The organism is Photorhabdus hindustanensis (genome assembly GCF_002968995.1).
Lineage (GTDB): Bacteria > Pseudomonadota > Gammaproteobacteria > Enterobacterales > Enterobacteriaceae > Photorhabdus > Photorhabdus akhurstii.
Genome location: NZ_PUWT01000002.1, coordinates 1 through 102132 on the forward strand (window position 1 = coordinate 1; position 102132 = coordinate 102132).

Sequence of the window (102132 nt, forward strand, 5' to 3'; positions counted from 1 at the left end):
CCTTCAAATGAGCCTGTTCAGGGCAATAGGTTTGAACTTCTTGATTTCTCTTCAATTCTCTGCTGATGGTCGACGGACTTCGCTTAAGTGACTCAGCAATGAAAAGCTGTGAAAAACCCGCTGTTTTTAAACTGGAAATCTGATATCTTTCTGTCTCGGTCAGTTGTGTATAGGCCATAGCGCATTCTCCTGTGGCGGGAAAGATGCCTACTATAGCAACTGACCGCCTTTCTGAAAAATTGCGCTTATTAGTCGAATCCGCCATATAAAACCAGTCATTGAGTAAAAGAAAAGAATGGCTGGTTAATTTCATTAATTAAATAGTAGTAATGATATAATTAATGAACATTAATTATATCATCATGTAAAATATAGATAAAAATAATATAAATTAACTTATTAAAGTAATGTTAGGAAATAATTTTTCGAATATATTTTTGAATTGATTCATCAATAAATTTCATTGTTCTTATGTATTCTTTAAACTAAGATTATCTCTTCTTACTATTAACTGTTTGTGATTTTATGTGGTTATAGCTTTCTATCAATATTGTTTCATATAGATTCAATACATTTAAAATTGATATTTTATTATTGATTAATAACTTATTTATTAATATTTAAATGGTATGATTTACATTTAAAACTAAATTTTTTTTGATGTGTAAAATAATTTTTCCAGCAAATAATTTATAAAATAATATATGTTCCTTGATTTATCTATAGCCTATTACTAAGAAAGTATAAGGGGATTTTGTATTGGTTAATAACAAATTAAAAAATCACTAGTAGCTTGGCGAGATGGACAACTATTTGACACCGATCGCATTTAAAATATAAATTTTTTTGGCGGATCTATCGCCAATGTCAGTCACTGGAGTGTGATGTAGTTGTTGAGAGCATATAGATATGAAAAATAATATTAACGGTAATTACTTTAAAGTGGCTGGTAATTTTCTCTGTAATTATAAAGTTTATCGGGGAGATAGTGATGGCAGAGTTATTATATTGTTACCTGCTATTGGTGTGGAAATCAGGAAATATGAAACTTTAATACAACAACTGGTAAAAGAGGGTTTTCAGGTTGTCACTGCTGATATGCCAGGCTATGGAGACAGTCAACCTAAACCAAGTCGAGAAAATGACTATAATTATTCCGATCTGTTGCGAGATTATCTGCCGGCAATGTTAGACAAGGCTATTGAATTAAATAGCAATAAAATTCCTATTGTTTTTGGTCACAGTCTCGGGGGGCATATTGCGACGCTCTTTGCCTGCTCGACTGACAGGCCATTTTCTCTGTTTTGTGTGGCAACCGGGAACGTATGGTATAAGAATTGGCAGGGAATGGGGAGGGTACAGATAATAACAGCAGCCATTATTTTTAACATTCTGACTGCGTTATATGGTTATCTCCCCGGGAAAAAGATTGGTTTTGGCATAAGAGAAGCTAAGGGATTAATGCGGGATTGGGCCAGAACAGCTTGTACGGGAAATTATGATCATGTCCGTGCTTATAAGGGTAAGGAGAATAAAAATTTATCCAAGGCTGTTTATATCTGTTTTAAAGGAGATAATTGGGCTCCGTTAAAGTCTACTCAAGTACTAGCAAGTCTTATACCTAACGCAGAAGTTAGGGAAATAACTTTATCTTTCAAAGGTAATCCTCACAGCGCCTGGATTAAACAGCCAGGAGATCTTATTGCAATCATGAAAAGAGAAATAATGGAGAATAGAGATGATTAATACATTGAAGATTCTGCGTTGGGAATTTCTAGGATTGTTTTTTATCAGTTTATTTCTGACCTGGCAGCTTGAAAGTTATATAAATTGGTGGCAATTTATTTTGTTGTTTTTTCTGATTGATATTATTGGTTATTACCCAGGGCGGATCTGGAGTTTGTTGAATAAAAAAGAAACTCCACCTTCAGCTTTTTATACCATTTATAATATCTGCCACAATTTATTCACACTCAGTGTGATTAGCTTGCTTTGGATCTGGTTCTTTAAGGACAATTACAGCGTTATTGCACTGTTTGTCCATATCTGCCTGGATCGTGGTGTTTTAGGAAATTTCCCTAAGTTATCTATTAATATATTTAAACAACCCACTGTTCATTGAAATAAATCATTGTAGAGAGATAACTTACTTGGAGGGGCATTTATTTATGAGTCTAATTAAACAGGCATCGGAAATAGAAATGCAGGCAAAAGATTGGGGCTTGGATGAGTGGTTCACTGAACAGATAAGTGTTGAACAAAGAAAAAGAAGCCATTATGCCAATGATCCTAAATTAACCTATTTGCCAGGTGATTTACGGGAGTCTCTGATCCGGGAGCTTTCTTTTAAATCGATTTCGGAATATGAAGCAACGAAAGCGTTATTGTTACTTGCAAATAAGGCACCTGACAATATCAACTTCGATTATATGCTGACTCAGATATTTGACGAAGGCAGGCATGCTAAATTATTCAGAGAACATCTGGTCAGAATAGGCTTTGCGGACATCGACAATGTGGCCGGAAAGATGGAAAGCCTCTTACGAGGAAAAATGACCAATATGTTGGAGACATTGAGAACCTATTTCGACAAATGGGTAGTGTTGAAAAATGATTATATTGCAGGTGTGTTGATTCTTACTGTCGTTTTGGAAGGCGTGCTTGCGCCAACTTCGGAACTCAGCGAAATCAAGTGGCGCCCCTTTGATATTGCGGCGGCTGAGACACAGGCCAGAGCGAATGCTGATGAATTAAGACATCTGACGGTGTGTGCAAATATCGTTAAGCTGGCGCTTGAAAATGATAATTCTCTAAAACCATCGGCTCTTGAGTGTATAGAAGAAGGATTGGCGTTATGGAACCAGGTATCTGTTGATGACTTGTTTGTAGAGCGTGAAATGTTCTATCAACGGGGTATGCAGAACCATTTGCGCTTGATTGAAGGTTATGAATTAGCGCCTGGGATGCTGTTGTCCGATTCTACGGTGGAATCTCGCCTTGAACTATCTCATTCTTTGGTTGAACAGATGCAGCAGTCGCGCCTTAAATACATGGGCTTAGCGTAGATATTGGCCTTATTCAGTAGGTTGTTTGAATAGGCAAAGGAGAATTAAAAATGACAAATATTGTTGAAGAACTCAGGAAGAATAGCGGGAAATACCAACATTTGACACCAGATAGATTGAAAAGATTGTTATTGGGTTCTGAGGCCGCCTCACAATGCCTGCGTTTGATGGCTCAATCCAGTATGGATGGGCTTCATCAAGTGGGTAATACTATCCGTGAAGCTTCTGCGTGGCTTCCCGCTGTTGGGATTGCCTTAACAATGCATAATCATATTGTACTGGCTTGCAGTAAGTTTCCTGATATATTCGAAGACAGCAACGTATTATTGAATGAAGTTATGGCATCAAAAGCGTTGGTTGCTTCTGCTTTTGCAGAAGGACTACCTGGAATGAATATTTTTACACCATCACTTAAAATGCATTCAAAAGAGGGAAAGCTGTTTGTTAATGGTTCGAAGAAACCTTGTTCTCTATCTTCGATTGCTGACTATTATGTGTTATCAGTCTGCGATACCGATAATGACGATGAGATGAGAGTTGTGCTGATTTCTAAATCGGCGCAGAACTCTAAGGTTATTCCTTTTTGGAAATTGGGAATTTTGACTGAAAGTGATAATCAAGAAATCAAATTCTTGGATGCCGAAGTATCGCCTAAACGACTTTCCCATTATAAGGGGATTGAACAACAGATGGTGCTTTCCTGCGGTTTATCACTATTTAATTATTTTGCTGCTAATACTTATTCTGGAATTCTTGATGGACTTACTCGTTTTATTCCTGAGAAAGTAGTAGAACAGCAGCCAATTAAATATACCCTGACTCAAGCTGATTATAAGATTAATGTTATTCTCGGTCAGATGTTGATTATTGCTTTTTATGCTAGCCAGGATGAAAATGCTGTCCACAAGATTCTCGCGTTACGTTATACCTTGGAAAAGATCCTTGAGGAAACTGCCGGTTTCATATTCCGATGTTGCGGTGGAATTAAGGTAATGACAACACCAGAAATTATGAATTTCTATTTGGCAGTACAGTTATTCAAATTTCATCCGATAGGAGAATTCCAAATGATTAACCAGATCATACAACAAGCTTAATTACTTTTAGAATCACCTATTTATAACTCAAGGATTTTTCCATGCTGTTTACAGCATGACTTTGTACACCTAAGAAAAGAGAGAGAACTATGTTTGTTAATCAATATCGTGAGAATTTATTAAATTCTGTGGGCCTTGAGCTGGATATTAAGTCTGCCGAAGATAACCGGCTGACATTATCGGATGGCCGGGTTGTTAAGGATTTTTTGGCTCAATATGGCGCGCTGCCATTTGGGCATAATCCTGATTTTGCTATCGCTGAAATTAATAGATTCACTGAAAATAAAGAACCTATCTTCTTTCAGCCCAATATTCACAAAAAGGTACGGCTATTAGCTGAAATGCTTGCAGAGCAAATAGATAAAGAAAAATATACCCACTGTACTTTTACTAACAGCGGTGCTGAAACAGTAGAAGCTGCGATTAAATTTACCCGTTTGTTTACTGGCAGAAAGCGTATTTTAAGTTTGCATCGCAGTTTTCACGGTAAAACCTATTCGGCATTATCCGCTACAGGATCTCATCGGTTTAAAGCTGATTTCATTTACGATGATAAATTATATGAGCAGGTTGATAGTGAAGATTTGGATGAAATAAAAAGAAAGCTGGAGAGCCGGGAATTTGCCGCATTTATCATTGAACCAGTGCAAGGAGAAGGCGGAATGAAAGTCATTCCACCAGATACCTTGTCCAATATTTTGGCACTGTGTAAAGGGAATGGCACATTGTCGGTATTTGATGAAGTTCAGACGGGTATCGGTAGGCTTGGGTCATTCTGTGCAGCCACGCTCTATGCTTTGAAACCGGATGTGATCCTGTTTTCCAAGGCGTTAGGAGCAGGTATCTCGCCGATTGGCGCGATGTTGTATTCACATGAGCTTTATTTATCCGAGTTTGATAGGAAACATAGCTCTACTTTTGCCAATAACGTTCTGGCGGCGACGATGGGGATTGCTGTTATCGAGCATCTGACTAAAGATGATGGTAAAGCGTTAACCCATATTCAAGAAGTCAGCCGCTATGTTGATGAATGTCTTGAACAATTGTCTGCTAAATACCCGGAGCATTTTTACTGGCAAGGGGCTGGGTTGATGCGTGGTCTTGAAATACAGGACAGCAAAGCGGTTTCCAATATCTTTATCAATTTCAGTCAAAGAAGCGGTGGTCTGGCTTATATCATTTGTAGTTTCTTATTGAAATATTATGGCCTTTTCACCATGCCGTTAATGTCTCGCCCTTGTTCTGTACGTTTTGAACCACCGCTTAACGTTTCCAAAGAGGATATCAAGACATTTTTCACGGCTTTTGATGAGGTATGTCAACTGGTTCAGAATGGACGATATGACATTCTTTTTTCACACTTGATAGACGTACCTGTTGCGAATCTCCCGCCGCCTTCGGTGAGTTATCCCATTTCAAGAAACAATAATATTGCTCAGATTAAAGCGCCTGTCTCTGGATTGGCGGAGGGTAAGAAATTCGCTTTCTTGATGCATACTACTTCGGTCAATGAGCTTGCTCACACTTATTGCCTGTCAATAAAGGAGAATTACACGCTGGAGCAGCAGAAACAGCTCAGTGACTGGATCATGCAGGTTTCCTCGATTGATTTTAATCCTGATGTCGCTATTGAGTTTGGTGTCGAAAGTTCAGCGGCATATGCGAATGGTATGCTCCTTTTCTCACCTATCAGTCCCGAAGATATGATGGCATTATCGGCGAAAGAACGGGCGGTATTGATGAAGGAATATCTTGATGTGGCGGAGAGAAATGGCGCTGAAATCGTCGGTTTAGGGGCTTACACCTCGGTTATTACTAACGGTGGTCATAGTTTGGTGAATAATCGGCAGGGCAGGATATTGACTAATGGCAACTCTCTGACAGCGGTGGCGGTGATTGAGGGGATACGCTCAATGTTGACGGAAAATGCGTCCCGGCAAACCTTGGCGGTAGTGGGCGCCAGAGGCTCCGTAGGCAGGCTTTCAGTCACGGGTTTAGCCCATAACTTTGGTCGGATTATTTTGGTTAGCCGTCCTAATAAAGCGCGCATCTTGCTCTCTGAACTGACCAAAGCGCTTCTTTCCGCAGTGTTAAGAACACATGATGTTATTCAGCCAGATTCGGTCATGGATAAGATGAGAAAATGGCTGTTTAAACAAAATCCGGGGGTGACAGATGCTCAAGTATTGCATCAGCAAGTTCTTGAAGTCGTTGATACCTTTGGTTTGGAAGCGATAGAGAGTTATGAGCACTCCTTGAGTCAGGCGGATTTTATCGTTTCGGCAACGAGTGAAGGTAAGCCTTTCTTGAATACGCATTACTTAAAAGATTCCGCTATCGTTTTTGATGCGGCCAGACCTTTCGATTTCATTCGGGATGGCAATCATCAAATTTACGAGGGGGGATTGGTCTATCAGCCTGAGAAAGTGACCTATAGCGATAGCAACGTGATCGATGTACCTGCGGGGGTAAATCTTGCCTGCTTATCAGAAACTATCGCTGTGGCGCTTGAAGGGGTGAGTGTTCATCAAAGCATCGGTAAATCTATTGATTATAATGATGCATTGGCGATTCGGGATATCGCCAGAAAGCATGGGTTCATTCCTGTTCAGTATTCCCGAAATAACCAGGGTGAGCGTTATGAGCATGTTGCTTGATGCTCCTCAGATTATTGCCACTGGGAACGCTCAGGATGTTCTTGGCAACAGTCATCTCAGAAAAATGCTTTGCTATGCAAAGCACCCGTTGAGTAGCCTGTTGTTCAATAGTGAAACGTATTGGTTTACTAATCAAAAGGGGGCTATTGGTTTCTTTCAGGACAAAAATCTGCATATGTGTGTAGGTGGTATTTTGGCTCCTGGAGAAGAACGAGCTGCACTTTTGCACTCTTTTCTCAACTTCACCAAAGAAAAGCGGGCTTTCCCGGTTTTTCTGCACGGCGATGAGAGCGATTTTGTATTGTTGAAAGATAATGGCTTTTCTGTGAACCAGCTTGGCGCGAGTTATTCATTGAGTCTTGATGGATATAATATGCAAGGCAAACGGTTTCAGCAGCTTAGAAATAAAATCAGTAAATCCAGAAGAGCGGGGATTTCCGTTCGAGAGATCTGCTCGCAAGAGGAATATTATCGATTTAAACCACAACTAGAACATATTAATCAGCTTTGGTTGAAAGAAAAACATGCGAAGGCCCTGAAAAAATTGGTGATTGATTTCAACACCGTAGAAGTGAGTTCAGGCGAGCACAGAGTTTATATTGCAACACAGGGAGAACAAATTCAGGCATATATTGTTTATAGCTACACTTGGGGGGAGACATCGGGATGGTTTCATAACCTATCTCGAAAAAAACCGGATATACCCGACGGCACGATGCAATTTATTAATGAAACTGCGATTAATGACTTCCTGAAAGAGGGGGTAGTTTCCTACCTGCATTTGGGCTTCACCCCTTTGGTGGAGTTCGGCGAGGAGGGATACATTAATGACTCGGCGATCTTTTATAAAATTGCCAAATGGTTGTCATCAAAAGGCGGTATTGTTTATCCTGCGGCTTCGCAACGTCAATATAAAATGAGCTGGCGGCCGTCGTTAATTGAACCGGAATATATTGCTTTCCCCAGAGGAAAAGCTATGAAAGCATTATGGTCAACATTGCGAACGACTAATAGTATTTAACCTTTTCTTAATGTTAGGTAACAGGTGATCAGTCGGGGATAAAAATACTGCGCTGATCATCTGTCATATTGATATGTTTTCTATGGTAAATCTATTTTACTGAGCGCGTATATTTGAAATTTTTTTCTTTTTATTTTCGGCTTTATGTTAATTATTTTATAATTTCACATTCATTATTGTTATATCTTGACAGTAAAGATTTTGTATCAACTTTACTGTTATTGGTGACTGGAAAGTTATCAATATTGATAAATTCACTGGGTATCATATAGGAAGGTAAATTCTTTTTAAGAAGGTTAACTAAATTTTCCTTATCAATAATGGTTTTGAATTTACAGAAAGCAACCAAGCGAACAATAGAACCATCTTCTTTTTTTAATGGCAAAACAACAGCGCTATCAACGATAGGAAGATTCATCAGCCTTTCTTCAATTTCATGTAGCTCAATACGATATCCATTTAGTTTTATTTGATTATCTTCCCTGCCAAAGCAATACCAGATATTATCAATTAATTTGCCGATATCTCCGGTTCGGAAACTTCTCATCCCATCTTGATTAATTGTCAATCTATTATTATCTTCCGCTTTGGCGCCAATATATTTTCTCATTACATGAGCGCCAGAGATAACAATTTCATCATTTTCCAATGTCAGAGTCGAGCCTGATCTTGATTCTCCAATTGGCAATAATTCCATTTCCGAATGGAGATGTTGATCGCTAATTTCAATTAACGTTGTTGCCACGGTAGCTTCTGTGGGACCATAAGTATTATAGATAATGGCAGATGGAAATCTTTTCCTTAAATGCTTAACGAGATTTTTACTTAGAATTTCGCCACAAAATAGGAAATGTTTTAGATTTTTTAAAAAGGAGGAATTGAAATCCTGAGATAATAACTGCTTATAAGAAAAAGAAGGTGTGGAAACCCATACCGTTGGCTGATAATAATTTAAAGCTTGATAGAATTTTTCAGAATCAGTGGTTGTTTCTTGAGAAATGCAAATACATGTACCACCGTATACCAATGTACCAAATGTTTCATACATGGATAAATCAAAATTAAATAGTGCTTGATTCATGAAAACAGGTTTTTCACCAAGCTTGAAATCATTGTACATCCATCGCATAAGATCATAAACGCTTTCACGTCCAATGACGACGCCTTTAGGTTTTCCTGTGCTACCGGATGTAAACATTATATAGGCAACACTGTCTTCATCAAACTCAATATAATCAACGTTTGTCGTTTTGAATGTATTGCTAATAACATCGTAGTAATAAGGCGTGTTGGATAGTGATGCAATTTCTAACAAACGTTGCGTTGGATAAATTATATCGATTGGAATAAATGGGATCTTATAGGTTATACATGCATAAATTGAAACTAAAAAATTAGCTTCTTTATGTCCGTATAAGATCAATGGCGTGTTGCGGTTTAAATTTAGTTCTAAATATTTAGAATGCCACTTTTTAATTTCATCATATAAATCGCGCCAATAAATGACTTGATCTGAACCTACAATGGCGGGATTGTCTGGATGAGAAGGTGCTATTATTCTATCGTTAATCAATAGATCAAAGTTTGATTCGCTATATTCGTTGAGATATTTCATTTTATAAAACTGTATCCACTAAATATATATAAAGAGAAACAAATTAAAGTTAAAGTTATCAGTCTGCCAAAGAAAGAGATGAGTTTTGTATCTAAGATATTAGTGAGGTTTTCTTTATCTCTGGTGTAATTAATTAAACAATTATGCATTACAGAGTAAAAACCAAATAAAGCACCACTTATAATATAATTAAGTTCTAGTCCATTCCAAATACCCATACAAAATAATGTGATAAAAATACTGATATTCTGGGCAAGAAGTCTATGGTTTTTGAAAAATTCTTTCTCCATTAGCATCTTATATAATGGCATAAAGATGACGTCTCTTAACCATTCAGATAAACTAATATGAAATCTACGCCAAAAGTCCTGTGGGTTTTTGGCTAAAATTGGATAATGGAAATTAATAGGTAAGTTTATGCCAAATAGCTTGCCTGCGCCACAAGCCATATTGGTATAACCTGCAAAATCAAAATATAAGTAAAAACTATAACTTATAGCAACGACTAAGTATGATTCAATAGTGTCTTTATTAATATAGTCAGATAAAAATACGTTATAGATAATGGCGGCGAATAAGAATTTCTGAACTACACCATATAGTATTTGTCCGGCACCGGAAAACCATTTATCTAAAGAAACTGGCACTTGTAATTCAAGTAAATCACGTTTGAAGCTGTTCCATCTATACATAGGGCCAGCCAGCCAAACTAATGGTAAGAATAAATAAGCAAAATATTCGTAAATTACTATTTTTTGCTGTTTACTGGAGAATAAAATGACATCTATAGCCCTGAATGTAAAAAAGGATAAACCGATAACTCCGAGTAGATGACTAAATTCCAAATTTAATTTAACTAAAAATAAAGGTAAAATGATTAGCAGAGAAGATACTAATTTATTAATTATATTATTTTTGAAAATTAAAGTTATTAAATAGAAATAAACAGATAACGCTATAGGTATATAAATTTTATATCTGAAAATAATACACCAGCAAATAATAGAAAATACACTTAATGCAATTTTAGAATTTATTTTTTTATTAAAAAATAGAAAAAATAAGGAAAAAATAAATGAGGCTGAAAATAGATAAATGAAAAAGTTAAAATTTGCAAACATGTTTTTTATGCCTTCTTTATTCTAAAATTGCTGATATTCATATTTTACTTTAACTTCACTGCTACCATTGACGATAGAATCAGAATGATAAAATAAGGTAAGCATTAGAAAAAGATATAATAAAAAAGCCTTTATAAAATATTTCATTTCGCAAAATGTTCCACAATAGCCTTATCAGTTAATAACCAACCATATTCCCCCATATGCATAATATCAGTTAATACTCCTGGTTGATATTGCTCTTCAATAAGATTTAAATACCCCATGCCATGAGATTTTATTTTCTCTGATATAATATTTTCAACGGGATTAAAGTTATTGGTATCTGTGTATACATAAGGGTTTAATGGCTGCATAATAAATAGAGCATCGACATTATATTTCGCTAATAAATTCAATAAGTGGTCAAGGGCGTGTATTTCTTTACTGTAATTGACTCCATTAGGGAATGCTTTTTTAATCTTTTTATCCTTTACATACTTTTCATAGTATTTTTTATTTACCCATTGTGTCTCTTTACTCATATTGTTAAGTTCAATATTTTTAGCATCATTAGCTAGATCTTGCCATTGAACTTCGGTATTGGCAATTTTAAATTGTTTTTTCATTAAAGGATATTCATGAGATACATAAATATTTTCAGCTTTAATTTTATGATTGTCATTTATTATATTTTGGATGTTTACTCTTGCGTTTGATATATAATTTAAAGCATTTGTAACTGATGATAAGACTATATTGTCTTTATAAATTAATTTTAATTGGGTGGAGTTTAAATTTTTAAAGTCATTTTTGTTTTCATTGAGATAGTTGGAAAATATATTTTTTGTATTTTCATCACTTGCGAGTTTATTTGCGATATAGGATGGAAAATGAGAATTGTATGCTTGTGGCAGAAGATCTGTTTTTTCAAACCATCCTGGTGATAGGATAATGACTATTCTGCTATCCTTATTTAAATATTCTTGATAAGCTGATAAATAACCATAAATTGCTAATAATTCAAAGTGCGCTTTACCAACGCCGATTGTCGGAATATTTAAATTTTTTGTTAAGAAATTATAGGGCATAAATTTATGCGTTCTGTTTGTTAATTCAGATGATCCAAATAAAATGACATGATTATTTTTAAACCCATATTCAAGTGATTTTTCTTTTGAGAAGTCAATAGCATTGTGTTGATCTGTAATAGTAGGCAGATAGTTGGTTGATTTATTATCGTCTTTAATATATTTGTATTCTACTATTTTCGAATTGAAACTATTAATAAATACTATAATCGATGAAAAAATAATTGCTGCGAATAATAATGCTGAAATATTAATAGATATCTTTTTTAACATCATTTTAAGCTGTTTAAATAGTTGATGATTGATTTAGGGGTTTCGAGAATAGATTCAGCGTCAGTTGCTGATATGTGGCAATCGAATTCTGCTTGTAATTCCAGGATGAGATCGACAGTAGTGATTGAATCTATTAGATTTTTTTTTAAAAGTTCATCATCTAATTCAACATTTTTTCTGGCAATTTTGTTGACTATCGATAATACTTGCTGTTCAAGTTCCATATATTATCCTTTTATACTAAGATTGTATTTGTATGATTTATTGATATTCATGATAGCTACCGCACAAGCTAGAACACATTTGCTTGCTAATATAACTGTTGTTTTTTCAGTTAATTTGATTGATTTTACATATGTTATTAAACAGTATGGAATATCGATGTTTCAGTTTTAATCGTTATGCATACTAATTGATAGACCTTTCTTTATCAAGATAATATAATTGTTCTACGTATAATTTCCCTAATAAATGAGAAAAATAATGTTTTTTTAAAATATCCTATGATTTACTGTCCCTCAATATAGTTAAATATGTAAGTGAAAATGCTAACTAATTCACACGGAGATTTGCAGCAGAAAGCTATTTAAAAATAAATGGTAAAAATTAAAAGAAACTTTTTCTGATCTTGCCAGAATGAAGTAAAAACAATAATGAAGAAAACGGAAGTCTCGCTATTATGAAAAACAGATATTCCTACACAATTAATTTTTAAGTCAAATGATGGACTTACCGTAATATCCCCTCAGTCTTCTGACTGAGAAGGATATCAATTACCTGAAAAACTATACTTATTCAAACAGACGCTGATGAAGGATTTGAACAATTTGTTCTGCATCTTTGCCTTGAACAAGCAAGCACAGGTTATGGTTACTGGCGCCATGACTGATCATGCGGAGATTGAATCTTTCCAGCACACTAAAAACCTTTTTTCCTAATCCGTTGGTTTGAGAAAGCTGATTACCAATAATTGCCACCAGCGCCAGATCTTCTTCCACTTCAACCCGACACAGCGTCGAAAGCTCCGTCATAAGCGCATTGGTCAGCAGGCTGCCATTCGTGCTGGTGGAGCCAGTGGTGTCGAGTGTTAATGCCACATTGACTTCCGAGGTGGTGATCAAATCCACCGAGATATTATGACGTGACAGAATAGTAAATATTTCGGCCAAAAATCCCTGTGCGTGTAGCATTTTCAGGCTGTGTAATGTCAGTAACGTCTGTTTCTGGCGCAGGGTAATAGCGCGGAACTGTGGTGGGGCTTCTGTGGTATCACAGACCAGCGTACCGCCGGCCTGTGGGTTTTTACTAGAGCCGACAAATACTGGAATGCCACAGCGAATAGCAGGAAACAGGGTTGCCGGATGTAGAATTTTGGCGCCAAATGTTGCCATCTCCGCCGCTTCATCAAAGGCAATCTGATCAATTCGTTGGGCGGTTGGAACAACTCGTGGATCAGTGGTGTAAATGCCCGGAACATCTGTCCAGATATCAACGCGTTTCAGGCCAAGGGCTTCTCCCAAGAGCGCCGCAGTATAATCGCTGCCACCGCGCCCCAGTGTAGTGGTACGACCGTTCTCTTCACGACCAATAAAGCCTTGGGTGACAACCAGGGTATTTTTTAGACGTGGTAAGAGATGTTCTGTTGCCAACGATTGAAGTTGTTCATGGTTTGGTTCAGCACGGCCAAAATGATCATCGGTATACATCACTTTGCGTATATCAAACCATTCGGCATCTTTACCGCGTTGGCGAAGCAATTCGGTAAACAATCGTGTGGACATCAGTTCACCGTGGCTGACTAATTCATCTGTCAGAGCCGCAGAGGTTGCCAGAGACGCGGTTTCAGCAAGGGTTTTAATATTTTCCAGTAGACGATTAATCTCTTGACGAATCGCATCGGATTCATGCAAGCGATCAATTATTGCGTATTGAATGGCGTGGATCTGTTTCAAGTAGTCAGCCCGCTTATCTGCATCGCAGCCTGCCGCTAATGCAACTAATAAGTTGGTTATACCGGCGGACGCAGACAGCACAACTACACGTACTGCTTTATTTGCCAGTACGATATCTGCACTGTTATTCATGGCATCGAAATTTGCCACGCTGGTACCACCAAATTTTGCGACTACATGCCCGCCAATTTCCGGGCATTGGGATGAAACAGCACTCATTGCGATAACCTTCTGTTAACTGGATAGTCTTTTAGAAATATCGGGTTAACGGGTTTGAGTCAACGGGGTGAAGAGTGACATCAATATCTTTCATGACGCGATAAGAATCATAAAATAAATTGAGGATAGTAGAGAACAGTAATTATTTTTTATACACCTCAGCAAATAGAACTAGAAAAACCTAATCGTTTTGACCAATATCAGTGATTAAAGGAAAAGAGGCTCGAATCATAGAATTACAGGTTACAATCTTTCTTTACTCCCAATTAATTACAGTCAGTTGATAGAGAGCATAGCTATGAAAAATATTAATCCTAGTCAAACCTCAGCTTGGAAAGCGTTGGAACAGCATTTTGCGCAGATAAAGGATATTCACATACGTGAATTGTTTGAACAGGACCCAAATCGTTTTGCTAAGTTCTCAGCGACATTCGATGACCAGATTCTGGTAGATTTTTCAAAAAATCGCATCACAACGGAGACATTAGAAAAATTACAGGCGCTTGCTAAAGAGACGGATGTTGCCGAGGCTATTCGCAGTATGTTTTCTGGTGAGAAAATTAATCGTACTGAGGATCGCGCTGTATTGCATATTGCACTACGTAATCGCAGTAATACCCCGATTGTGGTTGACGGGGAAGATGTTATGCAGCAGGTCAACGCGGTGTTGGCAAAAATGAAAGATTTCAGTGAACGCGTGATTAATGGCGAGTGGAGAGGTTATACCGGTAAGGTGATTACTGATGTGGTGAATATCGGTATCGGTGGTTCAGATCTTGGCCCTTATATGGTGACGGAAGCGCTGAAACCTTATAAGAATCACTTGAATATGCATTTTGTTTCTAATGTTGATGGAACTCATATTGCGGAGACCTTGAAAGCGCTTAACCCGGAAACGACGTTGTTTCTCATTGCTTCCAAGACGTTCACTACTCAGGAAACGATGACCAATGCTCACTCTGCCCGTGACTGGTTCCTAAAAAGTGCGGGTGATGAAGGGTATATTGCAAAGCATTTTGCGGCACTTTCTACAAATGAGCAGGAAGTTAAGCGATTTGGTATTGATACCAAAAATATGTTTGAGTTTTGGGATTGGGTTGGCGGCCGTTATTCATTGTGGTCAGCGATTGGTTTATCTATTGCACTCTCTGTCGGGTTTGAAAATTTTGAACAGTTGCTTAGTGGGGCGCACGCAATGGATCAGCACTTTGCCAATACCCCATTTGAGCAGAATATTCCTGTATTGCTGGCGTTAATTGGTGTTTGGTACAACAATTTCTTTGGCTCGGAAACTGAAGCGATTCTGCCATACGATCAGTATATGCATCGCTTTGCTGCCTATTTTCAGCAAGGCAATATGGAATCTAACGGTAAATATATCGATCGCAATGGTCATCCAGTAGATTACCAAACTGGCCCAATCATCTGGGGAGAACCTGGAACGAATGGTCAGCACGCGTTCTATCAGCTTATTCATCAGGGAACTAAATTGATTCCCTGCGATTTTATTGCGCCAGCCATCAGCCATAACCTATTGAGCGACCATCACAACAAATTGTTATCAAACTTCTTTGCTCAGACGGAAGCATTAGCCTTTGGTAAATCTCGTGAGCAGGTGGATGCTGAATTTGTCGCAAGTGGCAAAATCGCGATTGAAGTTGAACATGTTGCGCCATTTAAAGTGTTTGAAGGAAATCGCCCAACTAATTCTATTCTGTTACGTGAAATGACCCCATTTAGCTTGGGGGCGTTGATTGCCATGTATGAGCACAAGATATTTGTACAAGGGGTAATTCTCAACATTTTTACTTTTGACCAGTGGGGAGTTGAATTAGGTAAGCAATTGGCTAACCGTATTTTACCGGAGCTTGAGGATAGTGAAGAGATTACCAGCCACGATAGTTCAACAAATGGGTTGATTAATCGTTTTAAAGCATGGCGTTAATCACTTATTCTGAATCAGAAAGTTAATTGATATGAGCGAATTATGTTCATCATAATTCGCTTATTTTTACTCAATAATATTTATATAATTTGTTATAACTTTTTATTCTGTATACCTACAACGTGGTATTCTCAGCGGTTATCAATTGTACTTCCGGATAAAAGAAGTTTGTCCTAATGGAAAATCGTATGTCAACTGACTCAATATTAACAACGGCGCCTATTCAATGGCTTTCGGTGGATTCGCCCATTTTGTCTGATGAGATTTTAGATTGGTTGATGGAATTAGGTTCAATGACTCGCCGTTTTGAGCAATATTGTAACCGGGTGTGTATCATACCATTCAGAGAATGTTTTATTACCGCCGAGCAACTTTCTGATGAAAGTCAGTGTTTGCCAACAAGTCAAAGATATTGGCTGCGTGAGATTGTGCTGTGTGGCGATAATATCCCCTGGCTATTGGGGCGAACGTTAATCCCGGAAGCGACATTAACCGGCCCAGATGAAAGTTTGGTTGATTTAGGAACAGTCCCACTGGGGAGGTATCTTTTTAGTGGTAATAAATTGACGCGGGACTATATTCATGTGGGGCGGCAGGTAAACCGTTGGGCAAGACGATCATTGCTAAGGTTATCAGGCAAGCCATTATTATTAACCGAAGTCTTTTTACCTGAATCACCTGTATATAAAGGTAAAATTTAAAAGGGGGAAACAGAAGTGGCGGGAAGTATAGCGCAAAGTAAATGGCTGGCCTATTGCCGTTTAATGCGTATTGATAAGCCTATAGGTGCATTATTGTTGTTGTGGCCGACTTTCTGGGCCTTGTGGGTGGCTGGGAAAGGGATTCCGGATATGCACATATTATTGGTCTTTACTGCCGGTGTGTTTCTGATGCGTGCAGCGGGATGTGTCATCAATGATTTTGCTGACAGAAAATTTGATGGTTACGTAGAACGCACAAAAGCACGTCCCCTGCCGAGTGGGTCTATCAGTGAGAAAGAGAGTAAGATCCTGTTTGTCGTGCTGGCGCTGATCTCTTTTGGGCTGGTGCTGACCTTGAATAAAATGGCGATCGGGTTGTCAGTTGTTGGGTTGGCTCTGGCTTGGTTTTACCCCTTTGTTAAACGGTTTAGTCATCTTCCTCAGTTTGTGCTAGGGGCAGCTTACGGTTGGGCTATTCCTATGGGATTTGCTGCGGTTAGTGAGTCTTTACCATTAGAGTGTTGGTTATTATTCCTGGTTAATATCTTCTGGTCGGTTATTTATGATACACAATATGCGATGGTCGATCGAAACGATGATTTAAAAATTGGCGTTAAGTCCACAGCTATCCTGTTTGGTCGTTTCGATAAATTGATTATAGGGTTATTGCAACTCGCTATGTTACTGGTGCTAGCTCTGGTGGGTTATATGATGAATCTGGGCGGTATCTACTATTGGTCACTGTTGCTTGCGGGTACGCTATTTATTTATCAGCAGAGACTGATCGTCGGCCGGGAAAGAACACTGTGTTTCCAGGCATTCCTCAATAATAACTATGTAGGTTTGGTGCTATTCCTTGGCATCTTTTTCAGCTATGTCTGAAATATCTGGTGATAATGTGAATAACCATTATCACCAGTATTTAAGAAGATTATCCTTCCTTGTCACTCTCTTCGGTATCATTATGCTCTGGTGGCAAACTGACACTCTCGATCGTAAGACGAATCTCAGGTGACATCAGTTCACCCAATACCTGATACAGATCGTGGGTATTTGCTGTAATCGCATTACCACTGTCACTGATATAACCTTCTTCACGTAGTGTATTTACCGACGTAGTAAATACCGCCTTATCAAAGAATTCAGGTGCGTTGATACCATGCAATACTGACAGACGTTGCGCTAACATCCGACTCTCTTTTTCCAGCACTCCCCGGCTGATTATTGGGTTGGCGTTCAGTAAAGAGAGGGTGATGGCATAACGTTGCAGTGTTTCACGGACACCGGCTGCCAGTAATTGCAGGGGGCGGATACGTGCTGGATTAAGCACCAGCATGCCATGCTCCTTGTTGCAGATAAGGCACTGGCGGGTCAGTTCGTTGATCAGCGTATTAACCACTTCTGGCAGCTCCGCTTTGCTATAACGCATAAACAGCTCGGCTTTAAGGAGTGGATAAATGATCGCGACCTGGTTTAACAACGCTTCGCGGCTGATGCGGCGATGATGAATAACGATACAGGCAATCAGTGATGGCAGTACTAAGAGATGTTGAATATTGTTGCGGTAGTAGGTCATCAAAACTGCTCGATCACGCGGCAGAATGATAATGTCGCCCATACTGTCTTTGTCTACTTCGAACTTATCCATTTGCAGAGCGTGTTCTAACAACTCCTCCGCGGTTTTCTTTGGCACAGTGACATCGGCAGCGTAGGGCGCATTGCTCATGAGCTGTATATAACAATCCAGTTGCTCAAGCAGTTGCTCACGAGTTAGCGCTCGCTGACGTGACGAAAGCAGAGCGGTCGAACACAAGTTGATCGCGTTAGCCGCCGCAGTGTTGTTAATGTTTACCATAATCTTTTCAGACAGTTGACTGACTGTCGGATTGAACCACTCGGGGCGCTGGAACTCTATTGGATCAATAGAATCGCGCCAACTAGGAACATGGTTGTTAAGGTATTGGATCAACGGGATGGGTTCGCCAAAGTTGACGTAGCCTTGCCCCAGATTACGAAGTTTACGCAAACCGCGTATCATCTGGAAAAAGCCCTCTTTCTCTTTGGTTGCGCCCCGCAGCTCTTTGGCATAGGTGGCAACTTCCATCACATGTTCATAGCCGATATAGATCGGAATAATGGTAATTGGGCGTGATTCGCCTCTCAACAGCGCCTGTAACGTCATGGACAGCGTACCCGTTTTGGGATCGAGCAAACGACCTGTCCTGGAGCGACCGCCTTCCATAAAGTATTCAACAGAATAACCTCGGGCAAATAACTCACCTAGATATTCCCGGAATATCGTGGCGTAGAGTTTATTACCCTTGAACGTGCGGCGGATGAAAAATGCACCAAGGCGGCGGAATATTGGCCCTGCCGGCCAAAAATTCAGGTTGATGCCTGCGGCGATATGGGGCGGCACCAAGCCCTGATGATAGAGTACATAGGAGAGCAGCAAATAATCCATGTGGCTACGGTGGCAGGGCGCATAAACCAGTTCGTGGCCATCCTGTGCCAGACGGCGGATACGTTCAGCATTGTGAACATTGATCCCTTGATACAGGCGATTCCAGGTCCAACCCAGTACACGGCCTGACAGCCGTACCGTTTCATAAGAGAAATTCGCCGCAATCTCTTCCATCATATTAACGGCATTTTGTCGGGCTTTCTCATGTGAGATTTTCTTGCTGCGGGCTTCATCGGAGACCGCCTTTTCTATTGCTTTCGATGCCAGTAACTTGTTAAACAGCTCTTGACGAACCGGCAGGCGTGGCCCAACGGCTGCCAGGCGTTGACGTGAATAGTGCATTCGCGCCACGCGAGCCAGCTTATGGGCAATCGTCTTGTCAGTGCCATGCTCAGTTGCCATATAGCGTAGCGATACTGTGTTTGAAAAGCGTACAAAACTATCTCGGCCTAGCCAGAGAATGGCAAAGAATTTTTGGATACCATTGAGTAGCCGCAAATGTGGAGCGCTCTGCCCTTCGCGTCCCGGGGAACGGCCGAACATGACAGAAACTGGCAGCAGTTGGATATCCAGATTTGGATTATTGCGATGAAGATCTAGGTAATCATGGAAAATTTTTACGGATTCCTGCTTTGGCGCACAATAGCGGAATACACGTGGGCCATTATCGATAAATACATAGCTGGGAAGTTCAGTGTCACCAATCTCCAGTGAATTTAATGGGTCCGGCAGATCCTGTTCAAGACATTGCTGACGTAATGCCAGTAAGTCTGCTTTGGAGTGATACGGCAGCACGTACAGAATCGGGCGTGTCGTATCGAGCCGCAATTCAGTAATAGGATCTGTAGGGATAAGTTTGCTCTTTACCAGTATTTTTAGTGGTAAATTCAATAATTTATAATATATTTTACGCCAACTTGACATAAATATCTTGAAGCCTCTTGTTAGCAACACGTTGCCAGCATATCAGAAACAGGTGTTGAGATCTGTTGTGTTAAGACAATAATAAAAGGGGAAAGTGTCAAATAACCTCATATTTGGTGTGAATAATTTATGGCGAATCAATCCAAGGGCTTGACCCGTATCATTAAAGCAATCGTATATTCGGTGAAGGGCATTAGGGCAACATGGAAAAATGAAGCGGCTTTCCGTCAGGAAATAATTTTAGCGATATTGGCTATGATGGTTGCATTTTATCTGGATATCGGCGCAATTGAACGCATTTTACTGATTGGTTCAGTGATGCTGGTGTTGATTATGGAAATCCTGAATAGTGCTATTGAAGCCGTGGTTGATCGTATTGGCAGTGAGTTCCATGAACTGTCCGGTCGCGCGAAAGATATGGGATCGGCGGCTGTCTTTCTAACAATGATTCTGTCGTTAATTGTCTGGGGGACCATCCTTTGGCGCTATTTTATGACCTGATTTAGTTTAATAGTTAGGTATTATATTATAATTGGCTAATTTTCTACCCTAGTAGGTTCCCAATCGTTATTTAGCTGTATATACTCACATATTGACTGTATAAACAAACAGGGGACGAAATGAAAGCACTTACCGCAAGGCAGCAGCAAGTTTATGACTTGGTGCGTGACCATATTTCGCAAACGGGGATGCCGCCGACGCGTGCTGAAATTGCAGCACGTCTTGGCTTTCGTTCACCTAACGCGGCTGAAGAGCATTTGAAAGCATTGGCTCGTAAAGGGGTGATAGAGATTGTCGCTGGGGCATCTAGAGGTATCCGTTTGCTGGTTGAAGAATCTGGTTTACCGTTAATTGGTCGTGTCGCCGCAGGTGAACCACTGTTGGCACAGGAGCATATTGAAAGTCATTATCAGGTTGATCCGGCACTGTTTAAGCCAAGTGCGGATTTCCTGTTGCGGGTCAGCGGCATGTCTATGAAAGATGTTGGGATTATGGATGGTGATCTGTTGGCCGTGCATAAAACACAAGATGTTCGTAATGGGCAGATTATTGTTGCTCGCATTGAAGATGAAGTGACGGTAAAACGTTTTAAACAGACTGGAAACAGAGTTGAATTGCTGGCAGAAAACCCTGAATTTAAGCCAATTGTGGTGGATTTGCGTGAGCAGAGCCTGACAATTGAAGGATTGGCGGTTGGGGTGATTCGTAGCGGCAACTGGTCTTGATAATAAAATATCAAATTGTTGTTTTTGAGATTGTTAAAGAATTGCAATATTCCGGCAGAATCATGTTGTTGAATTTATCGTTGTGATTATCTTAAACGTGATTCTGCGGTTGTCTATTTCAGTCTGTCTCTATATCAAAAGTAAGTATTTACTATCTATTTCTTTTTACTTCAATGCGGTGGTCATGCTGGCATTCATCTCGCTTAGTGCAGGATTCGATCTCTTCACAGGATGAGCATAAGCCATGCGCTTCGATGACGGTATGGCGTAAACTGAACCCGGCGGTTTTTGCTAGTTGTTGGATGGCGGATTCGACGGTTCCACCATCTCGTTCTGTAACAGAACCACAACGGTCACAAATGAACATTGCTGAGGTGTGACTTGGTTGTTCAATATGGTGGCATAGGACATAACTGTTGGTGGATTCTATTTTATGAATAAATCCCTGTTCCAACAGAAATTCCAGTGCTCGGTATACGGTAGGCGGTTTGGCTTGCGGTTCTGCTTCCCGTAGCAAATCCAGTAAATCATAAGCACTGATTGCCCCTGGCTGCTCTGAAATGAGACGCAAAACCTCAAGACGCTGCGGAGTAAAGCGGACTCCACGAGCCTGGCAAATAACTTCGGCCTGTTCCAGTAACTTTTTTTGATTAATCAATTTCATTGCGCCTCTTACAACCAGTACGATGATAATATTGTGATGTTATCATGTTTCTTCAATAGAAAATATTATCCAGTAAAGTTCATTGTGATTGTCCCCTGATGGAGTTAATTTGGCTAAATTGGTACTCAATAGCAAAAATAATGTTTTCTTGAAGTTTATGATAATACAGACAAGAATTATCGTATATGACAGATAATTTTCGGAAAGGAAGCATTTGTGATGAAAGAGCTTTTACAAAATCAGCCTCATTATAGACAGTTCCCAGTTAAAGGCTATCAGGTAATGAAGCATATTATCTGTGAAAAAAGAAAGTTACCTTTTCTAAGAGCATTATATGCATTGATTAATATTTTATTTGTAATTGCAGTATGTATGGGTATTGTATTATCTGTAGCAATTGTTTTATTTATAATAGGTAATGTATCTGTCCCTGATGCCGATTATTTACTTCTGGCACAAGTAGGAGGTGTAGCATTATTAGGTGTAATGTTGCTCTCTGTTATTATTTATCGCATTGTTAAGCGGCCTGAATGGGAACAACGGCGTTATTATCAACAAGCAGGTTTATCTCTTTTACCAGAAGAGAAGCGCCAGGCGTTACGGTTAAATATTGTTAGTGACTATTGGCTAGGTTTTTGGAGTGAAACTCTAGAGCATTATCCCCTACAGTCACGGGTTGCCCATGATAACTATCGTTACTGTCTGCTTCCATTATCTCTGACCCAAGAGCATCAATCCCAATTATATAGCGACTGGGGAATTATTGATGAAGAAGGGTATATGAAAATGCTAACGGGTTTGTGGGAGGGGGTGCATTCAAAACATTTTGCGATTGATGCCGCTCTTAGTGATGGGAAAATGTTTAAAGTGCTGGCCAAATTAGTTGAAGTAACACCTGACTATATTCATAAATGTGCCAAACCTATTAATCAACGCCCCCCTGCATTAGTGTGGGGGTTTGATTTGTGGCTTGCGATTGTTTTAAGTCGTAACTGTTTTTGCGCCGGTTATATCAGTGAAGAAATGGCATGGAGAAATATGCTGAAAACCGCTGATTATGTTTATGAAATCTTCGGTAGTTTTGATGAATTTTATACAAATTTTCGGCTAGGTAATGCTTACTGGAGTAATGATTTTGACCGGTCTAAAGAGCGGCTGGAACAATTTAATTATTATAAGTCACATTGTGACTGGCCAATTGCTAGTTTGCCGTGGCCTGAACCAAAAGGCGTCATGATGGAAAAGCAGATGATGACAGGTTTTTCTACATTAGTAGAAGATGTTTTACGCAGTAACATGGAAGAGCAACAAAGTTATGAATTTGATATTACTGAGCTGTCAGCGTCTCGTGTACTCCATTAATATTTACATGAAATGTTTCCCTTTGAAGAACATTTCAAAGGGAAATAAATAATTAATATAGGAAATATGGTGTAATAAGTGAGAGAACGGATTTTTTCGTTATGGTATCCATTATTTCTAAAGGCAACATAATTTACCCCGTTTCCTGAAATCACCTGTTTCAAATGAAACGGGGCCAATATTTGCTTTATTAGTTAATGGGTTAAATCAAATTAATAAATTTTCTCTCTATATCTTTAATGGCCGCACATCCTGCTAACTTCATGCAGAGTTTTAGCTCATCTTTAAGCAGGTTTAAAACGGAAGTGACTCCTGGTGCTCCACCTAATGCCAGCGCATATAAAATGGGTCTACCGATAGCGACAGCTTTGGCACCTAATGCGAGAGCCTTAAACACATGGGTACCGCGGCGGATGCCGCCATCTAAATAGACTGGGATTTTAGATCCGACAGCTTCAATAATGTGCGGTAATGAAGCGATTGCTGCCGGGACAGTATCCAACTGCCGGCCACCGTGATTAGAAACTTGAATTGCGGCGGCGCCGTGGTCAACACATTCTTTAGCATTTTCGGCAGATTGAATGCCTTTTACGATGATTGGCAGACTTGATTCTTTGGCAAGGAACTCCAGGTCATTAAAATCAAGATCCCGTTTAAAGAGCGCTGTAATCTCTGCTAAGGTTGCTCCTGCGGGAACGCCTGGAATATTCGGAAATGGTAATGAATGTGGGAAAACAAATTTATTACGTTTATCGGTTTCTCTATTACCACTCCACTCTAAATCGACCGTAAAGACGATTGCGGTTGCTCCCATCGCTTTGGCTCGGCGTATCATTTCGCGGTTAATGCCCATATCTTTGGTAAAATAAATTTGGAACCATTTAGGGCCATTACTCACTTTTGCTATCTCTTCAAGAGGTGAATTGGCTAGAGTTTGTGCGGTAAATAGTGTACCGGCATTGGCAGCGCCTCTTGCTGTGCCCAATTCAGCAGTAGTATGAGTTAGCCCATGTGCTGCCATTGGGGGAATGAAAATAGGCATATCCACTTTACTGCCGAACAATTCGGTTGTGGTGTCAGGCTCTTTTACTCCGGCGAGATAGCGGGGAATAATTTGGAAATCGTCAAAGGCTCTGATGTTTTCACGTAGAGTCCACTCATCACCTGAACCGCCGCTGATATAGCCAAATTGGGGCGCAGGAATCAATTTACGCGCTTCTTCTTCCAGATCATAAAGATTAATAATATCAAGGGATTTTTCTGAACTATTTGTTTTGTAGGCTCCTGTCAGTTTTATGTTAGCAGTTGCGGCGTTGGCTGAGGATACAGCGGATAGCGTACCGGCAGCAGCAAGACTTAATCCTCCAACTATGACGTCTCTTCTTGATGGCATATAATTTTCCCTTACTTAGTAGGTTTAATAAGTATTGACAATAGAATTTGTCCACATATTAAGAATAGACCTATTCTGGATAATTCAAGCTAATAAATCCTGAAGAATGTTTTTATAAGCTGACAAAGCCTATTGGAACTGGCGATTCTTTGTTGTGAGAGCAACATCACAAAACTCAGATTAAAGTAAAATGGCTTATTTTATTTGCTTACCTGAGTTTTTGGAGAATAGTTCAAACAGAGGGTGCGTGGATGCTGAATGTAAATGAGCGGCTTGGGTATAAATTTGGCTTAAAATATTTAATTGTTATCTTTATTAATTATAATAAAATAGTTAATTTCACTAAGTTATAAAAATATTTCATCATTCATTATCAGAAAAAGGCTATTATTGAAATGCATTCTAAAATTATATGCGATGAACAGGTGGATATTTTAATTTTCATTATCTCAAAGTCTTATTTAATGAAAACATAAGTTTTTTCCTTAAGGAGAACTCATGAGTAATAAGAATGACTTTAAAGCCTTTTCTATTAGTCCAGATGCGAATATTGTTTCTCAGGAAGAATATGAAGAGAGTCAGGAATTGAATATGGGAATTCTTCCCAATGTTATTTCCATTGATTTATTAAATAAGGTCTTGCGTCAATCGTCAACCATATCATCAGTGGTGGCTAATTTTATTTATACACAATGTGGTGATGATGTTTTGGATGACGGTGATATAGATAAGCTCACTGCCCAATTAAATACAGCTTTAGAGAAAAAAGCTTTAATAGAAATTCCAAGTGCTTCATTAACACAAAAAGGTGTTATTCAACTTACAGATGTACTTGGTGATAGTGACATATTAGCTGTTACGCAAAAGCTTGCTCAGAAAATAGTAAATTCGCTTGGTGAAAATATTAATAGCAGAGTGCCCAACATTCGGCAAGTGAATGGTAAGGAATTATCTGAGAATATTGATCTGGATGCTGTGGATATTGGGGTGTACACAAAAGAAGAAGTAGATAACCAAGTTAATGCCAAAGGTAATAGGAATACAGCCAGTAAAGCGGTTAATGGTTGGTGGAAATGTGGAGATACAGGGGTTATTTACCAATGGGGGCGTACTAAGGTCATTGATGCTGGCCGTATAGAACGTATTCAATTGCCAATTAGTTTTTCCAATACGCATTATGCCGTCAATATTAATTCTATTCAAAGTAAAATGGGTTTTATGGGGGCATCTGTTGGCTATGTAAATGTAATTGATAATTCATCTTTCGATTTATTAAATTCTTGGGTAAATGCCAAATGGGATAGCCCATTCTTTTGGATAGCGATAGGATATTAACTATGTATTATTACAGTGCAAAAACGAATGCTTTCTACCCGGTAGAATTGGAACAAAATTATATTGCTGCTGGTTCATTGCCTGATGATATTATAGAAGTCAGTCATGATATTTATCAGGAATATGCTGCTAATCATGCTCCAGAAGGGAAACACCGTGTAGCAAATAAAAACGGTTTGCCGGAGTGGGCAGATATTCCCCCGCCAACGAAAGATGAATTACGGCAACATGCTGAATTCCAAAAACAACAACTTATTGCTGAGGCAACCAATCAAATTGCACCACTGCAAGACGCTGTTGATTTAGGTATTGCAACTGAGGAAGAGAAAATAGCTTTATTGGCATGGAAAGAATACAGAGTAATACTTAATCGGATAGATGTTTCACAGGCAATGGATATTGATTGGCCGGAAAAACCTGAGGGATAAATAGACGCAATTTTTCAATTCACCCCCAAAATTGACCTGTTTGATTTTTTGGGGGTATCTCTGGCTTCCAATTTAAATCTTAATTGTTGATTATCTTGTGTAGGCTAATTTTATTATTCTTTATTTTAGATGAGATTGTACTCTATATAAACTAATGGAGAAAATAATGATAGACTTTAAAGGATTGGGTCATATTAATATTGTTGTAGATGACATGATGGCAGCAATAGACTTTTATAAAAATCTATTTGGGGCAATACCAAGACAATTCTTTCCTCATTTTAAAAATAAGGGTTTTGCAAAGTCAGCGGGTTTTATTGATAACCCTGAACAGATTGATGTATCAATGGCATTTTTGGAAATTCCTGGAGCTAGGGTTTTTATTGAGTTAATGGAATATCATCATCCGACGGGAGCAAAAATGGTTGAAATAAAGGAAGCTAATGATATTGGTGGTATTGGACATATTTGTCTTAGAATACAAAATATAGATAGTGTATTTGAATATATAAAAAACTTTCCTGATGTCAGATTGATAAATTCATCACCATTATATAAGCCATACAAAATAGATGAAATTACCAGTGATGAATTTATGTTCTTTAACGAGGAGGATGAAAAAAACTCTGTTTTAAAACAAAAAACTTGTGAGATTATGGGCAAGATCAGATATTTTTATTTTATCGATAAATATAATATTCAATGGGAATTTGAACAAGGGCATGATGATATTGGCACGGATTAAGTAGTGCTGAATAATTATTTGTCGATCTGCTGGCTGGAACAGTAGATAGTGTCGTTATAAGTGTAGTGAGGTATCTGAGTTAATAAAGGTGTACCTTGTACGCCAATATGGCTTGATTTGTGTACTCAGTACACTTACTATGGATGAAAGGATAATAATCAGACCGGGAGCACGATGTTTACTTTTATTGAGCTGCAAGGCTTTAGTAAGCGGCGACCAGGATTGTTACCCGATGATGAATATCGGGAGTTTCAAGAAACGCTAATTAATGATCCTGATGCTGGAGATACCATTGCGAATACGGGGGGATTTCGTAAGATTCGTTGGAGTCGTTCGGGGATGGGCAAACGTGGGGGAGTTAGAGTTATTTATTATAATGTTACCAGTAAAGGTCGAATTTATCTGGCGTTGGTCTATCCGAAGAATGAGCAAGATAATTTGACTGATGAGTAGAAAAAAATGCTTAAGCAACTTTCGGATAGGCTGAATTAGTTGCGTTATTTGTGGGAGTAACTCCCTCTCCAAAGGGCGGAGAAATCGCATGAAAGATGAAATATTTGCCGATCTGCTGGCCAGTGCAGAAGAAATGGTGAAAATTGAGAAGGGTGAGCTGACACCGAAACCAGAACATGTTCATACTCTCACCGAGATTGATGTTAAAGCAATACGCGAAGCTACCGGCTTGAAGCAGCAAGATTTTGCTGTGGCGGTCGGGGTAAGTTATGACTTGGTGAAAAGTTGGGAAAGCCAACGCCGTTATCCCACTGGCGCATCAAGAAAACTGTTGTTGTTGCTTCAGGCGAATCCTTTTATTATCAACCAGCTTAAAATGATTTAATTGAGCGACAGCAGGATTAGGAACTGTACGAAAAAGGGCTGTAGTAAAAGGTTCGGTACCAGTCAGATCTGTTGACAAGAGCTGAGCTTGAGTACCTTCACGACAGATAAAAATAGCCCAGAAGATTGGGCTATTGTGAAAGTTGTATTAAGAAAAAACGACTTTAAGGCTACCGGGTGTTCGGCGTGGTTTCCCGATCACAATCTGAACGTCCCGCCCTAGTCGATTCAGGCAATCTAGCATTTTTGCCGCATTGATCCCCCGGAGCTGCCCACGTAGCATGTTAGATAAGCGGGGTTGAGTCATGCCTAACAATTGTGCGGCTTTTTCCTGTGTTAGGCGGCGGCTTTTAATGATGTTGCCGATGGTGGTAGCAAGTTGTGCTTTGACTTGCATTTCTTCGGCATCTGCCGTACCGAGATCGGCATAAATGTTACCGCTACTGACTTCGATATTGTGGTTCATATTATGTTCCTCTGGCATGGTCTTCTGCGATTTTCAATCGTTCACGAATTTTATCCATCTTTTCCTTCGAAAGGGTAGGAGATAAAGACATTGCCCGGTCACTGTATGCGTTTGCAAGAGGTCAGAATATCTATCTGCTACATGCATTCGTGAAGAAGACCGACAAAACCCCGGCAGCAGCCATCAAGACAGCCCATGCGAGGCTTAAGGAGTTCAAATGAAACCAGTATCACTGGACGAATTGAAGGAGTTGATGTTGAATGACGCGGAGTCTATCGCTGCGTATAAGGAAGCCGACAAGGAATTAGAGCTGATACAGATATTGTTTGAGATGCGTGAACGTTCTGGAATGTCAAAGACTGAGCTGGCAGAGAAAATCGGTATCAAACCATCAGGTATTAATAGGCTTGAAAAAAATCCTCTTGGCGCAAGTATGAAGACTTTGGAACGTTATGCGGCAGCGTGTGGCGCGGTTATTAACTTCAACGTTCAATATCAGTAAAAGGAATGGGGCTTTGGTCCCGTTTATCCCTTTAGCTGAAATAATTACGCTAAAGTCAACGTACTCTGCGTTTCCCCAAAATATTCCTGATAGCAAATTGTACGGCTCTACATTAAATCACCTGCGATACTTCTTAACGTCAATTGTCAACGATACCTAATAGTGTCATCAGTACGGGGACGTTTCACTATGCTATAGTAGGCCGTAATTTAATATCATTCTCCGCAGTATATTCCCTTATTTATGGGGTACTGAGAATGCCAAAATAATCTAAAAAAGTATAGCAATGCACCAAAGTAAAGAAATTGAAAAAACGTTTAAATTCAGCGAGAAAGATAGAGAAACAGTCAAATATAGTCCTAACCGTTTCTCCGTAGCTCCTATGTTGGACTGGACAGATCGCCATTGCCGTTATTTCCATCGTTTATTAAGTCAGCAAACGCTGTTATATACAGAAATGGTGACAACTGGGGCGATTATTCATGGTAAAGGCGATTATCTGGCATACAGCGAAGAAGAACATCCGATAGCACTACAACTGGGTGGCAGTGATCCGCAGGCGTTGGCGCATTGTGCGAAGATTGCACAGGAACGTGGCTATGATGAAATTAACCTAAACGTCGGTTGTCCTTCTGACCGGGTGCAAAATGGCCGTTTTGGTGCGTGCCTAATGGGGGAAGCTGAACTGGTCGCTGATTGCGTGAAAGCCATGCAGGATGTGGTAAATGTGCCGGTGACAGTTAAAACCCGTATCGGTATTGATGAACAGGACAGTTACCAATTTCTATGTGATTTTATTGATGTTGTTGTGCAACGCAGTGGTTGCAATATATTTACCATCCATGCCCGTAAAGCTTGGCTTTCTGGTTTAAGCCCAAAGGAGAACCGTGAGATTCCCCCGCTGGATTACCCACGAGTTTATCAATTGAAAAAGGATTTCCCTCAATTAACGATTGCTATTAATGGTGGTATTAAATCGTTGGAAGAAGCGAAACAGCATCTACAACATGTGGATGGAATTATGATTGGGCGTGAGGCTTATCAGAACCCGTCTATTCTGGCACAGGTTGATCATGAATTATTTGATGCTTCAATGCCAGTAGTTGATACTGTTGCGGTGGTTAAAGCACTTTATCCTTATATAGAGCAAGAGCTATCAAAAGGAACATATCTGGGGCATATTACCCGCCATATTTTAGGTATTTTCCAGGGGATTCCGGGGGCACGTCAATGGCGTCGTCATCTTAGTGAAAATGCACATAAACCGGGCGCGGATGTTTCTGTCGTGGAACAGGCGTTAGCTATGGTGACTGAGCGGATGTAATATCCGCTCATTTTACTGTTAAAGGCACAGTCATATATGAGAATTGAGCACTAAAATATTTATGGATATTGCGTGATTTTTTACTGTGCTTTAATCTGTTTTTTCGAGTTAGTTTTTCATTATCGGACAAAAATAGATATCCATATATCTTTGCGAAATATTGTGATGCTGTTCGAATAAATTAATTTTGTCATATTGAAATCTGGAAAACTGTTCCGGGTAATAATATCCCAGTTTACGTGACTCTTGCTGATAGTAAGTACATAGCAACTGGTTTGTTAGGTATTATTCAGCACGAAATGTATTAATATTAGGCATTCCTATTTTTTTGATAATGATATATTATGATTATTAACGGTAGACAAGGACTAAGATACCCAGAAGTTATTGATTGCTTAATGGATACTAAATAAATATCTCATAGTAAGGTAAGTAACTAATGATAGCTTGTAAAGAAGAGACGTTATTCAAGATGAAATTTTTATGTTTGGATAACATTAGAATACAAACATAAGAGCACTGGTGTTGGTAAAACCACTAGGCTGTTACACCAGAACGAAAAATTACCCTTGTGGAGGCTAGATGTTTATGGATAGTTTAAGATATGAAAAATTCAGCTATTTCAAACATAATGACGTTTTTTTCGACTCATTAAAAGAAAGTTATATTGAATTTCCAGATTGGTTAAATAAGAAAGCTAGAAATAATGAATCAGCTTATGTATTGTATGATACTACTGGTAAAATAGAAGGGTTTCTTTATTTAAAACTTGAGAATAATGTTTCAGATGTTGATCCTCCTTTACCTGGTAATACTCATCTTAAAATAGGTACATTTAAATTTGAATCAAAAGGGACATTGCGTGGACAGCGTTTTATAAAGAAAGTATTCGATACAGCAATAGTGATGGAAGTTGATAATATCTATGTGACTGTTTTTGAAAAACATGATTACCTTATTCGCTTATTTGAAAAATATGGTTTCTATAAGCATGGCGAAAAACGTACAGATAATGGTATAGAGTTTGTATATGTTAGAGACTTAACATTGACAAATGGTGATATTCTTCTTGACTATCCGTTGATAGTTAATAAAGAAAAAATAAATATTTATTATCAATATATCCAGAATTTCATACACGCCTTTTCCCTGACTCGCGGCTTTTCACTGAGTCACCTGATATTGTTCGGGATGTTTCACATACTAATAGTATTCATAAAATATATATATACCGAATGAACTTCAAGATGCTTGAGCCGTCAGACATAAAAATATTTAAATTCAACAATATAATTGTTTTTCAAACATGCACTTTGAAGTATCTTGAGTATATGTGCAATGAAAGATGTCCTTCATATGAAGAGAGGGGATATTATTGTTATATATAGAACGGCCGATAAACAAGGGCCAGCACGATATAGATCTGTGATTAGTTCACTTTGCGTTGTTGAAGAAGTCAGGGTTATTAATGAGTTCCCAACGCTAGAAAGCTATATTGATTATTGTAGTAAATTTAGTGTCTTTAATGTAAATGAATTAACTGAAATATATAGAAGACGGCAGTATCCATACATAGTAAGATTTACTTATAATGTGGCTTTACCTAAAAGGATTATTCGTGATAGACTCATTAACGAAGTCGGTTTAAATAAAAGTGATTATTGGGGAATCATGAGATTGACTGATGATCAATTTAATAATATTATCAAACTGAGCGAAGCCAATGAAAGTTTTATTATCAATTAAACCAGAGTATGTTGATAGAATACTTGATGGTTCAAAGAAATTTGAATTTAGGAAAGTTGCCTTTAAAAATAATCAGGTTCAATCCGTTGTTATATATGCAACTATGCCGATAGGTATGGTTGTTGGCGAGTTTGAAATTGAAGATATTATTTCTGGCGCTCCTTCCGTTGTATGGGAAATGACTCATCAATTTGCAGGTACAACAAAGGATTTTTTTGATAGTTATTTTGAAGGAAGGGAGAAGGCTGTCGCAATCGGTATTGGTAATGTTAAAAAATACGATAAACCTCTGCCTTTAAATGTGTTTGGTCAAGGGATAACAGCGCCTCAATCTTATCGTTATTTATCTGCCTGAGGTGTGATACCCCTACCAGGAGGGGTATTGTTTTATCTTTCATATATTCAGCCAGCATTGCCCTCCGGTCTAAGGTTATTAGTGCAGGCAATAGCGGCATGAATGAGGTATTAGACTTGTTGGTTTGGTTAATAACCCGCTTATCTTACTGTTAAGGGATCAGTAAACTTGATCCTTGCGTTGCCCGGCTTTCCAGAATCTGATGTGCCCTTGTCGCTTCACTTAGCGGGAATTTCTGATTTTCTGGTACATTCACATTAATTTTTCCGCTGGCAATCAGATCAAATAATTCTTTGCTCGCCTCATCCAACTCTTCGCGCGTTGAAATATAGCCAGCGATAGAAGGGCGGGTAACAAACAGTGAGCCTTTTTGATTTAAAATCCCTAAATCGACACCGGTAACTGGTCCGGATGCATTGCCAAAGCTAACCATTAATCCGTGGCGTTTCAGACAATCCAGCGAGTTCAGCCAGGTCGATTTACCAACAGAATCATAAACTACACCGACTTTTTCACCGTTGGTGATTTCATAAATTCGTTCGACAATATTTTCACGGTTATAGTTAATAACTTGCCATGCGCCGGCCTCTTTAGCGCGTTGTACTTTTTCTTCAGAGCCGACTGTTCCAATCAGTTTCGCACCCAAAGCTTTTGCCCATTGGCAGGCAATTAGCCCAACGCCACCAGCGGCGGCATGAAACAAAAAGGGTTCGCCTAGCTGGATTTTGTAGGTACGGCGTAGAAGATAGTAGACTGTCAGCCCTTTTAGAAAAGAAGCCGCAGCTTGTTCGAAGGAGATGGTATCCGGCAGAACAGCGACTTTGTTTTCCACGACATTATGCACCTCACTGTAAGCGCCTAAAGTTGATTGCGCGTAAACTACACGGTCACCCACTTTTATGGTAGTGACAGCAGAACCCACTTTGGTCACTACGCCTGCGGCCTCAGTGCCCAAGCCGCTTGGTAGTTGTGCCGGCGGGTATAGCCCGCTACGAATATAAGTGTCGATGTAATTGATTCCAATCGCTCTATTTTCTACTTGTACTTCATCGTCAGCAGGAGCTTTGGGGGTAAATTCACAATATTGCAGGACCTCGGGGCCGCCAATAGAGGAAAATTCGATATGTTTTGCCATGACTCAACCTCATCAATATAAGGGGGAATGTGTGTGCACGTAGTAGTTGAACTCATTGTAAACAGGCTTTAATGTGCCAGAAATAATTACAAACTATATGTAATTACTCAAGGCACTTCATAGCGTATACTCTGTGCTGTTGTAAATTTATCAGTGGATTATTGCGGGATTCATGGCGGGAAAAAAATCAACTCACAACAAAATGGCTGAACCAAAAGATCGCCAAATGGAAGGGCTGAAACTTCCGCCACACTCTTTGGAAGCAGAGCAGTCTGTGTTAGGTGGCTTAATGCTAGATAACGAACGGTGGGATAATGTTTCCGAACGTGTTACTAGCAATGATTTTTTCAGCCGTCCACATCGGCGCATTTTTGCTGAAATGCAGCGGTTGCTGGAGATGGGCAATCCTATCGACCTGATTACATTATCGGAATCCCTTGAACAGAGCGGGGAGCTGAATAATGTAGGGGGTTTTGCTTATCTGGCTGAATTATCTAAAAATACGCCAAGTGCAGCGAACATTAATGCTTATGCGGATATTGTCCGCGAACGTGCTGTTGTCCGCGAGATGATCGCTGTTGCAAATGAAATTGCAGATGCGGGTTATGATCCTCAAGGCAGGAGTAGCGAAGAATTATTGGATCTGGCCGAATCACGGGTGTTCCAGATCGCTGAAAATCGTGCCAGTAAAGATGAAGGGCCGAAAGGAATAGAACAGATCCTTGAAGAAACCGTCGAGCGTATCGAGCAGCTCTATCAACGCCCTCACGATGGTGTAACCGGTGTTTCAACTGGTTATCAGGATCTGGATAAGAAAACCGCAGGCTTACAAAAATCAGACTTGATCATTGTGGCTGCGCGTCCTTCTATGGGTAAAACCACTTTCGCCATGAACCTGTGTGAAAACGCAGCCATGATGCAGGATAAGCCTGTGTTGATCTTTAGTCTTGAGATGCCCGGCAACCAGATCATGATGCGTATGCTGGCGTCCCTTTCACGGGTGGATCAAACCCGTATCCGTACCGGTCAGCTTGATGATGAAGATTGGGCGCGGATCTCCAGTACGATGGGCATATTGCTGGAAAAACGCAATATGTATATTGATGATTCGTCTGGCCTGACGCCTACCGAAGTCCGTTCCCGGGCTCGGCGCGTCTTCCGCGAAAATGGTGGATTAAGTCTGATCATGATCGACTATCTGCAATTAATGCGGGTTCCGGCTTTATCCGATAATCGTACTTTGGAAATTGCGGAGATTTCCCGTTCACTAAAAGCCTTGGCTAAAGAGCTTCAAGTGCCGGTGGTTGCACTTTCTCAGCTCAACCGTAGCCTTGAACAGCGGGCAGATAAGCGCCCGGTTAACTCTGATTTACGTGAATCCGGCTCTATTGAGCAGGATGCCGACCTCATTATGTTTATCTATCGTGACGAGGTTTACCATGAGAATAGCGACATGAAAGGTGTGGCTGAAATCATTCTTGGTAAGCAGCGTAACGGCCCAATCGGTACAGTTCGCCTAACGTTTAATGGTCAATGGTCGCGGTTTGATAACTATGCCGGACCAAGTTATGACGACGAATAAGTATTAACCACCAAAGAATTAATAAATTTAAGGAATAGAATGAAAGCGGCAACCGCAATTATTGACCGCCGCGCTCTGCGACATAACTTGCAACGGGTAAGGGAGCTTGCTCCTAAAAGCAATCTGATTGCAGTTGTGAAAGCAAACGCTTATGGCCACGGTTTACTGGAGACAGCACATACGCTGGACGATGCCGATTGTTTCGGTGTAGCGCGAATTGGTGAAGCATTGACATTGCGTCATGGTGGTATCGTCAAACCGATTCTGTTACTGGAAGGATGCTTTGATGCGGCTGACCTGCCAGTATTGGTTGCTAACTATATTGAAACTGTGGTTCACAGCATTGAACAGTTGGAAGCACTGGAGCAGGCTAAGTTATCTCATCCGGTAAAAGTATGGATGAAACTGGATAGCGGGATGCATCGCTTAGGTGTGCGGCCGGAAGATGCCGAAGAATTTTATCAACGGCTAAGTCGTTGTAAAAATGTACAGCAGCCCGTCAATATTGTCAGCCATTTCGGCAGGGCTGATGAGCCAACGGTAGATACAACTAGCCAGCAGATAGCTTGTTTTCAGGCTTTCTGTGCGGACAAACCGGGAGAAAAATCTATTGATGCATCGGGAGGTATCCTGTTGTGGCCGGAAGTCCATCAAGACTGGGTGCGTCCTGGGTTGATGATGTATGGTGTATCGCCATTGTCAGATAAAACGGCCGTGGATTTTAACCTGATCCCCGCGATGACCTTAAAGTCGAGCTTAATTGCTGTTCGTAAGCATAAAGCTGGCGAATCGGTTGGCTATGGTGGGACTTGGGTCAGTGAACGTGATACTTGTCTTGGCGTTGTGGCTATCGGTTATGGTGATGGTTATCCGCGCAGTGCGCCTTCGGGAACGCCAATATATATTAATGGCCGTGAAGTGCCGATTGCTGGCCGAGTTTCGATGGATATGATCTCGGTTGATTTGGGGCCTGATGCGACAGATAAAGTGGGTGATGAAGTGGTGCTCTGGGGAGATGTACTGCCGGTGGAACGGATTGCTGAACGCACCGGTATCATTACTTACGAGCTGGTGACTAAACTCACTTCCAGAGTGGTGATGGAATATCTGGACGAATAATGTTGTAGGTTATATGGTTTATTAAATAACTGACTGATAAGGAGTAGAGCCTGATGTTCCAGAATGTTGATGCTTATGCTGGTGATCCGATTCTTTCGCTAGCTGAAGAATTTCAAAAAGATCCTCGTGCGGAAAAAGTTAATCTGAGCATCGGGCTGTATTACGATGAGCAGGGTGTGACTCCGCAATTACAGGCGGTGGCTACCGCAGAAGAACAACTTAGAGCGTTGTCACAGACTGCTTCTCTTTATCTGCCAATGGAGGGATTGGAATCCTATCGTCTTGCGGTTCAGGAATTGTTATTTGGTAAAGATCATCCGGTGTTGAAACAACGGATAGTGGCAACGATTCAATCATTAGGCGGTTCTGGCGCTCTTAAAATTGGAGCTGATTTTTTGCATCGCTATTTCCCTGATTCAGAAGTGTGGTGCAGTGATCCAACTTGGGAAAACCACGCGGCTATTTTTGGGGGGGCTGGTATTAAGGTGAACTATTACCCTTATTTTGATACACAGACTAAAGGGGTAAAATTCGATGAAATGCTGGAAACATTCAGGAAATTGCCGGCACAAAGCATTATTGTGATGCACCCTTGTTGCCATAACCCAACCGGATCGGATCTGACCGATGATCAATGGGATCAAGTTGTTCAGATTGTTAAAGAGAGAGAATTACTGCCATTCCTTGATATTGCTTATCAGGGACTTGCGGGTGGTATGGAAAAAGATGCTTATGCCATTCGTGCAATGGCGAACGCTGGTTTGCCTTGTCTGGTGAGCAACTCTTTCTCCAAGATATTTTCTATGTATGGTGAGCGCGTGGGTGGCTTGTCTGTCATTTGCGATGATGAACAGACCAAAGAGCGGGTATTAGGGCAATTGAAAGCGGGTGTGCGCCGCGTCTACTCTAGCCCACCGAATTTTGGTGCACAGGTTGTGGCGAAAGTACTGACTGATCCTGCTTTGAAGGCACAATGGTTGACAGAAGTTGAACATATGCGCTTACGTATTTTGGAAATGCGTACGGTGCTGGTGGATGCTTTGAAAACCGCACTACCAGAGAAAAATTTTGATTATTTTCTGAAACAGCGCGGGATGTTCAGCTATACCGGTTTTAGCCAGCAACAGGTGGATCACTTACGCAAAGAATTTGCTGTTTATCTGGTCGGTAATGGCCGAGTCTGTATACCGGGTGTTAATCACCGTAATGTTGCACGTGTTGCTGAGACATTTGCGGCGGTAAATAAGTAGTAAATTCTGATGTAAATAATCTGCTATCGATGATAATGATCGACAGTTTTGTAAAATAGCAGTAAACACCTCCTTGAAGCGCGCTATTTATGGTGCGCTTATTTTCCTTCTTAATATTAATTTAATGTGGTGAGTAATTAGCAGTGGCTGATCAGGTCGTAACATTAAAAAATTTTTATGAGGTGAATTATGGGGTTAAAGTTAAACAATATATAATTTAATAGAAAAACGGAAGAATTTATCGGTGAGGGTGTTCTAGAGATTTGGGTAAAGATAGTTAAGTAATAGAAAAATTAGAATTTCCTATTGAAAATAATATTAATAATAGTAGTAGGTTCGATGTAAAAAATAGTGTGTGCCAATCTTTGAGTCATACTTTAATAACAAAATTGAAGTAGATAAATATTGGTATCAAATAAATGGTAATGAAGCTGTAATTTAAATTTAGTTATTTAAACCTTGCTGGGCAAGGTTTAAGATTATTTGATGGTAATATTTAAATGGCAACAAGTTCCAGATGTTTGCCCAAGGCGTTTAACGCATTCGCGATAGTGTCAATTTTAGTGCTGTGACCTAATGACACTATACGTTGAATTTCTTGCGGTCGAATTCCCAATAACCGTGCAAGTTCTGCGTTGCTTGTTCTTGTTTGAAGCATCGTATTCAACAGTAAAACCTTAGCCGCTATACTGGCTGGTACTTCGACAAAAGCTTCACCTTTAGTCGATGGTGTTGGTATTTCGCGCCGGTCTTCAAAGTAGAAATCGAACGCAGTAACCAGAGCATCCCGCGCCATAGCTAACGCTTCTTCTCTGGTATCTCCGCCTGTTAAGGCTTCTGGGATATCTGGGAACATCACAGCCCAGCCTGTTTCGTCATGTTCGAATTTTACTGGATATCGCATATTTTTACTCAGTGAATTTATGCGAGTAACCAGCCCCTTGGGGCCGGTCTGTCATTTGATGCCTGGCTGTTTTAATATTAGTTTCCTCAGCGGTTTTCTGGAATTTCTTTACTAGGGTGCCTTGGCATCGTGGTTTGCTTACCGTTCAAGAAAACTTTCAAGTGGTTAGTCCCATCTTTAAATTCTGCTCCTTGAGCTTTAAGCCACCGGCGAAACTCGCTTTGCTTGACTGCCTCCTCCTGTTTGTTTAACTTGAAAATAAATATAAACATTTTTGTTTATAAGAATAATAGCGTTATAAATATTTATATTTGTTCTTTATATGATGGAATCTAATGTGAAAATTATTCTAATTGCAGCGTATATAATTTATTCGTGGATATTTTCGGCTATGAAGTATGTTTTTTAATGTGAAACAGATCAATTTTTCATGAAACATGTTTCAGATGGTGAAAAGTAATTTTCACCATTTCAAGGTATATCCAAACATTTGTCAGCTTTCGACAAGGATTTACTTAATGCTTTGTTTTATTGAATTTATTTCTAGCATAAAACACCGGTTGATTATTAATATGCAGCGAAAAGGATTGTTTAGCAGGATTTAACTTGATGGTTATCACATAAAATAGGGCTGATAATCCAGTCATATACTCTTACGATCATTCTCCCAACTTCGTTGTAAAGTGAAAAATCCCACTTTACTATTTTTCCTTTAACACATAAAACAAACGCGTGTTTAAGAACAAACAAGTGTCCAAAAATGACGAATCGGGAAAAACAAATATTACAACTTCTGAGACGAGATCCGTTGATCCCACAGCAGGAAATTGCCGATATTTTAGGTATAAGTCGCTCTGGTGTTGCTGGCCATATTATGAATTTAATGAATAAGGGATATATAAAAGGGAAAGGTTATATTTTATCTGATCATAATTATGTAGTAACGGTTGGTTCTATTAATATGGATGTTTGCGGTTATGCATCGGATAAACTCATTTATCAAGATTCTAACCCAGGAAAAATAAAATGTACCCCGGGTGGTGTAGGAAGAAATATTGCCCAAAATATCGCATTATTAGGTAAGGAGTGTCATCTGATTTCTGTTGTTGGCGATGATTTCTATGGTAGCACTTTACTGGATCAGGCCAGATGCGCAGGGGTTAATGTTGACTACTGCTATAAACTTTATGGTGAAAATACTTCGACATATGTCTCCTTATTAGATGACGGTGGTGAGATGTTGGTTGCCATCAATGATATGCATATTTTGGAAAAATTGACGCCATCGTTGCTAACGAATCATTATGATCTTATTCGGCATGCCGGTGTACTGGTTATTGATTGCAATTTATCTGAAGAAGCTTTGGTTTGGTTGTTGACTAACGCCGGAACGGTGCCGATATTTGTGGATACAGTATCCGCATTTAAAGCGCCTAAGATTAAAAACTGGCTTTCCTATATCCACACCTTAAAACCTAATTGTCTGGAGGCGGAAGCACTGAGTGGAATGAAAATCACCCAACCTACCGATGTTCCGGCAGTGGCGCGGTGGTTTCACGATCAAGGTGTGCAACGGTTGGTACTCAGCATGGGCGTAGAGGGGGTCTACTTTAGCGAAAGCGATGGTGTGGCAGGCTGGTCACTTCCCATCAGTATCAAGATTGTCAATGTAACAGGTGCCGGAGATGCCATGGTGGCCGGATTAGTGAACTGCTGGCTAGAAAATATGACGCTGGCGGAAAGTGTTCGCTTTGCTCAAGGGTGCTCCGCGCTCACGCTCTCTTGCGAATTTACCAATAATCCAAATCTGTCAAATGGCAGTGTCCAAAAACTGCTGGAATTATAATCATGAAAAATCATGCTATTAGCAATAAATATTTGGATATTTCCCCGGAAGTTACAGAGGCTTTAGAGAATAACCGACCGGTTGTGGCGTTGGAATCTACCATTATTGCTCATGGAATGCCTTACCCGCAAAATGTAAAGACTGCGCTACAAGTTGAGCAGAAAATCAGGGAAAATGGCGCTATTCCTGCAACAATTGCTGTTATCAATGGGATGATGAAAGCAGGACTATCTCATGAAGAGATCGAATTTTTGGGTAGAGAAGGTGACAAGATAACTAAAGTCAGTCGTCGTGATTTACCTTTTGTTATCGCGGCTGGAAGAAATGGCGCGACGACGGTTGCTTCTACCATGATTATCGCGGCAATGGCCGGGATTAGAATCTTCGCTACCGGCGGTATTGGCGGTGTGCACCGGGGAGCGGAACAGACTTTTGATATTTCGGCGGATTTACAGGAATTAGCGAAAACCAGTGTCGCAGTAGTCTGTGCTGGCGCTAAATCTATTCTGGATCTTGGCCTGACAACAGAATATCTTGAAACTCATGGCGTACCATTAATTGGCTATCAGACTCACTCTTTACCGGCGTTTTTCTGTCGTACCAGCCCATTTCCCGTCAATATTCGTCTGGACTCCCCAGAACAGATAGCTCAGGCGATGGCAGTAAAATGGGATACTGGATTACAGGGAGGTTTGGTGATTGCCAATCCTATCCCTGAGCCATACGCTATGCCGGAAGCGGAGATCAATGCTGCTATCGAACAGGCGGTGCACGAATCCATAGAACAGAGAGTAAATGGAAAGGCGTGTACGCCGTTTTTGTTATCCAGAGTGGCTGAGTTAACTGGGGGTGATAGCTTGTCTGCTAATATTCAGTTGGTACTTAATAACGCTGAACTGGCAGCGAAAATTGCCTGTTGTTACTGGGAAAACAGTTGTTACAGAAAACAGAGAACAGGAAACTGAACACAGGAAAAAGGGGCTTAAATCGCCCCTGTTTGCCGATTATGCTTCTTTCTTCAATATAGGTTTCAGGAAACGTGCAGTATGTGATTTCTCACATTTGGCGACCTCTTCTGGTGTACCCGAAATCAGAATCTCGCCGCCGCCGCTACCTCCTTCCGGGCCAAGATCCACGATCCAGTCAGCGGTTTTAATTACATCAAGGTTATGTTCAATAACCACAATGGTATTCCCTTGATCGCGTAACTGATGCAGAACCGCTAATAGTTGCTGAATATCAGCAAAATGCAAACCTGTTGTTGGCTCATCAAGAATATATAACGTCTGCCCGGTTCCGCGCTTGGATAGCTCACGCGCCAGCTTTACTCGCTGCGCTTCACCACCTGATAGCGTTGTTGCTGATTGACCCAGACGGATGTAAGAAAGGCCAACGTCCATGAGGGTTTGCAGTTTACGGGCTAGGGCAGGAACTGCATCAAAGAATTCACGAGCTTCTTCGATCGTCATATTCAATACTTCATTGATATTTTTGCCCTTATATTTTACTTCCAGTGTTTCACGGTTATAACGCTTACCTTTGCATTGATCACAAGGGACATAAATATCAGGCAAGAAGTGCATTTCTACCTTAATAACGCCATCACCTTGGCAAGCTTCACAGCGCCCACCTTTAACGTTAAAACTGAATCGTCCAGGTGTGTAACCACGGGCGCGTGATTCAGGTACGCCAGCGAACAATTCACGGACTGGTGTGAATACGCCGGTATAAGTTGCCGGGTTAGAGCGGGGAGTTCGGCCAATCGGACTCTGGTCAATATCAATCACTTTATCGAAATGCTCTAGCCCTTGAATATCGATATAAGGGGCAGGAGTGATATTGGTCGCGCCATTTAACTGGCGTTGGGCGATGGGGAACAGAGTATCATTAATTAGCGTTGATTTACCGGAACCAGAAACCCCGGTAATACAAGTAAATAACCCAACTGGCAGATTGAACGTCACATTTTTCAGGTTATTACCTTTCGCTCCGAGCAGTTTCAGCACCTTTTTCGGATCAGCCGGGATACGCTTTTCTGGGATGGCAATTTCACGCTTTCCACTCAGGAATTGACCTGTTAGTGAATCTTTGCTCACCATAATATCTTTAACTGTGCCCTCCGCGACGATTTCACCACCGTGCACGCCGGCACCGGGACCGATATCAATGATATGGTCGGCAGCCCGGATGGCATCCTCATCGTGTTCAACCACAATCACGGTATTTCCCAGATTGCGTAAGTGGATTAGCGTTTCCAGCAAGCGTTCATTATCCCGCTGATGTAACCCGATAGAAGGTTCATCAAGTACATACATCACTCCCACTAAACCGGCGCCAATCTGGCTGGCAAGGCGGATACGTTGAGCTTCGCCACCGGACAGAGTTTCGGCAGAACGAGAGAGAGTCAGATAATTCAGACCAACATTAACCAAGAATTTCAGACGGTCGCGGATCTCTTTCAGTACTTTTTCAGCAATTTGCGCACGTTGACCACTGAGTTTAATGTTTTGAAAAAAATCCATCGCATGGCCGATACTGAAATCTGAGATCTCCGGCAGGGTGGTATTCTCAATAAATACGTAACGGGCTTCTTTACGTAAGCGGGTTCCGTGGCAGGAAATACACGAGCGATTACTAATATATTTCGCCAGTTCTTCCCGAACAGCGGTGGATTCCGTCTCTTTATAGCGGCGTTCCATATTATGCAGCACACCTTCGAACGGATGGTTACGCACTGTGGTATCGCCACGGTCATTGGTGTATTTAAATTCGATGGATTGTTTACCGGAACCGTACAACACCACTTTCTGAATATTGGCGCTGAGGGAATTGAAGGGTGCTTCGATATCGAATTTATAATGTTCTGCCAATGAACGTAGCATCTGGAAATAGTAAAAATTACGGCGATCCCAGCCACGAATTGCACCACCGGCTAGGGAGATATCACCATTCTGAATGACTCTATCGGGATCAAAAAATTGCTGAATGCCTAAACCATCACAAGTCGGGCAAGCCCCGGCTGGGTTGTTAAAAGAGAATAGGCGAGGTTCCAGCTCACTCATGCTATAGCCACATGCAGGACACGCAAAGTTAGCAGAGAAAATCAGCTCCTCGGCTGTATTATCATCGATATTGGCAACAATAGCGGTACCACCTGAAAGTTCCAGCGCTGTTTCAAAAGATTCAGCCAGGCGTTGTGCCAGATCGGCACGAACTTTAAAGCGATCAATGACTACTTCAATAGTATGTTTTTTCTGTAATTCTAGCTTTGGCGGATCGGATAGATCACAGACTTCACCGTCAATACGGGCGCGGATATAACCTTGTGCTGCCAGATTATCTAGTAACTTAGTGTGTTCGCCTTTTCGCTCTTTCACGATCGGCGCCAGTAACATCAGGCGATGACCTTCTGGCAGAGTTAGCACATTATCTACCATCTGACTAACAGTCTGTGCCGTCAATGGAATATCGTGATCTGGGCAACGTGGTTCACCTACACGGGCAAACAGCAAACGCAGATAATCATGAATTTCGGTAATTGTCCCCACAGTTGAACGTGGGTTATGGGAAGTAGATTTCTGCTCAATGGAAATGGCCGGGGATAACCCTTCAATATGGTCAACATCAGGTTTCTCCATCAGTGACAGAAACTGGCGCGCATAAGCTGAAAGCGATTCCACATAACGACGTTGACCCTCGGCGTAAAGCGTATCAAATGCCAGAGAAGACTTACCTGAGCCGGACAAACCTGTGATAACGATCAGCTTGTCTCGGGGGATTATCAGATTGATATTTTTGAGATTGTGGGTACGTGCGCCCCGAACTTCGATGTTATCCATGAACCATTTCCCGGGTTATTTATACGTGCATAAATAATAATAAGTGAGTTATTATTACACAGAGTTGACTGATTAGATATACAGTATTTAAGTGAAATAATGTAATAAGTACGGAATTAAATTACGGTGAGCTTCGCAAAGTTCGTTCTAAAGCGGCTGCGTTTCATTTTTAGTATCGCATGTTAAACTGTGTTGCTTAATAATTGTAGAAATTCATTTCATCAGGAGTATTCCCAATGGCCAGCAGAGGCATAAACAAAGTTATTTTAATCGGTAACCTGGGGCAAGACCCGGAAGTCCGCTATATGCCAAACGGCGGTGCAGTGACTAACATTACTCTGGCGACTTCTGAAAGCTGGCGCGATAAACAGACCGGCGAGATGAAAGAGAAGACTGAATGGCACCGGGTTGTTTTATTTGGCAAACTGGCGGAAGTGGCGGGTGAATACCTGCGTAAAGGTTCACAGGTTTATATTGAAGGTTCTCTGCAAACCCGCAAATGGCAGGATCAGAACGGTCAAGAGCGTTACACCACAGAAGTAGTGGTAAACATGGGCGGTACCATGCAAATGCTGGGCGGCCGTGCTGGTGGTGGTAATTTCCAGGATAGCCAGCCACAAGGCGGTGGTTGGGGGCAACCACAACAGCCACAACCACAGCAATCTCAGCAGTTCAGCGGTGGCGGCGCTCCTTCGCGTCCGGCTCAATCTTCTGCTCCACAAAGCAATGAGCCGCCAATGGATTTTGATGATGACATTCCGTTCTAGAGCGCGAAATTTTCCTTTTTAAAATAAATGCTTATCTCGTATCATCGTGATAATCATAGGCTATTGGAGTGCCTATTGCGAGCCTGACTAATGCTTATCCAGTAATGGGTGCACTTCGAAAGAGGGAGGGGAGTGTAGCATGTCAGGAAAAGGCTGGTTGCGGGGAAATAACCTACTTTGCGCCAGCCACTCTTGTTTTACCTAAACATATGTTCTTCTGCAACAGGTTGACGTCTACGCTATCGACAAGAGTTCAGACACTGGAGACGGTTCTGGCTGGGCACTTGCACTCAAAGTGCGGTAGGCCCATTTTTAACCTATTGTTGACATTCATAGTTAACATCTCTGTTTAGGTGATGAAATTCAGGGTGCTACACCACAAAGTGGAGTTAATTTTTAATGAGGCCGCTGCCACAATTTGGGATCGCGAGGCGTTGTTATCGCCACCCGAGACATAAGCGCCTGCATTGCGCCAGCCATTAATAAGGTAACCTTCTCTCCACGGTTAGTTCTTTGTCTGCATTCCCAGGCCCGTACTCCTGCTTGTTGCACTTTAATGCCGATTTCACGATAGATACCATGAGCAGAAGCTATGACCCAGGCTGAACGCAAAGGTAAACCAACAAGTCCTGTTAGAGCGGAGGTATAATAAGACTCCGCTTCTACAATCAATCGGGATGCCACCCGAGCTAGCGCAGGACGGTTTTCGGTATAAATAAGTGTGTCTGGCATTAGCCCTTCTTGGTAAAGCCATTCTAGCGGAAGATAGCAACGACCAGCCTTCGCATCCTCAATAATATCCCGAGCAATGTTAGTTAACTGAAAAGCAATTCCTAGATCGCAGGCCCTATCCAGCACACTCGCCTCGCGAATCCCCATAACCCTTGCCATCATCAGCCCAACCACTCCCGCGACATGGTAGCAATATCTCAGAGTATCATCCAACGTTCTGTAAGGCTCACAGAGTACATCCATTGCGAATCCTTCCAGATGTTCGAAGGCTTGTTGCTGAGGGATTTCATTACTCAGAGCTACTATCTGAAAGGCTGCAAAAGCAGGTTCGGTCATTGGCAAACCGTCATAAGCCTGCCTCGTCAGGTATTGCAGCATTTGAAGTTTCTCGCGGGTGCTATACTTATCAACACTGCTTATTTGTTTCCCCAGCTCTTGCCCGTCTATTATATCATCACAATGACGGCACCAGGCGTACAGCATCATTGTGCTGTGTCGTGTTGCTGTATCGAAAAGTCGGGTGACACTGGCAAAACTTTTTGAGCCTTGCTCCATTATCTGAGTAACGTGTTTAAGTAACGCGGGATTCATCTAGCGATATCCTCTAACATCAATGTGGCTGTGGTTTTTGCTGATCCAATCACGCCGGGAATACCTGCTCCAGGATGCGTGCCTGCGCCGACGAGGTACAGATTATCAATGCGGCTGTCCCGATTGTGTGGTCGGAACCAGGCGCTTTGTGTCAGCAACGGTTCAAAGGAGAAAGCCGAACCTAGATGGGCATTTAGTTGGTCACGAAAATCAAATGGGGTAAAAATACGATGAACGACTAACTGCTTGAGCAGACCGGGCATATAGTGCTTTTCCAGATACGCGAAAATACGGTCACGTAAGCGTGGCCCCTCTATATCCCAGTTTAAATTAGCTGTCCCCAAGTGTGGTACAGGGGCCAGAACGTAGTAACTTGCGCATCCTCGGGGAGCAAGGGATGGATCAGTAACAGAGGGGGCATGGAGATAGAGTGAAAAATCCTCCGCCAGTCGGTCATGGTAAAAAATATCTTCGATGAGTTCCTTATAGCGTGGACCAAAGCAAACTGTATGATGGGCTAATTGAGCGTGGTGATGGTTCAGACCGAAATAAAGCACGAACAGTGAGTTGCTCATTCGTTTACGCACCAGTGTTCGGGCGCGGGCTATTCCGACCGGATGATGACCCAACAGGTGCTTATAGGTATGAATAACATCGGCATTTGAGGCCACAACGTCACATGTCATATTTCGTCCATCAGTTAATTGTACACCTGTGACCCGATTGGCATGGGTGGTGAAGCGTTTTACCTTTGCATTAAGCTCAATTTTGCCACCAATGTCAGTAAACAATTTCACCATTGCCTCAACCAAGGCGCTGGTTCCTCCACGCGGAAACCAAACTCCCCATTCTCGTTCCAGCGCGTGGATCAAAGTATAGAGAGAAGATACAGCAAAGGGGTTGCCTCCTATCAGTAGCGAGTGAAATGAAAATGCCTGGCGCAGGCTTTCATCCTTGATAAAGCGTGCCACCTGACTATAAACACTACGCCATGCGTGTAGACGTATCAACTGTGGAGCCGCGCTCAACATGTCGCGAAAAGAGAGGAAGGGCGCCGTTCCAAGTTTCAGGTAGCCTTCATTAAAGGCTTCCCGGGAATAGTCCAGAAAGCGTCGATACCCGTTAACATCTCTTGGATTGAATGTATGGATTTGTGCTTCCAGATGTTGCTGATCATTGTCGTAATCAAACATCTTACCCGACTCCCAACAGAGCCGATAAAAAGGGCGTACGGGAAGTAAATCGACGTAATCAGCCATACGTTTACCAGCCTGTGTAAACAATTCTTCAATGACATTGGGAGCGGTGATTACGGTGGGGCCGGCATCAAAGGTGAACCCTTGTTCCTTATAAACATAAGCGCGTCCACCTGGTTTATCCCGTTGCTCCAAAATACATGTCGGAATCCCCGCAGACTGGAGCCTTATTGCTAGTGCCAGCCCACCAAAACCAGCACCAATTACCAGCGCTTTAATCATGATAAAAATCCTGAAGCTTCTTGTGTTGTTTAAACATTGCCTTTAGGGCGCCCTTTATCGGCACTGGTGGTTTACCTATGAGAATCCGGGCCTTATCGACGGAATTAAGTTGCTCCGCATAGAAACGTGCAATCAGATCTGGGGAAAGTTGATAGAAACGTTGCATTATTTGCCAACGTTGTTGTGGATCCCCAGCCAGGAAGAGCATGCGATTTAGAAGACGGAAAAAGCGCTGATGTTGCCACTGCTGTCGTGCGTAATCCCTGAGGGTAATGAATAAGGAGGTATCGGTAAGCTCCGGCAGAGCGACAATACGATCTGCCAACCGAATGGCGTGTGGCAGAGAGTAGCCTGTTGTGGGGTGAAACAAAGCTGCACGCAACCCACAGGTGGGTTGTCCTGCTAGTTGTGCCCAGAAAGAGGTAAAATCTCCCGTAAGTGTAATTGGAAGACAACCGCTCTCTTCTCGAATTAGTTTACCCAGTTTCCAGCCATGCTTCTTCGCGTACTCTGCGATAGTTGCTTGCGACAAGACCTTATCAGGCGGCCCCCGATCAACGTAATGGGTGTCCTCTATTAGCAGACGAGTTGAGGAGAATGGCAGGACATAGATAAATCGATAACCTGTATCCTGCCCCACACTGGTATCCATTAAAATCGGGTGGGTTAAAGAGTGCGACTCTTCCAGCTCCCATTCCTGACCAAAAAATGCCTGGGCGCCACTTCCCATAAATGGTCCTGGTCGCCAGCCTCTCCCATCAATGACTGCGCAGGCGCTTAGAGATGTGCCGTCCTGTAAGTAGACTTTCTGTGGAGTTAGCTCCTGTACCAATACACGAGTCTGTATACGCTCGCCCAAATACGCATGGAGTATGTTTGCAAAGTGTTGGGATGTGATACTGAAATATGAATGTGGCAATGTGCGTTGAAATGCTGGAAAAATGACGTCGTAACCTGACCAGTGATAGGTGATCAGCGGTGCTATCCACCCATGTTCCGCCTCAGTAAGATCATGTTGATGAAATGACCACGTGTGATTGCCTCCTATTGTTTCTGTGTTTTCAATAAGCAACACTCGCAGATGTGGTTTACACTGCTGGAAACGCATTGCGATCAGTCCGTTGGCCAGTCCTCCTCCCACCAAAATCAGATCCCAGTCGTACATCATTTTGTTGATCCTCCGACAATCACAAAGTTATTAACCTTATTAAGAGTCATATACATCACGGAAATTCGTGTTTGTTGAAAGAGATTAAAGATATTCAGTCATAGCGGAAAGACGGACTCATGTTGGTAGTAAAACAACTGTACGCAGCGCGGCAATATCGGCGCTCCCTGTGCAAAAGCAGGCGATTTTTATCTGCTCAATAATTAATTGGAAATGTTCTATAACTGCATCTGTGGAGAGGGCTGCGCTATGTATGACGGCAGCGGCTTGGCCGACCAATTGTGCCCCCATGCAATAAGCTTTGGCAGCATCAACACCATTTCTGATACCGCCAGAGGCGATCAGTGGCATATTTGGCAGTGCCTCGCGTATTTCACGCAGTGCTGTCGCGGTCGGAATTCCCCAGTCAACAAATGCCATTGCTAATGCGCGGTGATACGGTGTGGATGCTCGTTCCGCTTCAACCGCTGCCCAACTGGTTCCCCCAGCCCCGGCTATATCCAGCATACTGACTCCAGCTTCTGCCAATTGGCGTGCGACAGGAAGCGATAAACCTGAACCTACTTCTTTAACAATTATAGGAACCCCAAGTTTTGTTACGAGTTGTTCAATAGCATATAGAATATGGCGCCAGTTACGGTCTCCTCCCTGTTGCAGCGCCTCCTGTAGCGGATTCAGATGGATAATTAGAGCATCGGCTTCAATCATCTGTACTGCTCGCAGAGCATAATTAAACCCGCGTTCGCCACGAATTTGGGCTGCCCCGAGATTAGCGAAAAGGAGAATATCAGGAGCTATCTGGCGTAATGAGCGACTAAGCCCATCGTTTGCTTCATTTTCAAGAGCAACACGTTGCGATCCGACCCCCATTGAAATTCCCAATACTTGAGCTGCCTCTGCAAGATGATGATTAATCGCATGAGCACGATGAACCCCTCCAGTCATAGAGCTTATGAGCAGTGGCGCCTGCAAAATTTTCCCAAAGAGGGAATACTTAAGATCTATACTGTCTAGATCCAATTCTGGCAGAGCACAATGCTGAAATCGCCACTCAGCAAACCCCGTTCTTACTTGGGGCTTAGTTTGAGGAGGACGGAATATAATATCCAGATGCTCATTCTTACGCTGAGTGTGATCGATCTTTTTCATTTTTTTCGGGCCAAGGTTGAAATTAATTAAACATCGCAATATTTTTATCAAACCAGTGTCGTATAAAATATCGTGAAGCTAAATTTCTGCGATACACTATCGCCAAATATTTATCAATGTATCTGATGTGCCTGCGTAAGTGTTTATGCACTTTAGATTTTCCAAGTAGCGTAACCATTGTTAATTTTTCCTTATCCTGATACATATCTTTCCCTGTATTATTCAGGTCATCGCTCAAGTCATCCAGTAATTGAAACGCCTGCCCCAGATGTTGTGATACATGACGCAATGCCTGGCGAGTTATATCAGGCGCATTCACAGCAATTGCCGCTAACTGAAATGTTGTGTCGAAAAGCAAACCCGTTTTTAAATCGTTGGTGGTAGCAATGGCATGATAATTACCAGCACATAATGTGTTGTTCAGATCGCGAAACTGTCCTTGGACAAGACCGTTTAAACCAACTGCATGGGAAAGTATGGCGACAGCAGCGGATTTATCGTGTTCAGAAAGGTTTGTTTCTACAATGAGGCCAAAAGCCCGGCTCAGCAAGGCTACAGCCGCTAGGATCGCTACACTTTCACCATACTGCCGATGAATAGCCGGGCGTCCGCGCCGATACTCAGCATTATCCATACAGGGAAGATCGTCTAAAATTAATGAGGCTGCATGCACTATTTCAATTGCAGATGCCAACTGTAGAAAGTCAGTCTTCCAGGGGTTTTCTCCAAGATCTAGGACTATGAGTAGCAATAAGAGGGGGCGGATACGTTTTCCAGGCGCCAGTGTGCTTTCTCGCATGGCCGCGCAGACTTTATCATCTGGTGCTCCAGAAGGAAGTACCCGTTCTAGGTGCTGTTGTAGCGCACTCTGTAGCTCCAGTAATGTCTCTTCGTAATTCATAGCTCGTGCGGTACTGACGTTCATAAATATTTCCCGAATCACGTAAATAATTTCACTAAGCCATTTGAAAAACAGTGATAAGCTTAATATTACAATAGGCTTCAGGCTTATATACCCGTCATCTTTCAAGTTGCTTCTTTGTTGACTGCACTCGCTCACCCCGGTCACATAGTTTGCTATGCTCCCGGGGATTCGCTCCCTTGCCGTCGCGATGCATCTTGAAATCCATAGGGTATAGCATAACTTCATTTATCCAGCAGTGATGCATTCCCATAGGAATATGGTGCGGCAAACGTAATCTGCACGCCATTGAGAGATCATCAGCATTTAAAACTACGACATCTGTACAGTGCAATTTTTCGACATAAACCTTAAAAATAAGCCAACCATCATCTTCTTTAACAGAACCCGGTTTGGCTACAAAAACAGGTTCTTCCGGCAAATCATTATCAAAACTGTGGCTTAATACACTCTTATCAAAACAATCAAATTTAATTATTGATCTCCCTTCACTTTCAGAATCCCCCCAACAAACGAACCAGGCATATCTGTGCTGTCTACCACAGACTGTCGGGTTTATGGCTGGGAAATCAGTATTCCCCTTGAATAAAATTTCTTTATCAACATTCCCGGATGCAGTGCATAAAGTAAAACGACAAAGTTCTGAACTATTATTTTTAAATATATTCTGTGTAAATACTGGGAATGACTTCCAAAATGAAGCGTCGAAAATCACATTCCCATCGGCATCTTCATAACCATTTGCGAAATGAAAAATAAATCCAGGAACTGCATCATAGAATTTCGCATCATGGCATTCTCTTGAAACTAAAAGAACCCGGCCATCTTCACTTTCACGTGAATTCATGGATGCAAGGATGCTTTCATTGCCAATTACATTCCTCAACTTAAGATTTATATGCGGCCCACCTAAAAAAAATAAAAAGTAATTTTTTGTCACTATGAAATCATGAATTAAATACCTTTTCTTAAGCGGAATGTTGCGTATAACCGTCATGTCGCCGGCACTGTCTATTTTGTATAGCGTCAACTTAGATCCAATACCATATGTCACACCAAATCCATATAAATTATCATCGTTTGGTATTTTTTTAGGATGTGCTGTAAATGGTACTTCACGAAGGTTAAGTTTGGGAAGGAAAGAAAATCGTGCTTTTAACTTTCCAGAAAAGTCATATTTTGAAATTGTCTCAAGAGTTACCGGATTAATTAAATGTGGCATTCCTCCTTCCCATAACGCCAGAAGTTTATGAGAGTGATACACAATATTTGTATTTGCCGGATTTTTAATAATAAAAAATCTCATCCTGAGTTTTAGTTTTCTGGGGACGGTTCCAACGGAGCGATAAAGTAACCTTTGAGCTTCTTCCTCTTCTAAGTATTCCTTTGTTAACACATGTCTGTTTCTATAGAATATCCCATTATCACTGAACGTTACTTTAAATATCATCCCATCCCCATCAAATGGATGATTATAATATTCGTCTCCTCTATGCAGGCGACCGGGACCAATTCTAAAGAAAGTACCTTTTAACTCTGAAGGAACCTTTCCCTCAATAGGAACTAATTTTGAATCAAGTTCCTCCAACTGAGATTGAAAGGGATTCATATGATTTTTCGAGAATACAAAATCGCTCAAGCCTTCACCTCTATATTTACAACCGAATAATAGGTAATGATTTAATACTGGAGCTCTATAAAAAGATACAACGATACTAAAGTAACAGTACTGCGCTGAAGATGAACAGTACTATTTTTTTTCAAATGAATTTTTATAACTGAAATCACAAAAAAGAGTTCTGTTACTAACTAACACACCTTTGGTGTGATGGTGTACATGTAGAAGGGTGACTGAAACATTAGGAGCAATGCCAGATAAACGTGTTCTCAGGTTCGGAGCGTGAGAGAGTATAAGCATGAACTGTCCCCCAAATGTTGGACACCAATCCGTACATAAGGGGGCAGTTTAAAAATGCAGGGTATATATGTATTACGAGACATCGATCAAACCAAGATCATTGCTTAATGTCGTACCACTGATATTGTAGCTGGCAAGTGCTTGGCTTCCTTTTTTGTATAAAAAAGCTTTACGGGCTTCATTATCATTTCCCCATACCACGAATACATGCATAAAAACTATTGAGCCATCAGGAACTCCAAGATCGCCAGGGTCAACAGTATCTGTTAATCCAAGAGTAATATTATTACCTTGCTGACTTAAATGCTTTTCACCATCTCCATCCATATAACTAAATTGGATTCTGGCAACAAATCCACCTGAATTTTTAAGACTCATCTTGCCAATTTCTTGCAATGTCATTACAGTCTCCTTAGCTATCCAACTATATAAGTAGTCTAAGATGTGTTAAATAAAAATAAATCTTACGAGTGAAATAAATAACACATTAAAGCCACTATAACAAATAATTATCATATGTATTCTATGAGAAAATAAAAATTATCTTGATGATCACGAAGAATAAATAATTTATTTTCGTTAGACATTTAATTTGGTTCGTATTTTTTCTTTATAATACAACGAAATATTTGTTTTGTATTATAACAGCTTTATTGTTTCAATTGGTGGTAATTTCAATTTATAATGTTTGGTTATTTATCATGGTAATTGCGAAATAATTACATCGTATCGTGAGTAAATAATTTCGTATTTATTTAATAATTCATTGGATATTTTCCCATCCTGATTTTTCCGTAGTCGATTATCTAATTAGTTTATGACCATAATTTATCTATTAATGCTTAATTAAAATCTGTACATTTGCATAATTAGTGCAAATGACTTTATCTAATATTATAAGATGATTTTTTGATTTAAAAATAATTCATTAGGTGTTTTGTATTCCAATGTCTGATGTGGGCGATTATTCAGTTTGTTCATAACGAATCTTATTTTCCATTTTGCCACCGATGAAAAGTCTGTTTCCTAATTCTTCTGCCATTTTAAGTTGTTCAAGTAATTCTTCATAAAGTTGTTGCAGGAGGTTGATGGGATGCCGCTGGAGAACTCACTTCAAACCAGCGGCCTGCTCTACAGAATTGACCTAAGGTAAATAGGGTAAAAAATTTCTTAATGCCTCTAGTGTGGGACTTTTTGTCTGAACTCGTATCTAATTTATTGATTATCAGAACAAATTCCCTTCAATACCTTGGCATGATACGCGATATGCTCGCTGATAAAGCTGGCGACGAAATAATAGCTATGATCATAACCAGTGCGCAGATTCAATGTGTAGGGATGCCCGGTGTTTTCGCATACATCCTTCAACAGCTCAGGGCGTAATTGCTCTTCAAGAAACGGGTCATCGGTCCCGATGTCAATTAACATATGCAATGATTTGGCGCTATTGGTTAGCAGCTCGATTGTGTCATAGGTTTTCCATGTTTCACGATCTTCGCCCAGATAAGCGCGAAAAGCTTTTTCTCCCCAAGGAACTTGAGAAGGAGCAACAATCGGTGAAAAGGCCGATACGCTGTGGTAACGATCTGGATTGCGTAGCGCGATCATCAGTGCGCCATGACCGCCCATAGAGTGACCACTAATGGCCCGAGCGCCTGTTACTGGGAAGTGTGTTTCGATCAGTGCCGGTAGCTCTGACACCACATAATCATACATGCGATAGTGCGGCGCCCAAGGTTCCTGTGTTGCGTTGAGGTAGAAACCGGCTCCTTGACCCAAATCATAAGCGCTATCATCTGCAACTTTCTCACCACGAGGGCTAGTATCTGGGGCGACAAGGATAATACCTTGTTCGGCAGCATAGCGTTGAGCTCCCGCTTTAGTGATGAAATTCTGTTCATTACATGTTAGGCCCGAGAGCCAATACAGCACCGGTAATTTCTGATGTTCAGCCTGAGGAGGAAGGTAGACTGCAAAATTCATGGTACAGCCAAGCACGGCCGATTCATGCTGATAAATATCCTGCCATCCCCCAAAACAAGCGTGGCGCTCAATCCTCTCCATTCTTTTTCCTCTCTGTAAAACATACAGGTTCACTTATCTCACGGTGAACCTGGGGTTATCGTTTCCTGTTTTGTTAAAAACTGCCTATTACTGCATGGTTTTTAACTCCCTTAGAACAGCTTAGTAATGGATGACTGTGCGAATGGATTTGCCCTCATGCATCAGATCGAATGCTTCATTAATGCGTTCGAGCGGCAAGGTGTGAGTCACAAAGGGCTTTAACTCAATTTCACCTTTCATTGCCTCTTCTACCATTTTAGGCAACTGACTGCGGCCTTTAACACCACCGAAAGCGGTGCCTCGCCACGAACGACCGGTGACTAGTTGGAATGGTCGGGTTGATATTTCCTGTCCTGCACCAGCCACCCCAATAATTACTGATTGCCCCCAGCCACGGTGTGCGCTTTCGAGCGCGGCACGCATCACATTGACATTACCAATACACTCGAAAGTATGATCCACTCCCCATTCCGTCATCTCAATAATGACCTGCTGAATAGGTTTGTCGTAATCATTCGGATTCAGGCAGTCGGTTGCACCGAACTGTTTAGCTAGCTCAAACTTTGCCGGATTTGTATCGATGGCAATGATCCTGCCAGCTTTTGCCTGACGAGCGCCTTGGATCACGGCAAGGCCAATGCCGCCGAGCCCAAAGACGGCAACAGAATCACCGGACTGTACTTTAGCGGTATTATGCACTGCACCGATGCCGGTAGTGACACCGCAGCCCAGCAGGCACACCTCTTCATGATTTACTTCCGGGTTGATTTTTGCCAGTGATACTTCGGCTACGACTGTGTATTCGCTGAATGTGGAGCATCCCATATAATGATAAATAGGCTGCCCTTTGTAGGAAAAACGAGTTGTGCCGTCCGGCATTACGCCTTTTCCTTGAGTTGCCCGCACGGCGACACACAGGTTGGTTTTTCCTGATTTGCAGAACAGGCACTCTCCGCATTCTGCGGTATAAAGAGGGATAACGTGGTCACCGGGTTTGACGCTGGTGACGCCTTCACCAACCTCAACGACTACGCCGGCGCCTTCATGTCCGAGTATGACAGGAAAAACGCCCTCCGGATCATCCCCTGACAGGGTGAAGGCATCCGTATGACATACGCCGGTATGACTGATTTTGACCAGCACTTCACCGGCTTGAGGCGGGGCTACATCGACTTCGACGATTTCAAGGGGGCGGCCCGGTCCGAATGCAACAGCGGCTCGTGATTTCATAATCTCTCCATTTGGAATAGACAGTGCTATGTGTTTACGAATACAGATTAATAAAGTCAAGTGAGTTGTCAGCGAAGATATCTTTGTAATAGTTTGTTAAGAATATGATTTCGCATCTGTAGAAATGGTACAAAAATTTTAACATTAATACGTGTTTTTAAAATAGCTTACTTGAGATAAGTGGAAAACAGTGATTCGTGATGGGCATAGATGTTCTTTCAGGAAAAGGCGGGTTGCGGGGAAATAACCTAACTTTGCACTATTCATTGCGAGTTCCATAATATCCAACATAGCTCTACTGGCTGGCAAAGTATCGGCTAGATAATGAAATTCTTGGGAGTTATTCACTAATAAGCCAGAAGTATTTTCTGGACTAGAAGGGGGTCTAATGCTTACTCAGGGTTAAATTTCTAGTTTTATCAGGTATGCTGTAATTGAAGGATAATATGTGAAATGTAATTAATTTATAAAAAAGGTCCTCATAAATAATTGACCTATTTTGGTCTTTTCTTTTCCTATCTGAACAGACTGTTCAATACTCAGCATCAACTATGTATTGAACTCATTCACTTTTGCGAGCATGATCGCAGTTCATTCACCAATTTAGCTAATAGTCATGACTTCACCCGCAGCACTGCAAACAGCAATATCAAAACTCACCGTCTGGCGTAAAGGTGATCAACGCGCACCACATAAGCCATTACTGCTGTTGTATGTGTTGTCTGAGTACAAAAAAGGGCATGAGCAACTGTTTAATTACGGTGATGAAATTCATCAACCACTATTACAATTACTCACTGATTTTGGCCCCAGTCGCAAAGAACACTATCCTTCAATGCCTTTCTGGCGTTTACGGAGAGATGGCTTTTGGGAACTGAAAAATGCAGAACATTGCACGCCACGTCCGGGAAGCAAGGAACCGCCAAAACGAGAGCTGATTGAGTATCAGGTTGCCGGAGGTTTTGATTCAGCCAGTTTTCAGTTATTGCGCTGTCAGCCTGCACTTATTGATAAGCTGGCACAACAGATCCTTAATGAACATTTCCCTGACAGCGTTCAGGTAAGCCTGGCTGAGCGACTAGGTTTTGATATTAACAAGGGGTTAAATAGCCGTGATCCACGTTTTCGTGGTATGGTTTTACGCGCTTATCACTACCGCTGCGCCGTTTGTGGCTATGATTTACGTCTGGATGGCTCACTGGTCGGTCTGGAAGCCGCCCACATCAAATGGAAACAGTTCGGTGGCCCTTGCCTTGTGGAGAATGGTTTGGCACTTTGCACACTTCATCATTCCGCTTTTGATAGAGGTGCAATTGGCATAGACGAGAATCTGAAAATTAAGATCTCTGATGGAGTCAATCGTAGTCCGGTTGTTGAGCAATTGTTCTGGGCTAGGGATGGCGAAAGTCTTTATCTGCCGCGTAATCGTCAGTATTATCCAGCGGATAAATTTATTGAATGGCACCAGACTCAGGTGTTTAAGGCATAAATAAAGTCGATTTGTGTTGCAGATATCAACTATCTAGGCATTTTGATACTTAGATGGTTATATCATGCGCTCTTCTCCAAATCCCTCACATTATTTCTCCAGCCCTTTTCTAACTCATCTAAATAACTCCACACTACTTGCAACATCAATCCAAACCGTATATTAAATCTCTGCTCATATAGAAATGATACTTATCGTGTGGCGGCAATAGAGGGTCGTAGTTTTACAAAGGGAGCTAATGTATTTGGATATCTGATTTATACTTGCTTCGCTTATCGATTTGGTGATCTCCTAATGACTTTATTCGCCTCTAGATAAGAAATCTGCTCCAAAAATTGAGGCCACCGAGATTTCCTTTCGGCAGAAATAGCTGATAAAATCTCCACCCTTTCGAATTACTAGCTCTGGTCATTCTCATGTAGCTGACAAGAGGGTGTATTTATAAATGGAGCCGCAATGAAACTCTCAGATCTTGGTAGCAGAATATGTATCATAGGACCATAAAATAGCGGGAAATCCACACTGGCTAATGCAATTTCGGAAAAACTCAATCTGAAAGCTACGCATTTGGACCAACTTTTTTATTTGGCTGATTCAGATTGGCAACCGCGCCCTTATGATGAATTTATTACATTACATGATAAAGTAATAAATAAAGACAAATGGGTTATAGATGGAAACTATAAAAAAGCGCTTCCTCAGCGTCTTTCCCGGGCTACCGGATTAATTTTATTAGATGTCCCTACCTTGCTAAGCTTGTCTCGATATATGAATAGGACTTTACTCCAAAGTCACCGACATGGTGGTCTTTCTGGGGCTAAAGAACGCATAAAATGGGAGATGATACATCACATTATTTTCGCCGTACCCAAAAACAAAAAACGTCATACTGAAATATACGAAAGTTTGTCAATTCCCAAGATAAAACTCATGTCAGTGAAAGAAATTAATCAGCAATATGAAGAGTGGGAGCTTTCTCATTATTTAAATCGATGAGAAAGGGAAACAGCAGTAATTTGTATAAAAATAATCATTGAACTACATCTTGCATTTGATTCTTTCTTATTGAGAGTAGTTTATTACCCACTCTTTATTAGAGTTTTGGTTATCCTTGGATAAACTCATATATGTGTTTGTCATATAAAAGAGGTTGTCAAATCGAAAAAAGGAAAAATATCTGGCTTGTTGCTATTATCCAGATATTGTTCATGGTATGGCGAAGGCTATGGCCTGTTGGCCTGCCATTATAGATAATACGTTTTATTGCGTGGTTGGTGTTGATTTTACTCATCGGTTTTCTGGAATCATTATGACCAGACAATATCCGTCAGTAATTTCCTGCAATTCCAGCAGTAATGCTTTTTCCTGACTGGATAACGGCACAAGGTGGGGACGGTGTACCATATATTTGTCATAATCGATTTCCAGTCATTCCTCAGCCCTTATCTCGATAATGCGTAGATTAGTCAGTAATCAGCAGACGTGTAGCAGTTTGGGTGATACGGCTTACTCTATAATTGGCTCAGGTATTCATAAATGGCCCCAGTTCATCAGCCATCAGGTGAGGAAAGTGTGTTTGCTCTGGGGTTTTCAGTATGCTAATTAGAACCATGACGGGATTGTTTTTCGCTCGTCCCGAAATGATGACATAAGTGAAAATTTGCCGATATGCCTGACACATCTTTTTTGAGCTATCCAACATGCTGCTCTGTTCCATTTTACGCAACACACTCAGTATGTCTTTGGATTTAATATCAGTGATAGGCCGTTTTCGCCCTACAGGATTCGATATAAAACTTAATATAATGTTTTTATTTAATAATTTTAAGCTCAATTATCTACCATACCCCCTGATTATTTTACTACTTTTTAAATCCACCTTTCTTTGAAAGGATATCCCCACTAATAAAAGTAGAGGAGATATTCTTTCCCCTTATTATCCAACTTTGTGCTGATAGTATCATTATGGTCTTACTTTCTCTGAGTAAATAGATTACACCTTAAAATAACCAATTGTTACTATGTAACATGAATTTATTTCATAAATTAATAATAATCATCATTATAACATTGGTTTCTTTTTTAATCGCCAACATATCTCACAAATTAAGTAAGCTCTGATCAAAATATTAGAAAAAGTGATTTAGTATGTTTTACTATATGCAGTATACCAGTGGTCGGCTGATCTTTATGAAAAGGGCTTAAAATGTCTGACTCTATTTTTAACTTCAAAAATTATCCAATAGTATTTATTGGATCTGGAATGTCTAAAAGATACTTGGAAAATTCTCCAACATGGCCTGAGTTGCTGGAAGAATACTGGAATAAAATTGATAACAATGGTCAAGGTTTTTATAATTACTTATCGGAAATAAAGGATAAATATAAAGAAGAACAAAATGACTCTGATTTAAATCACAAAGTATATTCGGACGCAGCAACTTACATTGAAAAAAAAATTCAAGGAATTATTTAATTCAGGAAAAATATCATTAGAAGGATTAACATCAAAAAGAGTTTTTGACGAGGATATATCACCATTTAAATATTCTTTATGTCAAAGATTCAAGCAAAATAAATTAAGACCAAATATTAAAAAAGACGAACTTGAATCATTTAAGAGGTTTTTAAAAAATGCAAAAATGATTATTACAACAAATTATGATTCATTTATTGAAACACTTTTGTCAGAACAAAATGTTGAACCTAAAATGTATATTGGTAATGAAGGTTTTTTTGATGATACCATTGGATGGAGTGAGTTATATAAGATACACGGAGATATAGAATTACCTAATTCAATAGTAATTAATAGTTATGATTATGAAAGATATGATAATAAATCTATACTGATTAGCGCAAAAATATTATCAAGCATGATAAAAAGCTCGATAATTTTTATTGGGTATTCATTAACAGATAGAAATGTAAAAAAATTACTGACTGATTTTTCTTCACAACTTCCGAAAGAAGACAAAAGAAAATCTGCTGAAAGAATTATTTTTATTGAGTTCAAAAAAGATGAAATGGATATTATAAAAACACATAGAACAGATGATAAATCACAAATAACGTATACATCTATAGAAACAGATAATTATAAAAAGATATATGATGAAATAAGTAATATAGATGAAGGGTTGCCGCCATATGATATCCTTAGATATCAAAGGGTAATAAAGCAACTTATACTAGAAGAAGGGGAAAAAGGAAATCTAGGTAGTATATTAGTCACACCTTCTGATTTGGATGAATTGGAGAAACATGCCAATTCTGGTAAAAATTTAGTTGTTGCCTTAGGTGATAAACAACTTGTTTATATTAGAGTAAAAGAAATGGAATATTTAGAAGATTATATCTTTGATAAAAGTGAAATACCAAATAAATCAGCTATTGAATTTCTTATCGATTATCCTCCTCATGCCAGAACTCCTTTCTCAAAGTTAATAAAATCTTGTGATTTCCATAATATAAAAATATCAAAAAAAAGAAATGAAAAAAATAGAAAAAAGAATAAAGATACATGGAAAAATAGATAACTTAGTTAAATCCGTTAATCTGGATAAAAAATACTCAAGTATTGAGTTTAGCTCAATTGAAAATATCAAAGCTGAGAATTTATTAAAAAACAAAGAATTATTGGTTATAATAAAGAATATAAAGTCAATAAGTAAAGATGAATTAAGGAAATATACCCAAGAAGAAGCTTTTCCATTATTTAAAAGAAATGGAAAGGATGATCATTTAAAATCAGACTTAAGAAAGTTATTTTTAGCTTTTGATTTATTCATACATGGAGATGTAAGTCTAGATTTATTAAAACAAGGCGACTTAACTTCTCTTAACTAAAAGAAATATTCTAACTATCAATTGGTGGGGGGCTTAGTACCCCCACAAGAAAATATCTTTTTAATTCAGGCTATTGTTAGTCAAATTCTTTTCTAGCCTTTCGCTCAATAAGCTGACCGTACATATCAAAATACCGACTCGGCCAGATTTCTGAGGGATGGATTCCGAGATAATTCGCAATTATCCATTCACCTTTAGGCCAAGGCCGACTGGGCGTATTGGCTAATGTAGATGAACTGACTCCCGCTTCACGAGAAACAGCCGCTAAGATTGTTCCACGCTTACGTAATACAGCAATTATATTCGCTTGATGTAGGCATGAGCCTGTAAGAAGCATGTTGCCCTTTTGCTGCTGCGTCACTTTCAGCGGTAAACCTGCAAAAGTGACGCCTTAAGTTCTGCGAACGGTTAGCAAAAGTAGTGCGAGCATTAAAATGCCAACAGGTACAGCAAAACGTTGCAAGGCTAAGTGTCAGGTAGCTGCAATAAGTTAATTGTTTGGGGGTAGAGAAACCATCCACTGAATATTTCAACCAGAGATAGTTAGAGGTGTAAACTGTATGAGTGAAAGCCACCCTGCACGTATAAAGTGAAATGAGATCAAGACGTAGCTCAATTTTTTTGATAGTAAAAATTCACAATAATTACAATCTGTTGTGGTGTTTAAAACTATTGAGACACATTAATTTGTGAGCCGAGGAAAGGTGAGGTAATGATACAAATGGAAGAGGGAAAAATAGCGTACCAACCATCTAAACGTCAAGGTGTCTGGATGGTTAGTAAGTAGCTTATGATAGCTAGTAGTAGATCGACTGTTGTATATTAGCTCACACCTATATTTGCCCACCTACACCCTTAAACTTCTCAACAAATGCAGCAATTTTCTGGAAAACAGCCTGTTTTTTCGTTCTGTATTCCGGGTTAAGTGGACTTAACTTAGGTAGAGTGGAATTGAGTTCTGTGCCGTTTTCACTTGCATATTCTCGTTTTAATGATGCTGTAATATAGCGCTTAGCCGCATCTTCATTTAATTTCTCCGAGCTAATTAACTCTTCTGCTTCACGTTTTTGTTCAGCTTGAGCAAATTTGAAAAATTCATCAATAATACTGGCCTTGTCGATAATTTCGTCTAAGTTAGTTTGATTAATGAAGTCAACAATTAAACTTTCTTTTGCTCGATTGCCAAGGCTGGAACGAATTAAACGGCGAACTTCATCAATTAATTCTGTCTTATTTTTATTCTTTTTATTGTTTTCAAAAATCAACTCAAGAATGTAATCTAGATTAATTTCCTGCGATTTGAGCAAGTCCACTTCAAAGACGACATCATCCCAGTCAATAGTAGATTTATCTTTCTCGTTAGACGACTTTTCACGGCGTAACCAATCACGCGTATCATTATAGGTAGAGCGGTAATCTTGAATAGTACGCTCAGTTGGCATCTCAATCGCTTGCATCGCGGCGATATCTTCATCACTCAGGTAGTATTTAGCCTTAAATGCCTCAACAGCCTCCGGATTACTAATATCTACATGTTGTAGAGCCTTTAATCCTGCAAATTCATCATAGTTTTGCAGTACATTCTCCGCACGTAAATATTCACCAAATAGTTTGGCAAAATCCTTTTTATCTTGCTCTTTAATAATATCATCAGGGTTAGGAAAGCGTCTTTGTAGCTCTGTCACTACCTCTAAAAATCCGCGACGTGCTTCGCCGGTGACTAAATCAGTAAAGCCTTCCATGTATTCTTTATAGCTTTTTTCCAGCACCACGTTTTTGGTGTTTTTATCACCAAACAAAGTGATAGCGTCAACTGTGGCTTGTTCTAAATCACGGAAGGTGACGATATTGCCAAAGGTCTTCGTGGCGTCATAAATACGGTTAGTGCGTGAAAAAGCTTGCATTAGGCCGTGGTAACGCAGATTTTTATCGACAAATAAAGTATTCAATGTCGGCGCATCAAATCCTGTTAAGAACATGCCAACAACAATCAGTAAATCTACTTCTTGATTTTTCACTCGCTTAGCGAGGTCTTTATAATAGTTTTGGAAACCTTTACTATCTACACCAAAATTCATTTTGAACGCTGCATTATAATCATCAATGGCCGCGCTTAAAAATTCTTTGGCACTGCTGTCCATTGCGGTGAGCTCAAAACTTTCATCAATAAGCTCACCAATAGCATCTTGCTCTTCATTAGCGGCGAAAGAGAAGATAGTGGCGACATTAAGCGGTTTTTTATTTGCTTTATTTTCTTCAGTCTCTTTTTGTAAATGCTTGAACGCTTCATAATAAGCTTTGGCGGCATCCACGCTACTGACAGCAAACATGGCATTAAACCCCTTGCCGCCGGCTTGGAGACGATGTGTTTTTTGCCTGAAGTTATTTAAAATATACTGGGAAATTGCACGAATACGAACGGGATGTAAAAAAGCTTGCTTGTTTTCTGCCGCTGTTAACTTTTTCTCGTCTTGTTCGGTTTCAATGGACTTAAATTGTGGTCTTACATCGTTATAATCAACTTTAAATTTCAATACTTTTTCATCACGAATGGCATCGGTAATCACATACGAATGTAATTCTCGGCCAAATACACTACTGGTGGTGTCTGCTCCTAAAGCATTTTGCGGGAAAATTGGCGTGCCCGTAAAACCAAATTGATAATACTTTTTAAATTTCTTCTTTAGGTTTTTTTTGTGCTTCACCAAACTGGCTGCGGTGTGCCTCATCAAAAATAAACACTACTTGCTTATTGTATATTGGTAAATCGCTTTCACTTTTTATTAAGTTATTAAATTTCTGAATGGTAGTAACAATAATTTTATTGTCATCTTTTTCAATATTCCGTTTTAGCCCTGCGGTACTCTCCGAACCATTAACACTGTCAGGTGAAAAACGTTGATATTCTTTCATGGTTTGGTAATCCAGATCTTTACGATCGACCACAAAAAACACTTTATCGATAAAATCCAACTCAGTAGCCAAACGCGCCGCTTTAAAACTAGTTAGGGTTTTGCCCGACCCCGTGGTATGCCAAATGTAGCCACCACTTTCAGTATTACTCCAATTTTTAGCCTGATACGCACTTTTAATTTTCCACAAAATACGTTCAGTAGCCGCTATTTGATAGGGGCGCATCACTAATAAAGTATTGCTAACATCAAATACAGAATAATGAATTAACACATTCAGCAAGGTATTTTTCTGAAAAAATGTGGCTGTAAAATCTTTTAAGTCTTTAATCAGCGTATTATCAGATTTGGCCCAATTCATGGTGAAGTCAAAACTGTTTTTATCACGCTTGGTAGTATTGGCAAAATAGCGAGTGTCTGTACCGTTTGAAATCACAAAAAGTTGTAAGTATTTAAACAGAGAGTTTTCTGTATTAAAGCTTTCTTTACTATAACGATGCACTTGGTTAAAGGCTTCACGGATAGCAACTCCGCGTTTTTTAAGCTCAACTTGTACCAATGGTAGGCCATTAACCAAAATGGTTACATCGTATCGATTCGCTTGCGCCCCTGTTTGCTTGAGTTGTTTAATGATTTGTACTTTATTACGGGCAATGTTTTTCTTATCGACTAGATAGATGTTCTCAATATGTCCATCATCGAAAACAAAGTCGTAGATATAATCATTATGAATCTTACGAGTTTTATCTATGCTGTTATCGTTGGGCTTATCTAAGTACTGTTCAACAAAGCGTTGCCACTCACTTGCTGAAAAATCAACATTATTCAGTATCTGCAATTGCTCACGCACATTGGCCAGCATGTTTTGGGGCGTGTTTAAGCCAGAAACATATTCATAACCTTGGTTGACTAAATCGTCGATCAATTCCCGTTCTAAATCACCTTCGCTTTGGTAGGTTTCATTTAGCTGCAATTCCTTGGTGTATTTATCCAGTACGATAAAGTTATTTGATTCAGCAATAGTTTTGTATTCGTTCATACTTCACCTATAAATTCGATTCACTCTAATTTTCTGCCTGTTGGAAGCGGTACATAGTGTTAATTTCATTAACCAGATAGCGCAAAACACGCTTGTCATCTTCCGTAAGCTCGGCGACCTCTTCACCTGCATGTTTTGAATGACTAGAGATATTAATAATCCTAGCCTCATAAGGATTGGGCCTGCCATCATCGGTTTTTGGCAATAAATCACCCCACTTTTTATAGCCAAGAAAAGTAGAGGTTTTTTCTAATATATTTCTTAAAAAGTTGAAGTGATACTTGCTTACTTGACCGCTTTCGATGGCTTTTTCGAGTTCTGACTTCAGATAAAGATGATATGAGAATGGTGAATCATTCGGTTGGATTGCTAACTGATATGTGCCATCTTCATGCTTTGTCAGCCTGTATTTCTCAAACCATTTCTTTTTATAGCTTTTATCATCGCTGTTTAGCTCATTGTGTAGCACGTTATAGAAAAGAGGATTATGCGTCGTGATGATGAATTTAACGCTAGACTCGTTAGATTTAATAAGTTGAGCAAGATGTACTGCCAACTCAATCAAATGGTTTTCATCTAACGAACTCACAGGATCATCAATAAAGACGTATTGCAATTGATTAAACTGATCTGTTTCTCGCTCACCAGGTTCAGCAACATTCAGCACGCTGATTACTTGCTCAATTAGTGTGTAAAATATGCTCCAGATAAAGTTGCTTTCTTCGCCTTTTGATATTTTAACATTTTCAGTTGGTGCTTCATTACCGCGTTCGAAAGAAAATGTGACCTCCGAACTATTTTCGCTAAAATGTGGAGTTAATTTTTCATCCGTATAGTGTTGAAAGTTAGCAATGATATTTCGGTCTTGCCCCTGATCTTTCAGCACCCAATCTGTAAATGAATTCGGCTGGATTTTGAGTTTAGGCTCGGTATTCTCAGATAAGTCGTTATCCCAGTAAAACAAGTCTTCGGTAAAGGCGTTGTAATACAAAAAATTAATACGCGTCAATGATAGTCCTTCATTGTTGCTACTTTCATCATTATCAATTTTTGGCGCAATTAGTTGTTTAAATTCCCGCGAAAGCCGGGTTTTACCCGTACCATTAAAGGCATAGATCAGTTGTACTTTTTTGTTGGCATCTTTTAGCTGCTGGGCTATTCCCGTTAGCGTTTTGCTCATATCATGCCTCTACCTCTGGCTTAGGGAAATTCAACAGCAGATCGCGATAATATTCATATTGCTTTTGACGTAATTCAATTTCACGAGGCAAACCTTCGCTAATGGAGTTAGTTAAAGCGTCGAATTTATCTAGGATGGAGACGATGCGTTCTTGTTCGGCAAGTGATTTTTCAGAATCGCTCGGATACGGAACAGGGATCGTTGTTTTTTTGATATTATCATTATATAAACGCTTGATTACTCCGCCATCGGAAATATTCCAGTTGGCAATTTGATAAAAATAAAACAAATATTTATTTAATACCTGACTTTCATCATTTTCAATCCATACGATATTACTATCCTGAAAATAGGCATCTTTCCCATCAAATATGACTGATCTTCCGATCGTACCACTTGCAGAAATTAGAATCTCTCCAGTTTTTGGGTAGCTATATTTTGCTTTATATTCATCAAATAATTCTCGTGTGATAAAAGCATTAGGCTCTTTTCCAAATGTTCCAATTTTATAAAATGGAATATCGCCTGTTTCGAGGGTTTGGTTTTTTAAAATTCGTTTACACATGCGAACCTCACCAATTTCCCCCAAAGTCTTCCACTCCACCTCACTTTCTTCAAAATTTAACAACTGGTCGCGATAATAGTTGTACTGTTTTTTGCGGGCGGTAAACTCAGCGGTAAGCTTAGCGGTAAGCTCGGTAAAGGCGTCCAAAATGCGGACGATTTCGGTTTGGATATTGAGAGATGGGATAGGAATTGGATATTCCATTATTTTTGTTTTATTCCCGCGTGGCATTTTGGCCCCTTTAGAATGCCGCATGTTATAGTCGAAAAATTTATCATCCGCTAAAATTTGATATAGATACCTAGGTGTTATCGTTTCATCAGTCAGATGTATAACCAGTACATCGCCATTTGTGCCACCGATACGATCAGCGTGCCATATTTTCTTCAAGTAGGGGCGAATATTTCCGATTAAAATATCACCACTTTGATACTCTATTAAGTTACCTTCGGTTGGCACATAAGTAGACTCTTTTTTCCCTGCCCAATTTTGTAGGAGATTATCAACTCCCACGTAATTTGATTTATCAAGTTTGTCAAAGCAAATACGAGTTTTTGAATACTCTGTAAGCTCCCCCAAAGTCTTCCACTCCACTTCAACGCCATCAAGCAGTTTTTCCATAAAGCTCATATTGCTCATGCCTTATTCTCCGTGCCTTCAATCTCAGCAATAATGGCATCGATATCCGCTCGCAGTTGGTCGATTTTTTTAACAGTGATCTTTAATTCGGCATTGAGTTTTGTAATATCAATTACTTCGCGGTTGTCTCTAGATTCGACATAGCTACTCACCGACAGGTTGTAATCGTTAGCGGCGATGGCTTCAAAACTGACTGATTTTGCCAAATGTTCAATATCATCTTTGCTATCAAATACCTGCATAATTTGTTCGATATGATTGTCGGTAAGTATGTTGTTATTGGTTTCTTTTTTAAACAGAGTGCTTGCATCAATAAACTGAGTAGTGGTGTCAATTTTGTGTTTAGACAGCACAAGAATATTTACAGCAATGGTCGTGCCAAAAAACAGGTTAGGTGCTAATGAGATCACGGTTTCAACATAGTTGTTATCTACCAGATATTGGCGGATCTTTTGCTCAGCTCCACCACGGTAAAAAATACCCGGGAAGCAAACAATTGCCGCGCGGCCTTTGCTGGATAAGTAACTCAATGCGTGCAGAACAAAGGCAAAGTCGGCTTTGGACTTCGGCGCTAATACACCAGCGGGAGCAAAGCGTTCATCGTTGATTAGCGTTGGATCATCACTGCCAATCCATTTCACCGAATACGGTGGATTAGAGACGATGGCATCGAACGGTTTGTCATCACCAAAATGCGGTTCGGTTAAAGTATTGCCCAACATGATATTAAACTTGTCGTAGTTAATGTTGTGTAAAAACATATTCATACGCGCAAGGTTATAGGTGGTATGGTTAATCTCCTGACCAAAGAAACCGTCTTCAATAATGTGGGCATCGAAGTGTTTTTTGGCTTGTAATAGCAATGAGCCAGAACCTGCGGCTGGATCATATATTTTATTCACGCTGGTTTGCCCATGCATAGCGAGCTGAGCGATTAGCCTAGAAACATGTTGTGGTGTAAAAAATTCACCGCCTGATTTACCTGCATTAGCAGCGTAGTTAGAGATTAAAAACTCGTAAGCATCACCAAATAGATCAATCTTGTTATTTTCAAACTGACCAAATTGAAGCCCTGCCACACCTTTTAATACGGCGGCTAAGCGGGTGTTTTTGTCTTTAACGGTATTACCTAAACGGTTACTGGTGGTGTCAAAATCAGCAAAAAGGCCCTTGATCTCGGCTTCAGATGGGTAGCCGTTGGCTGAGCTTTCAATAGAGACGAAAATGGAATTTAACTCTTTGTTTAAATTATTATTTTTATTAGCACTTGCGGCAATATTAGCAAACAGCTGGCTTGGGTAAATAAAATAGCCTTTGGTTTTAATAGCATCATCTTTAATATCGTCAGTGATAATATCATCTGAAAGCTCAGCATAGTTGATACTCTCATCACCGCCTTCAATGTAGTTTGCAAAGTTTTCACTTATAAAGCGATAAAACAGCGTACCTAGTACATACTGTTTGAAATCCCAGCCATCAACTGAACCTCTCACATCGTTGGCGATTTGCCAGATTTGACGCTGTAGTTCGGCGCGTTGTTGGGTACTTGTCATTGTGAAACTCCACTTTTAATGCGTTTTTGAATGGCCATCGGCCCATAATCATCCCAGTATTATAACGAGTAAAGGTGTTCTCATCATTTTGAATCGCTACAAGTTTAGTCGTTATCTCTGGGGCATTTTGGACTGCTTCCAACACTGATAGGCAATACTGTCCTATATTTTGCTCATAGCAACTTGATATGGCAGACTAATTTTGGTTTGCTTAAGGCGAGAAACTGATGCGCTGCGTTTGTCTTCTCGATTTACCGGGCTAATAAATTAACTCGGTAAATCGGAGAGCTGAAAAACACCTGCCAGAGAAAACTTTTTCGCTTACCTCACCCTATTAAAGAATTAGGAGTAAAACTGTTCACCTATTCACCTTTAAATATTTTTATTTAAATTCATTTTGTTAAATGATGATGACTTGAAAATAGGCTCATCACTACTCTTCATCCAACCGTTCACCTCAAACCAAAAAAAGTGAACAGGGTTGAATTCCGCACATCCTATAATATTAGCTTCATCAGGGGGTATCTCACTTCATTGAACCTGAACGTACCCCCAAATATACCCCCACAATGTAGATTTCAGAGAACCTTACCAGACTTCTGGAGAACAAGGAGAGCTTAACTTTTTGTGTTTACTGGGGTTTTATGAGCTTTACTAGACGATGAGAGAGGTTGATATGGCACGCCCTACAGGATTCGAACCTGTGACCTACGGCTTAGAAGGCCGTTGCTCTATCCAGCTGAGCTAAGGGCGCATCTTGAGAGATGAGCTGCATCAGTAATGCTCTGATGCGGGGAGAGATTATACGGTGACAACCCATTGAGTCAATGGCTTTTCTGCTTATAAGTCTTCATCTGGCTATTTTCTGATTATCAATAAAACTGACAGCACGTTCATGTTCTGACAAAATAGGCAGTATCCCAATGTTTGATTTATGGATTTATTCGTACATGCCAGCAAAAATTATTGACGGGAAAACGATTGCGCAGACAATCAGAAGTGAAGTCGCAGTGCGTGTTCAACAACGTGTTGCTGCGGGAAGACGTGCTCCTGGTCTTGCCGTTGTTTTAGTCGGCGAAAATCCTGCTTCTCAGATTTATGTCGCAAGTAAACGCCGTGCCTGTGAGGAAGTCGGGTTTGTTTCCCGTTCCTATGATCTGCCAGATACCACCAGTGAAGCAGAGTTGTTGAATCTTATCGATCAGCTTAATAATGATTCAGAAATTGATGGAATTTTGGTTCAGCTCCCTTTACCTGCCGGTATTGATAATGTCAAAGTTCTGGAACGTATTCAGCCTGATAAGGATGTTGATGGCTTCCATCCCTATAATATTGGCCGTTTGTGTCAACGCGCTCCAAAGTTGCGTCCCTGTACGCCGCGCGGTATCGCAACGTTGCTTGAGCGTTGTGGAATCAATACTTATGGGCTGAATGCTGTCGTTATCGGCGCTTCAAATATTGTTGGTCGTCCAATGAGCCTGGAGTTGTTATTAGCTGGTTGTACCACTACGGTGACTCATCGCTTTACTAAAGATTTACGTCATCATGTGGAACATGCGGATTTACTCATTGTGGCGGTTGGTAAACCAAACTTTATCCCCGGTGAGTGGATTAAACCCGGCGCTATTGTTATTGATGTCGGCATTAACCGGCTGGAAGATGGCAAAGTGATTGGTGATGTTGATTTTGAAACTGCATCAGAGCGGGCAAGTTGGATTTCTCCGGTTCCAGGGGGGGTTGGCCCAATGACGGTCGCGACACTTATCCAGAATACCTTGCAAGCCTGCGAGGAATACCATGATGTGGAAACAATTGAAGGTTGTTGATGGAAATTTTTTATTTAGAAGGCCACCCTTATGTGGCGTTGTGTGATCTGTTGAAGTTTCAAGGGTGGAGTGAAAGCGGCGCTAGCGCTAAAGCGGTTATTGCTGAAGGTCTGGTTGAAGTTAATAGTCAGATAGAAACCCGTAAACGTTATAAAGCGATAGCCGGGCAGGTTGTTACCTTTAATGGTAAATCTGTTCATATTAAAGAATGATTAAAGCTGGCTCCCTTAAGAATGAAGGGAGCCGCAGATTGCGGGTAAAGTCTTTCCGATAAGCTTTTACTGTCCGTTAACTTAACTATCTGTCGTTAAAAGATATTTCAATGTAAAATAGTAAAAATATAAATGTTTTATCACCCTTTTAATATCTATAATTATCGCCTTTCTGTTTATTGTATAAATCGGATTTCTTAGTTTTCAAATGAAGTGAAAACAGATATTTAAAATGGTGATGAAAAGATTATGACGGTAAATAAAGGTTAAATCTGATAGTTAATGCATAAGGTTAATCTCTGTTGAATGTAAGAAGCGCTAAGTAGAAAAGATTTTTATGTTGGAGATAAATGGGAGTTTGAAAAGATTTTAGCTTCAATATTATAAGGTTAAATGAGTTGATAACCAAAATGGATACTTTTATCAATATCGGTTGATTTTACTGGAAGTTTTTATTTTAGCCTGCAATTCTCTATTTTATTTACTGTGATACGCCAAAGCTATAAAGCAACCTAGTTAAGCGTGATTTTAATCATCCATCAGGATAAGTTTTTTCATGCGAATACTCTCATGGTGTTTTGTGCGGGAGGTATTGAGATAGTACAAGGTCACTTAGCGAAGGGTATAAGGTTTTAATAATGTTCAGTAATGCTGTATTTAAGGTTTTATGCGTTTTTAGTATTTACCATACTTATGAATATTTTAGATTTAATACTGGGCTATTTTAACGTAATACTTATTGAAAAATGTATAATCTGATGATAATTTAAACTTAATATGCTGATTTTAATGATAAAACAAACCAGTGGAGTAGATAGTTTGGAATTAAATCAAGTGATTAAAGCTCTTAATGAATCTGGTAACAACTGGACTGTAGAGCAAATAGGTGAATGTCTTGCAATTACTAACGAAGACGGAATTAAAGCACATCTGGCGATTTGCGGCAGGCAAATTACAGTGGAGGCATTACTGTTTTCGGAAGAGAATGTTTTAGATCCCGCTTCTTTAAATCAGTTTATTTTAGAAACGCACAAAATGATTCCTCTGACTTCAGTTGGAATAACTAAAGTCGATGGTCAATCTTACTATACCGCTTTTGGTTCATTGTCATCAGAATCAAAACAAGAAAGCGTTGTCATCGAAGTCTCTATGCTGTTTACCAACATCACTGAGCTTCTTGATGCGTATTCTGAGTTCCTAAAATAACAGTGTAGGGGAAATATCAATGAATGTATGGAAAAAGCTTTTTAAGGCAATTAAAGGAACGGTAAATAATGCGGCAGAATCTGTCGCTGATGGCAACGCGCTGACGATTCTTGATCAGGAAATCCGAGAAGCAAAAGCAGAAATCCGCCGTGCGGATGAAAGCCTGGTTAGCATTATTGCTAAGCGGAAAATGGCAGAGAAAAAGGTTGCTGATATCAAAAATAGTATCACAGAGTACGAGGGTTATGCTCGCTCTGCTGCGGGTAAAGGCGACAATGGGCTTGCTCTGGAGTGTGCTCAGAAAGTTGCGACCCTGCGTGATGAACTGGAAAGAGAGCAAGCGTTGTTTGAATCGTTCCAGAAGACTGAAGCGATGCACCGACACAATGTGCAAGAAGCGAAAAAGAAAGTGTCTCAGCTTGAGAATCAAGTTGATTTGGTTAAAGCAACTGAACAGGTGCAGAAAGCCCAAGCTGCGACTCATAACTCTGTCGTTGGCGCTTCTTCAAAAACATCTACCGCCCTTGATTCCCTTGAACGCATCAAGTCACGTCAGGCTGAGAAAGCGGCTCAGTTCGAAGCTCAGCAAGAGCTTCACGATAGTATGACTTCTAGCGATCTAGATAAAAAGCTTAAAGAGGCAGGTATAACTTCAAGCGCTATGTCCGCGGAAGATGAACTTGCTCGTATCCTTGGCAAGTAAATACCAAGTTGTTAAATCAAGATCCTGCTTTTTAAAGTGGGATCTTCCTATCAAGAGATATTTCTATGCTTTCCAAAATCGCAGATGCGTTTAAGAGCGCATTCGGGAGCAAGACAGTTGCGCCTGTGGTGCCAAAGGTGCCGGAAGTATTAGGTTTGCGTATCGGTGGTGTATTTGAGATAGACCCGTTGATGCTAAAACTGATTGAATCTGACCTAACGATCGAAAATGCGGCTTCAACTCAGCTTATATGTTCCGTTGGTGTTGTCGACTTAGGTGATAACGTACGTTTGGTTCGTTATTACACCGATGACGAAGGTTATCTTCAAGTACTTCAAGAAGGGGAGGGGGATGATGGCGTGAAGGAAGTGAGCCTGTGGTATTTTTACGAAACTAAACCGATAGATTCGCAAGCTCAATGGGATGCGCTCATTAAAAACGGTATCGTCACGCCAAATGGAGAATATGATCTCGACGGCACCCAGTTCTCGCGGTTGTGGGACAATGTTAAGCCTGTGGCTGTTACCGAGAAAACTTACACTAAGGAGGGGCGTATAACTGAAACTGATCAGTTTGTGATGGTGTATTCGCGTCAGGTTGCTCATAACCGAACAGAAGAGCTTCAAGTTGTGGGAGAAGAAAAAGTGGTAGGGAGTAACTTGGATAGATTGATGGTATTGAGCACCGGTATTCAACTTAACCAAACTGATTTTAAAGTGGTGGCATAAATGATCACATTGGAAAATGAAGAACAGGCTTTTTCTCAATTTATGCATGGTGTAGGCAATTTTGGCTTGTGTTTTGGGTTGGCGCTGGTTTTTTTCATCGTTTTCAAGTTTATCTACACAATAATTACTCCGCATGATGAGTGGAAACTTATCAAGGAAGAGAAGAACAGCGCCGCGGCGATATCGCTTGGTGGCGAGCTGATCGGTTACAGCATCGCCATTGCAAGTGCGGCAAGCAACTCTGTGGGAGTTATTGATTTCGTGATGTGGAGTGTTGTTGCGCTGTTGGCTCAGATTGTTGGCTTCTTTATGGTTCGCATATTTATGATGCCAAAGATTGTGTCTCGCATTGAGAATAATGAGATCCCTGCTGCGGTTGTGTTGGCGGCAGTGTCAGTTTCTGTTGGTCTTTTAAACGCAGCTTGCATGACTTACTGATTTGGGGATCGTATGACGAACGGGAACAAAAAGCGCAGAATGCGCAGCACTGCCATTAACATTGAGAGTAAACGTAAATATTGGCGTGGGTTCTCATTCACGTCATTGGTGCTTAGTATGGGTTCACTCGTGGGTTGTGGTCAATCGGCGGATGAACTGTCAATCAATGTCTATAAGGACCTGGCGTCTTGTCAGAATAATCCAAAGAATACGATCGCGGCTCAGTGTGAAACCACATATCAAGCGGCATTACGTGAAGCGGAACGTACGTCGCAGAAATTTCGTAAGAAAGCCATGTGTGAGCTTGAGTATGGTGAATGTGAAGCAATGCCGGGGGCTGTAGGTTATCGACCGAAGATGGCCGCCTTTATGATGGCGGAGGTGAAGCCGGAACAGTTTAGCCGATATGATATGGCTGAAAAGTATCGCAACGTGTTTTACCAGCCGCTATTTACTTCAACATCAGGCTATAGCGACCTGTACGGTAAGCTTTTTTTTGCTGATGGCAAGGTCATTGGCGCTTATTCTGATATTGGCAATATCCAGTACGAGATGAACCGACGTTATTTGCAGCCGCTGGAGACGGTTCGTCTGCCAATTGAGAAAGAAGCTTCTCAGACTACAGCAAATACACATGGCGCTTTGTATGCAAATTCTGGAAATGTAGTTACAGGTATAAATCCTGTACTGAACCCCCGATCAACTGCTTATATTGCATCTGGGATCGTTGATGAAATCGGCGATTATTCAGAACGTAAACACAGGGAGAGAATGTATCGAGAACGCTTGATACGTGAAAAGGAACAGAGGTTTAAAAGCAGCGATTCCCGTTATTCTGGCGGCTATGATAGCAAGCCAATCGTCACCACTAAATCTTCTGGTGGTTTTGGTTCAACATCTTCCGCTAAATACAGTTGGGGTGGTTAACTGGTGTTGACATTTTATTCGCAGGCTTTTTGTTATCAGTGTCTTGCATCGAGGCATGATTACTGAATTAAGCGTTTGTGCGATGATTTTTTTCAAGATTCAAATAAGCATTATCAAGGGTTAACATCATGCTTCAGATCCCAACCACACCTCGTCATGATTGGAAAGTGCGAGCAAAAGAATTTGGGTTTGGTTTTCATACAATCGATAATGAACCGTACTGGACGGAAGACCGTTACTACCAGTTTACTCTCAAGCAGATTGAAGAACATATTGAAGCTCCGACAGCGGAAATCCACCGGTTGAGCCTGCAAGCAGTAGAGCGAGTGGTCAACAGTGATGAGTTGATGGCTAGATTCCAAATTCCAGAAGCGATGCGGTCACTGGTTCGCGCATCTTGGAAGCGCAGAGATCCAAGCCTCTATAGTCGTCTTGATTTTGCTTATGATGGTAAAAACCCGGCAAAGTTATTGGAAATTAACTCAGATACGCCGACCTCTATTTATGAACATGGTTTTTTTAGCTGGCTATGGTTGGAAGATAAAGTTAACCGTGGTGAATTGCCTCATGCTGCTGATCAGTTCAACTTACTACAGGAACTGCTTGTTAATCGCTTCTGTGAACTGAAACCCTTTTTGCCATTCAACACGCTTCATTTTGCCTGCTGTAAGGGCACAGAAGAAGACAAAGGTTCGGTTGATTACCTGGCTGATTGCGCCAAAGATGCCGGTATTCATGCCGAGTTTGTCTATATTGAAGATATTGGACTCAGCGAGTGTGGTAAGTTTACGGACAGTAATAATAAAATTATAGATTCTATATTCAAGTTGTACCCGTGGGAGTTCATGTTTCGTGAGGAATACGCTCAACACTTGGTTACGGCGGGTGTTAACTGGTTTGAGCCAATGTGGAAATGCATCACCTCGAATAAGTCAATTTTGCCATTGCTTTGGGAGATGTTTCCAGGACACCCAAATCTGCTTGAGGCTTATTTTGCCGATGATCCGCAAGCCAAGCGCTTAACTCACTACGTTATGAAGCCGATATTCAGCCGTGAGGGAGCAAATATTAGTATTCATAAAGATGGCAAGGTGGTTGAAGAAGTAGATGGGCCTTACGGTGAGGAGGGTTACATTGTGCAGCAATATACCCCATTGCCAAAGATTGGCGATAGCCATGTTCTTATCGGTAGTTGGCTCGTTAATGACACGCCTGCTGGTCTATCGGTCAGGGAAGATATTGGCAGGATCACGAAGGATACATCACGATTTGCGCCTCATATTATTTTAGGTTAATGATTCTATAACTGTCTGTTTTTTTTTTAATAAATTTCCAGCCTGAAATAGAGAATTGATCTGTTTATTTCTGGAGCAGGGTGGAAGACCCTGCTTTCTGGCTTTTTGTAAACATCCAGCTTTATCGCTGAAATGTCATATATGTATGATTTCTTATCCGTTTTTTAACAGGTATTCTCCTTCTTCTTTATGATTATTGTGAAGTACTGTGTGCATCAGAAGTAGATCCAATTCGGTATCTGGGAGATGTTTTTTGTCTTTGAGTTCGCAGCGGGTAACTGAATCATCCAATTCGCGGCAGATAAAGTTATGAATGCGTTTAAAACGTGGACTATACTCCGTTTCGTCAGCGTTACGCTTGATGGCAAGTAGAGTCTGTATCTCTTGCATCAGCGCCGCGTCTGTAACAGTTCCGGCTAGCAGGGTGTCGAAGCGCATCGGTGGCACACCTTTACCAGCTTCGATCCAACGTACCGCCAGCAATGGACGTAGTATATAAAGGTATTTTTTCAGCCGAATTTTCTCGCCTTGCAGGTAACTACGAAAGTTTTTCTTTGCCATCGACAGATAGTGATATCGCGCTCTGTTGTTGGAGAAATAGTCTGGTAATAGGGCACGTAGCGCTGCCATAAACTCCACGTCTTCGTAGTAAATTACCGGTGAGTCTGCCCACTCCATCAGTGTTGGGTTGGCTCGTTTCAGCAACCCTAAAGTTTTACGCAGTTCCCAACCACAGATATCTAGCTCATTGCTGATCGGTAGTTCAATGACATCCCGAGAGGGATCGACGCGTAAGTACCATGATGGAGTATGTACATAAATAAAACGTACATCGTAATCACTGTTTGTTGAGGCAAATCCCCAACCGCGGCTACCTGATTCACAGGCGTAGAGTATTCGTATTTGCAGCTCTGTCTCAAGTTGCGCCAGTTTTTGGCATATGTGTTGTTTCATGATGTCACTGATACCAAATTTTTCTTTCATCTTGATTATCCTTTTACGCAAACCACTTGACGCAGGGTGTGAACGATTTCTACTAGTGAAGACTGAGCGGCCATTACGGCCTCAATGTCTTTGTAGGCCATCGGAATTTCATCGATGACGTCGCTGTCCTTGCGGCATTCCACGTGTGCCGTGGCACGCTTCTGATCCTCTATTGTGAAGCGTTTTTTCGCTGCTGTGCGGCTTAATACTCGGCCAGCGCCGTGACTGCATGAGCAAAAACTCTGTTCATTTCCCAGACCACGTACAATAAAGCTTTTCGCACCCATTGAACCAGGAATGATGCCCATGACGCCTTGGTGTGCTGCGACCGCACCTTTACGTGTGACTAACACGTTTTGGCTGAAGTGTTGCTCTTGTTGCACATAATTGTGGTGACAATTTACCGCTTCCATTATGGCAGTGAACGGCTTTGTTATTACCGTCGCCAGTGCTGCCAGTGTATGTTGCATCATGACTTCGCGATTATGGCGGGCGAAGTTTTGTGCCCAACCGACCGCTTCCATATAGTCGGCAAAGTGACGGCTGCCTTCCTCAAAATAGGCCAGGTTACGGTCAGGCAGGTTAGCGATATGCTGTTTCATGTCCTGTTGGGCGAGAGTGATGAATAAATTACCAATGGCATTTCCTACTCCGCGTGATCCACTATGCAGCATTACCCATACCCGGTCAGATTCATCCAGACACAGCTCAATGAAATGATTACCGGTGCCTAGTGTCCCTAAGTGCTGATGGTTATTAGTTTTCAGTAATTGTGGATATTTATCGGTTAACCGTTTAAATCCGGTCTGCAACACGCTCCAATGGTGATCGACGGTTTTTGGCGGTTGCTGCCAAGCGCCTTTATCCTTACCGCTACGGTTTGCCGTGCGTCCGTGCGGTACGGCAATTTCAATAGCATGGCGGATAGCATATAGGTTGTCCGGTAAATCTTTGGCATGCAATGAAGTACATACTGCCATCATGCCACAGCCGATATCTACGCCTACTGCGGCTGGAATAATCGCCCCACGAGTTGGAATGACACTGCCGATGGTTGAACCTTTACCAAGATGTACATCAGGCATAACGGCTAAATGGCTGAATATGAAAGGCATTTTTGCTGTGTTCAACAGTTGCTCACGCGCTTCCGCTTCTACCGGTACACCATGAGTCCACATTTTCACTGGTACGCTGTTTGGTGCGGTTATCAACTCGTAATCGTTTGTTATCACATTATTCTCCTGGGTTACTTAGCCGTCACTATTATTATAATTTAAAGTAACGAATATTTTTCTTTTTAATCAATGCTGCTGAATTTGTTTTTTATCTTGGTCTTCTTTGGGACCATTAGGGAAATATTGTAAATAAAAACCTTATTTCACTATTAATATAGTATTCTGTTTAATGGTAATTGCAATTATTTGAGTTATTATTTTGTTGAGTAATGTTGAAATTGTGATGCTAATCTATATAAAAATATGTTTGTAAAAATATATATGGAACTTATTATAGTTTTAAATTGCGTTGATAATTGTAAAGGAAATGTAAAACAATTAAATTATTTAATATTATGATGTTGTTGTAATAGTAAGTTTATATACTATTCAGATAGATGCATATATGCGCATAATTATCATATGGATATGAAAATTATTAAATGAGTAACATTATATTTTGATGAAATAATATTTCTATGGTTGGAATAAAATAATGGTCTGAATTTAATATATTTCTTGAAAATATCAATATGTGTAGTATATGGGCTATGACATTTTTATTGATTTATTCTTATTGAGTTTGATTTATATCTTATTGATATGATAATATAATTATAAGTATTTGTTTTTATTGTATTTTTATTTTGTTTTTTATTGATGTTGTCAAGTGTGGAAAATAAACCTCTACACTATTTATAACCGTTAATTTGTAATGAGTTAATGATTTCTTATTATTTAAATATATATAAAAATAATTGCAAATTATCATGCTGTTTTTCATTAACTAGATAAATATATATTGCTGTTATCAATTTATAATTATTGGTAAATTACAATTTTTTATCCTTTATTTTGTTTTATATTTTTTTGTTTATTATTGGTTTTAATCGCCTCTCAATTTTAAATTGAAAATCATGATATTGAAAATATTTGGTAAATATTTCTTTCGGATAAAAAATAGTTTTGTTAATAATTTGCGGAGTGCAACAAATAAACAGCTGTTAAATTGTGTGATGACTTATTTTTTATTGTCAATCTTAACGAAATGATTAAAAAATTGCCCTTAATAGTTATTTTCTCCTATTCATAAAGGGGTTGATTATATTCTTTTTCACGATATTTCTTGCATTTTAAGTTTAATCTCTTCATTAAAATTGTGCGGAAATTATCCGCACAATTTGATGTTGTATTGGGTAATGTGAATTTATGTGTCAAATGAGCCAATTAATTGTGATAATTTGGTGTTTATCATCATTATTAATCATCGTTAATACTTGCCAGTACATTTCCTGCCTGTTGATAACCGCCTTCTTCTGCATAGATAACGATTTTCCCGGAACGATGTGCGGTAAGTTGCGTTTCCATTTTCATTGCTTCCATGACAGCAATGACATCACCTTGTTTAACTTCATCTCCTTCCTGCACATACCAGCATTGTAAAACGCCGGATATTGGTGCTGAGACGGGATTCGGTGCTGTTATTGTCCCCCCAGTTTCACTACCTTTGCTCTCAGTGATGGAATTTTGCCCAGCATCAAGCAATGAAAGCCCTTTTAATAACTCGGCGGGTAGTCCCAGTTCATGCCGACGGCCATTAATTTCAATAAAAGTACGTGTTACCTGTTCTGGATAATGGTTTTCCTGACGCGGAGATATTTTTATGTCATTGATAAAGTCAGTTTCGATCCAACGTGTGTGGACGTTAAATGTGTCATCGGAAATAAAATCAGGATGTTCCATTACTGCTTGATGAAAAGGCAATACTGATGCAACACCTTCAATCCTGAATTCCTGTAATGCACGTCGTGCACGGGCAATAGCTTGTTGGCGGGTCGCTCCGGTGACAATCAGCTTAGCCATCAGCGAATCAAAGGTGTCAGGGATGGTGGAACCTGCTGCAACACCAGAATCCAACCTTATGCCTGGGCCGGAAGGGGGAGAAAATACCGTCACCGTTCCGGGCGTCGGTAAAAATCCTTTACCCGCATCCTCTGCGTTAATGCGGAATTCAAAAGAGTGGCCTAAAGGGAGCGGTGTTGAGGTCAATGATAAAGGTTTACCTTCGGCAATTCGGAATTGTTCTACCACAATGTCGATCCCTGTGGTTTCTTCAGTGACCGGATGTTCGACCTGCAAGCGAGTATTGACTTCCAGAAAGGAGATCGTGCCGTCGACACTGAGGAGAAACTCCACGGTACCAGCTCCGATGTAACGGGCTGCGGTGCAAATATCCTGTGCTGCTTGATGAATACGCTGGCGCTGATGTTCGGTCAAAAATGGGGCCGGCGCTTCTTCTACCAATTTTTGGTTACGTCGTTGCAGTGAACAATCGCGTGTACCAAGTACCACCACATTGCCATGTTTATCAGCCAGAATTTGCGCTTCAATATGGCGAGGTTTGTCCAGAAACTGTTCAATGAAACATTCTCCACGCCCAAAGGCCGCTGTTGCTTCACGAACAGCCGAATTGTAGAGTTCGGTGACTTCATCAAGCCGCCACACCACTTTCATGCCACGTCCACCACCGCCATATGCTGCTTTAATTGCAATTGGCAGGCCATATTGTTCCGCGAACGCCAGAGCTTCCTCCGCGTTTTTCACCGGTTCTTCTGTGCCTGAAACCTGTGGCGCGCCTACGTGTTGGGCAATTTTGCGTGCTTTAACTTTGTCACCCAGAATATCAATGGTCTCTGGTTCAGGGCCAACCCAGATCAATCCTGCATTAATAACGGCACGGGCAAATTCTGCCCGTTCAGCCAGAAACCCGTATCCGGGATGTACCATGTCGGCACCTGAACGTTTCGCAATATCTAATAATAGGGGAATATTAAGGTAGGTATCTGCGGGGCTGTTTCCACCTAAACTATAAGCCTCATCAGCCAATTGTACATGTTGTGCATTGATGTCCGAATCAGCGTAGACAGCGATAGATTGTAAACCATAATCCCGGCAGGCACGAATAATACGGACGGCGATTTCACCGCGGTTAGCAATCAAAACTTTTTTCATGGGATGGTTTTTAATATTCATGGTCATTGCGGTACTCATAAGCGGCGATCGCTCTCTTTTATTTCGTGAAATTCAGTGATGGGGTTGAAGCGGATATGGGCATTGACAGGAATTTGTCCCGCAAGATCGAGATGATAGCTGGCAACGGAACCAATAACGGGATAGCCGCCGGTCAACGGGTGATCTGCTAAAAACAGAACCGGTTGACCACTGGCGGGAACCTGAATTGCGCCGGTGGTCGTTCCCTCACTCGGTAACTCTTTATGGTTAAGACGCGATAGTGGTGTGTCGCCATGCAGGCGAATACCGACTCGATTAGATTGTGGTGTAACCTGCCAAAGTTGGCTTTTTAGCAGGGATAGCGCTTCTGCGGTGAACCAGTCGGTACGCGGTCCTAGAATAATGTCCAGTGTAACGATATCGTCAGTGGTAGGAATATTGAAAGCTGGGCTTTCATCCATTGATACAGCGGAACCCTGCGTGAGAGTCAGAATATCCAAAGTATCGCCTATAGCGATTGGACTGGGGCCAATGTGTGCCAGTGTATCGTAAGAGAGGCTGGAGAGAATAGGTTGTTTGGCAAAGCCGCCACGCACCGCTAAATAAGAACGCACTCCCGCTTTGGGCGTTCCTAGCGTCACTTTATCACCGTCACTCAGATCAACAGGCTGATAGCCATCAACCTGAAACTTTCGGCCAGATGCTGTTTGAACAGTGATTGGGCAGTCAGCGCCTGTGACAGCGATAATGACATTGCCATGAGAGATAAAGCTTAATCCTCCTTGCGCAATTTCCAGACATGCATTGTCCGAAGGATTACCGACGATTCGGTTGGCGCTTTTCAGCGCTGTTTTATCTAGCGCACCGGCGGCAGAAATCCCTAAACTAGCCTGTCCTGAACGCCCTAAATCCTGAAAAAGTGTTTGTATTCCAGTGGTTAGGATTTTCAGTGAGGCGTGTTTATCAACCTGCGAAGATAAAACGTCCTCTATAGGCGTAATAGGGGGGACGGGTTTAGTGATTGTTGTCCCTTTGCCTTGATCTCTGAAACGTACCCGGAAACCGGGTTGCAACAGGGAAGAGGGAGAACGTGAGAGATCCCACATGCGCTCTGGCGTGGTACCGATGATTTGCCATCCTCCCGGACTGGCTTGAGGGTATATCCCACTGAATTCTCCAGCCAGACCAACTGATCCCGCGGGGATGCTGGCTCTTGGCGTCATTCGGCGAGGGACATGTAAACAGTCTGAATTTGCGACTAAATAGGCAAATCCGGGAGCAAATCCGGTAAAAGCAACGGTGTATTCACTTTCTGTATGTCGCTTGATAACTTCCTGTGTGGTGATGCCGAGAATTTCTGCCACTTCGACCAGATCATCACCATTGTAATACACCGGAATTTCAACGAGTTTCCCGGTTGTCCTATTCAGTGTATTCAGATTGCGACCATTGATTTCTTTGGCAAGTTTGACCGTGGAAACCACATTGGGGCGGAATCGAATCAACAGTGTTCTGGCCGCTGGAATAATTTCTTCTACGCCTGCAATAGGGCGGGCGTTAAGTGAATCAAATAGCGCCAGCGTTTCATTCAGATCATGAAGCTCGACAATAATGGTATCTAAATTAACAGGTAAAAAACGCACTAGGCACTCCTGGGCATTTAAATAAAGGAGCGTACGGTGATCCCGGCTTGTTGCAGGGTGAGTTTCACCTGACGTGCCATTTCTACCGCGTCTGGACTGTCACCATGAACACAGATGGAGTCCGCTTGAATACGGGTAAAACTGCCATCAATGGCTTCAACTCCCCCTTCGGTCACTAATTGCAACATACGTCGGGCAACGACATTAGCGTCATGAAGCACAGACCCTTTTTCTCGGCGGGAAACTAGCGTGCCTTGTGGAGTATAAGCTCTGTCAGCAAAGGCTTCCGCGACGGTACGTAAACCGTTTTCCCTCGCTAAATCCAATAGTTTTGAGCCGGCTAATCCAACCAGCGCTAAATTGTCATCTACTTCACGAATCGCCGTAATAACAGCAAGGGCTTGGTATTCATTATGGGCAATGGTGTTATACAGTGCGCCGTGCGGTTTAACATAACTTACGGTGGTTCCCGCCGCCGCCGCCAGACCTTTCAACGCGCCAATCTGGTAAATAACATCCGCGATCAGTTCATCACTAGAGATATCCATATTACGGCGACCAAATCCGACCAGATCGGGATAAGATACATGAGCGCCGATCACTACATGATTTTTGTGGGCAGATTTTAAGGTTTGAAGTATCCCGGCAGGATCACCAGCATGAAATCCACACGCTACATTGGCGCTGGTGACAATACTCAGCATGGCGTTATCGTCGCCCATTTTCCATTGACCAAAGCTTTCGCCAAGATCGCTGTTTAAATCAATAAATTTCATCGTGATAACCTCAATAAGAAGGTTCAAAAGCGGTAATTAGAACGGTTTTCATGGGATCTCTCCTTACAAAAACATCAAAAAATAGAGCAGAAAAACATTGGCAATCAGTAGAGCTATTCCAGTGGGGATTTGTGCTTTAATGACCGCATTGCGATTTGGTAATTCCAGTAGTGCGGCAGGAACGATATTGAAGTTTGCAGCCATTGGGGTCATCAGTGTACCGCAATAGCCTGAGAACATGCCGATGGCGGCCATGACCGCCGGATTACCGCCATGTTGCAGTACCAGAATGGGAATGCCGATCCCGGCGGTGACAATCGGGAACGCGGCGAAGGCGTTGCCCATTATCATCGTCAATAGCGCCATGCCGAGTATGTATGTCGCCACCGCGATAAATCGGTTATCCACTGCTAAATAGTGTTCTGTCAGGTGAGAAATTGCGGTACCGACACCTGCGACGGTGAATAATAGTCCTAGCGTAGCCAATATCTGTGGCAGGATAAACGCCCAACCGATGGAATCCAGTAAGCGACGCGCCTCTTGGGTTGATTGAGTTACATTTTCACGCGTCATTTTCAGTGCAACGCCATATCCAACTAAGCAGCCCATTGTCATGGAAAACAGCGTCACCAGCGTGGCATGATTGCCGGTACCGAACAGTACCAGTTGTAACCCAGGGACGTGGTTAAACAGTAATACGCCGATCACCGTGACGATAGGGATTGCTAGTGCGGGAAGAAATAGACGATTCCCCAAACGGGCGGCACTTTCCTGCCGTTGTTGAGGTGTGCGTTGATGGTAGCTACCCAATCGCACACCGCCAAAACCAGCCGTCAGCGCCATCAATACAACGATCAGCCCGACACCGATATGTAGCATCTTTTGGGCCTCGGCTTCGTTATCTGCCCATAGTGCTATTAAGCGGTAAGTCCAGTCGCCTACCAAAAATACGATGCCATATAGCGCCCAGAACAGGCTGGTGGTCAGGCGGCGAGGGTTGGTGTGATCACGCCAGGACATTATTGCTACGGCCAACAGGATCACGCCTGCCAGCCAATAAAGATATTGTTGCTGAAACATTACTCCACCTTACTTCTATTTTTGTCCATGCTATTCAGTGCTGCCAGTTTGGTAGCGATCTGGCGGTCAAGACGAGACAAGCGGAACGCATGGATCAGGAAGGCACAGATGGCGGTAGGGATTCCCCACATAGCGATATGTAGCGGCTCTGTTTGGATGCCCCCAGACTCCAGCATAAAGTTATGCATAAAGATGATTGCACCAAAGGCGACGAAGATATCCTCACCGAAGAACAGTCCAACATTGTCGGTTGCTGCTGACATGGCCCTCAAACGGTAGCGTACATCGTCAGGCAGGTCATGATGACGGTTTTCCGTAGCCCCTTCTACCATTGGCGCCAGCAAGGGACGCACCATTTGTGGGTGTCCTCCTAAGCTGGTCAGCCCTAGCGCAGCGGTTACTTCACGAATGAACAGATAGATGATCAGCAACCGTCCGGCGGTTGCTGTTTTAATATTGCTAATCCAGGTTTGAGCTTGTTCTTTTAAACCGTGCCGTTCTAAAAGGCCGATAGTTGCCAGCGGCAACAGCAAAATTAGTGGCAAATTTCGAGTATTAAGGAAGCCGGAACCTAGCTTTTCCAGAATCGTTGTGATCGGCATATGTGCTGCCAGCCCGGTAATTATCCCTGCGATAATCACCACCAATACTGGGTTAAACCTAAGTAAAAAACCCACGACAATGACCGCGATGCCAATCAACGGCCATAGATTCACAATCTGTTGCATGTTGTGTCACCTCGGTGGAAAAAGATCGCGGTTGCTTGCTGTGTCGTCATAGGTTGAATTCCTGTGCGGTAGATAAATGTATATCTAAGCAATATGCGTACCATCGTTGGATAATTTGCATTTATACCCGTTATCTTTCAAGTTAAATAAAAGTTAAGAAAGATAATATTTGCGGCTAGATTGGCAAATTTATTGATAAAATAAATAAACTTAATTAATATGTTTAAAATTTTTTCATATTTTTAATTTGTAACGTTATGTTTGTTTGGCGCTTATCCAGCCAGACAAAGGCGGTAGTGTCTATAGGGATCAAGGAAGTGAATGATAAGAGAAGCTATATATGCCTTTTGTGCCATGATGTTGAACTTTTTAATCCTCTCAATGACAGATCTCTTGGTTATTAAAACATAATTCATCGTATTTTTGCTGTAAGTCATATTAGTAACACGAGTTACAAGAAAACGTGACTTATAGTCCGTGGTTTGATAAGTAACATAGTTCGATACTTATCGAATGAAAAAACCTAATACTATAAAATCCCTTTTTGGACAAAGAGTTAGATATATCAGAATGGCGTCTGGTATGTCTCAGGAAGCTTTTGCCGATAAATGTGGGCTTGATCGTACTTATATCAGTGGCATTGAACGTGGCGTCAGGAATCCCACGCTTGAAGTTATCAATGTTATAGCGAGTGGTTTACAGATCGAATTGAAAGATCTGTTTGATTTTGACGTGGAGAAAAAGGGTTAGGCAGATCTTCTCTGCTCCTGTAGCCTCAAAACGAATAACCTGCGCTTTGGCAGGTTATCCTTCAGTTGCCACAGCAGGACACTCAGCCTTTCCAGCGGGAATTGCGGATCACGTTGCAATAATTAAGGGGAACAAGTCCGGGCTTTTTATCCTGTATGACATCCACATTAAAGCTACCAAACATTGTCTGGGACCTATCCTTGATGCCGTCATAAAAAGCTTGAATGATCTCTTCCTTGAAGTCGTCAGTGCGTGGGTGTTGCTGTACAACAGCAGTGCGTTCACTGTCGCTGAACGCTTCGTAATTGATGCCCAACACGTCCATTTCTACGCCAGCGGTGACAAGCGCAATTTCAGGCGCCATAAACTCTGGAATGCCCGGCGTGGTATGCAAGGCAATCGCCGTCCAGACTTTATCAATATCAGCCTGAGCGATGCCGTATCCTTGCAGGAAATGTTTCGCTGCATTCGCGCCGTCAACCTCGAATCGTTTGTCACAACTGCAATGCTCATGTGTCAGGCCAATGTCATGGAACATACATCCGACATAGAGCAATTCATGGTCCACACTAAGCCCAAGACGCTGGCCAGCGAGCGCCCCCCAATAGTAAACCCGACTCGAATGATGAAAAAGCAGATCAGATTCCGTATCGCGGATGAACGTGGTTGCGTCACGGGTTATCTGGGTATCAGGAATACTCACGCCATTAACTGAAAAACTCATATGCTGTCTCCGGTTGATTAAGTGAAGGTAAGCATAAAACACATGACACCCGTCCTGAATTAACTTATAACGATGATTCAGGACACTAAGATTAAATAAGACTTCTGCAAAGTAATGATTCACAACATCACCATATTGGCTGTGCCTGATGTTCAGTTGCTCGATGTTTCAGGCCCCTTGGACGTGTTCGCTGAGGCGAACCGCATATTGCACCGGCAGGTCTATTCTCTGAACGTGATGTCGACCGGTTCAGACATCATCACTTCCTCGTCAGGCGTTAAGCTGGTGGCCGATATGATTTTGAGCCATACAACCAGCCACTCGGCAGACACGTTTCTTGTGGCTGGCGCACCGAATGCGCATAGTCATATCCTTTCAGAACAGGAGTGCGCGGCAATCATCGCAATGTGCCATCGTAGTCAGCGTTACGGCTCCGTCTGTACTGGCGCCCTGTTGCTGGCGCAGACCGGACTGTTGAAGCAGCGTCGGGTGACAACCCACTGGGAATGTGCCGAACTGCTCGCGATGCGTTTTCCCGAAATCACAGTTGAACCGGACATGCTCTATGTGGCTGATGGTTCCCTGAGAACGGCTGCGGGGGTGACATCCGGGCTGGATCTGGCGCTCCGATTGGTTGAAGAGGATCTGGGCCGCGAGATCGCGATGGAGGTGGCAGCAAGTCTCGTCATGTTTTTCAGGCGACCGGTCTGTCAGGGGCACTTTATCCGTAGGAGTCAGTTGTCCCTATCCGGGAGAGCCGCTTTTCAGGATTTGCAACGCTGGGCGCAGGCAAACCTACAAGACATAAGGGGTTTACAGGACATGGCTACACATATGAACCTGAGCATCAGGCATCTGGGACGTCTGTTCCGCCAGGAACTCAACATGAAGGCAGGAGTATGGCTGGAGAATGCACGTATCGAGAAAGCGCGGATGTTGCTTGAGGAAAGCAGGCTCCCGCTCAAGGCAATACCGGGAGCTTGTGGATACAGAAGCAGCGATGTGATGCGCAGGGCCTTTGTTAAAAATACGGGCATGACTCCTTCTGTTTATAAAAAAATGTTCATACAGACGCAGCAGATTGGCACAAATGGAGAAAACTGAAAACCAGATATGGGAAATGGATTGCGAATAGGAAAAGATAAATACAAGCAGCTACAAGTAATCATTATTCTTACCGAATGATATAAAGTAGATAGGAGCAGCTTATCTTATTGATAAACTGCTCCACTTTTATCTACAGCCACTTACCTTGTGTACCTCGAAGGCCATATTTCAGCGGGATCGCAATCTAAAGCCGCGGCAATAAGCCGTTGACCTTTGGGCCAGCGGCGTTGCAGGGTATTAGCAAGAGTAGATGATGCTAATCCTGCTTTCCTCGAAACGGCAGCTAATGATGTTCCCCGTTTTTTCAGTTCGGCGATAATGTCTGCTGGGTGCCAGTCCTGATTTTTCATCTTATTCCTCCACTTCCTCCACGTTACAGATGACTCTGATATGAAAAGGTAAATCGTTACATGGTAGACTATAAGTCACATATGATAACATAACTTACCGTAAAAAGTGACTCATAGTCCGTGGTCTGATAAGTAACATAATTCGATACTTATCGGATGAAAAAGCCAAATGCTGTAAAATCCCTTTTTGGACAAAGAGTTAGGTATCTCAGGCAATCGTCTGGCATGTCTCAGGAAGCTTTTGCCGATAAGTGTGGAATTGACCGGACGTATATCAGTGGTATTGAGCGTGGAGTTAGAAATCCTACGCTTGAAATCATCAATATTATTGCGAATGGTTTACAGATTGAGCTAACAGATCTGTTTGACTTCAGCAGGGAGGATTCCACAAATCCCTTTTGCCCGTTTGAATAAGTTTATTGAGGAAGAACCTATATCTCCCTCAATAAATGGTTTTATTAGATGGTAATAATTTTCTGGGTGTTATTTCGTTCAATTTTTATTGTCAATTTACCTGATGGTGTCTCTGACAACTGGTTGCGGAGATAGGTGATATCTTTAGGAAGGGCGGGTTGACCATTAACTTCCAATACAATATCACCATTCTTTAATCCAAATTTTTCAATATCTTTGGGATCGTTGTAAAATATCTCTACTTTGTTATTAAAATAACGGATTGCAATCGTGCGAAGTAATGGATTGTCATAACGGGTGAAATTTTTGGCGTTAAAACAGAGCAGCATTTTATTTGGAATAAACAGATAATCATCAAAACGCGAAAAGAAACTCATACCAAGATTGTAGAGATCATTTTTATTTTCGCCAATTCTCAGACGACCTACTGGCAGTTGCTGTAAATAAAAGCCATCAATTAGATACTCTTTACTACTATCAAGCCCACCAGCGGACGCGTATTTGACACGGGTTCCTTCAGAAATTTTATCTTTGTGCTCTTTTTTCAGATATTCAATAAATTCCTGAGAAACATAGCTGTAATCGGCCCCGGTATCTATATTAAAAACGACATTAGAAACCTGGATTGCAGGAGATTTGCCATAGCTATCACTGTAAGGTTCACATTGTTGATAATTTAAGATTGAAGGCGCATGGCGCCATATTGTCAATGTGTGGTTCAGGTTATTTATTTCCCAGTTTAATTGACGAAAAGTATCAATTCCGAGAATACCATCCAGTTCCTGACCAATGGACTGATTAAAGAGACTCATGTCAATACCAATCCAGGGATCAGAGCCTGGCACCGTATGATTACCGAGGGTAATCGCCAGGGGTTGCCATAATGTTAAGTCAGCTTTGTGTAAGCGTTTTTCACTGGTTGTAACCAGCCCATCGGACAGCATACGGTGGAATGTAACCGGTATTTTTGATTCTGGTGTGGTTTGTGTCAGCGTTTTTGCCAGCTTATGATCGATGAAGGTATAACTGGCGCCAGTATCCAGCAAGAATTGATATTTTTTACCGGAGATAGTGACAGGAACAATGATCGATGTTGGCTGATGGATGTCTAGCTTAGTAGAAAGGACGGGTTTATTTTCTTCTGGCATATGGATTTTTTCCATATGGCTACAGCCCGTTATCAGTGTCAGCAAGCTGGCGGCAATAATTGCCCGCGAGGCTATTTTTTCCTGTTTTTTCATAATATTAGATTCCTTTTCTAGGGAGTGGAAGATGAAAATCTGGGGTCCGGTAAAACCCAACATAATTCACTGGAAGCAATAAAATACTGCGTATGACGTAGGATAGTGCGCGTTACCAGTACAGCTCAGCTTCATTGCAAATACTATTATCTGCTTTTTACTAAAACCAAAGATAAACAATACCATCATTATATTAGTTGATGTGAAATATAGTGAGTAATTGTTTAACTGCGGTTGAACTATTATTATTTTCAGTAGTAATATTGGTGAAAATGTCGGCTGTTGATGACTTTGGATGGTAAAAATTATTAATGGAGATGTTTATATAATAATTAATTGGCAATAGATGTGGCATTAAAAGATAAATTATCTGGATGTGGTTGATTATATAGTGTATATCAATGATAATGATTTAAGATAAAAATCACTATAAATCATTATTATTTTATTTTTAAGTGTAATGTAAAGGCAATAAATATTTATTAGATTTATCTTTATCTGTGGAAATTATTTTTCTGATAAATATCCAGCTAATGTCAATATAAAAATAACACTTTTGTACTAAAGGAATATATTGATTTTATGTCTATATCACTAAAACTCAGCATTGTCGTACCTATTTATAATGGGGCGCGGTTTTTACCGCAATTTTTTGTCAATCTATCTCGGCAAAAGCTAACTGATTTTGAATTAATTTTGGTTGATGATGGTTCAACGGATAATAGTCGCCAGATTATTGAGCAATATGCCGATAAATTCCCGAAGACAGAAATTATCACTCAGGAGAATCAAGGGGTCTCTGTTGCCCGTAATACGGGGTTAGCGAAGGCCAGAGGTGATTATGTGGCTTTCCCTGATATTGATGATGTCATTTATCCGGGTATGTATAACCGGTTGTTAGAGATTGCTCAGAATAATGATCTGGATATTGCTACTTGCAATGGTCATTATGTTTATGATGATGGTCGGCCAGCCCGAAAGATTTTTCCTTCTGAGCGTCTCTCTTCTACCGCGGTTCTGAGTGGGCCAGAATGGTTGCAACAAGCACTGAGCTCACGCAAATTCCTGCATGTAACTTGGCTAAATATCTATAAACGAGCTTTTCTGACAAAACATCATTATCAGTTTGAACCGGGGTTGCATCATCAGGATATTCCGTGGACGACAGAACTCTTGTTAACGGCAAATCGGGTGCAATATATTGATGAATCTTTTTATGATTATCTGATTCACGCCTCCTCGGTGTCCCATGCCCCTGCTGATGATCATATTAAGGTGAGGACAGCACATCACTATATGAAAATTTTGGAGATGCTGAATAAGATTAATCAGCGTTATCCGCAGCAAGTCAAGCAGGCACCGGCATGTCATTGGCAGATTGCGAAAGAGGGGCTAGGGATTTTGCATACCATTAATGGGATAGAATCCTCTGAGATAAAACAACAGATCGTTCATGAATTGTTTGATCGCGGTATTTGGTCAATGATCTGGAAAAATGCCCGTGGGTTTAGATTGCGTTGGCGTCTGGCTCGTCGATATCCGCGACTGAGAGCGGTGCTAAAAGCCGTTTAATATTGAAAGCAACGGCTTTAATTATTTATACCCGTCATCTTTCAAGTTGCCTCTTTGTTGGCTGCACTCACTCACCCCGGTCACATAGTTATCTATGCTCCCGGGGATTCGTTCCCTTGCCGTCGCAATGCATCTTGAAATCTATAGGGTATATTGCTTCCTACCTGTCGTTATTTCTCTCTGAATCGCAGGTATCGCCGATGTTTTTCAACGCATCAATAATCAATTGCCAGAATCGCTGTTGATCGAGTTTGACTGCGACTTGGGTGTGGCCATCTTCTGGTATTGGATGACGGAAATCCGCTACGGTCATGCCCACAGTTAAGGTGCCATTCAGTTCAATATTGACGGGTACCTTTTGCGTTGTCATTACGGTAGGGTCTATCACATAGGCGACGGCGCAAGGATCATGTATTGGAGGGCTGTTGAAACCATGTTTCTTCTGATAACTTTCACCATAGTACTCCAGTAGCTCTACGACAAATTGAGACACGTTGGTATTAATACGTGAAATTGCTTTGGTGATTTCTGGTGTGGCCCGTGCTTGATGCGTTAGATCCAGGCCGACCATAGTCAACGGCCATTTTTCATTGAAAACGATATGCGCGGCTTCCGGATCGATTTTGATATTGAATTCCGCTACTGCGCTTCTATTGGCGGTGTGATATCCACCGCCCATTAATACCACTTCTTTTACCCGTTCAACGATCTTCGGTGCTTTACGGACGGCGAGAGCAATATTGGTTAAGCTGCCAACGGGGACCAAAGTCACCGTTTTTGGCGGATGAGACATGATGGTATCAATGATCAGATCAGTCGCGTGACGGGGGTCTAGCGTTCGAGAGTGTTTAGGTAACTTCACGCCCCCTAAACCCGATTCGCCGTGAATATCCGATGCCGTTTCGATATCGCGAACTAATGGGCGATGACAGCCTGCGGCAAAAGGCACGCCGGTAATACCGGCAATATGCGCTATCGCCAGCGCGTTTTGCGTGACTTTATCCAATGTCTGATTGCCGACAACTGTCGTGACGGCTAATAGCTCAATATTAGGGTTGCCATGTGCCAATAACATCGCAATGGCGTCATCATGTCCCGGATCGCAATCAAGAATAATTTTTTTGGGGCTCATTTTTACTCCTTGCTAGAGAAAGTGATATAAAAAATGAGGATAATCCAGTTAAAACGTCTATTCCGTGACAAAATCTTAGATCTGGGGGAGTGTTCTCATAAATAATTAGTAAAATGTTTCATAATTGTGATTTGATTAACACATAAACGATAATTAAGTTGTGCATCCAGTTTGAGTGTGATTTTTATATAGTTTCGCTATGGAATTGGCGGGCTATATCTGCTTCGGATTTATTATTAATTTATGAATAATTGCGAGGGCTTGAATGGATATTCATGTAGATAGATTATCAGCAGTGATTGAATCGGTGGCAACCCGTGAATTTTATCCTAATTTACTGACTTGGCTGGAACAATTTATTACTTTTGATAACGCTATTGTTTATGCCTTTGAACAAGGTTCTCCTCCGCGTTGTTTAAGTAAAACCGAGAAGAAAAACAGTGATGTAATAAATCAGATTTATCAACAAGGCGCTTATCTGCAAGACCCTTTCTATCAAGCCCTGATAAGTGGGGCTGACACTGATCTATTTACCTTACGGGAACTTGCTCCTTCAGGATTTTATCATACTGATTATTATCTGAATTTTTATCGTAAGACCGGTTGGCGGGATGAAACGGGGGTTTTATTGAAGCTCTCTCCTCAAAGGCAACTTGGCCTGTTTTTCGGTAAGGAAAATCAGCCATTTTTCATCCAGAAACAGCATCGGAAAAACCTGAAAGTTGCATTGGAAATTATCCGCAGTGTGGCGCGATTACATTATGAAATGACGCAGCAAGCGCCTGCTGCTGAAATGGCTTATCTGGATACTCAGACTCGTTATGCTTTGACTCCGAGAGAATGTGAGATTGTGGAGTTAATATTGCAAGGTAAAGGCTCACCACAGATTGCCGAGAAACTTTTTATCAGTACAGGGACGGTGAAAAACCATCGGAAAAATATTTATCAAAAACTACAAATCAGATCACAAGCAGAGCTTTTTAGCCTGTTTATGACACCTCCCGTCCGTTATTTTGCCTGAGTCACAAATGTTAAAACTGTGTTGCAAATATCCCTAAAGGGACATGGCGATGTGACTCTGCGCTACAGATAATCCGATGATTATGTTGGATGCTAATCGGGCTATCGCATGAACAATCATCTTGATTCATTAACTTATTACGCTGCGACTAAGAAATATGATCTTCGTTTTCCCACATTACAAGAAGATCTGGATGTGGATGTCGTCATTATCGGTGGTGGATTTTCTGGTATCAATACTGCCCTTGAATTGGCTGAGAAGGGTATCACCAAGATTGCAATTTTGGAAAGTCGTTATCTTGGCTATGGCAGTACAGGTCGTAATGGTGGTCAGGTTATGGCGGGTATCGGTCATGATCTGGCAGTGATCAAACGCCATATTGGCGAGAGAGGGTTGGAGACAATCTTTCAGATCAGCAATTTGGGTGCAGGCATCATTCGTGATCGTATTGCAAAATATAATATTGATGCTGATCTCTGCCGTGGTTATAGCTATCTTGGCATGAATAAGAGACAGGAAAAGACATTACATAGCTGGCTGAAAGATTTTCGGGCAGTCTCTCCTGATGAAGATATTGAGCTTTACACCGGTCCTGATGTGAAAAAAGTGATCGGTTCTGATGTTTATACTTGTGCGTTGAAGCATATGGGAGGCGGTCATGTTCACTCCCTAAACCTATTGCTAGGTGAGGCGAAAGCCGCGACAGATTTGGGCGTAAAAATCTTTGAGAACAGCGAGGTACTGGACATTGAATATGGTTCCAGAGTAACGGTTCGTACCGCGATGGGATCGGTTCGCGCGAATAAGATGCTGTGGGCCTGTAACGCCTTTCTTAATAGTGGCCTTGAGCCATATATTTATAAAAAGGTGGTCAACACTTATGCCTTCCAGTTAATGACGGAGGCATTACCCGATGATTTGATTGAGAAAATCAGCCCGATTCGCGGTGCATACAGTGATATTCGTCCGGTTATTGATTACTTCCGTGTGACGAAAGAAAACCGTCTCTTGTTCGGTAGTGCAACCCCTTTCATTGAACATATCCCATCTGATTTGAAAGCCTGGAATCGTCACTTGATGCTGAAAGTTTTCCCTTATCTGAAAGATGTGAAAGTTGAACTGGCATGGGGAGGGCCGTTGTGTTGCAGTGCGAACTTGTTCCCACAGATTGGTTCTCTGCCGCAGCACAATAATGTGTTCTATGTGCAGGGTTATTCCGGTTTCGGGGTCACGCCAAGCCATATCGTTTGTAAAGTATTGGCCGAAGGAATGAGCGAAGGATCTGAGCGTTATGACCTGATGAGTTCAATTCCTCATGTAAATATTATTGGTAAAGATAAGTTACGACATTTAATGGTGTCTGCGGGCAAGATTTGGCATCAAGCGTCTGGGTATTGGAAAGGACGTCGTTAATTTATTGATATCATTAGTATTAATCGAAAATTCATAAATTATTTTATTTGGAACGAGGACATTATGATTAAATCATTTTTACTGAACAAATCCCTGCCTGAATTATTGGACATTGGTAGCGTAAGCAATCTGGGAGCGACTGTGTTGGAAGGCGATCCGCAGGCCAGTATGGCAATGATATTTGGTGAACCAACGGATAACCTGACATGTGGTATTTTCGCTTGTACTCGTGGCAAGTTCAGTATTGTGTATCCGTTTGATGAGCACGCAACTGTAACAGAAGGTTCGGTAAAATTGACCGATGTGAAGAGCGGGGAAACCGTTGAATATCATCCGGGGGATTCCTGGTTTGCGCCGAAAGGAACGGAAGTACTGTGGGAAATCACCGCTGACCGTTTTGTGAAGCATTATCTGTCTTGTATTAAAGGTTAAAAAACACTTGTTTGTTAGAGGTAAAAAATGAGTGATATTAACTTATTACAGTCAGTTACGGCCTTTTTGCAGCATAATCATGGACATTATATTAATGGTCAGCCAGTCAGCGTTCAGGGGAGTGAAACACTTTCTGTCATAAACCCTGCGACTGATGAAGTTATTGCAACGGTTAATCAAGGCGGTGAAGTGGAGGTCAATGCCGCTATGCAAGCGGCACAGGCGGCATTTCATGGAGTGTGGGCCCAAACTTCGCCGATGGAGCGCGGTCACTGCCTGAATCGTCTGGCAGATCTATTATTGGCGCATCGGGAAGAGTTGGCGCAGTTAGAATCCCTTTGCTCCGGTAAAACTATCCAGTTATCCCGTATGCTGGAAATTGATTCCTCCGCTCAATTCCTGCGTTATTTTGCCGGATGGTCAAGTAAGATCAGCGGCGAAACCCTGAATGTCTCTTTGCCCTCTTTTAAAGGTGAGCAATACACGGCGTTTACCCGTCGTGAGCCGGTCGGTGTTGTGGTGGGGATTATTCCGTGGAATTTTTCCATCATGGTTGCTATCTGGAAAATAGCGGCGGCATTGACTTGTGGCTGTACCGTTGTATTGAAACCCAGTGAATACACCCCGTTGACCATGCTCAGAGTGGCTGAATTAGCCAAGGAAGCGGGTATTCCTGATGGTGTCATTAATGTGATTAATGGTTCAGGTTCGGTGCTTGGGCCTGCACTGATAGGTCATCCGTTATGTGCCAAAGTGACTTTCACCGGATCGGTACCAACGGGTATTGCTGTTGGTAAATCAGCAATGGAACAGGGATTGACTCGCGCCACGTTGGAATTGGGTGGCAAGAACGGCGCGGCGTTTTTAGCGGACATGCCTGTTGAAAAAATTGTCGATGGTATTCTGGAAGCCGGTTATCTCAATCAAGGGCAGATTTGTGCGGCAGCGGAACGTTTCTATATTCCCGCAAGCCATATGGATGATGTGCTGAAATTGTTGTCTGAAAGACTCGCGGCAATGAAAATTGGCTCGCCTCTGGATGACTCAACAGAAATGGGTCCGTTGGCAAACAAAGCACACTATGACAAGATCCTGTCCCTGTTTGAGCAAGCGCGTCAAGAAGGCAGTGAGATTGTTTATGGTGGTCATGCTCTGGCCGGACCGGGTTTCTTTGTGGCACCAACAGTGATTCGTGCTAACAGCCCTGAAGATTCATTGATGAAGGAAGAGACATTTGGTCCTGTTGGGACTTTCCTCAGCTATAACGATGAGGAAGAGCTGATTGGCTTGATGAACAACACTCCGTTTGGTTTAGCGGCGAGTTTGTGGACCAATGATCTCAGCAAAGCCATGCGCATGATCCCGCGTATCGAAGCAGGAACTGTTTGGGTTAATATGCATACATTCCTCGATCCGGCATTACCATTTGGTGGCACCAAATCCTCAGGTATAGGTCGTGAATTCGGTAGCGCTTTTATTGAGCACTATACTGAATTGAAATCCGTTATGGTTCGCTATTGATTTGATATTCGGATCAAAATAAGCAAGGCCCCTTGATTGAAAGGGGCCATTGTCAAACCTAAGGTCATCACTGGCATTTTATCCAAGAGAGGGCTTCTCAGGGCAGCGAATTAATTATAGACTACCCACTACCAGAACTCAATAAGGAAAAGGCCGGATGAATTATGGAGTGGGAAAAGCTACAATTATATTTCTCTACAGCAAGGTTAGCTCGTTATTTACAAGAATCGCAAGGTGATAAACATCAAGCAACCCAGTGTTATATTTTAAATATAAAATTATCTGAATATTTTATCCCAGTCTTTTCTGTTATAGAAATAAGTTTAAGAAATAGTTTGAATTATAGTTTACAGAAGTTTTATCAACGCTGTGATTGGTATGAAAGTTGGAAAGGCGATCCCATCTTCAAATATCTTTATGCTGAAATCATTAATGTAAAGAACAGAATCAGATCTGATGATGTCAATAAAATAATAGCAGAACTCACCTTTGGTTTTTGGACAATATTATTTAATATCAAATATGAAGTATTGTTGTGGAAATCATTACGATTAGCTTTTCCCTATTGCACTAAAATGCTTCGTAAAAGAAAAACTATATCTTCGTCACTAAATAAAATAAGGAGGTTAAGGATGATTCGTCAGTCGAAGTCAGAGATCTCTCAGTTTTTTAGTAGTGATAACTATTCTGACATAAGGGGGTAGCTATTAAGGTCATTTGTTATCTTGCTATAAATTTTCGCCCATTCTCAAAACGTATTAAGGTATCATGTGATTTTTTCGCAGTATCCAGTGAAATAAATCCGGTATCTAAATCAGGTTGTGTCTGAACATTTATTTTTTTTCTCAATGTGAAGTAATATTACTTAATAGTTTGATAGAAATGATTGTTGATTGCTTTATTACGATGGCGAATTTTTTGAGCACGAAGAAGTTAGTCAACATATTGACGCGAAAATATATTTTTCGTGTCAATATGCCAGCTGTCAGAGAGGAGCCAACGAAAACACTAATGGATTAATACGTCGTCATTGGCTGGAGGAATTGACTTTGGTGACTTAACTAATGAGGAGATCAGTGACCTGGAATTTCAGCTTAATTTGAAACCTAGAAAGGTACTAATATGGACTAACGCCATTGGAAGTCCATAAGGGGAGACGTGTTGCACTTTTTAGTTGAGTTCAGCTTCGGTTCATGTAATCAGCAAAAAGCATTTACCTCGTTATCTTGGAGAATTCTGTTTTAGATTTAATTGGCACTTTAATCTTAGAAAAATGTTTGAGCGCTTACTAAAACTAGCTAAGGTTACGATGGTAATCAGGTAGAATTTAATCTAATGCATTAGAAATTGTTTCATAGAAAAAATCACCAAAATCGTTAAAACAAGGAATGAATGTGAATTCTTCTTCAACCCCAGGAGACCATAATTTAACTTCATTTAACCCTTTTTTATTCTTATTGCAATCTAAAACCATATAATCTCCATCTCCTGTCGAATATATAACCACGTAATTATCTGGTAAATTAGACTCTTTTCGCTCTGATAAGGTTAACCAAATAGCATTTGGAACACTTAAAACATTAAAATTTCCGTTAATTATACCATAAAATTCTTCTCCTGCTATATCTCCACACCCTAAATTTTTAAGAAAGAATCTATAACTATCAGGAAATTTTAAACTGAGAGTTTCTTCTGCTAGATCAATTAATGAATTATCTTCAATACCTTCAAAATCAGCTATATCTTGATTTTCATTAATCAATGAAATTGCTTTTTTTACAAACTCGATACTCATAGCCTACCTCTAAATTATAATGATTTTGATAAATATATGATTAAAAATATGGCTGTTCTAACAGCCATATTTTCTAAACTAAATCAGTTATAAAGTCAATATGGTAACTGATTATTTTTTATCTTCAAACTCTTTAGCTCTTTCTTTCCAATATTCACGTTTCCATTTATTAAACTTATTACGATCAATACCCGATGGAATTTTATTGGTATTTACATGTATAACTTTAGTATTTTTTGAATGAAATTCTTGATTGATTTCTGCTATAGGGCCAGTGTGTTTTTGAGTCATATGATGAAGTGTTATAGATTTGCCATCGGCACCTACAGGAGCTAACCCCACTGTTTTCATTCTTTCAATATTGGTTCTTCCTTTTGGGTCTTTTGCATGAGGATCAAATAAATCATTCCGTTGATAAACTTTATTTTTAACATTACCATGCTCAAAACTTATTGGTTCATCTTTCCAATATTTTCTATCTTGACCAAAATATTTTACTGAAACTGCTTCAGTTTTAGCTTCAGTTATAATTTTTTTAGCCGTTTTAACATCTCCGGCATCAACTGCCTTTGATAATTTGTTGAGTACCTTAACGACTTTTGCGGCAGGAAGAATTCCTAATGTTGCTACTAGATAATCATTTGTAGTTTCTGCATCGTGAAATGCTTTAATATCTCTATATCCAGGAATGAATTCGGATGCTTCTTTAGCTACAATCTTTGCCGCTTCTTGACATAATTGTGGGTTTGGAGAACAAGTTTCGCTTACACCTTTTTCCCAGTTTTTTATAGCTTCTGGATCTTGTGCTTTCATAGCAGCTAGACTATGAGCTAATCCATTGTAAATTATGGTTATTTCACCAGCATCAGCTCCACTGTAAGCTCCTGCTGCGCTATTTGAAATAAAGGCTCCTGCAACGCCACCAATGATTTTACCACTAGCTTGAACATCAAGAGGATCTTCAAAAGTATTTCCTAGAGCTGCATATGCTAAAGAAGTAGCTAAAGCACCTGCTGCTGCCCCTTTGGCGTCACCGCCGCTGATCTCTGCCGCTAAAGCAGATAAGCCTGCGTGACTAATTGCTCTCCCAGCTTCCTCCAATGCATTTAATTGTTTGCTATCGAAGTAATTTCCTATTTGATGAGCGCCTTCTGCGTGGATTTGATTAGCGGTGGTAGATAACAGCGCTGTAGTGAAATTATCTTTGAAGCTACCTCTATTGATAGCAGTGTTTAAACTAGAGCTAATGATAGATTGACCAGCCACTCGTTGAGCTGTTTGAATCCAATCTTTGTTACTTAATAAAGGTAATCTTGCTTCATTTGTCCCAGCTGCCCCAGCTGCTCCATTTTTTGCTTGGGTCCAACCCATAGCTTGATCAAATCCAGATAATGCCCCTCCGATTACCATTGAAGTGGCAATTGATTTAACAGTTTTACTGTTACCCATATCTTTAAGGGTTTTAGATAAGTCCCCCTCGTTGTTAATAAGAGATACCGCTGCTTTTGAGGCTAAAGCTGCCATTCCAGTTTGAACTGCCCCGTATGCAGCAGAGCTCACTATTGCAGCAGTAGTTGCACTGGCTCCTGCAGCAGTAGCTACATTTCCCGCTGTAGTAGCTGCACTTCCTGCTGCTGTAAGAGTTAAACCGGCTCCAGCAGTAACTGCCGCAACCGCTATTGCTATAGCTGCACTTACTACAGGATTCAAACTTTTGTTTTCATAATTCCAACTACTATAAGCGTCTTGAACTTCATTCCAATGTACATCTTGACGTTTACTTAATTCTTTTAACCAAGCTGTTTCCGGAGTATTACCGATAATATCTAGAGTGTTTTGCAAGATTTCTTTATTTTTTACTTTAACATCTGCAGTAATTCCCTCTGCTGCCTCAATAGTTAACTTACCTCCGATATGAACAGATGGTAATACCCAAGTTTCTTTTGAATATCCTTTATCTTGATTCTTAATGAAAAAACCTTTAGATTGGCTAATAACTTGGTCAAATATTGTATCTTTAACAGCTTTAAAATTTATCTTACCATGAGTACTAGTAAGAGTGGCATTTTTACTTGTTTCAATTTTACTAGCTTCATAAGTACTATCATCATGACTTAATAAATTAATATCTCCCTCTGCGATAAATTCAGTAACTCTATTATGTACTTCGTGATGAACATGAGTAGATGTTTTTTTCTTGCCATACCAATTACGGCTACTACCAGGGCAACCGCATGAATGCTTAAATATTATTCAGATTAGAAAATCCTGCTTGTACGACTTGTTCCAGAAATTGCGTTTTCATCCAGGCTCGCATTCGTTTCTTTCTTATACTTAATTTGCTGCCTTCTGTTTTCAGCATATTCAAGGCAATTCGCCTCAATATCGCGATATTTTCCGCCGCATTTTCTCGATAAATCTGACAATCATCCTCATGAAACGTCGCATCCAATACCCAATG

General features: G+C 41.0%; 89 protein-coding genes, 1 tRNA gene and 5 pseudogenes. 51 read left to right on the top strand and 44 right to left on the bottom strand.

The genetic code is table 11. The features are described from left to right. Positions 1 to 178: helix-turn-helix domain-containing protein (locus C6H66_RS00960; RefSeq protein WP_146111005.1), on the bottom strand; the 178-nt coding region annotated here is incomplete at its 3' end. A gap of 731 nt (positions 179 to 909) precedes the next feature. Between C6H66_RS00960 and C6H66_RS00965 the strand changes: the two genes are divergently transcribed. From C6H66_RS00965 to C6H66_RS00990, 6 genes are all read left to right on the top strand, one after another. After that, positions 910 to 1746, top strand: a complete 837-nt coding sequence (locus tag C6H66_RS00965) for an alpha/beta fold hydrolase (RefSeq protein ID WP_052739446.1) — start codon at positions 910 to 912, stop codon at positions 1744 to 1746. After that, positions 1739 to 2122, top strand: coding sequence for a membrane protein (locus C6H66_RS00970; protein WP_036778138.1), 384 nt, complete (start codon positions 1739 to 1741; stop codon positions 2120 to 2122). Before C6H66_RS00965 ends, C6H66_RS00970 begins: the two co-directional genes overlap by 8 nt. A gap of 46 nt (positions 2123 to 2168) precedes the next feature. After that, on the top strand, positions 2169 to 3065 hold the full coding sequence (locus tag C6H66_RS00975; protein WP_046396129.1) for a hypothetical protein: 897 nt from the start codon (positions 2169 to 2171) through the stop codon (positions 3063 to 3065). A gap of 50 nt (positions 3066 to 3115) precedes the next feature. Then, positions 3116 to 4162, top strand: a complete 1047-nt coding sequence (locus tag C6H66_RS00980; RefSeq protein WP_046396130.1) for a hypothetical protein — start codon at positions 3116 to 3118, stop codon at positions 4160 to 4162. Between the two features lie 89 nt (positions 4163 to 4251). Then, positions 4252 to 6819, top strand: a complete 2568-nt coding sequence (locus C6H66_RS00985; RefSeq protein WP_105394550.1) for an aminotransferase class III-fold pyridoxal phosphate-dependent enzyme — start codon at positions 4252 to 4254, stop codon at positions 6817 to 6819. Then, positions 6803 to 7840: a DUF2156 domain-containing protein gene (locus tag C6H66_RS00990; RefSeq protein WP_105394551.1), complete on the top strand. Its 1038-nt coding sequence runs from the start codon at positions 6803 to 6805 to the stop codon at positions 7838 to 7840. The genes C6H66_RS00985 and C6H66_RS00990 overlap by 17 nt, the downstream gene beginning before the upstream one ends. A 151-nt stretch (positions 7841 to 7991) precedes the next feature. Here C6H66_RS00990 and C6H66_RS00995 read toward each other — a convergent pair whose 3' ends face one another. From C6H66_RS00995 to lysC, 5 genes are all read right to left on the bottom strand, one after another. Continuing rightward, positions 7992 to 9455, bottom strand: a complete 1464-nt coding sequence (locus C6H66_RS00995; protein WP_105394552.1) for an AMP-binding protein — start codon at positions 9453 to 9455, stop codon at positions 7992 to 7994. Further along, the gene (locus C6H66_RS01000; RefSeq protein ID WP_105394553.1) at positions 9452 to 10576 is read right to left on the bottom strand and encodes an MBOAT family O-acyltransferase; all 1125 of its coding nucleotides are present in this window, start codon (positions 10574 to 10576) and stop codon (positions 9452 to 9454) included. The genes C6H66_RS00995 and C6H66_RS01000 overlap by 4 nt, the downstream gene beginning before the upstream one ends. A 143-nt stretch (positions 10577 to 10719) precedes the next feature. After that, complete coding sequence (locus C6H66_RS01005; protein ID WP_105394554.1) at positions 10720 to 11922, bottom strand: D-alanyl-lipoteichoic acid biosynthesis protein DltD; 1203 nt, start codon at positions 11920 to 11922, stop codon at positions 10720 to 10722. Continuing rightward, positions 11919 to 12143, bottom strand: a complete 225-nt coding sequence (locus C6H66_RS01010) for a phosphopantetheine-binding protein (RefSeq protein ID WP_046396136.1) — start codon at positions 12141 to 12143, stop codon at positions 11919 to 11921. The genes C6H66_RS01005 and C6H66_RS01010 overlap by 4 nt, the downstream gene beginning before the upstream one ends. A 567-nt stretch (positions 12144 to 12710) precedes the next feature. Next, the gene (gene lysC, locus C6H66_RS01015) at positions 12711 to 14090 is read right to left on the bottom strand and encodes a lysine-sensitive aspartokinase 3 (RefSeq protein WP_105394555.1); all 1380 of its coding nucleotides are present in this window, start codon (positions 14088 to 14090) and stop codon (positions 12711 to 12713) included. A 298-nt stretch (positions 14091 to 14388) separates the two neighbouring features. Here lysC and pgi point away from each other — a divergent pair, with 298 nt between their 5' ends. The 3 genes from pgi (at position 14389) to ubiA (ending at position 17618) form a co-directional block, all read left to right on the top strand. Further along, positions 14389 to 16035, top strand: a complete 1647-nt coding sequence (gene pgi / locus C6H66_RS01020) for a glucose-6-phosphate isomerase (RefSeq protein ID WP_105394556.1) — start codon at positions 14389 to 14391, stop codon at positions 16033 to 16035. 188 nt (positions 16036 to 16223) lie between these two features. After that, entirely contained in the window at positions 16224 to 16736 is a 513-nt protein-coding gene (gene ubiC, locus C6H66_RS01025; RefSeq protein WP_105394557.1) for a chorismate lyase, read from the top strand. A 15-nt stretch (positions 16737 to 16751) separates the two neighbouring features. Beyond that, complete coding sequence (gene ubiA, locus C6H66_RS01030) at positions 16752 to 17618, top strand: 4-hydroxybenzoate octaprenyltransferase (RefSeq protein ID WP_105394558.1); 867 nt, start codon at positions 16752 to 16754, stop codon at positions 17616 to 17618. Positions 17619 to 17667: 49 nt separating this feature from the next. Here the strand turns inward: ubiA and plsB are convergent, their stop codons facing one another. Continuing rightward, positions 17668 to 20124, bottom strand: a complete 2457-nt coding sequence (gene plsB, locus C6H66_RS01035) for a glycerol-3-phosphate 1-O-acyltransferase PlsB (RefSeq protein ID WP_046396141.1) — start codon at positions 20122 to 20124, stop codon at positions 17668 to 17670. 129 nt (positions 20125 to 20253) lie between these two features. Here plsB and C6H66_RS01040 point away from each other — a divergent pair, with 129 nt between their 5' ends. Then, positions 20254 to 20625, top strand: a complete 372-nt coding sequence (locus C6H66_RS01040) for a diacylglycerol kinase (protein WP_065389952.1) — start codon at positions 20254 to 20256, stop codon at positions 20623 to 20625. Between the two features lie 119 nt (positions 20626 to 20744). Continuing rightward, entirely contained in the window at positions 20745 to 21350 is a 606-nt protein-coding gene (gene lexA / locus C6H66_RS01045; RefSeq protein ID WP_036778115.1) for a transcriptional repressor LexA, read from the top strand. A 151-nt stretch (positions 21351 to 21501) separates the two neighbouring features. Here lexA and zur read toward each other — a convergent pair whose 3' ends face one another. Beyond that, complete coding sequence (gene zur, locus C6H66_RS01050) at positions 21502 to 22014, bottom strand: zinc uptake transcriptional repressor Zur (RefSeq protein ID WP_046396143.1); 513 nt, start codon at positions 22012 to 22014, stop codon at positions 21502 to 21504. 219 nt (positions 22015 to 22233) lie between these two features. Here zur and C6H66_RS01055 point away from each other — a divergent pair, with 219 nt between their 5' ends. Then, positions 22234 to 23376, top strand: coding sequence for a DUF1266 domain-containing protein (locus tag C6H66_RS01055; protein ID WP_105394559.1), 1143 nt, complete (start codon positions 22234 to 22236; stop codon positions 23374 to 23376). 202 nt (positions 23377 to 23578) lie between these two features. Here C6H66_RS01055 and C6H66_RS01060 read toward each other — a convergent pair whose 3' ends face one another. Beyond that, complete coding sequence (locus tag C6H66_RS01060) at positions 23579 to 24769, bottom strand: lactate oxidase (RefSeq protein ID WP_248000582.1); 1191 nt, start codon at positions 24767 to 24769, stop codon at positions 23579 to 23581. A gap of 498 nt (positions 24770 to 25267) precedes the next feature. Between C6H66_RS01060 and C6H66_RS01065 the strand changes: the two genes are divergently transcribed. The 5 genes from C6H66_RS01065 to nadS all read left to right on the top strand — a co-directional run bounded on the left by C6H66_RS01065 (position 25268) and on the right by nadS (position 28115). After that, a complete protein-coding gene (locus C6H66_RS01065) occupies positions 25268 to 26104 on the top strand; it encodes a gp53-like domain-containing protein (protein ID WP_046396145.1) in 837 nt (278 codons plus the stop codon). Positions 26105 to 26106: 2 nt separating this feature from the next. Then, positions 26107 to 26532 (top strand): tail fiber assembly protein, encoded by a 426-nt coding sequence (locus tag C6H66_RS01070; RefSeq protein WP_046396146.1) that lies wholly within the window; start codon positions 26107 to 26109, stop codon positions 26530 to 26532. A 166-nt stretch (positions 26533 to 26698) separates the two neighbouring features. Then, positions 26699 to 27277, top strand: a complete 579-nt coding sequence (locus tag C6H66_RS01075; protein WP_181150130.1) for a VOC family protein — start codon at positions 26699 to 26701, stop codon at positions 27275 to 27277. Between the two features lie 174 nt (positions 27278 to 27451). Then, positions 27452 to 27730: a type II toxin-antitoxin system RelE/ParE family toxin gene (locus tag C6H66_RS01080; protein WP_105394561.1), complete on the top strand. Its 279-nt coding sequence runs from the start codon at positions 27452 to 27454 to the stop codon at positions 27728 to 27730. Between the two features lie 88 nt (positions 27731 to 27818). Further along, positions 27819 to 28115, top strand: coding sequence for a NadS family protein (gene nadS / locus C6H66_RS01085; protein WP_105394562.1), 297 nt, complete (start codon positions 27819 to 27821; stop codon positions 28113 to 28115). 147 nt (positions 28116 to 28262) lie between these two features. Here nadS and C6H66_RS01090 read toward each other — a convergent pair whose 3' ends face one another. Continuing rightward, the gene (locus C6H66_RS01090; RefSeq protein ID WP_105394563.1) at positions 28263 to 28580 is read right to left on the bottom strand and encodes a helix-turn-helix domain-containing protein; all 318 of its coding nucleotides are present in this window, start codon (positions 28578 to 28580) and stop codon (positions 28263 to 28265) included. Between the two features lie 89 nt (positions 28581 to 28669). On the opposite strand from C6H66_RS01090, the gene C6H66_RS26540 reads away from it, so the two are divergent. The 6 genes and pseudogenes from C6H66_RS26540 (at position 28670) to C6H66_RS01115 (ending at position 32507) form a co-directional block, all read left to right on the top strand. Continuing rightward, positions 28670 to 28801, top strand: coding sequence for a type II toxin-antitoxin system RelE/ParE family toxin (locus C6H66_RS26540; RefSeq protein WP_082302553.1), 132 nt, complete (start codon positions 28670 to 28672; stop codon positions 28799 to 28801). Next, positions 28798 to 29082, top strand: a complete 285-nt coding sequence (locus tag C6H66_RS01100) for a helix-turn-helix domain-containing protein (RefSeq protein ID WP_105394564.1) — start codon at positions 28798 to 28800, stop codon at positions 29080 to 29082. Before C6H66_RS26540 ends, C6H66_RS01100 begins: the two co-directional genes overlap by 4 nt. Before the next feature lie 286 nt (positions 29083 to 29368). After that, positions 29369 to 30406, top strand: coding sequence for a tRNA dihydrouridine(20/20a) synthase DusA (gene dusA, locus C6H66_RS01105; protein WP_105394565.1), 1038 nt, complete (start codon positions 29369 to 29371; stop codon positions 30404 to 30406). Between the two features lie 588 nt (positions 30407 to 30994). Beyond that, positions 30995 to 31632 (top strand): annotated as a pseudogene (locus C6H66_RS26545) (N-acetyltransferase); the annotation flags it as partial. 112 nt (positions 31633 to 31744) lie between these two features. Further along, a complete protein-coding gene (locus C6H66_RS26550; protein ID WP_248000585.1) occupies positions 31745 to 32152 on the top strand; it encodes a hypothetical protein in 408 nt (135 codons plus the stop codon). After that, entirely contained in the window at positions 32130 to 32507 is a 378-nt protein-coding gene (locus C6H66_RS01115; protein WP_046396774.1) for an ASCH domain-containing protein, read from the top strand. Before C6H66_RS26550 ends, C6H66_RS01115 begins: the two co-directional genes overlap by 23 nt. 151 nt (positions 32508 to 32658) lie before the next feature. On the opposite strand, the gene C6H66_RS01120 is transcribed toward C6H66_RS01115, so the two are convergent. Then, entirely contained in the window at positions 32659 to 33642 is a 984-nt protein-coding gene (locus C6H66_RS01120; RefSeq protein ID WP_105394566.1) for a quinone oxidoreductase, read from the bottom strand. Between the two features lie 172 nt (positions 33643 to 33814). Between C6H66_RS01120 and dnaB the strand changes: the two genes are divergently transcribed. From dnaB to C6H66_RS27380, 4 genes are all read left to right on the top strand, one after another. Beyond that, on the top strand, positions 33815 to 35224 hold the full coding sequence (gene dnaB / locus C6H66_RS01125; RefSeq protein ID WP_011148449.1) for a replicative DNA helicase: 1410 nt from the start codon (positions 33815 to 33817) through the stop codon (positions 35222 to 35224). Positions 35225 to 35263: 39 nt separating this feature from the next. Then, positions 35264 to 36343: an alanine racemase gene (alr, locus tag C6H66_RS01130; protein WP_105394567.1), complete on the top strand. Its 1080-nt coding sequence runs from the start codon at positions 35264 to 35266 to the stop codon at positions 36341 to 36343. 53 nt (positions 36344 to 36396) lie between these two features. Then, positions 36397 to 37593, top strand: a complete 1197-nt coding sequence (locus C6H66_RS01135) for an amino acid aminotransferase (protein ID WP_105394568.1) — start codon at positions 36397 to 36399, stop codon at positions 37591 to 37593. 355 nt (positions 37594 to 37948) lie between these two features. Then, positions 37949 to 38035, top strand: a complete 87-nt coding sequence (locus C6H66_RS27380) for a hypothetical protein (protein WP_339416044.1) — start codon at positions 37949 to 37951, stop codon at positions 38033 to 38035. A 54-nt stretch (positions 38036 to 38089) separates the two neighbouring features. Here the strand turns inward: C6H66_RS27380 and C6H66_RS01145 are convergent, their stop codons facing one another. Next, positions 38090 to 38497 carry a type II toxin-antitoxin system HicB family antitoxin gene (locus tag C6H66_RS01145; protein WP_105394569.1) on the bottom strand — a complete coding sequence of 136 codons (408 nt, stop codon included), beginning with the start codon at positions 38495 to 38497 and terminating at the stop codon, positions 38090 to 38092. Positions 38498 to 38548: 51 nt separating this feature from the next. After that, positions 38549 to 38769, bottom strand: a pseudogene (locus C6H66_RS01150) (type II toxin-antitoxin system HicA family toxin). 488 nt (positions 38770 to 39257) lie between these two features. On the opposite strand from C6H66_RS01150, the gene C6H66_RS01155 reads away from it, so the two are divergent. Then, positions 39258 to 40343 (top strand): PfkB family carbohydrate kinase, encoded by a 1086-nt coding sequence (locus C6H66_RS01155; RefSeq protein WP_105394570.1) that lies wholly within the window; start codon positions 39258 to 39260, stop codon positions 40341 to 40343. Between the two features lie 2 nt (positions 40344 to 40345). Then, positions 40346 to 41308, top strand: a complete 963-nt coding sequence (locus C6H66_RS01160; protein WP_105394571.1) for a pseudouridine-5'-phosphate glycosidase — start codon at positions 40346 to 40348, stop codon at positions 41306 to 41308. Between the two features lie 39 nt (positions 41309 to 41347). Here the strand turns inward: C6H66_RS01160 and uvrA are convergent, their stop codons facing one another. After that, positions 41348 to 44182 carry an excinuclease ABC subunit UvrA gene (gene uvrA / locus C6H66_RS01165; RefSeq protein ID WP_105394572.1) on the bottom strand — a complete coding sequence of 945 codons (2835 nt, stop codon included), beginning with the start codon at positions 44180 to 44182 and terminating at the stop codon, positions 41348 to 41350. Positions 44183 to 44418: 236 nt separating this feature from the next. On the opposite strand from uvrA, the gene C6H66_RS01170 reads away from it, so the two are divergent. Further along, positions 44419 to 44949: a single-stranded DNA-binding protein gene (locus tag C6H66_RS01170; protein WP_046396782.1), complete on the top strand. Its 531-nt coding sequence runs from the start codon at positions 44419 to 44421 to the stop codon at positions 44947 to 44949. A gap of 396 nt (positions 44950 to 45345) precedes the next feature. On the opposite strand, the gene crtB is transcribed toward C6H66_RS01170, so the two are convergent. The 9 genes from crtB to C6H66_RS01215 all read right to left on the bottom strand — a co-directional run bounded on the left by crtB (position 45346) and on the right by C6H66_RS01215 (position 56201). Then, the gene (crtB, locus tag C6H66_RS01175) at positions 45346 to 46272 is read right to left on the bottom strand and encodes a 15-cis-phytoene synthase CrtB (protein WP_105394573.1); all 927 of its coding nucleotides are present in this window, start codon (positions 46270 to 46272) and stop codon (positions 45346 to 45348) included. Beyond that, on the bottom strand, positions 46269 to 47750 hold the full coding sequence (locus C6H66_RS01180) for a phytoene desaturase (protein WP_105394574.1): 1482 nt from the start codon (positions 47748 to 47750) through the stop codon (positions 46269 to 46271). Before C6H66_RS01180 ends, crtB begins: the two co-directional genes overlap by 4 nt. After that, positions 47743 to 48918, bottom strand: coding sequence for a lycopene beta-cyclase CrtY (crtY, locus tag C6H66_RS01185; protein ID WP_105394575.1), 1176 nt, complete (start codon positions 48916 to 48918; stop codon positions 47743 to 47745). The genes C6H66_RS01180 and crtY overlap by 8 nt, the downstream gene beginning before the upstream one ends. 117 nt (positions 48919 to 49035) lie before the next feature. Continuing rightward, positions 49036 to 50067 (bottom strand): type 2 isopentenyl-diphosphate Delta-isomerase, encoded by a 1032-nt coding sequence (gene fni / locus C6H66_RS01190; RefSeq protein WP_105394604.1) that lies wholly within the window; start codon positions 50065 to 50067, stop codon positions 49036 to 49038. A gap of 22 nt (positions 50068 to 50089) precedes the next feature. After that, a complete protein-coding gene (locus tag C6H66_RS01195) occupies positions 50090 to 50992 on the bottom strand; it encodes a polyprenyl synthetase family protein (RefSeq protein WP_105394605.1) in 903 nt (300 codons plus the stop codon). Positions 50993 to 51086: 94 nt separating this feature from the next. Further along, positions 51087 to 52628 (bottom strand): carotenoid oxygenase family protein, encoded by a 1542-nt coding sequence (locus tag C6H66_RS01200; protein ID WP_146111006.1) that lies wholly within the window; start codon positions 52626 to 52628, stop codon positions 51087 to 51089. A 351-nt stretch (positions 52629 to 52979) separates the two neighbouring features. Then, positions 52980 to 53309, bottom strand: coding sequence for a hypothetical protein (locus C6H66_RS01205; protein WP_036811608.1), 330 nt, complete (start codon positions 53307 to 53309; stop codon positions 52980 to 52982). An 813-nt stretch (positions 53310 to 54122) separates the two neighbouring features. After that, complete coding sequence (gene fghA, locus C6H66_RS01210) at positions 54123 to 54971, bottom strand: S-formylglutathione hydrolase (RefSeq protein ID WP_105394577.1); 849 nt, start codon at positions 54969 to 54971, stop codon at positions 54123 to 54125. A 120-nt stretch (positions 54972 to 55091) separates the two neighbouring features. Further along, entirely contained in the window at positions 55092 to 56201 is a 1110-nt protein-coding gene (locus C6H66_RS01215) for an S-(hydroxymethyl)glutathione dehydrogenase/class III alcohol dehydrogenase (RefSeq protein ID WP_105394578.1), read from the bottom strand. A 616-nt stretch (positions 56202 to 56817) separates the two neighbouring features. On the opposite strand from C6H66_RS01215, the gene C6H66_RS01220 reads away from it, so the two are divergent. Both C6H66_RS01220 and C6H66_RS01225 read left to right on the top strand, forming a co-directional pair. Further along, positions 56818 to 57690 carry a phosphorothioated DNA-binding restriction endonuclease gene (locus tag C6H66_RS01220; RefSeq protein ID WP_105394579.1) on the top strand — a complete coding sequence of 291 codons (873 nt, stop codon included), beginning with the start codon at positions 56818 to 56820 and terminating at the stop codon, positions 57688 to 57690. A gap of 567 nt (positions 57691 to 58257) precedes the next feature. After that, positions 58258 to 58686 (top strand): P-loop NTPase family protein, encoded by a 429-nt coding sequence (locus C6H66_RS01225; RefSeq protein WP_248000583.1) that lies wholly within the window; start codon positions 58258 to 58260, stop codon positions 58684 to 58686. 526 nt (positions 58687 to 59212) lie between these two features. Here C6H66_RS01225 and C6H66_RS01230 read toward each other — a convergent pair. Further along, on the bottom strand, positions 59213 to 59524 hold the full coding sequence (locus tag C6H66_RS01230) for a phage integrase central domain-containing protein (RefSeq protein ID WP_105394580.1): 312 nt from the start codon (positions 59522 to 59524) through the stop codon (positions 59213 to 59215). 372 nt (positions 59525 to 59896) lie between these two features. Here C6H66_RS01230 and C6H66_RS01235 point away from each other — a divergent pair. Continuing rightward, a pseudogene (locus C6H66_RS01235) lies at positions 59897 to 61539 on the top strand (SIR2 family NAD-dependent protein deacylase). Between the two features lie 76 nt (positions 61540 to 61615). Here C6H66_RS01235 and C6H66_RS01240 read toward each other — a convergent pair. From C6H66_RS01240 to C6H66_RS01265, 6 genes and pseudogenes are all read right to left on the bottom strand, one after another. Further along, complete coding sequence (locus tag C6H66_RS01240; RefSeq protein WP_105394581.1) at positions 61616 to 61876, bottom strand: helix-turn-helix domain-containing protein; 261 nt, start codon at positions 61874 to 61876, stop codon at positions 61616 to 61618. A gap of 496 nt (positions 61877 to 62372) precedes the next feature. Then, positions 62373 to 65490 (bottom strand): annotated as a pseudogene (locus C6H66_RS01245) (type I restriction endonuclease subunit R). A gap of 25 nt (positions 65491 to 65515) precedes the next feature. Then, the gene (locus C6H66_RS01250) at positions 65516 to 66670 is read right to left on the bottom strand and encodes an AAA family ATPase (protein WP_105394582.1); all 1155 of its coding nucleotides are present in this window, start codon (positions 66668 to 66670) and stop codon (positions 65516 to 65518) included. A 1-nt stretch (position 66671) separates the two neighbouring features. After that, positions 66672 to 67874, bottom strand: coding sequence for a restriction endonuclease subunit S (locus C6H66_RS01255; protein WP_046395230.1), 1203 nt, complete (start codon positions 67872 to 67874; stop codon positions 66672 to 66674). Further along, positions 67871 to 69427, bottom strand: a complete 1557-nt coding sequence (locus C6H66_RS01260) for a type I restriction-modification system subunit M (RefSeq protein WP_105394583.1) — start codon at positions 69425 to 69427, stop codon at positions 67871 to 67873. Before C6H66_RS01260 ends, C6H66_RS01255 begins: the two co-directional genes overlap by 4 nt. A 677-nt stretch (positions 69428 to 70104) precedes the next feature. After that, positions 70105 to 70181 (bottom strand) — tRNA-Arg (locus C6H66_RS01265). Positions 70182 to 70377: 196 nt separating this feature from the next. Here C6H66_RS01265 and folD point away from each other — a divergent pair. The 8 genes from folD (at position 70378) to C6H66_RS01305 (ending at position 76762) form a co-directional block, all read left to right on the top strand. Beyond that, positions 70378 to 71253: a bifunctional methylenetetrahydrofolate dehydrogenase/methenyltetrahydrofolate cyclohydrolase FolD gene (gene folD / locus C6H66_RS01270; protein ID WP_036811634.1), complete on the top strand. Its 876-nt coding sequence runs from the start codon at positions 70378 to 70380 to the stop codon at positions 71251 to 71253. After that, entirely contained in the window at positions 71253 to 71465 is a 213-nt protein-coding gene (gene ybcJ, locus C6H66_RS01275) for a ribosome-associated protein YbcJ (RefSeq protein ID WP_036811637.1), read from the top strand. The genes folD and ybcJ overlap by 1 nt, the downstream gene beginning before the upstream one ends. A 789-nt stretch (positions 71466 to 72254) precedes the next feature. Then, positions 72255 to 72671 carry a DUF2170 family protein gene (locus tag C6H66_RS01280; RefSeq protein ID WP_046395240.1) on the top strand — a complete coding sequence of 139 codons (417 nt, stop codon included), beginning with the start codon at positions 72255 to 72257 and terminating at the stop codon, positions 72669 to 72671. A 19-nt stretch (positions 72672 to 72690) separates the two neighbouring features. Then, positions 72691 to 73374: a PspA/IM30 family protein gene (locus C6H66_RS01285; protein ID WP_105394584.1), complete on the top strand. Its 684-nt coding sequence runs from the start codon at positions 72691 to 72693 to the stop codon at positions 73372 to 73374. Between the two features lie 65 nt (positions 73375 to 73439). After that, complete coding sequence (locus C6H66_RS01290) at positions 73440 to 74102, top strand: YjfK family protein (RefSeq protein WP_105394585.1); 663 nt, start codon at positions 73440 to 73442, stop codon at positions 74100 to 74102. Continuing rightward, complete coding sequence (locus tag C6H66_RS01295) at positions 74103 to 74540, top strand: DUF350 domain-containing protein (protein ID WP_105394586.1); 438 nt, start codon at positions 74103 to 74105, stop codon at positions 74538 to 74540. Between the two features lie 12 nt (positions 74541 to 74552). Then, positions 74553 to 75467 carry a DUF1190 domain-containing protein gene (locus C6H66_RS01300; RefSeq protein ID WP_046395226.1) on the top strand — a complete coding sequence of 305 codons (915 nt, stop codon included), beginning with the start codon at positions 74553 to 74555 and terminating at the stop codon, positions 75465 to 75467. A 128-nt stretch (positions 75468 to 75595) separates the two neighbouring features. After that, positions 75596 to 76762 (top strand): glutathionylspermidine synthase family protein, encoded by a 1167-nt coding sequence (locus C6H66_RS01305; protein WP_105394587.1) that lies wholly within the window; start codon positions 75596 to 75598, stop codon positions 76760 to 76762. A 153-nt stretch (positions 76763 to 76915) separates the two neighbouring features. Here C6H66_RS01305 and C6H66_RS01310 read toward each other — a convergent pair whose 3' ends face one another. The 7 genes from C6H66_RS01310 to C6H66_RS01340 all read right to left on the bottom strand — a co-directional run bounded on the left by C6H66_RS01310 (position 76916) and on the right by C6H66_RS01340 (position 86199). Beyond that, positions 76916 to 77746, bottom strand: a complete 831-nt coding sequence (locus C6H66_RS01310; RefSeq protein ID WP_105394588.1) for a nucleotidyltransferase domain-containing protein — start codon at positions 77744 to 77746, stop codon at positions 76916 to 76918. Positions 77747 to 77751: 5 nt separating this feature from the next. Beyond that, positions 77752 to 78978: an RtcB family protein gene (locus C6H66_RS01315; RefSeq protein ID WP_105394589.1), complete on the bottom strand. Its 1227-nt coding sequence runs from the start codon at positions 78976 to 78978 to the stop codon at positions 77752 to 77754. A gap of 1242 nt (positions 78979 to 80220) precedes the next feature. Beyond that, a complete protein-coding gene (locus tag C6H66_RS01320; protein ID WP_339416024.1) occupies positions 80221 to 81993 on the bottom strand; it encodes an acetyl/propionyl/methylcrotonyl-CoA carboxylase subunit alpha in 1773 nt (590 codons plus the stop codon). Between the two features lie 14 nt (positions 81994 to 82007). Further along, the gene (locus tag C6H66_RS01325; RefSeq protein ID WP_105394590.1) at positions 82008 to 83615 is read right to left on the bottom strand and encodes a 5-oxoprolinase subunit B/C family protein; all 1608 of its coding nucleotides are present in this window, start codon (positions 83613 to 83615) and stop codon (positions 82008 to 82010) included. 17 nt (positions 83616 to 83632) lie between these two features. Then, positions 83633 to 84391: a LamB/YcsF family protein gene (locus tag C6H66_RS01330; protein WP_105394591.1), complete on the bottom strand. Its 759-nt coding sequence runs from the start codon at positions 84389 to 84391 to the stop codon at positions 83633 to 83635. A 63-nt stretch (positions 84392 to 84454) separates the two neighbouring features. Beyond that, positions 84455 to 85471 (bottom strand): DUF979 domain-containing protein, encoded by a 1017-nt coding sequence (locus C6H66_RS01335; RefSeq protein WP_040148919.1) that lies wholly within the window; start codon positions 85469 to 85471, stop codon positions 84455 to 84457. After that, positions 85471 to 86199, bottom strand: a complete 729-nt coding sequence (locus C6H66_RS01340) for a DUF969 domain-containing protein (protein ID WP_105394592.1) — start codon at positions 86197 to 86199, stop codon at positions 85471 to 85473. The genes C6H66_RS01335 and C6H66_RS01340 overlap by 1 nt, the downstream gene beginning before the upstream one ends. Before the next feature lie 513 nt (positions 86200 to 86712). Here C6H66_RS01340 and xreR1 point away from each other — a divergent pair. Next, on the top strand, positions 86713 to 86949 hold the full coding sequence (gene xreR1, locus C6H66_RS01345) for a cell morphology transcriptional regulator XreR1 (protein ID WP_072165137.1): 237 nt from the start codon (positions 86713 to 86715) through the stop codon (positions 86947 to 86949). Positions 86950 to 87031: 82 nt separating this feature from the next. Here the strand turns inward: xreR1 and C6H66_RS01350 are convergent, their stop codons facing one another. Further along, entirely contained in the window at positions 87032 to 87673 is a 642-nt protein-coding gene (locus tag C6H66_RS01350; RefSeq protein ID WP_046395218.1) for an HD domain-containing protein, read from the bottom strand. A gap of 114 nt (positions 87674 to 87787) precedes the next feature. On the opposite strand from C6H66_RS01350, the gene C6H66_RS01355 reads away from it, so the two are divergent. After that, entirely contained in the window at positions 87788 to 88777 is a 990-nt protein-coding gene (locus tag C6H66_RS01355; RefSeq protein ID WP_105394593.1) for a GlxA family transcriptional regulator, read from the top strand. A gap of 143 nt (positions 88778 to 88920) precedes the next feature. Here the strand turns inward: C6H66_RS01355 and xreR2 are convergent, their stop codons facing one another. Continuing rightward, positions 88921 to 89130: a cell morphology transcriptional regulator XreR2 gene (gene xreR2, locus C6H66_RS01360; RefSeq protein ID WP_046395215.1), complete on the bottom strand. Its 210-nt coding sequence runs from the start codon at positions 89128 to 89130 to the stop codon at positions 88921 to 88923. A gap of 156 nt (positions 89131 to 89286) precedes the next feature. On the opposite strand from xreR2, the gene C6H66_RS01365 reads away from it, so the two are divergent. After that, entirely contained in the window at positions 89287 to 89544 is a 258-nt protein-coding gene (locus C6H66_RS01365) for a helix-turn-helix domain-containing protein (protein ID WP_071647114.1), read from the top strand. Positions 89545 to 89588: 44 nt separating this feature from the next. Here the strand turns inward: C6H66_RS01365 and C6H66_RS01370 are convergent, their stop codons facing one another. Then, a complete protein-coding gene (locus tag C6H66_RS01370) occupies positions 89589 to 90785 on the bottom strand; it encodes an aspartyl protease family protein (RefSeq protein ID WP_105394594.1) in 1197 nt (398 codons plus the stop codon). A gap of 582 nt (positions 90786 to 91367) precedes the next feature. Here C6H66_RS01370 and C6H66_RS01375 point away from each other — a divergent pair. Continuing rightward, entirely contained in the window at positions 91368 to 92357 is a 990-nt protein-coding gene (locus C6H66_RS01375) for a glycosyltransferase (protein WP_105394595.1), read from the top strand. A gap of 160 nt (positions 92358 to 92517) precedes the next feature. On the opposite strand, the gene uriH is transcribed toward C6H66_RS01375, so the two are convergent. Next, a complete protein-coding gene (gene uriH, locus C6H66_RS01380) occupies positions 92518 to 93489 on the bottom strand; it encodes a uridine-preferring nucleoside hydrolase UriH (RefSeq protein WP_105394596.1) in 972 nt (323 codons plus the stop codon). 265 nt (positions 93490 to 93754) lie between these two features. Between uriH and C6H66_RS01385 the strand changes: the two genes are divergently transcribed. The 6 genes and pseudogenes from C6H66_RS01385 to C6H66_RS27540 all read left to right on the top strand — a co-directional run. Continuing rightward, positions 93755 to 94510 (top strand): response regulator transcription factor, encoded by a 756-nt coding sequence (locus C6H66_RS01385; protein WP_046395211.1) that lies wholly within the window; start codon positions 93755 to 93757, stop codon positions 94508 to 94510. A 108-nt stretch (positions 94511 to 94618) separates the two neighbouring features. After that, the gene (locus tag C6H66_RS01390) at positions 94619 to 95923 is read left to right on the top strand and encodes an NAD(P)/FAD-dependent oxidoreductase (protein WP_040148924.1); all 1305 of its coding nucleotides are present in this window, start codon (positions 94619 to 94621) and stop codon (positions 95921 to 95923) included. Between the two features lie 63 nt (positions 95924 to 95986). Beyond that, on the top strand, positions 95987 to 96355 hold the full coding sequence (locus C6H66_RS01395; RefSeq protein ID WP_105394597.1) for a cupin domain-containing protein: 369 nt from the start codon (positions 95987 to 95989) through the stop codon (positions 96353 to 96355). A gap of 27 nt (positions 96356 to 96382) precedes the next feature. Beyond that, positions 96383 to 97876 (top strand): aldehyde dehydrogenase family protein, encoded by a 1494-nt coding sequence (locus tag C6H66_RS01400; protein WP_105394598.1) that lies wholly within the window; start codon positions 96383 to 96385, stop codon positions 97874 to 97876. A gap of 164 nt (positions 97877 to 98040) precedes the next feature. Continuing rightward, positions 98041 to 98580: a hypothetical protein gene (locus C6H66_RS01405; protein WP_105394599.1), complete on the top strand. Its 540-nt coding sequence runs from the start codon at positions 98041 to 98043 to the stop codon at positions 98578 to 98580. A 488-nt stretch (positions 98581 to 99068) separates the two neighbouring features. After that, positions 99069 to 99167: pseudogene (locus C6H66_RS27540) on the top strand (IS1595 family transposase); the annotation flags it as partial. Positions 99168 to 99203: 36 nt separating this feature from the next. Here C6H66_RS27540 and C6H66_RS01415 read toward each other — a convergent pair. The 3 genes from C6H66_RS01415 to C6H66_RS01425 all read right to left on the bottom strand — a co-directional run. Continuing rightward, positions 99204 to 99671 carry an SMI1/KNR4 family protein gene (locus tag C6H66_RS01415; RefSeq protein ID WP_105394600.1) on the bottom strand — a complete coding sequence of 156 codons (468 nt, stop codon included), beginning with the start codon at positions 99669 to 99671 and terminating at the stop codon, positions 99204 to 99206. Positions 99672 to 99782: 111 nt separating this feature from the next. Beyond that, positions 99783 to 101513, bottom strand: coding sequence for a DUF637 domain-containing protein (locus C6H66_RS26555; RefSeq protein ID WP_105394601.1), 1731 nt, complete (start codon positions 101511 to 101513; stop codon positions 99783 to 99785). Between the two features lie 400 nt (positions 101514 to 101913). Beyond that, the coding region (locus C6H66_RS01425; RefSeq protein WP_146111008.1) for a transposase at positions 101914 to 102132 on the bottom strand (219 nt) is incomplete at its 5' end.

Excerpts from the sequence above, each read along its gene's own strand:
- C6H66_RS00965 (WP_052739446.1), top strand. The coding sequence starts at position 910 with ATGAAAAATAATATTAACGGTAATTACTTTAAAGTGGCTGGTAATTTT.
- C6H66_RS00970 (WP_036778138.1), top strand. The coding sequence starts at position 1,739 with ATGATTAATACATTGAAGATTCTGCGTTGGGAATTTCTAGGATTGTTT.
- C6H66_RS00975 (WP_046396129.1), top strand. The coding sequence starts at position 2,169 with ATGAGTCTAATTAAACAGGCATCGGAAATAGAAATGCAGGCAAAAGAT.
- C6H66_RS00980 (WP_046396130.1), top strand. The coding sequence starts at position 3,116 with ATGACAAATATTGTTGAAGAACTCAGGAAGAATAGCGGGAAATACCAA.
- C6H66_RS00985 (WP_105394550.1), top strand. The coding sequence starts at position 4,252 with ATGTTTGTTAATCAATATCGTGAGAATTTATTAAATTCTGTGGGCCTT.
- C6H66_RS00990 (WP_105394551.1), top strand. The coding sequence starts at position 6,803 with ATGAGCATGTTGCTTGATGCTCCTCAGATTATTGCCACTGGGAACGCT.
- C6H66_RS00995 (WP_105394552.1), bottom strand. The coding sequence starts at position 9,455 with ATGAAATATCTCAACGAATATAGCGAATCAAACTTTGATCTATTGATT.
- C6H66_RS01000 (WP_105394553.1), bottom strand. The coding sequence starts at position 10,576 with ATGTTTGCAAATTTTAACTTTTTCATTTATCTATTTTCAGCCTCATTT.
- C6H66_RS01005 (WP_105394554.1), bottom strand. The coding sequence starts at position 11,922 with ATGATGTTAAAAAAGATATCTATTAATATTTCAGCATTATTATTCGCA.
- C6H66_RS01010 (WP_046396136.1), bottom strand. The coding sequence starts at position 12,143 with ATGGAACTTGAACAGCAAGTATTATCGATAGTCAACAAAATTGCCAGA.
- lysC (WP_105394555.1), bottom strand. The coding sequence starts at position 14,090 with ATGAGTGCTGTTTCATCCCAATGCCCGGAAATTGGCGGGCATGTAGTC.
- pgi (WP_105394556.1), top strand. The coding sequence starts at position 14,389 with ATGAAAAATATTAATCCTAGTCAAACCTCAGCTTGGAAAGCGTTGGAA.
- ubiC (WP_105394557.1), top strand. The coding sequence starts at position 16,224 with ATGTCAACTGACTCAATATTAACAACGGCGCCTATTCAATGGCTTTCG.
- plsB (WP_046396141.1), bottom strand. The coding sequence starts at position 20,124 with ATGTCAAGTTGGCGTAAAATATATTATAAATTATTGAATTTACCACTA.
- C6H66_RS01040 (WP_065389952.1), top strand. The coding sequence starts at position 20,254 with ATGGCGAATCAATCCAAGGGCTTGACCCGTATCATTAAAGCAATCGTA.
- lexA (WP_036778115.1), top strand. The coding sequence starts at position 20,745 with ATGAAAGCACTTACCGCAAGGCAGCAGCAAGTTTATGACTTGGTGCGT.
- zur (WP_046396143.1), bottom strand. The coding sequence starts at position 22,014 with ATGAAATTGATTAATCAAAAAAAGTTACTGGAACAGGCCGAAGTTATT.
- C6H66_RS01055 (WP_105394559.1), top strand. The coding sequence starts at position 22,234 with ATGAAAGAGCTTTTACAAAATCAGCCTCATTATAGACAGTTCCCAGTT.
- C6H66_RS01060 (WP_248000582.1), bottom strand. The coding sequence starts at position 24,769 with ATGCCATCAAGAAGAGACGTCATAGTTGGAGGATTAAGTCTTGCTGCT.
- C6H66_RS01065 (WP_046396145.1), top strand. The coding sequence starts at position 25,268 with ATGAGTAATAAGAATGACTTTAAAGCCTTTTCTATTAGTCCAGATGCG.
- C6H66_RS01070 (WP_046396146.1), top strand. The coding sequence starts at position 26,107 with ATGTATTATTACAGTGCAAAAACGAATGCTTTCTACCCGGTAGAATTG.
- C6H66_RS01075 (WP_181150130.1), top strand. The coding sequence starts at position 26,699 with ATGATAGACTTTAAAGGATTGGGTCATATTAATATTGTTGTAGATGAC.
- C6H66_RS01080 (WP_105394561.1), top strand. The coding sequence starts at position 27,452 with ATGTTTACTTTTATTGAGCTGCAAGGCTTTAGTAAGCGGCGACCAGGA.
- nadS (WP_105394562.1), top strand. The coding sequence starts at position 27,819 with ATGAAAGATGAAATATTTGCCGATCTGCTGGCCAGTGCAGAAGAAATG.
- C6H66_RS01090 (WP_105394563.1), bottom strand. The coding sequence starts at position 28,580 with ATGAACCACAATATCGAAGTCAGTAGCGGTAACATTTATGCCGATCTC.
- C6H66_RS01100 (WP_105394564.1), top strand. The coding sequence starts at position 28,798 with ATGAAACCAGTATCACTGGACGAATTGAAGGAGTTGATGTTGAATGAC.
- dusA (WP_105394565.1), top strand. The coding sequence starts at position 29,369 with ATGCACCAAAGTAAAGAAATTGAAAAAACGTTTAAATTCAGCGAGAAA.
- C6H66_RS26550 (WP_248000585.1), top strand. The coding sequence starts at position 31,745 with ATGAAAGATGTCCTTCATATGAAGAGAGGGGATATTATTGTTATATAT.
- C6H66_RS01115 (WP_046396774.1), top strand. The coding sequence starts at position 32,130 with ATGAAAGTTTTATTATCAATTAAACCAGAGTATGTTGATAGAATACTT.
- C6H66_RS01120 (WP_105394566.1), bottom strand. The coding sequence starts at position 33,642 with ATGGCAAAACATATCGAATTTTCCTCTATTGGCGGCCCCGAGGTCCTG.
- dnaB (WP_011148449.1), top strand. The coding sequence starts at position 33,815 with ATGGCGGGAAAAAAATCAACTCACAACAAAATGGCTGAACCAAAAGAT.
- alr (WP_105394567.1), top strand. The coding sequence starts at position 35,264 with ATGAAAGCGGCAACCGCAATTATTGACCGCCGCGCTCTGCGACATAAC.
- C6H66_RS01135 (WP_105394568.1), top strand. The coding sequence starts at position 36,397 with ATGTTCCAGAATGTTGATGCTTATGCTGGTGATCCGATTCTTTCGCTA.
- C6H66_RS01145 (WP_105394569.1), bottom strand. The coding sequence starts at position 38,497 with ATGCGATATCCAGTAAAATTCGAACATGACGAAACAGGCTGGGCTGTG.
- C6H66_RS01155 (WP_105394570.1), top strand. The coding sequence starts at position 39,258 with ATGACGAATCGGGAAAAACAAATATTACAACTTCTGAGACGAGATCCG.
- C6H66_RS01160 (WP_105394571.1), top strand. The coding sequence starts at position 40,346 with ATGAAAAATCATGCTATTAGCAATAAATATTTGGATATTTCCCCGGAA.
- uvrA (WP_105394572.1), bottom strand. The coding sequence starts at position 44,182 with ATGGATAACATCGAAGTTCGGGGCGCACGTACCCACAATCTCAAAAAT.
- C6H66_RS01170 (WP_046396782.1), top strand. The coding sequence starts at position 44,419 with ATGGCCAGCAGAGGCATAAACAAAGTTATTTTAATCGGTAACCTGGGG.
- crtB (WP_105394573.1), bottom strand. The coding sequence starts at position 46,272 with ATGAATCCCGCGTTACTTAAACACGTTACTCAGATAATGGAGCAAGGC.
- C6H66_RS01180 (WP_105394574.1), bottom strand. The coding sequence starts at position 47,750 with ATGATTAAAGCGCTGGTAATTGGTGCTGGTTTTGGTGGGCTGGCACTA.
- crtY (WP_105394575.1), bottom strand. The coding sequence starts at position 48,918 with ATGATGTACGACTGGGATCTGATTTTGGTGGGAGGAGGACTGGCCAAC.
- fni (WP_105394604.1), bottom strand. The coding sequence starts at position 50,067 with ATGAAAAAGATCGATCACACTCAGCGTAAGAATGAGCATCTGGATATT.
- C6H66_RS01195 (WP_105394605.1), bottom strand. The coding sequence starts at position 50,992 with ATGAACGTCAGTACCGCACGAGCTATGAATTACGAAGAGACATTACTG.
- C6H66_RS01205 (WP_036811608.1), bottom strand. The coding sequence starts at position 53,309 with ATGACATTGCAAGAAATTGGCAAGATGAGTCTTAAAAATTCAGGTGGA.
- fghA (WP_105394577.1), bottom strand. The coding sequence starts at position 54,971 with ATGGAGAGGATTGAGCGCCACGCTTGTTTTGGGGGATGGCAGGATATT.
- C6H66_RS01215 (WP_105394578.1), bottom strand. The coding sequence starts at position 56,201 with ATGAAATCACGAGCCGCTGTTGCATTCGGACCGGGCCGCCCCCTTGAA.
- C6H66_RS01220 (WP_105394579.1), top strand. The coding sequence starts at position 56,818 with ATGACTTCACCCGCAGCACTGCAAACAGCAATATCAAAACTCACCGTC.
- C6H66_RS01240 (WP_105394581.1), bottom strand. The coding sequence starts at position 61,876 with ATGCTTCTTACAGGCTCATGCCTACATCAAGCGAATATAATTGCTGTA.
- C6H66_RS01250 (WP_105394582.1), bottom strand. The coding sequence starts at position 66,670 with ATGAGCAAAACGCTAACGGGAATAGCCCAGCAGCTAAAAGATGCCAAC.
- C6H66_RS01255 (WP_046395230.1), bottom strand. The coding sequence starts at position 67,874 with ATGAGCAATATGAGCTTTATGGAAAAACTGCTTGATGGCGTTGAAGTG.
- C6H66_RS01260 (WP_105394583.1), bottom strand. The coding sequence starts at position 69,427 with ATGACAAGTACCCAACAACGCGCCGAACTACAGCGTCAAATCTGGCAA.
- folD (WP_036811634.1), top strand. The coding sequence starts at position 70,378 with ATGCCAGCAAAAATTATTGACGGGAAAACGATTGCGCAGACAATCAGA.
- ybcJ (WP_036811637.1), top strand. The coding sequence starts at position 71,253 with ATGGAAATTTTTTATTTAGAAGGCCACCCTTATGTGGCGTTGTGTGAT.
- C6H66_RS01280 (WP_046395240.1), top strand. The coding sequence starts at position 72,255 with ATGATAAAACAAACCAGTGGAGTAGATAGTTTGGAATTAAATCAAGTG.
- C6H66_RS01285 (WP_105394584.1), top strand. The coding sequence starts at position 72,691 with ATGAATGTATGGAAAAAGCTTTTTAAGGCAATTAAAGGAACGGTAAAT.
- C6H66_RS01290 (WP_105394585.1), top strand. The coding sequence starts at position 73,440 with ATGCTTTCCAAAATCGCAGATGCGTTTAAGAGCGCATTCGGGAGCAAG.
- C6H66_RS01295 (WP_105394586.1), top strand. The coding sequence starts at position 74,103 with ATGATCACATTGGAAAATGAAGAACAGGCTTTTTCTCAATTTATGCAT.
- C6H66_RS01300 (WP_046395226.1), top strand. The coding sequence starts at position 74,553 with ATGACGAACGGGAACAAAAAGCGCAGAATGCGCAGCACTGCCATTAAC.
- C6H66_RS01305 (WP_105394587.1), top strand. The coding sequence starts at position 75,596 with ATGCTTCAGATCCCAACCACACCTCGTCATGATTGGAAAGTGCGAGCA.
- C6H66_RS01310 (WP_105394588.1), bottom strand. The coding sequence starts at position 77,746 with ATGAAAGAAAAATTTGGTATCAGTGACATCATGAAACAACACATATGC.
- C6H66_RS01320 (WP_339416024.1), bottom strand. The coding sequence starts at position 81,993 with ATGAATATTAAAAACCATCCCATGAAAAAAGTTTTGATTGCTAACCGC.
- C6H66_RS01330 (WP_105394591.1), bottom strand. The coding sequence starts at position 84,391 with ATGAAATTTATTGATTTAAACAGCGATCTTGGCGAAAGCTTTGGTCAA.
- C6H66_RS01335 (WP_040148919.1), bottom strand. The coding sequence starts at position 85,471 with ATGTTTCAGCAACAATATCTTTATTGGCTGGCAGGCGTGATCCTGTTG.
- C6H66_RS01340 (WP_105394592.1), bottom strand. The coding sequence starts at position 86,199 with ATGCAACAGATTGTGAATCTATGGCCGTTGATTGGCATCGCGGTCATT.
- xreR1 (WP_072165137.1), top strand. The coding sequence starts at position 86,713 with ATGAAAAAACCTAATACTATAAAATCCCTTTTTGGACAAAGAGTTAGA.
- C6H66_RS01350 (WP_046395218.1), bottom strand. The coding sequence starts at position 87,673 with ATGAGTTTTTCAGTTAATGGCGTGAGTATTCCTGATACCCAGATAACC.
- C6H66_RS01355 (WP_105394593.1), top strand. The coding sequence starts at position 87,788 with ATGATTCACAACATCACCATATTGGCTGTGCCTGATGTTCAGTTGCTC.
- xreR2 (WP_046395215.1), bottom strand. The coding sequence starts at position 89,130 with ATGAAAAATCAGGACTGGCACCCAGCAGACATTATCGCCGAACTGAAA.
- C6H66_RS01365 (WP_071647114.1), top strand. The coding sequence starts at position 89,287 with ATGAAAAAGCCAAATGCTGTAAAATCCCTTTTTGGACAAAGAGTTAGG.
- C6H66_RS01370 (WP_105394594.1), bottom strand. The coding sequence starts at position 90,785 with ATGAAAAAACAGGAAAAAATAGCCTCGCGGGCAATTATTGCCGCCAGC.
- C6H66_RS01375 (WP_105394595.1), top strand. The coding sequence starts at position 91,368 with ATGTCTATATCACTAAAACTCAGCATTGTCGTACCTATTTATAATGGG.
- uriH (WP_105394596.1), bottom strand. The coding sequence starts at position 93,489 with ATGAGCCCCAAAAAAATTATTCTTGATTGCGATCCGGGACATGATGAC.
- C6H66_RS01385 (WP_046395211.1), top strand. The coding sequence starts at position 93,755 with ATGGATATTCATGTAGATAGATTATCAGCAGTGATTGAATCGGTGGCA.
- C6H66_RS01390 (WP_040148924.1), top strand. The coding sequence starts at position 94,619 with ATGAACAATCATCTTGATTCATTAACTTATTACGCTGCGACTAAGAAA.
- C6H66_RS01395 (WP_105394597.1), top strand. The coding sequence starts at position 95,987 with ATGATTAAATCATTTTTACTGAACAAATCCCTGCCTGAATTATTGGAC.
- C6H66_RS01400 (WP_105394598.1), top strand. The coding sequence starts at position 96,383 with ATGAGTGATATTAACTTATTACAGTCAGTTACGGCCTTTTTGCAGCAT.
- C6H66_RS01405 (WP_105394599.1), top strand. The coding sequence starts at position 98,041 with ATGGAGTGGGAAAAGCTACAATTATATTTCTCTACAGCAAGGTTAGCT.
- C6H66_RS01415 (WP_105394600.1), bottom strand. The coding sequence starts at position 99,671 with ATGAGTATCGAGTTTGTAAAAAAAGCAATTTCATTGATTAATGAAAAT.